The following is an 84,856-nucleotide window of genomic DNA, read 5'->3' on the forward strand; positions in this document are numbered from 1 at the left end:
GAGAAAATTGGAGCGGCACACGAGGTTCGAACTCGTGACCTCAACCTTGGCAAGGTTGCGCTCTACCAGCTGAGCTAGTGCCGCATAATTTTCTTTTGCGCTATTCCCGAGTTGTCTCAGGAAGCGAGGGCGCATTATAAGCGAAAATAGAGCCTCTGCAACCCCCAGCCGCCAAATTTGATTTAAGTGGTCAAATTTTAAAAACTTCGCCCCTGTAGTAGGCCAACTCGGCGATGGATTCACGGATATCATCCAGAGCCAGATGAGTGCCTTGTTTCTTAAAACCACCAAGTATTTCAGGCTTCCAGCGGCGAGTCAGCTCCTTCACCGTACTCACATCCAGGTAGCGATAGTGGAAGTAGCGCTCCAGAGCAGGCATGTAACGATAAAGGAAGCGTCTGTCCTGGCCCACGCTGTTGCCGCAGATGGGAGAGGCTCCCTCTGGCACCCACTGTTTAAGAAACTCGATGGTTTGACGCTCCGCTTCGGCAGCGCTGATGGCGCTCTCCTTTACTCTCTGGGTCAGACCGCTCTCACCATGGGTGCGGGTGCACCACTCATCCATTTTTGCCAATTCGGCGTCACTCTGATGAATGGCCAACACCGGCCCCTCCGCCAACACATTGAGCTGGGCGTCGGTGACTATGGTGGCAATCTCGATGATGCAGTGCTGCTCTGGGTCCAGCCCGGTCATCTCAAGATCGATCCAGATCAGGTTGCTTGGGTCCGCTGCCATGGGTGATTTCCCTCAAATCCAGTATTTTTGATGCATTAAGTAGTATGATAACCCTTTTACTTCTCCCCCTGCCACGGTCCCTACAACGGCCCGCGGCCTGAGACAGAGTTAAATCACGCGTGAGCAAAGGCAAAAAGAGACTGACCAAAGGACAGATTCGCCGAGTCAGAGCGAATCAGCAAAAGCGACTGAAACGTCAGGAACCCGAATGGGACAGTGATCAACTGGGCACCCAGGAGTTGGGACGGGTCATCAGCCGCTACGGCCAGCATGCCGACATCGAAGCCCCGGACGGCAACGTCCATCGCTGCAACCTGCGTCGCACCATCGACAGCCTGGTCACCGGCGACGAGGTGGAGTTTCGCCTGGGTAAAGAGCACCTGCATGGGATCAGTGGCATCGTCGAAGCGGTTCACCCCAGGCGCAGCGCCCTGACCCGACCCGACTACTATGATGGGGTAAAGGTGGTGGCGGCCAACATTGACCAGATCTTCATCGTCTCTTCGGTCCTGCCCGAACTGTCCAGCCAGATCATCGACCGCTATCTGGTGGCGTCAGAGGACACCGGCATTCCTCCGGTGCTGGTGCTCAACAAAATCGATCTGCTGGACGATGAAGGCCGCCAGCTGGTGGATGAGATACTGGCACCCTACCGGGAGATCGGTTACCCCATCTTCCTGCTCAGCAGCCATACCGGCGAAGGCGTTGAAGAACTGCGCCAATGGCTGAAAGACAAGGTCAGCATCTTCGTGGGCCAGTCCGGTGTCGGCAAGTCCTCCCTGATCAATGCGCTGATGCCCGATACAGAACTGGACGTGGGAGCGGTCTCCGAGGTCTCCGGGCTGGGGCAGCACACCACCACCACCGCCAAGCTGATCCACTTCCCTGAGGGAGGCGACCTCATCGACTCTCCCGGAGTCCGGGAGTTTGCCCTGTGGCACCTAGAGACGGAACGGGTCACCTGGGGCTTCAAAGAGTTTCGGGAATGGATGGGCAGTTGCCGCTTCCGTGACTGCAAACACATGGATGATCCGGGCTGCGCCTTGCAAGAAGCCGTAGAACAGGGAAAAATCAGCCAACAACGTTTTGATAACTACCACAGAATTTTAGAAACCATGGCCACAGATCGACCCACTCGCCAGAGCAGCGATCCCATGGACAGGAAATAGAAAGGAAGAACCGTGTCTCTGGACAAACTCAAAGTGAACCTGCAATACATCCTGCCCAAGCACGCCCTGTCGCGCCTGGTGGGCAGCTTCGCCGCCTCTCAGGCGGGCCCGCTGACCACAGCTTTCATCAAGTGGTTCATCAAACAATACAAGGTCAACATGGAGGAAGCGCTGCACAGCGATCCTCGCTCCTACAAGACCTTCAATGATTTCTTTACCCGGCCTCTGCGCCCCGGCGTGCGCCCCATTGCCGAAGGTGACGACCTGGTGGTACAGCCAGTCGACGGGAAAGTCAGTCAGTTGGGTCCCATCAAGGATGGGCGACTGTTTCAGGCCAAGGGGCATGAGTACAGCCTGCACACCCTGTTGGCCGGGACCAAAGAGGATGAAGCAAAATTCACCGACGGTGAGTTTGCTACCGTGTACCTCTCCCCCACCGATTACCATCGCATCCATATGCCCATGGCCGGTACCCTGCGCAAGATGATCTACGTACCAGGGGACCTGTTCTCGGTGAATCCGCTGACCACAGAAAATGTGCCCGGCCTGTTCGCCCGCAACGAGCGCGTGGTGTGTATCTTTGATACCGACAAGGGGCCCATGGCGATGATCCTGGTGGGGGCCACCATTGTGGCCAGCATCGAGACCGTCTGGGCCGGCACCATCACGCCCCCAACCGGCCCCTCGGTCTTCAGCTGGGACTACCCTGGGGACGGTGAGAATGCCATCTTCCTGGAGAAAGGGGCAGAGCTGGGACGTTTCAAGCTGGGCAGCACCATCATTGCCCTGTTCGGAAAGGGGATGCTGGAGGAGTTCGACGACGACTTCCACGCCGGCGCCGCCACCCGCCTGGGCAAGCCCATGGCCAAGCTGGACTGACTCCGGCACCAGACTCATGGGTGGGGTAGGCTTCTGGCCCCCCTCCCGTGAGTGGCTTTCCCCCACCAAGAAAGGGCGCTTCCATGAACTCCAAGGGTCAATCCGCCCTGATGTCGCCGCTGCTGCAGCTGCACCTGTCGATACTGCTGTTTGGCGGTACCGCACTGTTCTCCGCCCTGATTCCCCTGCCGGCCACAGAGATCACCGCGTATCGAGCCGCCATCGCCTCCCTGGTTTTGGGCTCCCTGGTGCTATACCGTCGCGGCCACCTGAAGCTGATGCGCTACCGCGACTATGGCGTCATCACCCTGCTGGGGGTCATCGTCGGTCTGCACTGGGTGACCTACTTCGCCTCCATGCAGGCCTCCAGCGTCGCCATCGGCATGATCTCCTTCTTCACCTACCCGGTGATGACGGTGATTGCCGAACCCCTGTCCAAGAAGCAGCTGCCTAAGGCCGCCGATCTGATCAGCGCCATGGTGGTGCTCGCCGGCATCGCCCTGCTGGTTCCATCCCCGTCACTGTCCGACAACCTGACTCAGGGCGTGGCTCTTGGCATCATCTCTGCGGCCCTGTTTACTGCCCGCAACCTGATTCAGAAGCGCTGGTTCAGTGGCTACGATGGCCCCACCACCATGGCCTACCAGACCGGAGTTGCTGCCCTGATGCTGCTGCCCTTCTGCACCCGGCCGCCGACCGAGCTGGATAGCTCAGGTCTGGGTCTGCTGCTTCTTCTTGCCGTCGTGTTTACCGCCCTGCCCCACGCCCTGATGTCCCAGTCTCTCAGGCACCTGGCGGCCAAGACCGTCAGTCTGGTCGGCTGTCTCCAGCCTCTCTATGGCGTCAGCCTGGCGGCGTTGGTGCTGGCTCAGTGGCCGGATGCCCGCACCCTGGCCGGAGGTGTTCTTGTGGTGTGCGCCGCCCTGTTCGAGACCCATCAGCAAAGCCGTGCCCAAGGGAAAAAGACCCGCTAACCCCTTACTGTGGACATCCCCCGGCTCAGATCCCTGGGCTTCCCTATTACGGGACGCGCAAAATTAGCCACAAATGCACATCCTGCCCTAGTGCTCGACACCCGATCTCCGCTACCATTTGATCCAGCCCTAACTGCCTCAGATGACCCGAAAAATACCCATGTGGCGCACCCTTTTACTCTGCCTCACCCTGATCACTGCCCCGATGGCGGTGTCCGGCCCCTTTTCTCTCGAAAAACAGCTCTCCGGCGGCCAGACCCAAGCGGGCTCCCTGACCCCGGCCCAGTGGCAAAAAGCCTCCGACTCCGAGCGTCGACGGGCCGATGAGTATCAGCAGCAACTGGCGGATTACCCTGTCCAGCAGCAGCAGATTCTCTCCCAACTGCAACACCCCCAGCAGGCGATGGTGGACGCTGGCCTGCCTCTGCCCCAGCAGCTTTCCCTGGCCCACAACATGCTGGGAGAACTCAAAAGCAGTTTTGACAGCCTCGGGGAGCGCATAGACTGGCTCAGAGAGCGTCGTGATGAGATCACCAAAGAGCTTGCTCTGGCCCAGGAACAGAAGCGCCTGGCCGAGCAGGACAGCGCCGCCCTGCCTGAACGACAAGCCTACTTGACTCAGTGGCTCCAGACCCTGTTCCTGGAGGAGCAGGCTCGTCCCAAGGAGCTGAAGCTGACCCAGCTAAGGCAGCAGTTAGTCACCACCCAGATTCTGGCCCAGGAGCAATTGATTGAGCAGCTCAATCAGCGGGCCAACGAGCAGCGTCGCCGTCAGAGTGAGCAAGCACTGAGCGACCTTGCCGGACAGGAGTACCTCAGTGATCCTGCCCTGACCGCCCTGGCCAGGGAGAACGCCACCCTCGCCCGGCAACTGGCGTCGGTCAATCAGACCACGGAATCCCTGGTGGCGCAGCAGCAGCAACTGGAGCAGATGCACAGTAAACAGCAGCAGCGCCTGAATCAGGTGCGCGACCAGTTTCAGTGGATGACCCCGGACGCCACCTTCGGCAGCAGCCTGCTCAAGCAGCTCAGGCAGCTGGAACGACGCCAGCAACTGCCTCTGCTGGACCGGGAGATCAGTCGCTCCCGGGTCCAGAAGTTCGACCTGGAGCAGCGCCAGGCGGAGCTGGAGTACCGACTGGGTCGCACAAATGGCGACGATCCCAGGGTTCCCCTGTGGCAGAGTCAACAGACCCTGCTCACCCAGATCCTGGAAGCCCTGGAACAGCAGGTTGTGGAGCTGTCCCGCCTCAACCAGCTTCATCATCAGGTCACCCAGCTGGACGAGCGACTGCTGCAGCTTATCGGCGAACGACTGTTCTGGCTGCCCAATGCCCAGCCCCTGGATACGCACTGGTTCACCCAGGTGGTGGGCAGCATCACCTGGCTGGTCTCCACCGACCGCTGGCAGGAGCTGCACGTCGCCGTCAATCAACACGCCGCCTGGTGGTCCCTGTGGCTGGTGCTGGCGGTGTTGGCTGTGGTGATGCAGGATCTGCTGCGCCAACCCTATGCCCGACTTCGTGCGCACCAGGCGCGCTACGTGGGCAACGTAACTCACGACCGCTTCAACGACTCATTCAAGGCGCTGCTGGCGGCCATCGGCTACTCCGCCATCATCCCCGTCCCGCTTCTGGCAGCAGCCTGGAAGCTTCAAGCCCAGGTGCAGATGCCCTTTGTCCATGCCTTGGGCTCAGGGCTGATGGCCGGGGTGTTGCTGATCGCCCTCTACTGGCTGGTGTTCCAGCTGAGCCGCGACGATGGCCTCTTTATCGCCCATTTTCGCCGCCATCCGCCCCTGATTCGCCAGAACATCCAGTTTTTCCGCCGCCTGCTGCTCAGCTCCGCCCCTCTGCTGGTACTGATCCGTTTCTGTCAGGAGTGCCAGGTTCCCCTGCTCAGCGACAGCCTGGGACGCGCCGCCTTCCTCGGGCTGTGCCTGCTGTTGGGCCACGGATACTGGCGTTTTATCAAGCTGGTGGATCAGTACCACGTCCACCACACTCGCAGCCGCCCCAACCAGCACCTGCTGGAGCGACTGGTGTGGCTGGCCCTGGTGATTCTTCCCCTGGTTGCCTTCGTGCTGACCCTGCAGGGCTACTACTACACCGCCTTCTCAGTACTGACTCAGGTGCAGCTCACCGTGCTTCTGGCCATCGGCTTTATGCTGGCGCACCTGATGGTCAAACGCTGGATGCTGATCCAGAGGCGTCGCCTCGCCTTCGAGCGGGCCAAAGCGAGACGAGCCGAGGTGCTGGCCCAGCGGGAGAAGGAGCGCAGCGATCCCGGAGGCGAACCTCTGGAACCTCTGGATGAACCCCAGATCGATCTGGACACCATCTCAACCCAATCCCTGGGCCTGGTGCGATCCCTGATGATCCTGGCCTTTATCCTGACCCTGCTGGGGGTCTGGAACCAGACTCACCCCGCCATGTTCAGCTCCTTGGACGGCATCGTGCTCTGGACCAGCAACGAAGTCGTCGGGGGCATCGAGCAGGTGGTGCCCATCACCCTCAAATCCATTCTGGCCGGTGGCTTGATCCTGGGGTTCACCCTGATGACCGCCCGCAACCTGCCCGGTATGCTGGAACTGGTACTGCTGCAGCGGCTTGAACTGACGCCGGGCACCGGCTTTGCCATCACCACCGTAAGCCGATACCTGGTGGTGCTTGTGGGCACCATCGCAGCCTTCTCCACCCTGGGAATGGCCTGGAGCAAGCTGCAGTGGCTGGTGGCCGCCCTGTCGGTAGGCCTGGGTTTCGGCTTGCAGGAGATTTTCGCCAACTTCATCTCTGGCCTGATCATCCTGTTTGAGAAACCGATTCGCATCGGCGACACCGTCACCATCCGGGATCTCACCGGGAACGTCTCCAAGATTCAGACCCGGGCCACCACCATCGTGGATTGGGACTGCAAAGAGATCATCGTGCCCAACAAGGCCTTTATCACCGAGCAGTTGATCAACTGGTCTCTGTCCGACGCCATCACCCGGGTCACCATCAAGGTGGGCGTTGCCCGTGACAGTGATCCCGCCCTGGTGGAAGCCCTGCTGCACCAGGCTGTGAAAGAGACCCCTCATGCCCTGGCGCAACCAGAACCCGAGATCTACTTCGCCGGTTTCGGCACCCATACCCAGGATTATGAGATACGGGTCTACACCGATGAGATGGGCAAACGCTGGCCCCTGCGCCACCGCCTGCACCAGTTGATCATCAAGAAGTTCCGTGAGTCCAAGGTGGAGATGGCTTATCCTCAGATGGAAATTCAGCTGAAAAACCGGGGCGAGCCACCGGAAGGGGCCTCAGGCCTGATTAGATAACCCAGAGAAGAGGATGGGCCCATGATTGTCATCGCGCACCGGGGCGCCAGCGGACTGGCTCCAGAGAATACCCTGGCGGCCATGGAAAAAGCCCTGGAGCTGGGGGCCTGTGCCATCGAACTGGATGTGCATCGGGTGGAGCAGGACCTGGTGGTAATCCACGATCGCTGGCTGCAGCGACACACCGACGGTCATGGCCTGGTGCATCAGTCAACTCTGGCGCACCTGGCCAGCCTGGACGCAGGCAATGGTGAGCGTGTGCCCACTCTGTGGCAGGTGCTGACCCTGGTGGCCGGCCGCTGCGATATCAACATAGAGCTCAAAGGACGGGGAACCGGAGAACTGCTGGCGCCTCTGCTGGAGCGAGCCATCACCGAGCTGGGCTACCAGGGCAATCAGTTCCTGGTCTCCTCCTTCAACCACCCACAACTCGCCAGGATGAAGGCTGCCCTGCCTTGGGTGAAAATCGGTGCCCTCACCACCAGCTGCCCCCTAAATTACGCCCGGTTTGCCCAGGAGTTAGAGGCATTTTCCGTGCACATGGACGTGAATTTCGCCGAACCTGAGTTCATTGCCGACGCCAAGGCCAGGGGGCTGAAGGTGTATGTGTACACGGTGGATGAGGCAGAAGACATGATAGAGCTGCAACACCAGGGTGTGGATGGCGTCTTCTCCAACCTGCCGGACAAGGCCAGAGGCATTCTCGGCAATGACCGCCGGGGCCCTGGGGAAGCCTGGCAATGACCACCCTGGCCCTGTTGACCTCGAACAACAACACCTATCTGCAACTGATGGCGCAGACTTCCCTGCCTGATCTGACTCTGGAAACGGATCCCACCAAGGCGGAGATCTGGTTGGCAGACCCGGAGCAGGCGGCCCTGGCCCTGAAGCACTGCCCGCCTCCTCGCTGGCTGGCCAGCACCTTTGCCGGCGTCAATCCGTTGCTGGCTCCGACCCTTCCAAGCGGCTACCCGCTGACCCACATCAAGGGGATCTTCGGCCCATTGATGGCGGAATACGTGTTCGGGCAGCTGCTGAGCCTGTACCGGGATCTTCCCCGATTGAGGGCGCAGCAGCAGCACAATGAGTGGAAGCCCTTCGGCTACACCAGCCTTCGCGGTCAAACCCTGCTGATACTGGGTACCGGCGACATCGGCCAGGAGGTGGCCAGAATCGCCAAAGCCTTTGGTATGAACACAGTGGGCGTCAGCCGCAGTGGCTCAGCCTGTTCCCATTTCGATCAGGTCTATCCGGTGTCCCTCCTCCCTCGGGCACTCGGCCAGGCTCAGGTGGTGGTTGGCGTACTTCCTGACACGCCGGATACCCGGGGTCTGTTGGATGAGTCAGCCCTGGCGGCTCTGCCCAGAGGGGCGATACTGATCAATGTCGGTCGAGGCAGCCTGATAGACGAGGAAGCCCTGCTGAGCGCCTTGAACAGGGGCGCGCTGGGCCATGCGGTGCTGGACGTCTTTCAGCACGAACCATTGCCCCCGGAACACCCTTTCTGGTACCACCCGGGCATTACCCTGACCCCTCACGTGGCCGCCACCAGCTTTCCCGAGCAGATATGGCAACAGTTCTGCGACAACCTCGCCCGGTTTCAGCGGGGTGAGACTCTTGGGCATCTCTTTGACTGGACCAGAGGTTACTGATCCCTGAGCGAGAGCAGCCCCTCCACCCGCTGTTCCAGCTCCAGGGAATCCACCTCCAGGGTCATGGTGACCTTAACGGCAACCGTGTTCGACAACTTATCTGCCTGCTCCAGAATACTGTGCTCCAGGGTCTGGTGTGACTTGATTCCCACTTCTTTTAGAAACCGTCTAATTGACTGATTTAGCAATTCTTTATCCACACTCATTTTCAGCACCTCTCACTATAAAAGATCTGCTTCACATATTTTTATAACAACAAAACCTAACTATTGCCGATTTAACAGCCAAAAGTAATTGGACATGATAATCGTTCGCATTTATTATGAGCCCAGTTCAATAGAAGGGTTGTCACCATGTACGTATGCATCTGTCACGCCGTTACCGAGAAGCAGGTCCGCCAAGCGGTGGACGACGGTGCTACCGACGTGAAGTCACTCAAGCAGAAATTGGGTGTGGGTAGTGAGTGTGGACGATGCATCCAGGCAACTCTGGAAGTGATTCAGGCCCAGACAGACGCCCAGCCACGCTACTACGAAGTGGCCTGACACAACCCAACCCCCTCTCCTCCGGCCTTTTTGACAGGGGCTGGAGCGCTTCTATGCTTAATCGTTGTCCCCACTAAAAGAGCACAACGATGAAAGCTGACCCGAAAGTGATCACCCACCTGAATAAGGTGCTGTTCAACGAACTCATCGCCATCAATCAGTACTTCCTTCATGCCCGTATGTACAAGGACTGGGGCCTGAAGCGGATCGCCGATAAAGAGTACGACGAGTCAATCGATGAGATGAAGCACGCCGACAAGCTGATCGAGCGGATTCTGTTCCTCGAAGGGCTGCCCAATCTCCAGAGCCTGGGGAAACTGCGCATCGGCGAGAACACCAAAGAGATGCTGGAGTGCGATCTGGCCCTGGAGATGGATGCCATCGGAGATCTGAAGGAAGCGATCGCCTACTGCAAATCGGTGCGCGATTATGTCAGCGGCGAACTGCTGGACGACATCCTCGAGGATGAAGAGGAACATGTGGACTGGCTGGAGACCCAGCTGGAGCTGATCGACAAGATGGGGATCCAAAACTATCTGCAAACCCAGAACATCGACGAATAGCAGTTCCCCACAAAGAAAGAGCGGCCTGAGCCGCTCTTGCTGTTTCTAGGCACTGTGTTGCGCCTGAGGCAACTCGCCGCCTCGCGCCAAAGTGAGCCTCACCAGGGCACATACCACCGCCAGGGTACAGACTATGGTGGCCCCAGAGGGCAGATCCCAGGTGGCCGAAGCCCACAACCCCGTCAGATAACCGGTCAGGCCTGCGCCATACCCCAGGACCAAGGCCTTGGTGCCCTTCAACCGGTTCACCGCCAGTGCTGGCAGGATCAGGCTGGAGAACACCAGATAAACCCCCACCAACTGCACCGAAAAGGTGATCATCAGGGCAAACAGGGGATAGAAGGCACGGCCATTGAGCAGGGCCGGACGCCACAGCAGCAGCAGCAGAACCAGAGCGGTACACAGACCGGGCAGCTTGAGAGCGGGCCAGTCGGTCCAGAGGATCTGCCCGGACAGCAGCTGTTTCAGCAGCTCGCCACCATGGGGATCCTTGGCCAGCAGCAGCATGGCGGCCACCGCAGACAGCACATAGAGACAACCAATCATCGCCTCCAGCTCCGCTTTGGCATGCTTCTCCAACAGGGCAATCAAGCCTGCGCCAAGCAGGGCAAACAGCAGAGGCATCCACAATCCGGAGCCAGCCAGGTGCGCCAGCTCATGATGCGTGGACGCGAATACCGCCCCCAATGCGGCGATCTGGGCGATCGCCAGGTCGATAAAGATGATCCCCCGGGCCAGCACCTGCCGCCCCATCACCACATGGCTAGCCAGCACCAGGGTGCCCGCCGCCAGGGCCGGCAACAAAATGCTGAACATGGTGAGATCAAACATCTTTATTCTCCAGAGTTTCCAACAGCATCCGGATGTTGGTGTCATACAGCTGGAACAGATCGTCCGCCTCCTCGCCCCCCGGACCAAAAGGCAGCTGCAGCACAGGAAGCCTGGCTCGCTGGCCCAGCCACTGGGCGCCACGGCCATCCTGATAGCCGGTGTAGATCACCGCGATAATGGGGGTCGACTCGGTCAGTTTCAGCAGCTGCGCCAGATGCCCTGTGGTGGGGGGCAAACCGGGCTTGGGCTCGAGATCACCGGCCTGATCGATGCCCAGCCAGTCAAACAGGTACTGAAAACTGGAGTGGTAAGCGATCACCTTCTTGCCCTTGAGCGGAGCAGCAAGAGTCTCCCAACGCGCAGTCGCCTCTGACCAGCGCTGGCTGAAATCGGCCAGGTTGGCCTGGTAGTCACTCTGATGCGCCGGGTCCAGCTCCACCAGCTTGGCAGTCACCGCTTTCGCAATGGACTGCACCCGCTCAGGGGAGAAGTGGAAGTGGGGGTTACCTCCGGCGTGAACATCGCCCATGGAACGGTCCACCTTATCCAACTTACCCAAGGCATCCACATGATCGGCAGCGTAGAGCATGCCTGACTGGCCATCACGAACCTTAGGATTATTGGCCTTCATCTGCAGCATGGGCAACCAGCCCACCTCCAGTTCGGCGCCGGCACAGATCGCCAGATCGGCGCGGCGCAGCTTGGAGATCAGGCTGGGCCTGGCCTGCACATGGTGAGGGTCCTGCAGAGCCGTTGTGGCACTGGAAACCCTGGCCTGAGGCGCCAGCTCCTTAACCAGGGCGGCATACTCAGGCTCGCAGGTGAAGATACTGAGCGCCCAGGCTTGGGGCGCTGCAAACAGCGCCGCCAGCACGGGCAAGGTCCATTTAGAACTGATGCGCACCGTGAGCTCCTAATGCCATAACAAATTGCAGAGTCAGGATCTGGTCATCTTGAGAGCCAAACAGCCCATCGTCCTGGTGGGTGTACTGCAGGCGAACGGTGGAGAAATGGCTGTTGTGCCAGGCGACCATCACCTCGGTCTCCTTCAGCTTACCCTCTTCAAAGTGCAGGTGATGCTCGCCATCATGCTCCTCCTCATGGCCCATGGAAGCGGTCAGCTCGCCATAGCGCACACCGGCAGACCAGTTGGGGGTGAACTGATACACACCGGAGACATACCAGCCCTTGTAATCGGCAGGCAGATTCTCTTCCCCGCCGGACTCTTCAAAAGGCTTGTCCATCAGCATATATTCTGCAGACAGAGTCAGGAAGTTGTTCTTGTAGTTACCGTTGGGTGCCCACTTATACACGGCATCCAGGCTGTAGAGGTCACGGCCGGTCAGGGAAGCACTGTGGCTGTGGCCGGCATGGGCGTCAGCCTCGTCGGCGTGCTCCTCATGTTCCTCCTCTTCATGCTCCTCATTGTGACCCTGACCATTTTCATTGCGCAGCCAGGAGAAGCCCAGCTGCCAGCTGTGGTCGGTGCCCCAGTCGCCACCCAGCTTGGTGTACAGGTGGTAGACCCCAACGCTTTCCAGGTCAGACTCTTCGATACCCTCCGCCTGCAGGCTGTCGCCGGAGAACCCTTCCGCGCCCAGTACCCAGTAGGTCTCGGTGGGGGCAACCCAGTTCAGGCGCAGACCGTCATCGAAGTAATGACCGCCCAGGAAGGCGCGATAGATGGCTGGACGCTCAACGAAGGAGTCGGCGTGAAGGTGCTGGCTGTTCAGGTAACCCAGATCTGACAGGAAGCGACCACCACGGATGGAGAGTCCCCCCGGCAGACCCAGGGTCTGGATGAAGGCTTCCTCCAGCTCCACTTCGGTGTCACCGTCGTGGGTTTCCAGCACGGTAGTCAGTTTGCCGTAGAACTGGTCGTCGATGGCGCCACTGATGGCCAGCTCGGTTTCACCCAGGCCCAGACCATCTTCACGGCCGCCCAGGGCGCGGTCGCCGTCCTGATAGTAGCCATCCAGCACGACGCTGATGGCGGGGTTGTTGGCAGCAAAGACGGAGGCAGATGCGCAGGCCAGAACCAGGCCTGCGGTAACAGCATTCAGTTTCATTGTTGTTTGTTCCTAAGAGTCGCATAGGGTCACGCCCTCCATAGGACATGACGGAAAAATAAACATATATTTTGGGTATAACGACTTAGGACAAAGGAGGGCCGCGAATGACGCAACGCCGCTGCGGCCCAACCTGAGGCTGGCACGTATCGACAGCAAGGGGTTGCGGCTGAACCGACGGCTGAAACGCCAGGGGCAGAGAGGGAGTCAGTGCCTTGGACTGATGATCCCCGTGGAAACACCAGGCACATTGAACCAGATCCTGGTGAACATCAAAGTGATAAACAGCATGAGCCGGGGCCGCCAGTGACAGGACCAGCACCCAGAGCACCATCAACTTTGTCAGAAGGGTCCTGTAGCTCATGCAGTTTTGAATTTGACTGAATTGAGGCCATGGTAGCCGCTAACGATGACACCCACAAGTCAGCGACAGGGAGTCAACCGCAATCGAAAGCGTAAGAAAAAATTATCCTGGGTCGGTTCACGCTCTGGAAACCGGGAACGCGATCACCCCATCGATATGACTCTCCCCCTGGGCCAGCATGACCAGGCGGTCCACCCCCAAAGCCACCCCGGCGCAGTCGGGCAGGCCCGAAGCAAGCGCCTGAATCAGGCGATGATCTATCGGTCTCTCAGGCAGCCCTGCCTGAAGACGCTTGCCATTATCCGCCTCAAAACGACGCAACTGTTCCTCGGCATCACTGAGTTCATGGAAGCCATTGGCCAGCTCAATGCCTTTGAAATAGACCTCGAAGCGTTCCGCGACCCTGTGATCCGTGGGGCTGATGCGGGCCAAGGCCGCCTGACTGGCGGGGAAGTCGAAAACAAAACAGGGGCGATCCTGACCGATCACCGGTTCCACCACCATGGAAAACAGCAGTTGCAGCAGGGTATCCAGATCGTCTTCGATCTCGGCGATGTCCCCCAGGCCATGCTCCCGGCAGCAGCTCTTGAGGACTGTCAGATCTCGAGCAAGAGGATCCACCCCGGTCACCTGGATGAACACCTGTTGGTAACTCAACCGCTCAGGCTCGGCGCAGTTCAGCACCATCTGCAACAGCTCCGCCATCTCATCCATCAACTGGTGGTGATCGAAACCTGGCCGGTACCACTCAAGCATGGTGAATTCCGGGTTGTGATGCCGTCCCGCCTCCTCGTTGCGGAAGCTCTTGCAAAGCTGATAGATGGCACCACTGCCGGCGCACAGCAGTCGCTTCATATGAAACTCTGGTGAGGTCATCAGGTAGAGAGGCACCCCTTCGGCGGCACCCGGCCCCACGAAACGGGTGTCGAAGCTGTGCAGGTGCAGATCGGTCGTCGCCGCCCGGGAGAGGGCGGGGGTATCCACCTCCATCACGTCGCGCTGAGCGAAGAAGTGGCGAATGCCGGCCATCAGTTGGGCTCGCTGCCTGAGGTTAGCCAGGGGTGCCGTGGGTTGCCAATCTTGGCTTGAGGTCGCCATTGGGGTCTCCATAAACAAAAACAGTGGGCCTTGGCCCACTGTTTATCTCACAAGCGTCCGCTGCGATTACTTAGTGCGAACACGCTCGACGTATTCACCGGTGCGGGTATCCACTTTCACCATCTCACCGATCTGGATGAACAGGGGTACGCGAACCACGGCGCCAGTGGACAGGGTGGCAGGCTTGCCGCCGGTGCCCTGGGTGTCGCCCTTCAGGCCAGGATCGGTCTCGGTCACTTCCAGGGTCACGAAGTTGGGCGGAGTCACCACGATGGGGTTGTCGTTCCACACGGTGATGGTGCAGACATCCTGCTCCACCAGCCACTTCTCGGCGTCACCCACAGCCTTGGCATCGGCCGCGATCTGCTCGAAGGTGTCGTTGTTCATGAAGTGCCAGAACTCACCGTCGTTGTACAGGTAAGCCAGGTCATGATCCATCACATCCGCCGCTTCCACGGATTCGCCGGACTTAAAGGTTTTCTCCAGCACCTTGCCTGTGAGCAATTTGCGGATTTTTACGCGGTTAAAGGCCTGGCCTTTGCCAGGCTTTACAAACTCGTTCTCAATGATGTTGCACGGCTCGCCATCCAGCATTATCTTTAGGCCGGAGCGAAATTCGTTCGTTGAGTAAGAAGCCATTATTTTCTCTTCCAACAGGTCGTTTTGACGTCTAACGGTAAATGATAACCCGAAATTCCCTGAATTTGCACGACTGCTGGCAACAGGAGTTGGCACAAGCCTATACAGATCCCAAACTGCTGCTCGAAGCCCTGGATCTCGACCCCGAAAGCTTCACCGAAGAGATCGCGGCTCGCGCTCTGTTTCCCATGCGGGTTCCCCGCCCCTTCGTGGCCGCCATGGAAAAGGGCAATCCCAGAGATCCGCTGCTGCTGCAGGTGCTCCCCGCAGCGAGAGAGTTTGAGCAAGTAGCCGGGTACAGTCCCGACCCGCTGGAGGAGCAGGCCTCCGCGCTGCCCGGCATACTGCACAAATATCGCAGCCGGGCCCTGCTGATGCTCAAGGGCGGCTGCGCCGTGAACTGCCGCTACTGTTTCCGGCGCCATTTCCCCTATGGGGAGAACCAACTGAGCGGGTCGGCGATGGAGCAGGCAATCGACTACCTGGCATCAGACACCCAACTCAACGAGGTGATTCTGTCCGGCGGCGATCCCCTGATGGCCAAAGACGCCCACCTGCAGAGGCTGTTTGGACGGCTGGAGGCTCTGCCTCACCTGACCCGGCTGAGAATCCACACCAGATTGCCTGTGGTGCTGCCAGCCAGACTGACCGCCGAGCTGGGGCAACTGCTCACCGGCACCCGTCTCAAGGCGGTGTTGGTACTGCACATCAACCATCCCAATGAGATCACCCCTGAGCTGCGAGAAAAGCTGCTGGCACTCAGCCACTCGGGAGTAACCCTGCTGAACCAGTCGGTGCTGCTCCAGGGCGTCAACGACTGCGCCAACGTCCTGGGTCAGCTCAGCGAGGCATTGTTCGACGCCGGCGTACTGCCCTACTACCTGCACCTGCTCGACAAGGTTCAGGGTGCGGCCCATTTCGATCTGCCGGAATCCCGGGCCCGGGAACTGATGTCCCAACTGCTCGAAGCCCTGCCCGGGTTTCTGGTGCCCCGGCTGGTGAGAGAGGTTGGCGGGCGCAGCAGCAAGACCCCGGTGGATCTGAACTTGGCCTGAGGGGTACAATTCCGCCAGATTTGGAAGGAGAACCAACTATGTCACTGCTTTGGGTCACCGACATCTGGGGCCAGCACGCCAGTATGAAGGGCCAGATAGAGAGCCTCAGCCAACACGCCGGGGAGTGTCAGCTGCTCGATCCCTATGCGGGTCAGCCTTTTGCCTTTAACGATCAGCAACAAGCCTACGATTACTTCCTGTGCCGCTGCAGCAAGCCCGGCTACGTGGACAAGCTGGAGGCCTGGCTGGACGCCCACGATGAGCCGGTGACCCTGCTGGGCTTTTCCGCCGGGGCCAATGCCATCGCCACCCTGCTGAGCCGCCGCAGCTTCCCCCAGGTCAATAAAACGATCCTGGTCTACGGCAGTGAGCTGCCTGAGTTGGACGGCCCCCTGCCAGTGGAAACCCACCTGCTGTTGTGCCAGCAAGATAGGGACAGCGAAAAACTGACCCAGGCCCAGTGGCCCGCCAGCATTCAGCTGACAGAGGCACCCCACGGCTTTATCAACCCCAGATCACCCGCCTACGACGCCAGCCAGGCAGACCAAGCCTGGGCCTGGATCCAGCAAAAGATCTGAGTTGACGATTAGTTGGCAGGGCAGTTGCTCTGCCAGCAGTCGGTTACCTTGAGTCCCCGCTCTCTGAGCAGAGCAACCACGCTCTCATCGCCCACCAGGTGACCGGCGCCGACCACCACAAAAATGGGCCCCTTGGCATCCCCAAGCCAGGAGATCAGGGTGTCTCTCATCCCCAGATTGCGTTTCACCATCAACGCCTCCCAAGCCTCAGGCTCCTCGGCGATGTCCTCGAAGGTGAGCTTTGCCAGCAGGTCGTGATCGCCACTGCGCCACGCATTCAGCAGCGGCCCGACGTCCATGGGCTCCATCGCCCCCTCCAGCATCGCCTGCTGAGTGGCATCGGACAAACCATCGAACACCCGCATCTGCAACAGCATCCCCTCCAGCTCCCACAGGGGTCTTTGCCCCCGCCGCTCGCTGAAATAGGCCTCGACGCCCTGGGCAGACTGATAACCCGCACGCGCCATCTCCGCCATCAGCAGCTGTGAGCTCAGGATCCAGGGAGCCAGGTTGGGATCGCACTGCATACCCCTCTCGCCGCAGTAGGCCGCCAGCTGGCGGGAGAGGCTGTCCGGGAGGGGGGACTTGGCGTAGAGAAAGGGCTGAATCTGCCGGGCGATCTCCGGATCCTGGGTATCCGCTTCAAGGGCCAGTACCGTGGAGGCGATGAAGGCCTGCTCGATCTGCTCGGCAAAGGGATAAAAATCTCTCTGGCCCACATGCACCGAGCCCAGCAACCAGGCTTGCCCCTCACCTCCCTGCACGTGGAAGAAAGGGGGCTTGTCATCTGGGGCCGCGTAAGCCAGGGCGGTAAACAGCAGCAGGGATAACAACAGTCGCATGATCTCTCCAAGACTAGGGGCTAAAACGGCTTTTCTTCATCAGATGAAACCGGATAATAGGGTTCTGAGGCGTGTGGGCCTTTGCGGGTGGCTTGAGCCAGGCTAACGGCCCCCATCAACACACCCTCGCCGATACTAACTTTTCAGAGCAAGGATTTGGAGTCTATGTCCTACAACCAGGTGATCGCCCAGTTTAAAGCCACCTTTCAGCAAGCCTACCGTCAAGTGGTTGATGCCGATGCCATGCTCGAGCAGCTGCGTCAGGATGGGCATGGGAAATTTGAATCTGTCTTTCCGGAAGGCCAGGGTTTTACCACCAAAGCCAACCGCTTTATGCCCTATCTGGAGGAGGTTGTCGGTGAGTTCGATCAGTTTGAAGCGGCACCCAGCGCCGAGAAACTGCCTTCTCTGGTACAGAAACTGGAGCTGCTGCTCTCCACATTGACGCAGTTTCGCGAATCGATGAAAGCCGCAGGTAAGTGAGCGCTTACAACCGCCAGCCCCCTATGACATAAGAGACCAGGCGAACCCGTCCGGGTCTGTCCAGCGGTCGCCACTCTCCCAGCGTACGCCCCACTGAGCCAGCTCCGACTTCAGCTCTTTGGGGGCCAGGCCGGTCACTCCGAGTCCAACAAACCCTCGCTCCGGTCCATTGTGGTATCTGAATCCCGGCAGGGACTCTGTCCCCTGAATGTGTTGCAGCTCCAACAGGGTGTAGGGACGTTGCCAAAGCCACTCCCGGTTGGCGACTGCCTCCAGCTCCGGTTCGGGCAAAGCCGCATCATCATACCCGAGGAAATACAGGGTCATGTTGCGTTCAGGCACTGGCTGTCGTGACAGCAGTCGCATCCCCATGGCCTGTTGATAGAAGGCCAGAGACAGCCCGGGCTCCTTAATTCTGACCGTCGACAACAGCATCGATGGCGCAAAGCGCTCAAACCCTGGCTCCCCTTGAAGCTGGTCGCCCGCGCCCAAGGTTCTCTGGACCAGCTCGATGCAATACCCATCCGGGTCGGTGAAATGACACAGAGTCGCCACTTGTGGCACCTCGAAAGGGTCCCCTGTGGCCACCCCCATGCGGCGCAGTGCCCGCACCGCCCCCGGAACCGAGTCGACCGCCAGCGAGAATTTCCAATAACCCTCGGCAGGGTTGGGCTGAATCGCCACGGCCAGAGGCACTTTATCCTCCAGCAACACCAGAGAAGCCTGCTCTGGGCCGTAGCTCAGGGTGACACACTGCCCCCCGCCATCTGATTCCAGAGAGACCAGTTCCATGCCCAGCAGGTTGTGATAGAACGTCATGCTGCGTTTCAGGTTTGAGACCCTGAGCCGATGCTCCGCAATCTTCATCTGCTGCCCCCTCAGTATCCACCCCTTTCTTTATACAACAAAAAAGCCGGAGTCTGCGGGACTCCGGCCTTATCAGCAGTCAATCAGTTTAGCGACGAGCGGCCAGGGGCTGAGGCAGATCCCGCTTGGCCCAGTTCTCGATCATGGCGGTTTCATAACGCAATGAGTCACTGGAATGGCTGGCCCGAGTGGATCCCCGCTCAAAGTTGAGATCCTTGATCTTCACCTTGTCGCCATCCAACTGTTTGCCGCTGGCATCCTGCAGGCTCCAGCTGAACTCAATCATCGGAGGATAGACGCTCTTGACGATACGGATGTCATGGGCTGCCGCGCCGAAGGAGGGGCGAACGTCCCCGGCCAGGTCCAGATCCATCACGGTGATAACCAATTTTTCACCCTCATTCAGTAGGGGTTTCAAAGACTTCTGAAACTCCTTACCCAATGTGGCAAACACATGGTTTTCAAACCTGTCCTGACGCCCTGCATTGGCTCGGACATCTCGGTAATCGTCAGGACTCTGCCAGATCACGGTCACCGGACCGTCTTGTGTTGGCCACTCCTGCGCATCGGATTGCGCAGCTGCCCATGGACTCATCACCAATAACATCAGCCAGGCAAAAGCTCTCATACTGCTCCCCTCGTTCAGAATCAAACTGGTACATTCACTGATTTAGAGGGGTGTGAGCAAAAAAGATTCAATGAAAACACTCAAATAATTGAGATCCAGATCACAAAGCCAGTCTAATTGACCATTTTAAGCTAACCTTCAATAGACTGGTGTATCCAACTTAATCATTGAGAAGATCTTCTGGCCGACGCCAGCACACTTTGTCCGGAATATGGAGCATCAGGAGGAAACAGAGAGCCGCTCCACAGAGCGACTCTCTGCACGACACCATGCCTTATCCGGCCAGCTTCAGAGAGGCGGGCATCGACACGCTGGGACGCCCAATCAGGCGCTCCAGGTCACCGCCGTCATCAAACAGCCAGCCATTGGCGGCGTGCGCTTCGGCATCGGCCAGAGCCCCGGCAAAGCCTTCAGGCAGGCCCGCTCCCACCAATACACCAGTAAACTCCTCCTGGGACATGGGGGTAAACCTCACCTCTCGACCACTTTGCCTGGCCAGCTCCCCGGCGAACTCTGCCAGGGTAAAGGCGCTGCTGCCCGCCAGTTCGTACACCTTGCCAGCCTGACTCTCGCTGGAGGTCAGCACCACCGCCGCCGCCTCGGCGTAATCCGCTCTCGATGCCGTCGCCAATTTGCCTTCCGCGGCCGCCCCGGCCACCATACCCATCTCCAACAATCCTGACGCCTGGGCGCTGTAGTTCTCCGTATACCAACCGTTACGCAGCATCACCGCCGGAATGCCCGACTCGGCAATCATCTGCTCGGTCACCTTGTGCTCGCCAGCCAATACCAGTGGCGAGCGGTCGGCCTTAAGAATGCTGGTGTAGGCCAGCAGCTTGACCCCCGCTTCCCTGGCCGCCTCGATCACCGCCTTGTGCTGAGGCACCCGCTGGCCCACTTCGCTGCCGGAGATCAACAACAGTTTATCTGCACCCGCCAGAGCCGGTGCCAGAGTCTCAGGGCGGTTGTAGTCCGCTTCGCGTACATCGATGCCCAGATCATGCAGATCCACGGCCTTCTCCGGCGTGCGCACCAGGGCGATGAGGTGATCTGCAGGCACCCGCTGCAGCAGGGATTGAATCACGAGGCGGCCCAGTTGGCCGTTGGCTCCGGTAATGGCGATCATAGGGTTCTCCTAGGGGAAGTTGAGTCGGTGATGTCGATATGGGCGCCAGTATCGGCAATAATGATTGTCCCCACTAGACGACCCTTTCCGAATGGAGCGCACCGGTTTTGAGTACAATAAACTTTTCCCAACTGAAGCCGTTGGCGATCTTCTCTCTGGTGGTGGAGAGTGGCAGCTTCGCCGCAGCCGCTCGCAAACTGAATACCAGTCGCTCCCGGGTCAGTGAACAGGTTGCAGGACTGGAGGCCGCCCTTGGCGTCAGGCTGATTCAACGTTCAACGCGACAGCTGGCGGTCACCCCGGAAGGGGATCGCATCTATCAGCTGGCCCGGACCCTGCCGGAAGTATTGAACGAGGTGGAAGCCATAGGCCAGCCCGCCGTCCCCAGTGGCCGGGTGGCCCTGACCGTCACCCACGATGTCGGAGTCAAACACCTGGCGCCGGTGCTGGAGGGGTTTTGCCAACGCTATCCGCAGATCCAACTGGATCTGATCCTCAGTGATGATCCCCTTGATCTCATCGCCGAGCAGATCGATGTGGGAATCCGCATCGGCCTCCCCAAAGATGGCTCTCTGGTAGCCAGGGTATTGCATGAAGAGGCCTTTTCACTCTACGCCAGTCCAAAATACCTCGAACAACATGGCACCCCTTCCAGGGTCACCGACCTTGAGGATCATCGCTGGATCACCCTGTTTCAATCCGGATCGGATGGAGCGCAGCATCTGATTTATCAGGGCAACAGCCTTACCGTCCGCCCCCCAAACTTCTTTCGCACCAGCTCCCCCCTGATGATGCAGCAGATGATGTCCGACGGGCTGGGGATAGGCTGCCTGCTGCCGGTGACCGTCCAACAGGAGTTGGCCGAAGGCAGGCTGGTACAGCTAATGCCGGAGATCAGCAGTGAACGGCTGATCTTCACCCTTATCTACCCCTTCAGACGTCAGGTCCCCCAGAGAGTACGCTGCCTGATAGATTATCTGCTGGAGGCGAAGTTGTTCGGCTAGAGCCGGGCTGGGTCGATTGTCTGCGCATCCTCACGGCGCTATGTTGCAGACAAGGGCCAGTGACGACCCTTGCGAATCGCTCATAGGCAGAGCGATCGGTGTCTTTTAGGGAGAACCCCATATCATGAGCACCTCAAGCCATCAGCATGTACGCTGCCGCCCCATCAATGCCCTCTATCGGCCAACCATGGAGGTCTCCGAGGCCAGCGCCCTCATAGAGATCGAGCTGTCTGAGCAATACCACCACTCCGCTGGCGGAGTGCACGGCTCTGTCTATTTCAAGAGGCTGGACGACGCCGCCTTCTTCGCCGCCAACTCCCTGGAGCCGGAGTTCTTTGTGCTGACCACCTCCTTCACCACCTATCTGACCCGGCCCGTTGCCGACGGCAAGATGCGAGCGGTGGGCAAGGTGGTCAATCGCAACAAAACCCAGTTTATTGCCGAGTCCGTGGTCTACGACAGCGAAGGCAGGGAGTTAGGCCGGGGCAACGGCATCTTTGTCAGGGGCAAATTCCCTCTGGCGGACGCCAGGGGGTATGCCGAAGGTTAACTCGCCAAAGCCAAGCACAAAAAAACGGACGCCTTGGCGTCCGTTTTTCAATGGAGGTCGGTAGACCGGGCAGATTACATCATGCCGCCCATGCCACCCATGCCGCCCATGCCGCCCATGTCAGGGGCAGCGGCAGCGTCATCCTTAGGCAGGTCGGTCACCATCGCTTCGGTGGTGATCATCAGACCGGCCACGGAAGCGGCGAACTGCAGGGCAGAACGGGTTACCTTGGTGGGATCCAGGATGCCCATCTCCAGCATGTCACCGTAGGTGTCGTTACCGGCGTTGTAACCGTAGTTACCTTCACCGCCCTTGACGTTGTTGGCCACAACGGAGGACTCTTCTCCGGCGTTGTAGGCGATCTGACGCAGAGGGGACTCCATGGCACGCAGGGCCAGGCGGATACCGACGTTCTGCTCTTCGTTGTCGCCTGTCAGCTCGGTGAGCTTGGCGGCAACGCGAACCAGGGCAGTTCCACCACCGGCAACCACACCCTCTTCCACGGCGGCGCGAGTGGCGTGCAGAGCATCTTCCACGCGGGCCTTCTTCTCTTTCATCTCAACTTCGGTGGCAGCGCCAACCTTGATCACTGCAACACCGCCAGCCAGCTTGGCCATGCGCTCCTGCAGCTTCTCTTTATCGTAGTCGGAGGTGGACTCTTCGATCTGCTGCTTGATCTGAGCAACACGGCCCTGAATCTGCTCCTCGGCACCAACGCCATCGATGATGGTGGTGTTGTCCTTGGAGATCACCACGCGCTTGGCGCTGCCCAGATCTTCCAGAGTCGCCTTTTCCAGCTCCAGACCGATCTCTTCGGAGATCACGGTACCGCCGGTCAGGATGGCGATATCCTGCAGCATCGCCTTGCGTCGGTCACCGAAACCAGGGGCCTTCACGGCAGCCACTTTCACGATGCCACGCATGTTGTTCACCACCAGAGTCGCCAGGGCTTCGCCCTCAACGTCTTCGGCGATGATCAGCAGAGGCTTGCCCGCCTTGGTCAGGCCTTCCAGGATAGGCAGAAGCTCACGGATGTTGGAGATCTTCTTGTCCACCAGCAGGATGAAGGGGGAGTCCAGTTCAACGGAGCCCGCTTCGGCGTTGTTGATGAAGTAGGGAGACAGGTAGCCACGGTCGAACTGCATGCCTTCAACCACGTCCAGTTCGTTCTCCAGAGCCTGGCCCTCTTCCACGGTGATCACGCCTTCCTGGCCCACTTTCTCCATGGCGGTGGCGATGATCTCACCGATGGCGGTGTCTGAGTTGGCGGAGATGGTGCCTACCTGAGCGATGGACTTGGAATCCTTACACTCAACGGCCAGATCTTTCAGTTGCTCAACGGCCGCGACAACGGCTTTGTCGATGCCGCGCTTCAGATCCATGGGGTTCATGCCGGCGGCCACCGCTTTCAGGCCTTCGTTGACGATGGACTGAGCCAGCACGGTGGCGGTGGTGGTGCCGTCACCGGCAGCGTCGTTGGCCTTGGAAGCCACTTCCTTCACCATCTGGGCGCCCATGTTCTCGAACTTGTCTTCCAGTTCGATCTCCTTGGCCACGGATACACCATCTTTGGTGATGGTGGGGGCGCCGAAGGACTTATCCAGAACCACGTTGCGGCCCTTAGGACCCAGAGTCACCTTAACGGCGTCAGCCAGAACATTTACACCAGCCAGCATTTTTACGCGGGCGTCGTTACCAAACTTTACGTCTTTAGCAGCCATGTTGCGCTTTCCCTTTGAAATTCAGAATCTACAGAGTGACTTATTCTACGATGGCCAGAATGTCGGCCTCGGACATGATCAGGACCTCTTCGCCGTCCACTTTCTCAGTCTTAACGCCATAGCCTTCGTTGAAGATAACAACGTCGCCTACCTTCACATCCAGGGGCTTCACTTCACCACTGTCCAGGATGCGACCATTACCCACGGCCATAACTTGGCCTCGGGTGGACTTTTCCGCTGCACTGCCGGTCAGTACGATGCCGCCTGCGGACTTGGACTCAACCTCGGTACGCTTAACGATTACCCGGTCATGCAATGGACGAATCTTCATCTCTGATGTCTCCTAAAAGGTTCCGTCTAAAACCAAATCTTCAATAATATGTGCGGCCTGCGCCGCCAGATGATTTTCAATATGGGGTCGATGGTTGAAAACACAAGGGTGAAGTCAAAATTTTTTTGCTCAGACCCCGGTAAAAAAAGATGCCACAGAGGCCCGGATTTTGCCTCTCCCTCTTTGCGCTGGCCCCCAAGCCGCTGGTACCATGCCCTCCCGACGATTCCGTCCCCAACCTAGATGTGACTTACCGGATGTATGATAAGCACGGCCTTCTAACCGCTCCCATAGGCAGAGTTCTGCTGCGTATGAGCCTACCCAACCTCCTGGGTGTACTGAGCCTGCTGTTCTACCATCTGACCGACACCTTCTTCATCAGTCGCCTGGGCACCGAGCCCCTGGCGGCGATCTCCATGACCTTCCCGGTGACCCTGGTGGTCTCCTCCATCGCCCTGGGCATGGGTGCAGGCATGAGTGCCCACATGGGACGGCTGCTGGGACAGGGGGACCTGCCCCAGGCCCGGAGCTTCCTGACCCACGGCCTGCTGCTGGCGGTGCTGATCGTGGTGGTGATCGCCCTGGCGGGCGCCCTGACCATCCGGCCACTGTTCAGCCTGATGGGGGCCGAACCGGCGATGCTGGAGATGATCTGCGACTACATGCTGGTATGGTATCTGGGCATCGGCCTGCTGGTACTGCCCATGGTAGGCAACCAGGCGCTGCGCGCCACCGGCAATACCCGCACTCCGGCGGTAGTGACCGCCGTGGCCGCCCTGGTGAACGCGGTACTCGATCCCCTGCTTATCTTTGGCATCGGCCCCTTCCCTCGCATGGAGATGCAGGGGGCGGCCATCGCCACCGTCCTCTCCTGGCTGATCACCTTTGCCGTCGCGGCCTGGATGCTGGGATGGCGCTACCGGCTGATCGCCGCCCCCTGTCAGCGCTTGGTAGAGCACTGGCAGCGGTTGCTGCACATCGCCCGCCCCGCGGCGATCTCCAACCTGCTGAACCCACTGGCCAACGGGGTTATCCTGGCGATTCTGGCGCGAATCGACACCCAGGCGGTGGCCGCCTTTGGGGCCGGCACCCGAATCGAAGCCCTGATGCTGGTGGGGGTCACCGCCCTCTGCGGCTCGCTGATGCCTTTCATCGCCCAGAACCTGGGTGCCGGGCAGTACCTGCGCGCCAAGGAGGCTCTGATGGGCAGCATCCGCTTCGTGATCGTGCTGCAACTGGGCCTGTACCTGGTTATCTGGCCCTGGCTGGGCGAAATTGCGGCGATATTCAGCAGTGATCTGACGGTTCAGGGATACCTCATCTGGTACCTGCAGGTGCTGCCGCTGGCCTATGGCCCCCTGGGGGTGGTTATCCTGTTTGTCCTGGCCCTCAACGCCTACCACAGGCCGATGACCGCCCTCTCTCTGAATGCGGTCAGATTGTTTCTGATGCTAATTCCCATGACCATGGTGGGTGCCTGGGCCTTTGGGGTGAAGGGGGCCTTTATCGGCGTCGCCATGGCCAACCTGATGATGGGAGCCGCCTGTTATCACCTGGCCACCCGGGTGTGTGAGCCAGACTCTCTCACCGAGGCCCACAGCTCGCCCCTGGATTGAGCTCATACCGTCTCAGGCAAGGTCCAGACAAAGAAAAAGCCGCCCCAAAGGGCGGCTCTGTCACATCGGATTCAAACGCTAACTCGAACCCTGGTGAACTCAGACAGTTGACCACAGTGCCGCTGCGGGCTCAAGAAATTCAGTCATCCTTTCTCTCGTACTCACCCTCGATGGTGGTGTTACCCCCACCGTCGCGATTGTCCTGACGGCCAAAAGTGCGCTGCTCTGTGAAAGGAGATGGCTGCTCGTCAAACGACTCCCGCGGCTCATCGAATGGGCGCTGCTGGTGAAACTGGGTGTGGAAGCCAAACCCCTGTTGTCCAGTGGCCATGTGCACCTGGGCACGGCTCATCAGCCAGGTGGCCAGCTTGCGGCGGGTGAACGGCGTCAGCACCAACAGGCCAAACAGGTCGGTGACAAAGCCTGGGGTGACCAGCAAAACGCCGGCCACCGCCAGCAGCATCGCTTCCATGATCTGAGTGCCGGGCATCTCACCCCGGGCCATGCGGTTGCGCACCTCCATCATGGTGCTCAGCCCCTGGCTGCGAACCAGAGAGGCACCCAAAGCCGCAGTGAGCAACACCAGGCCTATGGTGGGCCAGGTGCCCAGGGTTGTGCCGACCTGAACCAGGACGGAGATCTCGATGATCGGCATCACCGCGAAGAGTAAAAAGAGATAGAAAACCACACCTGCCTCACAAATTCTGTCTGGTTAAGAAACTCAAATGGGGGTGACCCGGTCTATTTTCAAGTCAGCCTTCATGGGCTGTTACATTTATCGATGCAGCGCCGGGATGGATCCAGTAAAGTAGCGGTCTCAATCGATACAGGCGGGTGTTGCCCGCAAGGGTTCGCCGACGGGCGATTCACCCCCGACGGAAATGATTGGAACAACACACAGACAATGATGAAAAGACTTTTTGCCCTGGCCCTGATGCTCACCTTGAGCAGCACAGCCTTCGCCCAGTTCTCCTTTCTTAATCAGGAGCCTGAAGTTCTCCCGGTAGATCAGGCGTACCTGTTTAACTTCTATCAGCAGGACAACAAGCTGGAGCTGACCTGGGAGATGCCCGAACAGGGGTACTACCTCTACCAGGAGAGATTCACGGTCAAGATCGAGGGCAACGCCAAGGTTGGCGACTTTGTCTATCCCGAAGCCACCTCCCACTTCGACGATTTCTTTGGTGAGCAGCCGGTCTACTTCGATCGGGTCACCCTGGCTCTGCCGATTCTGGAAGCCGAAGACAATACCGAACTGACCATCACCTACCAGGGATGTCTGGACAAGGTACTGTGCTATCCGCCCACCCGCCAGAAAGTACTGCTCTCCGCCGTGGCCGCCAACGACGGCCTGATTGCGCCCCCTGCAGCCCCGGCCACTACCGGTCACGCACCGGCCACAGAGCAGGACAGTCTGGCCGCCCTGCTCTCCGACGGCCATCTGGGTCTGGTGATCCTGACCTTCTTCGGCCTGGGGATTCTGCTGGCCTTTACGCCCTGCGTCTTCCCCATGTACCCCATTCTTACCGGCATCATCGCTGGCCAGGGAGAGAAACTCTCCACCGGTCGGGCCTTTGCCCTCTCCATGACCTATGTGCAGGGCATGGCGATCACCTACTCGGCCCTGGGACTGGTGGTGGCGTCTGCTGGCCTGAAGTATCAGGCCGCCCTGCAGCACCCCGCCATCCTGATCGGGTTGGCCATCCTGTTCCTGGTGCTCTCCCTCTCCATGTTTGGGGTGTACAACCTGCAGCTGCCGGACTCCTGGCAGAACAAGCTGAATCAGGCGTCCAACTCCCAGAAGGGCGGTTCCTTCACCGGCGTGCTGGTGATGGGTCTGATCTCCGGCCTGGTGGCCTCCCCCTGCACCACCGCCCCTCTGTCCGGCGCCCTCATCTACGTGGCCCAGAGCGGTGACCTGATGCTCGGTGGCCTGGCCCTGTACGCCCTGTCCATGGGTATGGGTGCCCCGCTGCTGCTTCTCGGGACCTCGGGTGGCAAACTGCTCCCCAGAGCCGGGGCCTGGATGGAGATCATCAAACACGTCTTCGGCTTCCTGCTGATCGCCGTCTCCATTGTGATGCTCACCCGCATCTGGAGCGGGCTGGTGGCAGACCTGATGTGGAGCCTGTGGGCTCTGGCCCTGGTGACCTATCTGCTGAAAGAGAATCGCAACACCCGCCAGGGCATCGGCCAGACCGCCCGCTACCTGATGTTGGGCGCCCTGATGATGGGTAGCCTGGGTTATGGTGGTTTCAGCGTGGGCTACGCCCTTTACAGCGATAAGATCGCCGGGACGGACGCCGGCAGCGCCCATCACGAGGTGGAGTTCATCCGGGTGAAGAGCCTGGTGGATGTGGAGCGTGAAGTGGCCAAAGCCGCTGCGGCAGGCAAGCCGGTGATGCTGGATCTGTATGCCGACTGGTGCGTGGCCTGTAAGGAGTTCGAGGTTAAGACCTTCCCCAAACCCGAAGTGATAAAACGCACCGACCAGATGGTGCTGCTGCAAGCGGACATGACCGCCAATGACGACCTGGATATCGAAATCCAGGAGCATTATCAGGTGCTGGGTCTGCCCACCATCCTGTTCTTCGATCGTCAGGGTACTGAGCTGAGCCGTCAACGGGTTACCGGCTTTATGAACGCCACCCGATTCGCCTCACACCTGGACGGGGTACTGTAGTTACCCTAACCACACCAGCGCCTGGGCCAACAGCCCGGCGCTGGTGATCAGCGCCAGCCCCATCCAAAGGTAGCTCCATCTCAATTTCAGCATCACGCCCTCCCTCTGTTGGTCTGCAGATTGCCACCCTCCCCCATAAGGGAAGCGCGTACAGCGTTCTCTGATACCTCTGACCGAGGACCGGGTTAAAAGTGTCGTAAGAGTTTGTAAAGGTTTTGCTAACGCCCACTTCAAAGGCGATCTCTCTGGCAATGGAGAAAGGGGTCCAATCGAAGCGGGAAGCCACAGCACCCAGCAGGTGCGGAGTTGTTGGGGTCGGCAACAATGGCCTGACGGCGTCAGTCAGGCCAGATTCTCCGGCTGTATGATCAACGACAGGATAAATCTCAAGGTGCGGGTGCAATCTGGCGCCCTGAGCAGCTCCTGGGTGTCCTGTTCCAGCAGGGGCAGAATCTCCAGCCAGCGCTGACCGACCCAACACGCATCCTCCAGCTGACATTCACCATAAAGCTCACCCAACTCGGGCCTGACTTCAAACAGACGCTCCAGGGCTTCGCCCAGCAGTTCAAATCTGGCGGGCATGGGCAGAGAGGGCCAGTTGTTCATCACCAGCCCCTGCCCCATCCACACCCCATCGGCCTCGGCCCAGGCTTCGGACACCTTGAATCGGCGACAGCCTTCGACGATCAGGCTCAGGCAACCATCTTCCAGCTGATGAAAATCGATGATATTGACCACGGCTGCGATGGGGTAACAGGGCAGTTCATCGTCCTCCCGCTGGACACAAACCACCAGAGGCAACTGCTTGTGATAGTGCTCGGCCACCACCCGGTGTTGACCAGGGGTCACCATGCGAAGCTCTTTGCGCCCCTGCGGCAGCACCGGGCTGTCGATGGGCAGCAGGGCGACGGTCATTCTGTGCATACACCCTCCCAGCCGGAGTTGTCACCCGTCTCGACTGAGGTTTGCATATGCTGCGATCACCTCCGAATCTGCGGGCTTTCCACTAGTTTAGACCCAGATTCGGCGGTGGGGGTTCATTTGTTGGTCAGGCGGCCAGAGCCTCAGTCTGGGCCCTGCGTTGCTCCACTCTCTTCCACACCTTGTCGTGGAAGTAGAAGGCAACGGTGTTCACCAGAGGCTCAATCACCGCCACGGCGCCGCCTATGGCCCAGCTGCCGGTCAGCAGATACACCACAAAGAAGGCGATGGAAAAATGCATGATGGCAAAAGTCAGAGTCTTCAACATTGGGGTATCTCCACATTGGATTTCATTTAATGATAATAGTTATCGTTTGCAATGAAAGCCAATAATTACGAATACCCTAATCGATCGACTCTATATCCAGCGGGCGCTCCCCCTTCACCATCGCCTCGAAAGCCTGGGCCAGCTGCTCACCGGCCTCGGTGACCTGATGCCAGCGCTGCTGGCGCTCGTCGGTAGGCAGAGACTTGAAATCATTGCGATCCGGAATCTTCATGCCAGGCAGACTCGCAACAAACTCCTCAGAAGGTACCAGCATTACCACCCGCTCGAAGTTGCCTCCGGCCCGGCGTCCCTTGAGTGATTTATCGAACCAGCCCGGCAGCGCGTAAGGGTGGAAGTGGGGATAGAGCACCAGGCCACCCCGGCGCAATACCGGCAGATCCAGGTGGTAATCGGTGATGCCTCCGTCCATATAGCGCCCAGCAGCGGCCCCGTCGATGTCCAGCTCCCCGGGCGAAAGCAAAGGAATGCTGCCGGTGGCCAGCAACACCGCCTCCATATTCTCTTCGGTCAGCGCAGCGTGATGAGTCGTCAGTTCACCGGGTTCATAAAAGCCCTGATGATTGGCGGAAAACAGCCAGCGCTCCCATTGATGCTGTATCAACGGCCTGCCTAACAGGTTGAGCCCCGCCGTCAACGCCAGGCTGGCCCCTTGCAGCAAGGGACGGCGGGTACGCTGCCCCTTCCAGCGACAGGCGATAAGATTCAGCACTCTGTTGGGCTGGCTGAGCAGCGCCTGATACCCCTGCTCACCGACGAGGGCGCGCATGATGGTCAGACAGTTATTTCTCACCACCTCTTCCGTGGGACGAGTCTCGTACACCTGGCCTATGTAGGCATGTTGCAGGCGCCGATGAGCCTGATCCGCATCGGGATGGCACAGGGCGGCGCAGCGCCACCCACCGGAAGAGGTCCCCAGCAGTTGCATCTTCTGCTGACGTGGAACCCAGCGGGTCATCAACGCCCGGTCCAGGGCCGCCATGGGCAGCCACTTGGGACCCCCTGATGCGGCAATAAAGCGATCAAACAACGCGGAATCCCAACCGTACTCAGTGAGTTGCCGCCGGGCTTCGGCTCCGGCCAATATGCGAAGTGGAGTCAATATTCTGTTCCTGTCGACCCTGGCGCGGGCCTCGTCAGCCAGTCTCATAGGGCATAGAAAATATCAGAAGTTGTTAAAATTTAGAACAATGTGGCCTTTTCCACCCTCCGGTAACCGGCCAGCACCAGACTCCCAGCTCCTTCAGCGATCCTGTTCTGACTCAGGGCAGCAATTTAGATGTTTTCACCTCCAGGCCCGCCGCGGCACCGAACAAAGTCGGGCAGGAGTTCACTTCCCGGTAACAAAATGGTAAAACGTGATCTATGTCGCATTCGGGCCCACACAACAACCACAAGGCCCGGTTCCGGCCTGGCAGGACAGCCACCGGAGAGCGACACGGGGCGCCCCGGCTGTCACGGGGCACCACTCGCGCAGTAATGAAGGAAGGAGTATCTGTATGCGCTTACGCTCTCTGGCCACCCTGGCCGCCACTCTGCTACTGACCGCCACCGCATCCGCCAGCACACTGCAACTGCCCAAGGGCTTCTACGCCACCAACGTAAACGGTCAACAGGTGTCCGCCTTTGATTCGACCCTGGATCTGGGGCAAGGCAAACAAGTTGTCACCCTGAGGTATGCCAACCCCTATCGGGTCCATCCTGAGCACCACGAAATGGTTGTTTCCGGCCCCATCTATGTGGTCTTCGACGCCAATGCCGATGCCAACTACCAGCTCAGCGCCGATCTGCCCATGGCCCTGAACCAGGCCAAATCTTACGCCCGCAACCCCAAGTTCGATCTGGAGTCCGCTGGCCAGGCTGTCGTCCACAAGGCCTACCTGGGCCAGGGCGCCGTGGCCAGGCTGCTGGCCGATTGACCTTCACAGGGCGGCCCAGCCGGGCCGCCTGACAGCGGGATTCAATTCTGTTGTGACGCAGTACCGAGAGTGCGAGGCTGGTATACTCTCTCTTTTGTTTGCGGTAGTTCGCCATGCTGACCCTGTCCAATCGTCTCACCATTCCCGCCTCCGAACTGGAGTTTCAGGCGATCCGCGCCTCGGGACCAGGCGGACAGAATGTCAATAAGGTGTCCACCGCCATCCAGCTGATCTTCGATTATCGCCGATCGCCGACCCTTCCTGACCACTATAAGGAGGGGCTGGACAGGCTCTCCCACCCCAACATCACGCCCGGGGGCAAGATTCTCATTAAGGCGCAGCAGTTTCGCAGCCAGGAGATGAACCGCCAGGATGCCCTGGATCGCCTCCAGGCTCTGCTGAAGAAAGCCGCATTTCGCCCCAAAACCCGCCACGCCACCAAACCCACCAAGGCCAGCGTTCGCCGCCGACTGGACGGCAAAAGCCGCCAGAGTCAGCGCAAGCAGCTGAGACGCTCTCCGCCAAAAGATTAACCCAAAGCGGTGTTTGACCTTTTTTCAGATTGACCGGCAATCCTCCTTCATCCAGAAGGGCCCATTGCCGCCATTAACACTGTGGGCAACACACGTGATTAGACCAGTAAAATGCTGCCATTTTCGTTGATGTAGTTATAATGGCTATCACTGGAATTCAAGGGTGTGAAACTGTGGCGAATTTTGGTGTCTAACGATTTACACTGAATATGCACACACGTTCGCAGAGGATAGGCGCAAAATGTCGAAGCAAAAGCGGATCTTGCTGGTCAATGGCCCCAACCTGAACATGCTGGGCCGGCGCGAGCCAGGCCATTACGGCAAGAGAACCCTGGATGAGATCGTCACTGGTCTGACCAAACTCACCGAAGATCATCAGGTTAGCCTTAGCCATATCCAGAGCAACTCCGAAGCTGAACTGATCGATGCCATCCACGCCAGCGACGTGGATTTCATCATCATCAATCCCGCCGCTTTTACCCACACCAGTGTGGCCTTGCGGGACGCCATTCTGTCGGTTTCCACCCCCTTTATTGAAGTACATCTGTCAAATGTCCACGCCCGGGAGCCTTTCAGGCACCACTCCTATTTTTCCGACGTAGCGGTAGGAGTTGTTTGCGGTCTGGGCGAGGACGGATACCAATTTGCACTGCAAAGTGCGGTTAATTACTTGAATCGTGCGGACGAGTACGAGCGCAGCTGAATAAGAGAACCACTATGGATATTCGCAAAATCAAGAAACTGATCGAACTGGTACAGGAATCCGGCATCGCCGAGCTGGAGATCGCCGAAGGGGAAGAGTCCGTACGCATCAGCCGCACCGGCAATGCGCCCGTGGCCGCGTCCTACACCGTGGCAGAGGCCCCGATGGCCGTGGCTCCTGCCCCTATGGCTGCGCCTGCAGCGCCTGCGGTCGCGCCTGCTGCCGAGGCTGCACCAGCCTTTTCCGGTCACGCGGTGAAATCCCCCATGGTAGGCACCTTCTACCGCTCCCCAAGCCCAGCAGCCAAGCCCTTCGTTGAAGTGGGCGACACCGTCGCTGTGGGTGACACCCTGTGCATCATCGAAGCCATGAAGATGATGAACCAGATCGAAGCCGACAAGGCCGGTGTGGTTAAACAGATTCTGGTGGAAAACGGCGACTCCATTGAGTTTGACGAGCCGCTGTTCATCATCGAGTAAGGAAGTCACTATGCTGGACAAAGTGGTCATTGCGAACCGCGGAGAGATCGCCCTGCGAATTCTGCGCGCCTGTCGCGAACTGGGTATCAAAACGGTGGCGGTGCACTCCACCGCCGACCGGGACCTGAAGCACGTGCTGCTGGCCGATGAGACCATCTGCATCGGCAAGGCCCCGGCCACCGAAAGTTACCTGAATATCCCTGCCCTCATCTCGGCAGCCGAGGTGAGCGACGCCGTTGCCATCCACCCCGGGTACGGCTTCCTGGCTGAAAACGCCGACTTCGCCGAGCAGGTGGAGAAGAGCGGCTACATCTTTATTGGTCCCTCCCCTGAGGTGATCCGCCTGATGGGCGACAAGGTGTCCGCCATTACCGCCATGAAGAAAGCGGGCGTTCCCTGTGTACCCGGCTCAGACGGCCCTCTGGGCGATGATCCCAAGGCCAACACCCAGATTGCCAAGCGCATCGGTTACCCGGTGATCATCAAGGCATCCGGTGGCGGCGGTGGCCGCGGCATGCGCGTGGTACGCTCCGAGTCTGAGCTGCTGAAGTCCATCGAACTGACCCAGGCAGAAGCCGGGGCAGCCTTTGGCAACCCCATGGTTTACATGGAGAAGTTCCTGGAGAACCCGCGCCACATCGAGGTTCAGGTTCTGGCAGACGGTCAGGGCAATGCCATCCACCTGGCGGAGCGTGACTGCTCGATGCAGCGCCGCCACCAAAAAGTGGTCGAGGAAGCCCCGGCACCCGGCATCACCGAAGAGATGCGCAAGTTCATCGGTGAACGTTGTGCCCGCGCCTGTATCGACATCAACTACCGCGGTGCCGGTACCTTCGAGTTCCTGTATGAGAACGGCGAGTTCTACTTCATCGAGATGAACACCCGTATCCAGGTAGAGCATCCAGTGACCGAGATGGTGACCGGTGTGGATCTCATCAAGGAGCAGCTGCGTATCGCCGCTGGTCAGCCGCTGTCCATCACCCAGGAGCAGGTGCAGGTGCGTGGCCACGCCATCGAGTGCCGCATCAACGCCGAGGATCCGGATACCTTCATCCCCTCCCCCGGCAACATCGATCGCTTCCACCCACCGGGTGGCATGGGGATCCGCTGGGACTCCCACATCTATGCCGGCTACAAGGTTCCGCCTCACTACGACTCCATGATCGGCAAGCTGATCACTTTCGGTGAGAACCGGGACATCGCCATCGCCCGCATGAAGAACGCCCTGCGCGAGCTGGTGGTTGGTGGCATCAAGACCAACGTTCCTCTGCAGCAGAGGATCATGGCGGATGAGAACTTCCAGAACGGTGGCACCAACATCCACTACCTGGAGAAAAAGCTGGACGCCTCCTCCAAATAAGTGGCCACGGCTCAATAAAAAAGAGGACCTCAGGGTCCTCTTTTTTGTGCCTTGGTGCCGGGCTAGATCTTAAACTGGCCCACCAGCTGTCGCAGTTGCTGGCCGGAGAGGCCAAGCCGCTCAGAGACCCGGGCCGACTGTTCGCTGGTATGCACCAGCTCGCCGACGATGTCACGAATGGCCACCATGTTGCGGTTGATCTCCTCGGTTACCGAGCTCTGCTGGGTGGCCGCGGTGGCGATCTGACTGGTCATGTCGTTGATCTCATTGACCGCACCGGATACCGCATTGAGACTGGTGGTGATCTCCGACGAGGAGCCCACGGTATTCTCGCAATTTTGCTGGCTGTTGCTCATGGTGTCCACCGCCTTGGAGACCGACTGATGCAGCTCATCCAGCATCTCTTTGATCTCCAGGGTGCTGGTCTGAGTGCGACTGGCCAGCTGACGCACCTCATCCGCCACCACGGCAAAGCCCCGCCCCTGGTCTCCGGCTCTTGCCGCCTCGATGGCCGCATTCAGTGCCAGCAGGTTGGTCTGATCGGCAATGTCGCCGATGACCCCCAGTACGCTGTGGATCTTGGTGGACTGCTCGTTGAGGCGGTCGATGTGCTGGGACGCCAGGTCCACCTCGTCCACCAGGGCGTTGATGGAGGACACCGAGTGTCCCACCTTGTCCTGGGCTATGCCGGCGTCATCGGCGGCGGCCTGAGTGGCATCGGCCATCTGGTTGGCGTTGCCCGCGATCTCCGCCGCAGCCATGCTCATCTCGGTGACCGCGGTGACCACCTGCTCGGTTTCATCGTCGTGGACCGACAACTGACGGCTGATGGTGGCGGTCTGGTCGTTAATGCTGTCTACGGCCATCCCCACCTGCTCCGTGGCCTCAGCCACCTCACTCATGGTCTGTTGCAGCTTGGAGGTGAAGCGGTTGAACGCCTCACCCAGTTGGGCAATCTCATCCTGCCCCTTCACATCAAGACGCTTGGTCAGATCACCCTCACCCTGGGCAATCTCCTGCAAGCTGACCAGCATGGCGTTCACCGGCGCCACGGTGCGCCGGGACACATACAAAATGGCCAGCACTGCCAGAATCAGGATGCCCAGGGCCAACGCCGAGGTGGTCAGAGTCTCTTTGTCGGACATCGCCTGGGCGTCGCCTCTGAAGGCGGCCACGGCGGCGTCGATCTCGTCGACGTAGACACCGGTACCCAACAGCCAGCCATACTCGTTCAGAGGTTCAACATAGCTGATCTTCTCCACCAGCCCGGTGGCACCCGGCTTCTGATAAAAGTAGGATGCGGTGCCGCCGCCTGCCTTGGCCGCCTTCACCAGCTCCGCAATAAAGGAGGTACCCTTGGGATCCTTCAGGTACAGCTGATTCTGCTCCTTGGTCTGGGGCTTAAGACCGTGGAACTGCACCGTGCCTTCCAGGTTGTAGACAAAGAAGTAACCGCCGTCCCCGAAGGTCACCTTGCTCAGGGTCTCCTCCACCACCTGCAGAGGCGACCTGTCCGGCTGGGCCTGAATCTGGTTGCGCACCGACGCCAGGGCGATGGTCACCGCATCTTTCACCTGCTTCATCTTTTGCGCCCGCAGATCCTGGGTAAAGGTGTCTACCTGCTGATCCAGCGTCTGATTCTTAAAATAGATGGAGCCGGAAAACACCACCACCAGGGTCAACACCAAAGGCACCAGGGCAAGCATCAGCATCTTGCCCATCAATCCAAGTCGACTCATTCAACCTCTCCTGACTCGAAAAATGAGAATCCCAAAACAGCAGTCCCGAACTGCGGCCATCCTGTGACCGGCATCACTCTTCTTGGTAGCACGAACGCAATTCACATCTCAATTGCGATTTCAGCCGAGAAAGGTGCATCAGCGCACTTTAGATGATGAGTCGAGGCTGGAAAGCTGGTGGCAAGAGGGGAAATAAGCCACGGAAACGAAATTTTTTCGTTTTTTATCAGTCCATTACTCCGCCCAATGAGTTAGCGCAGGCTAATTTATTGATTTCTTATGCAAATTCATCTAATTGAACGATTGCATTGGGGGTAAATGACACTTTAGTCGGAAGAGGGCAGCGGGCCACCGGATGGGGGCCCGCCAGCTGAAGAGGTTAGGCAGACGCAGGCGTCAGAGACTCGACCTCCTCAACCTCACCTTCGGAATGGGCAATCACCGTGGTCGCCACCAGGTCTCCGGACACATTCACCACGGTACGGGCCATGTCCAGCACCCGGTCGATGCCCGCCACCAGGGCCACGCCTTCCAGCGGCAGTCCGACCGAGGTCAGTACCAGAGTCAGCATTACCAGGCCGGCACCGGGCACACCGGCGGTGCCTATGGACGCCAGGGTCGCGGTGGCAATGATGGTCAGGTACTGCACCAGCGTCAGATCCACGCCAAACAATTGCGCCACAAACAGGGCACACACCCCCTGGTACAAGGCGGTGCCATCCATGTTAATCGTGGTTCCCAGGGGCAGGACAAAACTGGAGATACTCTTGTTGATCCCCAGCTTGCGGGCACACTTCATCGACGCAGGCAGGGTCCCCGCGGAACTGGACATGGTGTAGGCCACCGCCATCGCCTCGGAGATCGCCCGGAAGAAGCGTAAGGGGTTCACCTTGGCCACAATGGCCAGCAGCACACTGTAGAAACCGAAGATGTGCAGCAGACACCCCAGGTAGACCGCCAGAATCACCTTGAGCAGGGGCAGCAGTACATCGATGCCATATTTGCCGGACACCCAGGCCATCAGGGCGAACACACCATAAGGCGCCAGCGCCATCACCATGTCGGTCAGCTTGTACATCGCTTCCGCCAGGGATTCAAACAGCTGTACCGCCGGCTTGCCGCGCTCGCCGATGAGCACCAGGGCGATACCCAGGGCCACCGCAAAAACGATCACCTGCAGGATTTTGCCTTTGGCCAGGGCTTCAATGGGGTTGGTGGGCACCATGTTGACCAGAGTTTGCACCAGGCTGGGGGCTTGGCTGACCTGGGTGGTTCGGGCCACCTCCTGAGTCATCTCGACACCGGCTCCGGGCTGAAACAGGCTGCCCAGCAACAAGCCGATGGAGATGGCGATGGCGGTGGTGCCCAGGTAGAACAGGAAAGATTTCAGTCCCACCCGGCCCATCTTCTGAGTGTCCTGCATGGAGGTCACCCCGACGATGAGAGAGCAGAACACCAGAGGCACAATCAGCATCTTGATGGTGTTCACGAACAGGGAGCCGATAAATTTAAGATGAACGGCACTCTCACCGAGAGAGATGCCGGTAAGAATCCCTGCCAGCATGCCAGCCAGGATCTGAGCCCATAACGGCAGGGCACGCCACTTGCCCCAGCACCGTGCCAGGGGATTGGATTTTGTAGACATAGGAGACCTATGGAGTTGTTGGGTAACAGAGAGGGTTTTGCAGAGAGAAATTGTACCCTGAGGCCCCCCTGGGCCCGCGCAGAATCTCCCTCAAAAGTGATCCCGGGCGCAGAGAAAAATGGGGTACTGATCCGGATCAGCCTGCCATAAACAGCCGGGAAACAAACTCCTTACCCCTCCACAGCCAAGGGCACACACCGGAGTCACAACCCCCTCATTTCCTTCAACCAGATTTGTTGCACAGCCGCATTTAACCCGCTAGACTCGCCGCGGAATATTCAGTTATTTCAATAATTTTAAATAAAAAGCGCCGCGCTAAACCATGGAAAAGGAAGCGTTTGGGACCGAAAGGAGTCGATAACAATGCCGCAACCTATGCTCTGACCTTTCCTCCAGACCTTCCCAGCTTAGCCGCCGCCTTAATTTTTCTATATCCAGAGATGACGTCATGAACACCATCAGATTACTGCTTACTATGCTGGCTGTAGCCACCCTGACCGGCTGTGTCAGCCCCATGTCCCTGGAGGAGCAATCCCCCTCCCCGGAATACCAATCGAATAACAAAGTCCTTATCGCGGTCCACGACCAGCGTACCCGAGTATCCGAAGGTAAACCTGAAACCTTCATCGGCGTCGCCCATGGCACCTTCGGCATCCCTTTCGATTGGCATGTAAACCCGGTGCTGGCAACCGAAAAGGGGGACAGCAAGCGTACCCTGGCTCAGTTCCTTGAGCATCGCCTGGTCAACGGTCTACAGCAAAAGGGCTGGGATGTAGAAGGGCTGAACCTAAAGCAGGCGTTTACTGGCGAAAATGCCAAGACCGTGCTCACCGAAAAGCAGGCGGGTAAGCTGCTGGTACTCAACCTGAATGAGTGGTATTTCAGCGTTAACCTAAACTGGGTCTCCGCGTTCAATTTCGATACGGACACTCTGGTCCAGGTCTATGAACTGCAACAGGGCAAGTTGCTCGAAAAGCAGATAGGAGGCAGAGATGTGGTGGAAGAGAAATCGGATGAATCTCCCCAAAACAACATTCTTCGCGCCTATCGCGACCAGTTGATTGAAATTCTGACTGATCCTGAAGTGCAGCAGTCTCTCAGCAACATATAGTTGTCCATGGTCGGGGCCTAAGGCCCCGACCGTCCCCCCACACCCACTAGGGGCGCCAGATGCTGCTGGTCCGGGAGCTTCTCTCCCTCAGGCTCTGGTGATACGCCGTGGAGTACCCCATCAGCGACAGGCCCTCCCCCAGACCGCACTGACAGCAACTTCCGGACGTACACTCCAGATAGGCCCAGACGAAGCTCCAGGCGCCGGCCGTCAGCAGGGTCAGGGTAAAGTGCAGGCTGTGGTCCACATAGGCCCATTCATGACGGGTCTGAGTGTGACACCAGCCACAGAAGCTCTTATACACGGTCCGCCTCCCCGAAGAATGATGCCTGGGTATAAAGTTTAGCCGCTTAATCCCTTGGCAAAGAATTGGCGAAAGTGGCATCATTGACCGACTTTTTTTTGACAGGCTTCTGGCAGACGATGCATCCATCATCCTGCGAAATTCCGGCCACATTGTCGTCAGCGCCCCTGATCTCGGCGCTGGCACAGCTGAGTGCGCCGGACACAGACGCCGATGCCGCCTTCTCCGCCCTGCATCAGTGGCTGGATGACCACCTGCATGCCCCCCACTTCCTGGTGCTCGAAGAGCACTCCCTGCGCTACCGTGGCAGTCCCCTGAGTGAAACTCAGCTGCTGTCGGATCAGGGACTGATCGAGCATCTGTTCAAAGGCAACAGTACCCTGGTCCTGAACCAGGCAGAGCTGGTGGCCCGCCAACTCAACAAGCAGGTTCAACTGCTTCCCCCAAAGCCCTATGCCTGGATGGGGTGTCCCTGGCGGGATCAGGATGGCCGTCGAGGCGCCCTGATCGTCTTCACCACGGACAAGCACAGATACGACGAGGACGCCAAGCAGCTACTGCAACAGGTGACGGATCTGATCCGTCAGGCACTGCAGGGACGTCAGGCCAAGGATCAATTGAAAGCGCTGGCCCAGAAGCAGGAACGAGTGGAGCATCAACTGCAGCAGCAGGAGAAGCTGCTGTCGGTGCAGCACAGAGTCACCCAGCTCAGCCGTCAGCTGCTGCCTCTCAATGAGCTTTGCAGCCAGTTCCATCAGTTGATGGGGCAACTGCTCCCCTGCGAGAACTTCTACGTTGCCCTGCTCAAACGGGAGGCCGATGCGCTCGAATTCCCCTACATGGTGGACCAGTTCCAGAAGGACCAGACCAAGACCCGCCCTCTGGCGCATGGCCTGACCGAATATCTGATGGGAAAAGGGACCCCCCTGCTGCTCAATGCAGCCCAGAGGCGCTACCTGGCGGAAACCGGCGCCGCCGAAGAGCAGGGCCAGGTAGCTCGCTCCTGGATGGGCGCTCCCCTGGTGATCGACGACGAGGTGATCGGTGCCGTTGTGGTGCAGGATTACCAACAGGAAGATCTCTATGGGGAGGAGGAGATGCAGATGCTCTCCTACCTGGCGGCCCACATTGCCAACATCATCATCATTCAGCAGGCGCACCGCAGCCTGTCTGAAACCCAGCAGGCTTTGGAAGGCGCCGTGGATGAGCGGACCCGTGCCCTGCAGCACGAGATCGCCGAGCGCCGCCGTATCGAGAGTCAGCTGCGTCATGACAACCTCCATGATCATCTGACCGGCCTGCCCAACCGCGCCCTGTTGCTGGAGCGTCTGGATCAGCTGTTCGCCCAGCGCAAACGCAACCCCAACTTCAACTACGCCCTCATCTATCTGGATCTGGACAGATTCAAGATGGTCAACGACAGCCTGGGTCACCTCACCGGAGACAGCCTGCTGATGCAGGTGTCCGCCCGACTCAAGCGTTGCCTGCGAGGCAGCGACACCGTGGCCCGGCTCGGCGGCGATGAATTTGCCGTGTTGCTGGACAGCCTCCATGAGGCCCAGGATGCGATGATCACCGCCAAGCGGATCCACAAGATGCTGTCCCAGCCTTTCCTCATCAACAATGAGGAGATCTACAGCGGCGGCAGTATCGGCATCGCCTACTGCGATGACGCCTACAGCAGCCCCCAGGAGATCCTGCGGGATGCCGACGTGGCCATGTATCAGTCCAAGGCCAAAGGGGGCCGTCAGCCGGTGGTGTTTACCGCCACCATGCGCGAAGCGGCGCAGAAACGGCTCCGCCTGGAGACCGAACTGGCCCGCGCCATTGAGCAGGACCAGTTCGAGATCCACTATCAGCCGGTGTGGCGCCTGGACAATGAGCACCTGGTGGGGTTCGAAGCCCTGGTGCGCTGGCAACACCCCAGACGCGGCCTGCTGCTGCCGGGCAAATTTATCGAGGTGATGGAGGAGACCCGACAGATCCTGGAGCTGGACCGCCTGGTGCTTCAAAAGGCCTGCCATCAATTTGCCCAGTGGCATGACAAGTACCCGCGGATGGCCCGCCTGAGCGTCAGTGTCAACCTGAGCTCCGAGTGGTTCTCCCGCCAGAACAGCCTGGACGTGATCAACTCCATCCTGAGGGAATCCGGCCTCACTCCTGAAGCTCTGAGACTGGAGATCACCGAGCGGTCATTGCTTGGCCAGCACGAGCAGGCCTCGGTGGTGCTGAAGCAGATCCGCCGCCTGGGAGTCCGCCTGGCCATGGACGACTTCGGCACCGGCTACTCCTCCCTGAACTACCTGCACCGACTGCCCCTGGACATCGTCAAAATCGATCGCAGCTTCACCTCTCAGGTGCACACGGAACAACGGGCAAGAGACGTGGTTCTTGCCATAGTGCATCTCGCTAACGCTCTGAATATGAAAGTGAATGCTGAAGGAATCGACGACATACGTCAGATCGAAGTACTCAGAGGGATGGGCTGCCACTTCGGTCAGGGTTTTCAGCTGGGCCGCCCGATACCGGCAGAAGATGTACCCAATTACATTGCCGGAAAAAACACCAAGCACTGACGGCTGCGACTTACAATGGGGTGTCTTTTCTCAAGGAGTGAGAGATGCGTTCGCAAAGTTTGTTGTCTTTGATCTGGCTGCTTCCGCTGCTGGCACTTGTCCTGTTGTGGGAGCCGGCGCCGGGAAAAAGCTCAGAACCGGTCTCTTCCCACCCCACCGCCGATGTTCAGGCGGAGCCGGAACTTCCCGGTGGTCCCCTGAACCACTCACTGGCCCTTCGGGCTGCCGATCCCTCAGAGCTGATGCATCAGTATCACAAGATGGGGCCCATGTTCATCGTCGATGGCTGGGTCTACCTGGCAGACGACCGCAACCCCAAACAGATTCGATTTCGCCGCCTGCACCCGGAATTCCCGGTAAACCGGGACGACCCGGTTCATCTGGCCCAGTGGCGCCACTTCTACCATGCCAGTGAATGGGGAGAGTGGGGTCAGCCGCGTTGGCTCGGTGACTCCGTGCCCTCGCCATTGGAACAGGCATTCGTCCACCATCCCATCTGCCGACAATACCGCTGCATGGTGGAGCTGAACATCAGCTCGGCCGGCGCCAAAGCCTGGCAGCAGCAACTGAGACGCCACCTGAGCAGCGGCGTCAGCGCGGAGATGAGAGGCGGGGCCAACCATCCCCTGCTGGTACTGACTCTCAACTCCAGGCACTAAAAAAGCCGGCACAAGGCCGGCTCATCCATTCAACATCCGAGGCATCAGCAGACGTTCAGCACCTTGATCGCCAGGCCACCCTGAGAGGTTTCCCGGTACTTGGGGTGCATATCCTTGCCGGTCTCGTACATGGTGGCGATCACCTTATCCAGAGACACACAGGGATCAGAATTACGCCTCAATGCCATACGCGTCGCATTCACCGCCTTCACCGCAGCGATGGCGTTGCGCTCGATGCAGGGCACCTGCACCTGACCTGCCACGGGATCACAGGTCAGGCCCAGGTTATGCTCCATGGCGATCTCCGCCGCCACACACACCTGAGAAGGACTGGCTCCCATCAGCTCCGCCAGACCGGCGGCGGCCATGGAGCAGGCGACGCCCACCTCACCCTGACAGCCGACTTCAGCCCCCGAGATGGAGGCGTTCATCTGGTACAGGGTGCCAATGGCACCGGCCGCAAGGTAGAACTTGGTGTACTGGGGCGCTTCCACCTTTTCGATAAAGCGATCGTAATAGGCCAGTACCGCCGGGATGATCCCCGCAGCGCCGTTGGTGGGCGCCGTCACCACCCGACCACCGGCGGCATTCTCCTCAGAGGCCGCCAGGGCAAACATGTTGACCCAGTCGATGATGCTCATGGGATCCGTGGTATTGCGCTCATTGGCGATCAACTGGCGATGCAGCGCCGCCGCACGACGAGGCACCTTGAGCGGGCCCGCCAACAGGCCTTCGGTCTTGCAGCCCCGATCGATCGCCTCTCGCATCACGTTCCACACCTGACCAAAACCCGCACCGATGGCGGCTTCATCGTGGTAAGCCTTCTCATTCTCCATCATCAGGGCGGAGATGCTCATGCCGGTGCTGCGGCACTGGGCCAGCAACTCATCGGCATCGGCAAAGGAGAAGGGCACCGGCTTGAGATTGGCACTGGGGCGACCAAAGTTCTCTTCATCGACGATGAAACCTCCACCAGTGGAGTAATAGGTCTTAGAGAGCAGCAACTGGTCGCCGGCAAAGGCGTGCAAGCTCATGCCGTTCTCATGGAGCTCCAGGGCATGCGGATGGAAGGTCACCGCATCCCGGGGAAAGGCCACAGGGTGCTGCCCTCTGCCCAGAGGCAGGGTTTCACTGCGCTCCACCTCGGCAATGAAGGCCGGAATGGCATCGATCTCCACGGTTTCCGGACTGTTGCCCGCCAACCCCATGATGATGGCGATGTCCGTATGGTGCCCCTTACCGGTTAACGACAAGGAGCCATAGATATCCACAGCGACCCGCGTCACCGTCTGCAGTTGCTGCGCACCGGCAAGCTCATCAGCAAACTGCATGGCTGCCTTCATGGGTCCCACGGTATGGGAGCTGGAGGGGCCGACGCCGATTTTAAAGATATCGAACACACTGAACATGGGGAGAACCTCGATGTTGAAAAAAAGCCGGAGTCCGACGACTCCGGCTTCAGAGTCTTAAATGCGGGTTTAGAACAGGCCTTTGACGATGGCACTGATGGCAATGATGCCCATCACCGTGATGAACACGTTGGACAGCTTGCCGCTGTAGCGCTTCATGGCCGGCACCTTGTTGATGGCGTACATCGGCATCAGGAACAGGATGGCCGCAATGAAGGGGGCGCCCAGAGACTCAATCATCCCCAGTACGGAGGGGTTGATGATGGCCACACCCCAGACGCTGAAGAAGAAGAAGGCCACCAGGGCACGGTCGAAGCCCTTGTCGCCCATGGCAGTCACCATCTTGGGCGCACTCTTCTTGGCGATGCCCGCCAGCCCCTCTTTGGCACCCAGGTAGTGACCGAAGAAGGAGGAGAAGATAGCCAGGAAAGCGACCAGAGGACCCACTACGGAGATGACCGGAGAGTCATACTGGTTCGCCAGGTAGCTCAGTACCGGCAGGTTCTGTGCCTTGGCTTCAGCCAGTTGGGCGGGGGACAGCGCCAACACGCAACTGAACACAAAGAACATCACAAAACCCAGCAGCATCATGGAGGCACGCTTGAGGATGAGATCGGACTTGGCTACCGCATCATCGCCATGGGCTTCACGCTGCGCCAGAGCCATGGAGGAGATCGCCGGGCTGTGGTTGAAAGAGAAGATCAGCATGGGGATGGTCAGGTACACCACCATCATCAGGTCGCCAACGGCGGGAATATTGTCAACGCTCATGGCCGCCATGGACCAGTCGGGAATCAGGTATACGGACATCGCCAGCAGGATGAACACCAGGGGATACACCAACAGTTCGGTGGCACGCAGCATCAGGCGGCGTCCCAGGATCATGACACCCATCATCATCGCCACCAGCACACCGGAGAGGATCCAGCGAGGCGGGGAGATCATGCCCAATTGGTTGACGATGAAACTGTCGACTGTGGTGGTAATGGCGTTGCCATAGATCAGAACAATGGGATAGATGGCGAAGAAATAGAGGATGGTGATCAGCAGGCCAGCCCCTTTGCCAAAATGCTCCTCAACCACGTCGGTGATGTCGGCATCATTACGCTGGGAGGAGAGGACAAACCGGGCCAGTGCACGGTGAGACAGATAGGTCATGGGCCCCACCAGCAGGGCGATCAGAATCAGGGGCCAAAACCCTTCCAGACCTGCGCGAATCGGCAGGAAAAGAACACCGGCGCCAACGGCGGTGCCGAACATGGAGAGGGACCAGGTCAGATCCTGCTTGGTATAGGTCACTGCCTTGCCGGCGGTGCCGGTGGCAGTTGCAGCGGTTGAAGCCTGCATAATTATTCACCTTAAAGAGTTCGAGTTAGCGAGGGCAAATATAGAGATTTATTTCAGTTTTGATGGGATCAAGATCCCAAATCAGATTTCGCTGCGTGAGCTGACTCACAACATCGATCTATTGCATCCTGGCATGAGCAGCCTTAATGCGAAGGTGAAAAATCTGTAAAATAACGCTCAATATCGATCATTGCTGGGTGGCGAGCGTAAACACCCCGCCCAAACCCAGTAAAAAAGGCGAAAAAAAACGGGTCTTGTTGACCCGCTTTCAAAATCTTATTCGTAGTTTAATTACACCAAAGCACGCCGCATTAACTGGTCAGCAACGTTTTTGTCGCAATGACAAACAGCAGGATGGCGAAGCTTTTCTGCATAACTCTGGGGTCCAGCTTGTGAGCAAGGTGAGCCCCAAAGCGGGAAAAGATGGAGCTGGTGAGGATGATCCCCACGAAGGCCGGCAGATATACGTAGCCCAGACTCATCTCCGGCAGACTCGGTTGATTCCAGCCACTGATGGCATAACTCAGGGCCCCGGTTAGGGCGATGGGAAAACCCAGAGCGGAGGAGATCCCCACCGCATTGCGCATCTCCAGCCCAAAACGGGACAGCAGAGGCACACTGATGGTACCGCCGCCGATGCCGAAGATGGCAGAGAAGAAGCCGATACCCGCACCGGACAGACTCAGTCCAACCGGGCCGGGGAGGGGCTGCTGACCTTTTGGCTTGAGGCCAAACCACATCTTCAGCGCCACCGCCAGGATAAAGGCGGTGAAACAGTAAGAGAGTATGGTGGCATCCAGCAGATGGGCCACATACCCCCCCAGATACGCCGCCAGGACAATGCCGGGCACCATGGTGAACACCACCCTCCAATCCACTCCGCCGCGTCGATGGTGGGCCATCATGGAGTTGATGGACGTCACTATGATGGTGGCCAGCGAGGTCCCCAGGGCCATGTGGATGGCGATGGCATTATCGAAGTTGAGCACCTTGAAGGTGGTCAGCAACACCGGCACGATCACCAAGCCGCCGCCGATGCCAAACAGACCGGAGAGTACGCCAGCAAAGGCGCCGAGTAGCAGATACAACAGGTAGATCATAATTAGTTGAAGTTGCTGATTAGATTGAGGACCATTGTGTCATATTCCCCTACACAACCACACCGATTGATGACAAAAACAACAGAAAAAACTTTGCTGGTGGCCTCCCGGAATCCGGTCAAGGTCAATGCTGCCCAACGCGCCCTTGAGCGCGCCTTCCCCCATGTCCAATGGCAGGTCAAGGGAACCAGCGTCCCCTCGGGGGTGGACGAACAGCCCATGGGCGACACCGAGACCCGGGTCGGCACCATCAACCGGCTGGAGGCGATCCTCAAGGAGCAGGCCGACTTCTACGTGGCTTTCGAGGGAGGCTATGATCGCATCCATGGCCAGGGCTTTACCTTTGCCTACATAGCCGCCAGCGATGGCTCACAGACTCAGATCGGCCGCAGCGGCCTGCTGCCACTGCCCGAGCTGGTCAGCCGCCGGCTGGAGAATGGCGAGGAGTTGGGCCCGCTGATGGACGAGCTGTTCAACGACCACAACATCCGCCAGAAAGGCGGCGCCATGGGTATCCTCACCAACAACCTGGTGGACAGGACCAGTATCTACTCCGATACCCTGTGCATGCTGCTGGCCCCCTTCCTGCATCCGGAGCTTTATGCTCGGCAGCAGTGAATCTGCTAGACCAGATTCAGCACCCACCCCATCAGGGTGAAACCGGTGAGCAGCAGGACAAACAGCAGGGCCAGCAAGCGCCACAGCATCACCTGTTTGAGCATCACGAATTCGGGGAAACTGGCGGCGACGGTGCTCATGCAGAACGCCAGGGTGGTGCCCAGGGGCACCCCTTGCAGCAGTAGACTCTCCATCACCGGAATCACTCCGGTGGCGTTGGCGTACAGAGGAATCCCCAGCACGACAGCGCTGGGCACAGACCACCACTGGCCGTCTCCCAGATGCGCCTGCAACCAGCCCGCCGGGACAAAGCCATGGAGGGCCGCGCCGAGGCCCACGCCGATGATCACCCACTTCCACACCCGGCCGAAGATCTCCAGGGTCTCCTCACGGGCAAACTGATGGCGCTGCTTCAGGGTCAGTGACGGCCCACCTTCATCCTCCTCCTGCGGCTGTGCCTGCTGCCCCATGGCGTGGGCCCGGGCGGCCAGAGGCTGAAGCCAGCGCTCCGCGCCTATGGTGTCGAGAAATGCCCCACCGGCCATGCCGATGACCATCCCCACCATCACATAGATCAGGGTCAGCTCCCAGCCCAGCAGGCTGAGCAGCAACAGCAGGGCCACCTCGTTGATCAGCGGCGAGGTGATCAGAAAAGCCATGGTGATCCCCACGGGTATGCCTGCGGAGGTAAAACCGAGAAAAACCGGAATGCTCGAGCAGGAGCAGAAGGGGGTGATGGCACCAAACCCCGAGCCCAGCAGGTACCCGGCTCCACGGCTCTTACCACTCAGGTAGTGACGCACCCGCTCCACGTCCAGAGAGGCTCGCACCAGGGCGATGGCATAGATCATCACCACCAGCAACACCAGAATCTTACTGGTGTCCTCCACAAAAAAGTGCAGCGCCTGGGCCAGCCTGTTTTGCGGATCCCACCCCAGCCATTGATAGACCACCAGGCTGGCAAGATCACCGAACAACTCAAACATGGGGTCAGCCTCAGTCCTGGTTTAACAGGGCATCCAGCTCGGCCTGCCCTGGCAGTGATCCGGCATGCTTCACTTCACCGTCGATGACAATGGCCGGAGTGCGCATCACCCCATAATCCAGGATCTTCTCCATGTCGGTGACGTGCGCCAGTTCAAAGGCCAATCCCAGCTCCTGAGCCCGATTTTTCACCTGCTCTGCCAGTGTGTTGCACTTCTTGCAGCCGCTTCCAAGAATCTCAATCTTCATCATTGCCTCTTCTAGGTTTTGAAATAATATGGATATCCATATATTGAGGTGATACTGCGTCAGGCGCCTCGCTGGCGCAAGCAGAAACAAAATTTGCAGGCGACTAAATGTCTGGGAGTTGATCCGGATCAGTTCCCGGCGGCCAGAAAAAAAGAGGCGCCCCAGGCGCCTCTTCCTCTGATCCCATAGGGGGCTACTTCTGATACTGAAGACGAATGTCCGACAGGGTCTCCGCTGCGATCGCTTCTTCGGTGAACAGCAATGGCCTCAGGGCGGTATTGTCCGAGTAATACTGGGTCTGATCCGCCCAATGGGGGGACTGGGCATTGTAGGCCTCAGAATAGGTCAGCAGTCCGCGCCCCTCGGGCCCCTGATCGCCAAAGCCCACCACCATCATCCAGCTGGAGCCGTAGTCGATGTGGTAACCCTCGGTGGTCAGTTCGGAGCGGGTGGCCTGACCGGTGACCGCATCCACTGCCGGGGTGTAGGCATGCTGGGGCAGCATGGTGTCGTCACCCGGGCTGTTGGTGTAGGCAAAGACGTTAAAACCGCCCTCAAAGTTGTTGGCACCGGACCAGGGGAAACGCACACCCGAAGGTTGACCATTGGGCAGCGATTTTTCCACAAACTGCATCTGCCCCAGGGGCGCTTCCAGGTCGAAGCCGTTCTGGGTCAGGGTGGCACTGGCTGCGGCCAGGGCCACCAGCGCGGAGCCATCGGCCGCCAGGGTGTTGGGGGTATTGATGGGGTCGGTGTAGACGAAAGGTACGTCCAGGTGGGTATCGCTGTCGAAACGATAGCCAAACTCGCGCAACAGGGCACCGGCGACACTGTCCTGGTTCTGTGCTCCGTTCCACTTGGCCAGGGCCGCACAGGCCGGCGACACATCGACACTCAGGCTGTCGCTGATCACCACAGGGGTCGTCCCCTGGGCTTCACACTGCTGCAGCAACTGGGGCAACACCAGCTCCGCCAGGTAGGCCCTGTTAGACAGCAGCGCCGCTTCCACCTCGGTGGCATTGAACTTGCCATCCTCGCCACGGGCGCCACTCATCAGGGTGAGCGCCATCCGGGTGCGCAGCGACTGCTCGACCCGACGCTTGCCATAGAGAGGCGACACATTTTCGATGGGCTCGGCCGGATTGGTGATCCAGTAGGAGTTGTTGGAGTTCTGCACAAAATCCTGGCGGGTCAGCTTGGGCGCGCGTTCATAGGGCACCGCGCCGTCATAGGCGAAACGCGCCTCATTGCCAGGCATGATGGTGAAACCGGCCTGCTCACGGGCGGCACGCAGCTCGGGGCTCAGCCTCAGAGCACTTTCCGCCTCGCTGCTGATGTTGGGCACGGTGGAGTCGTCGATGTAGAACGCATTGCCCTGATCATCGGCGTACATGGTGTTGTTGAAGATTACCCCGTCAAAGCTCTTAAACGCCTGCTGGAACTCCTCCAGATTGCTGGCAAAGTTCATCGCTGACCAGTGTTCCAGCACATCCACATTGTTGATGTTGGCGTCCTGAACAAAAAACGCCTGGGTATCATCCCAGGGGAAAGGTGCCAGGGCCGGTGGCGCTTCCACCATGGGCCCCTTGGCGGTGAGGTACACCTCCTTCTCCAGAGGGATGGTCACCCCGCCGCCAATGTTCACCTCAATCGTGAGGGTCTTGGGGGTGATGGCCATCTCTTCACCCTCAAACAGATAGGTGAGGCGGTCCCCCTCCTTCAGGCTGAGGTTGTACATGATGAAGTGTTCGGCAGTGGAGAAGGTGTGGGTCCAGGCCAGATTCTGGTTGAAGCCGATGTTCACCGCCCCGGGCATCCCCACCAGGGAGCCCCCAATCACATTGAGGTGGCCGGGAATGGTCAGGTGCGACTGCCAGAAACGCAACTGGCCGGTGTGCGGGAAGTGGGGGTTACCCAGGACGATCCCTTTGCCATTCTCTGTCACTTCGCTGCCCAGGCCCCAGCCATTGGACCCCATCTCCCTGGGGTTCACCTCTGGGGTGGTCAGTGTTGCCGATCGCGCCATCGCCTTGGTTCGGATGTCCGCCAGCATCATCTGTCCCTGCCTGGGGACAAAAGCGGTGGCGGCTGGCCTTGGCAGGTACTCCTCTCCGTCGCCGGGATTGGCGAAGAAGATCAGATCCATAAAGTTGGCCGCGCCGGGCAGCAGCGCAATGGAGAACAGGTAGGACAGCATATCCACATCGGTGATGGGCTTGACCCAGGGCTGACCGGCGCAAGGCAGGTTAGGAGTGGTCACCGCGCCGGACGCCAGATCCGCCAGATAGAGGTTATAACCGGCGGCGAAACCGGAGAGCATGGCACGGGAGCGATCCGGCAGAGTGCCAATAAGCTCGGCGGCGGACTGGCGGACCCCCAGAGCCTTGTAGCCGAAGTCGCTCACCAGGTTCTGGTTGTCCTCTTCCTTGGGCAGGCCAGTGGCAAAGTCGATGCTCTTATGCGGCCCAAAGTACTTGGCGCGCTCACTGTTGGCCTTAATGAAACCATCGGCCAGCAGACAAAGATGATCCTGTGCCTGAGCATAGCCGGAACCAAAAGCCACACTCTCGATGCTGTCTGCCTCGATGTGGGGCACGCCGAAGGTGGTGCGGCGAATACGCACATCCAGCAGGCCATCTTCGGCAAATACCTGCACCTCGGGGGCGGGTTCAGGGGGCGGTGTAACGGAGTCGCGATTGTCGTCATTGCTGCAGCCTGACAGCATCAGTCCGGTCGCCGTGGCTACGGCGATCCACAGAGGTGATTTTATCATTATCATCTTCCTTGTTGGGTGCTCACCTCCCCAGTGAGCCAGCCTCCATTTAAACAGCTCAGACCAGATAGATCCACAGAGTTTTAACTCCATTAACAGTAAATTAACCAGCCACATCGGAGGCCTGGATCCCTGATTCGGGCAAAGCTGGTATCCTTCCTGTGATCACTTGCAACCGGGGCGGGGATTGGTCATTCTCTGCCACCGCATTACCTTTATGGAACCTCGATGAGCGCACCACTGCACCACTTGCGAAGCCAGTTTCCTGCCCTGAACCAGCCGGACCTGGTTTACCTGGACAACGCCGCCACCACTCAGAAGCCTGAGCAGGTGCTGACGGCGATGAACCGTTTCTACCGGGAGCAGAACGCCAACGTGCACCGCGGCGCCCATCGTCTTTCCGACCTGGCCACCCGCGCCTTCGAAGGCGCCAGAGACCGGGTGCAGTCCTTCATCAATGCCCCGGCACGGGAGGAGGTGATCTTCACCCGGGGCACCACCGAATCGATGAACCTGCTGGCCCAGAGTCTGGGCAGCCACCTGCTGCAACCCGGTGACGAGATCCTCATCGACACCTGGGCTCACCACGCCTGCATCGTCCCCTGGCAACAGATGGCGATGCGCACCGGCGCCAGACTGATTCCCATCCCCCTGACTCAGGATGGCGACCTGGATCTGGATGCCTACCACGCACTTCTGGGGCCGCAAACCCGGGTGGTCAGTCTGACCCAGGTCTCCAATGCCCTGGGCAAGGTGGCGCCCCTAGACGTGATGCTGCCTGCCGCCAAGGCTGTCGGCGCCATCACCATAGTGGATGGCGCCCAGGCGGTGGCTCACCTGCAGGTCGATGTGCAGGCACTGGGCTGCGATTTCTACGCCTTCTCCGGCCACAAATGCTATGGCCCTACTGGCATAGGCGTACTGTGGGGGCGTCAATCACTGCTGGAGCAGATGCCCCCCTATCAATATGGCGGCGAGATGATTCATCAGGTCAGCTTTGAGGGCAGTCAATTCAACCGTCTGCCCTACAAATTTGAGGCGGGTACGCCAGCCATCGCCGAGGCCATTGGTCTGGGAGAAGCCCTGAGCTTCATTGGTGAGCTGGACAGGCAAGCGTTGCAGGCCCACGAAAATGCACTGATGGAGAGAGCAAAGGCGGGCATTGCCGCCCTTCCCGGCGTGGAAGCGATAGCGGGCACAGGCCGCAACCTCGGTGCCCTCTCCTTTAAAGTGGAGGGAGAGCACCATCAGGACATCGGCATTCTGTTGGACCAGGCGGGCATCGCAGTGCGCTGCGGCCATCACTGCTGCCAGCCACTGATGCAGGCACTGGGACTCAAGGGCAGTTGCCGGGTCTCGTTCGCCGCCTATAACAACCTCGACGAGGTGGACGCCTTCCTGGCCGCACTCAAAGAGATCACGGAGTTTCTCGATGATTAAACCCGGCATTCAAGAGTTTCTGGACTCCCCTCTGGGCAGGGACCTGACCCGTGAACAGTTACATCGGGAGTTGATGGCCCAGTCCCACTGGCAGGGGCGATATCGGATTATCATGAAACTGGGCAGCCGCATGCCGGCTCTGGCCGCGCAATGGCAGAGAGAGGAGGCAGAAGTGGCCGGCTGCGAAAGCAAGGCCTGGCTCTACCATCACCGAGATGACGCAGGTTGCCACCACTTCCTTGCCGGCAGTGAGTCCCGCATTATCAAAGGGCTGCTGGTGCTGATATTGAGCGCGTGCAATCACGGTGATGACCATGCCCTTCGCGGACTGGATCTTGAGAGCTGGTTCGGTGAGTTGGGCTTGTCGGCTCACCTGAGCCCTTCCCGGGCCAATGGCCTGGCGGCTCTGGTGGAAGCGATTCGGGGCCAGGCGACGCAGCAGACCTCCTAGCGGCGTTGGCCGAACTGCGCCTCCAGGGTCAGCATCAGCTCCAGGTTAGTGTCGAAGCCGTACTTTCTCGGCCAGGTGACCTGGGGTTCGACTTCATAGAAGAGCCAGCTTCGAAGAAAGCTCTGGCGGAAGGTCAGCCCCAGACGGCGAATTTCACTCTGAGTCTGGGCATCGTCGGTGGCCCCTGAAACCGCGGCAAACACCGACATGGCGGTACGTTCATTGAGCCACTCTACCCTGCTGAGCTTACTGCTCCACTCCAGCCCGTCGCTCTCCTCTCCATAGAACAGCCGGTTCCTCCACAACAAGGCGTGTCCGTCATAGTGCCGTTCCAGATTCAATCCGGTGGTTTCACTCCAGCCCTCACCGGATTGCAGCCTCAACTCCTGAGTGGCCTTGACCAGGGTACGCTCATCCAGGTTGTCGTAGTAGCGGGCCCGTCCCCGGACGAAGGGCTGAACGCCCGAATCCACACTGGCGCCGAGATCCACCGACAGGTCCCATCGCTTGCGGTCCAGGGGGATCCAGCGAAGGGCAGCGCGGGTCGCCCCCTCCCCCGAGCTGGCAAAGGGATCGCCCAGCTCCTCATCCTCTTCGTCAGACTCCAACAACAATTTGAGCCGACGCTCGGTCTGGGGAAGGTAATAGGCGGCGGACAGTCGCAGGCCCAGTTGATCACTCTCCCGCTCGATAAACTCCTGCTGGACTCTCAGCCTGAAGTGACTGGACGCCTGATCGGCATCATCAGTGGGGCCAAAGAAGTGATCAAACCAAAGGGCGGAGCGACGGGCGGAGCCAGACAGCAGCTCGTGGGCTTTGTCATACCAGGGGTGTTCCTGAGTCAGCGACTCGGGTTGCGCGTCCACCGAAGCGCAGAGACTCATAAGCAGGCACATCAGCCCAAACTGTCTGGACAACACGTCAATGCCCTCCCATGGCCTTGAGCTAAGACATTGAAATATTATGCCTCTTTATCGGCTTGTGCCGCCAGCTTTACCAGCACCCGGCTGGCCGCCACAAAGCCAAAGGTGCCGGTTACCGGGGTCACGGCACCAAAACCACTGGCACAATCCATCGCCTTCGGACCCTGCGCAGCAGCCTTAGCCAGGCAGATCTGGCCGTCGCTCCCAGGGTACTTGAGCTGCTCATCGGAGAACACACACTCCACCTGGAAACGACGCTTGGGGTTCTTGCTGAAGTTGTACTCCCGGCGCAGCAGGTTGCGCACCTTGGCCGCCAGCGGGTCCTGATAGGTCTTGGCCAGATCCGCCACCTGCACCCGGGTAGGATCCAGCTGGCCGCCGGCACCGCCCACGGTCACGATGCGGATCTTGCGCCGTTTGCAATGGGCGATCAGGGCCGCCTTGGCCTTAACGCTGTCGATGCAGTCCACCAGATAGTCCAGCTGGTCATCGATAAGCTCAAACAGGTTATCACCGTCGACAAACTCCTCCACCTCATCCACCTGGCAATCGGGGTTGATGGCTCGGATTCGCTCCGCCATCACCGCCACCTTGGAATGACCCACGGTCTCCTTCAGGGCATGGCACTGTCGGTTGGTGTTGGTAATACAGATGTCATCGAGGTCGATCAGCGTAATTCGGGCGATGCCGCTGCGGGCCAGAGCCTCAGCCACCCAGGTGCCCACCCCTCCAATACCAACCACGGCCACATGTGCCCGGGCGAACCGCTCCAGTGCCGCTGGACCATAGAGACGGCCGATGCCGCCAAAGCGTTGTAGATAGTCGTCGTTCATTTGCTGCATTCCTGACAAAGCCGGGCGCAGTATAACAGGGGCGAGGGTCATTCGGGGAACGCGGCAAGCTGCGCTGAGGGTGAACAGTCAACGTTAACTATTTAAAACTGATGAATCAATGAATTAAATGTCCGTTTATTGACCTTACTCAACAGTTAAAACTTTTCACATCAAAATTGTGCACAAGCTCAAAAAAACGCATTGCTAACGGTTGCATGTCACAGGCTTCCTGCCAGAATCGAGTTCGCAAAATGACTAAAAAGCCTGATTAAATCTTGATACATAGGGAAAAATGTTGCCTGTGTGTTAACCAAAAATCAGGCATTCATTGATCGTCAGGAGTAAATTGATCATGTTAAAACGGACACCCGCCCTCTCTGCTGCTGCCCTGCTGGTTGCTGCCTCTTTCGGCGCCCAAGCAGAAATGCCCACCTTCTACGGTGACCTGAACATCTCTTTGACCGATTCCGACACCGGTTACACCGTTCAAGGTACCAGCGGTGATACCGGCACGGTTCTGGAAAACAACTCTTCCAACATCGGTATGAAAGGCGCCCACGACATCAACGGTGCTCTGAAACTGGTGTACAAGGTAGAGGTTGGTGTTAACGGCACCGACAACGACGCCGATACCTTCTCCTCCCGTAACACCTACATCGGTCTGGCCGGTGGTTTCGGTGAAGTGGTATTCGGTCGTAACGACACCGCATTCAAAGGCTCCGAAGGTGGCGTTGATGCCTTCGGTAACCTGAACGCCGACATCGTCATGATCCTGCCTGGTCAGGATCGTGTAGCTGATGGCATCACCTATGTTCTGCCTAAGGTAGACATGCTGACCGGTAAGTTCACCTACATCCTGGAAGACGACAACGACGGCGCCACCAGCGATGACGGCGACAACTACGCCCTGTTCCTGGGCTACGGTGACAAAGGCCTGAAGAAAGCCAACTTCTACGTTGGCGGTGGCTATGTTGACGGCATCAAGGGCCTGACTGCCTGGCGTCTGACCGGTCAGGTGAAAGTTGCTGACCTGGCTCTGGGTGCCATCTACCAGTCCTCCGAGAAGACCGCCAACTCCTCCGTTGAGTCCGACGGCTACATCGTGTCTGCCAAGTACCCTCTGGGCAACTTCATGCTGAAGGCTCAGTACGGCTACGAAGATGGCGCCATGGGTACTTTCGGTAAGAAAGCCCAAGGTGACACCGCCGGCACCGTTGAAGACGTAACCAACTACACCATCGGTGGCGACTACACCCTGAGCAAGTCCGCTTACCTGTACGGCCACTACGCCAAGTACGAAGCCTCCATCAAGGACGCTGCCGACATCGAAGATGATGTAGTAACCGTAGGTCTGCGCTACCGCTTCTAATCTTTGGCCCAGCCAAAGAGCGAAACGGTCGCTACAATCAGCCATGTCTGATTGAGTCACCTGCCAGAGGCCACCGCAAGGTGGCCTTTCTTTTGGCCACCTTCCCTGTTCTGCAGTGTCCCCATTACTGCTGATAGCTCCTGCCCCGACGCAACAACACATCCCTGGTTAACCAATGCTCCTTACTCCGGCCATGAACGGAGGATTTGCATCATTGCGGATCTGCCGATGACATCGGACCCGCCGCTGTCCTCGGCGCCAGGCACAAAAAAGCCGGCGTTTCCGCCGGCTAAGGGTTGGGTCTAACTCTCTGCCAAGATGGACCCGTTGCGGGGTCAGGATCCCCGCCTCTCTGCTACCTGGTTACAGAGCGTAACGGATGGAGAACTGACCGTACATGGAGTCCTTGTCTTCGTGATCGATGGAGTAGTTACCTACTTCCAGACCCATGGACAGCTCCTTGGTAAAGTTCTTAAAGATGTTCACGCCCCACTGGCTGGTTTCGTTACCGGAAACGTCGCCTTCGATGTGGCCATAGATCAAAGTAGAACGAACGGTTTCGTTCCAGAAGTGGCGGTAGGCGATGTTGTACGCGGTGGTATCTTCTACCTCCTCGCCAACCAGGTCCTTAACGGCAGCGGTACCAACATAGCGGCCCAGCTCACCTTTGTGGATCTGGAAGCGCAGGTCATCTTTACCGAAGGTGTTGATGCGACCGGCTACAGAGAAGCCCATTGCGTTCTCAGTTTCGCCACCGGTGGTGTTCAGCTGACGAGCCAGACCGGCAACGGACACGTTACCCCAGTCACCCTTGAAGGTGTACTTGGCGATCACGTCAGGCAACTTGTCGTTAGCAGTGTCGCCGCCAAAGCTTTCAGGGTTCTCAATAGCCAGCTCCAGACCACCGTTGGTGTAGCGGACCTGACCTTGACGGATAAAGGAGATGCCCATCATGGTGCTACCGAAGTCAGCGGTCTCACCGATGGCACTGGTGTTCATAAAGGTCGTCCAGGTCTGACCGGCGGTGATGTTCTTGTACTTCACAAACGCGTGGCGCAGACGTGGGTTCAGGGAGTTGGAGATAATCTGGTTACCGCCACCACCGAAGAAGTCCATCTCGATGAAACCAACCAGGTCACCGTGGATGTATTTGGTGTTAAAACGGGTTTCGTTGGCGAAGATGCGGAACTGAGATGCGCTCTCCTCCAGGGGGGTGCCTGCACCGGTCCACTGGTCTTTATAGGCTACGTCACCGTCTACGTAACGGACATCAGCTTTGATGTAGCCGCCGAAGATCAGCTTGTCATTATCGTTCAGTTGGATTTCGTATGCAGCTAACGCCGGGGTTGCCATGGCAGCCATGGAGGTTACTAAGGCAATCTTTTTAATTTTAGAAACGAACATCTCAGTTTCATCCTATTTTATAGGTTATGAATCAACATCACTCTCTTATTTGAAATGTTGTGTCGTGGACTGAGATCATTTGTCGCCAACGCATAAGATGGAAAAACTAACCTGACACAACCACAGATAAGCGCCAATCAACAAACACCAGTCCAAACATTTCGCCCCACGAAGTTAACAAAACGGCAATCTGAATTTCCTTACCCAAGCACAACCAGTGCGATCCATGTCGCATAATGGCGATTATTGTCGAACAAAACCTACATCGGACCAGAAGTGGGAATGATCCTGATCACATCACGGAGCCACTTTTCGATCCAGATAACGAATCTGGATATTTTTCAGGCTGGCTCAGCCTTTAAGTCCATTTTGCAATTACGGCGTGATCCAGAGTGAATTAAGAGATGAAGCCCCTTACTAATTAATCAACACTAAACTAACCAGACAGCATCAGTGATGCCAGAACAAAGCAATACAATGACTTACTTGGCCATACCTTAAATCACAGTCAAAGATAAAGTTAATTAACTATTGCCTTTTAATTATGGAATCATTGAAGAGAAACCTATTCAAAAATAGGTAGAGATCCAGTTCACAAAATCTATTTGCGGAGAAAGTAAACCGGGGGCTTTTGTAATTTTATTAGAAAATTTACCCGAAAAAAGAGGCGGAGATCCGACTGCAGACGCAATGCGCGCTGCTTTATTGAATGATATTTACTTTATTCGTAATTTTTGGACTCTGCACTCAGGTGGGGTGGCGCACAATATTTGTGCAGACCTCAATCCCACTTGGTATCTCGTTCTGCCTGACCAGCATGTGAAATAGTCATATGCAACTCTTTATTTCCCAGGGAAATGATCGAAAGCCAAGCCATCCAGAACTGAAGAGGGCAAGACACGGGCAGCGATGGCTGCCCATGACAAACCTCGGGTGAAGCGCACCTAGGCAAGAATCATGCAGTGACGAAGGCCGCAAACGCTCCCTCTACTGATTCTTCTCGCAAGGGAAATACAGGCTCTCCTGCTTCGCCGCAAACTCCTGGGCTTTGGTTTCGCAGTACCCAGCTTCGTTTTGAGCTCGCCACAACACCTTACTGTCGCTGCCCTTCACGTAATGCACCTCGCAGGGCAGTGGCGCTCCCTGAGGATAGATCACCTGGATCCGACGCTCCATCGCTCCATTGCGGCAGATATACTCATCACCCTGCTCCACCCCGGCCAAAGCGGGTTCGGAAGCGAGGGCGGTCACCAGGACGAATAGTGCACTCATTGGATGATCCTTTCTGAAGGTAAGGGAATGGCCCGCTTTGTCGAGCCGTCTGAAGTTGCCTGAATTTTAGCACAGCAACTGTAGGTTAATGCCCAAAAAACAACGCGCTGCAATTGCAGCGCGTTGTTATCAGGCCAGATGTAGACGGCGCATCAGGCTGGTGTTGGAGTCATCTTGACCTTCAGTGTATTCAGCAACGCCCGGAACATCAGCACTGCCAACAGAATGCCACTGCCGTACACCAGCCAGTTGGGCAGCATCCTGTGCTCCTCGCCCACCAGAGGCGTCACCTGAAAGCCGTAGCCGGCCACCAGGAAGTTCACCAGATAGCCAAACACCATGGCGGTACCAATGACCCCTCCCAGGTAGCCCCACAGGGCACGCCTGCCAAGTTCATTGCGCACCACTCCCAGGGTGGCGATGTTGGTCGCCGGGCCCGCCATCATAAACACCAGCACGGCACCGGGAGACACCCCCGCCAGCAACAGGCCAGCTGCAATCGGCGTCGAAGCGGTGGCACAGATATACATGGGCACAGACACCAGCACCATCAACGACATGGCCAGAATGCCATCCCCCCATTGCGACAGGTAGTGGGGCGGAACAAAGGTGTTCACCAGAGCCGCGAAGAACAGGCCGATAAGCAGCCACATTGTGGTGTCCTTTACCAGGTCATTACTGGCATAACGGATCCCCTGAACCATTCGGCTGAGTACGCCATCACCGACTTTCGGTGCCGCCTTGGACGCACAACACCCGGCTTCGTCCTTCGCCTGCTTTTTGCTGCTGCAGCAGCTGGAACTCTGTTGAGGTTTGGCTTCGGCCTGGGAGGCGCAGCAACTGGAGACTGGCTCAGGCGCAACCTCCTTCTTGGAGGAGCAACAGCTGGATACCGGCTCAGGCGCAGCCTCCTTCTTGGAGGAGCAACAGCTGGATACCGGCTCAAGCGCAGCCTGCTGCTTGGAGGAGCAGCAGCCAGATTTGGACTCCACCTTCAGTTGAGTCTGACCACCGGAGGCCATCAGCGAGCCCTGGCCCATGGGGCTCATCTTGGCTACCTTGGCCGGCGCTTTCTCCTCTTTGGGCGCTTCGTCATCCCTGCCAACCAGCAGGCCGGCCACCACTGCCGAGGTCACCGCCGCAACGGGGCGCACCACCGCCATAAAGGGGCCCAGCAGGACATAGGAGACCGACACCGAGTCCACACCGGTTTCCGGCGTCGACACCAGGAAGGAGGTGGTGGCACTCTTGGACGCACCCGAACGGCGCAGGCCCACCGCAGCCGGAATCACCCCACAGGAGCATAATGGCAAAGGCGCGCCAAACAGGGCGGCCTTCAGAGTGGTCTTGAAACCGTGCCCCCCCAACTGCTTGTTCATCCACTCCATGGGGACAAACATCTTAAGCATCCCCGCCAGGAACAGGCCCAGCAACAGCCAGGGCGCAGAATCCAGGAAAAGGTCCAGGAAATTTTCAATCAACAACATCTACTTGGTCTCCAGGGTGTCCAGGATGGAGCAGTGAATGGCACTCTCCGGCCCGCCACAGCATGCGTCCGCCAACTCCTGAAGGGAGTCTCTCAGGCGGGTCATCTCATCAATTTTGCGCTGCAACTCGGCCGCCTTGGCCTCTACCATCCCTTTCACATCGGCACAGGCCCAGTCTGAGCGACTGGCCTCGATGTTGAGCAGCTCCCGAATCTCCGTCAGGCTGAACCCCATCGCCTTAGCCCTCAAGATGAACTTAAGGTGGCGGGCATCCTCTTCGGTATACAGCCTGTAGCCTTTGTCGGATCGGGACGAAGGACTGAACAGGCCGTTCTTTTCATAAAACCTCAGGGTGTCGGCGGTGACCTCACAGGCCGTCGCCAGCTCGCCGATGCGGTACATGACAGACTCCAGATTCTTGACTTGAGTGGAGTATAAACCTTGGAGTTAGGTCTAAGGTCAAACCCTTTTTATATGGAAATGCACTTTTCTTATACGTGAACAAAAGTCGTGGATTGGGCCTGATTTCATGAGCATTTTGACGTACAATGCGCGCGACTCCATTAAGGTTGTACAGACCCCCTCAGAGGGTATTTCGCCAACACCTTACACCAAGGTGTTAGCGAAATATCTTCCCATAATAAGAGTCACCCTCAGGGTGACCCACTAACCCTACATGAAAGGATCTGTACCCTATGGAATCTGCACGTCCCATTCGACGCGCCCTGCTGAGTGTGTCTGACAAGACTGGTGTGGTTGAGTTCGCCCGGGCTCTGAGCCAACGCGGTGTTGAACTGCTCTCCACCGGCGGCACCGCACGCCTGCTGGCCGAGGCTGGTCTGCCTGTCACCGAAGTCTCCGACTACACCGGCTTCCCTGAAATGATGGACGGCCGGGTCAAAACCCTGCACCCCAAGGTACACGGTGGCATCCTCGGCCGCCGCGAAAAAGATGACGCGGTGATGGACACCCACGGCATCAAGCCTATCGACATGGTTGTGGTCAACCTCTACCCCTTTGCCCAGACCGTCGCCCGCCCCGACTGCTCCCTGGAAGACGCCATCGAGAACATCGACATTGGCGGCCCAACCATGGTGCGCTCCGCCGCCAAGAACCACAAAGATGTCACCATAGTGGTCAATGCTCACGACTACGGCAGAGTGATCGCAGAGATGGACAAGGGTGAGGGCTCACTCACTTACCAGACCCGCTTCGATCTGGCCATTGCCGCCTTCGAGCACACCGCAGCCTACGATGGCATGATCGCCAACTACTTTGGCACCATGGTCCCCAGCCACGGCGACAACAAAGAGGGCGATGACCAGTCCGTCTTCCCCCGCACCTTCAACCAGCAGTTCATCAAGAAGCAGGATATGCGCTACGGCGAAAACAGCCACCAGCGCGCCGCCTTCTATGTAGAGAATAACCTGCAGGAAGCGTCCGTGGCCTCCGCCACCCAGATTCAGGGTAAGGCACTCTCCTACAACAACATCGCCGACACCGATGCCGCACTGGAGTGCGTCAAGGAGTTCGACGCGCCCGCCTGCGTCATCGTCAAGCACGCCAACCCCTGTGGGGTAGCCCTGGGTGACAACCTCCTCGACGCTTATGACCGCGCCTTTAAGACCGATCCCACCTCTGCGTTTGGCGGCATCATCGCCTTCAACCAGGAACTGGACGGCGTAACCGCCCAGGCGATCATCGATCGCCAGTTCGTTGAGGTGATCATCGCACCCACCGTCTCCGACGAAGCCAAGGCCGTGGTGTCTGCCAAGCAGAACGTGCGTCTGCTGGAGTGCGGCCAGTGGCAGAGCAGGACCTCCGAGTTCGACACCAAGCGTGTCAACGGTGGTCTGCTGGTTCAGGACAGGGATCAGGGGATGGTCGGTCTGGACGACATCAAGGTGGTCTCCAAGCGTCAGCCTACAGAAGCCGAGCTAAAGGACCTGATGTTCTGCTGGAAGGTGGCCAAGTACGTCAAATCCAACGCCATTGTCTACGCCAAAGAGGGGATGACCGTGGGCGTGGGAGCCGGCCAGATGAGCCGCGTCTACTCCGCCAAGATCGCCGGCATCAAAGCCGCCGATGAGGGACTGACCGTACCCGGCTCGGTGATGGCCTCCGATGCCTTCTTCCCCTTCCGTGACGGCATCGATGCCGCCGCCGACGCGGGGATCAGCTGCGTGATTCAGCCCGGTGGCTCCATGAGAGACCAGGAAGTGATCGACGCCGCGGACGAACACGATATGGTGATGGTCTTCACCGGAATGCGCCATTTTAAGCACTAATGGCTTTGGGTTGACGCTTGCCCAAACCGCGAATTGCGGCGTCGCCCTCTGTCCTCGCCCCCCTCATTTGCAACAGCAAACTCAGGGGGCTGTGGAGAGGGCTTCTAGCACTTCATCGGTTTGGCCTGCGCTTGAGGGGTGGACCTGACTCCTGTTTGGAGCCCCCCTTCCCTTTATCGCAAAGGATTAAGAGATGAAAGTATTAGTTATTGGTAGCGGTGGTCGTGAGCACGCCCTGGCGTGGAAGGCGGCGCAGAACCCTGCTGTGGAGACGGTGTTTGTGGCGCCGGGCAATGCCGGTACCGCCACCGAGCCCAAGCTGGAAAACGTCAGTGTTTCCGGCAATGAGGCCCTGGTGGCCTTCGCCAAGGAGCAGGGTGTTGCCCTGACCATCGTCGGCCCGGAAGCGCCCCTGGTTGACGGGGTGGTGGACGCCTTCGAGGCGCAGGGACTGACCATCTTCGGCCCCAGTGCCGCCGCCGCGCAACTGGAAGGATCCAAGGCATTCACCAAGGATTTCCTGGCCCGTCACGACATTCCCACCGCCGAGTATCAGAACTTCACCGAGGTAGAGCCTGCTCTGGCCTACCTGAAGGAGAAGGGGGCCCCCATCGTCGTCAAGGCAGACGGCCTGGCCGCCGGCAAAGGCGTAATTGTTGCCATGACCCTGACCGAGGCCGAGGACGCGGTCAAAGACATGCTGGCGGGCAATGCCTTCGGCGATGCCGGCCATCGGGTGGTAATCGAGGAGTTCCTCGACGGTGAAGAGGCCTCCTTTATTGTCATGGTGGATGGAGACAATATCCTACCCATGGCCACCAGCCAGGATCACAAGCGCGTTGGCGACGGCGACACCGGTCCCAACACCGGCGGTATGGGCGCCTACTCCCCGGCGCCTGTGGTCACCCAGGCGATCCATGACCGCATCATGGCCGAGGTGATTCGCCCCACGGTAGAGGGCATGAAGGCCGAGGGCCACCCCTACAAAGGCTTCCTCTACGCTGGGCTGATGATCGATGCCGATGGCACTCCCAAGGTGATCGAGTACAACTGCCGCTTCGGCGATCCGGAAACCCAACCCATCATGCTGCGGATGCAGTCTGATCTGGTGGAGCTGTGTCTGGCCGCCTGTGCCGGCGAACTGGCTGGCAAGAGTGCCGAGTTTGATCCTCGCGCTGCGGTAGGCGTGGTCCTGGCCTCCGGCGGCTATCCGGCCAGCTACACCAAGGGCTTTGCCATCAGCGGTCTGCGTACCGATTATGCCGAGGGCGAGAAGGTGTTCCACGCCGGCACCAATGAGCAGGATGGCGCCATCGTCAACACCGGCGGGCGTGTGCTCTGCGCCACCGCCCTGGGCCAGACGGTCACCGAGGCACAACAGCGCGCTTATGTTCTGGCGGATGAGATCAGCTGGGACGGGGTATTTTGTCGACGGGACATCGCCTATCGGGCCATCGCCCGGGAACAGCAGTAATCGATAAGGGGGCCGCAGCAGCGGCCCTTTTTATTGCGACTTTCCTAAGAGGCTTTCGCGGACTTCTTCCGCGCCCGCTTTTTGCGGCTGCGATTGGAGATGGGAGTGACCTCCCGGTGCTTTCTTTTTCGGGGTACCAACAGAAATGCGACTGCCGCCGTTGCCAGAGCCAATAGCAGCACCACAGTAATGGCCGACTCCATCATCCTCTCCTTGAGACAGTGGTTACCTCTTCAGCATGCGCTCATTTGCTCAACCGGTCCATGGTGAAGCTCACAAACAGGGTATCGCAGTCCTACTTCATGCCCCGTTCCAGCTCCGCCAGATCCTCCAGCCAAACACGGAAACCAGCATCCATCTCCCTCCCCCATTCCCGCACCAGTGCCTGATACCTGGGGTAATCACCGCGCCGGGTCAGGGTCAGCATCTGCTCCACCCTATCTCGTTGATGTTCCATCATATAGCGCACCGCCAGATAGCCCCAGCCGTAGACACGCTCACTGCCGCCATTCAGGGTATAGCTGGTGTCAAACAACTCACTCAGGGTGAATTTGGGTTCCAGTACCAGAGAAGTGGCCCTGGGGTTGTCCCTGCCCTTGGCCACGTACTCTGCGACCCCTTCGGACCACCACACCAGATGGGGCAAAGGCGGTGAAGGCTGGGGACAGTACTCGGGCGCACTGTGGTCGTCGTGCAGACCCAGGCAGAAATCGCCGTAGAGGTTGAAGCGCCCATCCAGGTAGTGGACATACTCATGGGCCAGGTTCCAGATCTCGCCCCGTTTCTCATAGGCCACAAATTCGGCCTGGTTACCTGGCCTGCCGGGATGCCCCTCGAGATACATGCCTCCGTTATCACTGGGCACATCAAAGTGAGCGGTCACATGGGCCACATAGCTGTCCCTGTCCCCATAGATATTGGCCCGCATCGCCCCATTGTGATCGTGGGACACCGGCTTACCCCGGGTCGCAAACATCCGATGGAACCGGCTCTCCTGGCTGCCCAGCATGTCGCAGGCCTGCGTCTGCTGTTCCGCAGTCAAAGACTCGGACCGCAGGATCAGGGTGTCACTGCATCTGTGCACCTGCGACAGCACCTGCTCTATCGGGGGCACCGCAGGCCCCTCTGCCGCCCATGACGACGCACTCGCCATCAGCAGGCCGAAAGAAAACGAGCGGGAAATCATAGGGACTCCGAAACTGCATACAATATTCATAATTTTGCCTACCCGGAATGGCTAAGGCAAGCCCACGGAAACAGTTCTATTTTTTAGAATGAACCACCCACGATTTTGCGATATTAATTCTGATTTGTGAAATTAAAATGTGTTGCATCACTCACTTTCAGGAGACCTGTGATGATACGCAACAACGCCCAAGGCTACGGCTGGGTCACCATCGCTTTGCACTGGCTCTCCGCCCTGGCGGTGTTTGGCCTGTTCGGCCTGGGCCTCTATATGGTGGATCTGAGCTACTACGATCCCTGGTACCGCCAGGGGCCCTACATCCACAAGAGCCTGGGCCTGCTGCTGCTCGGCGCCACCGTGCTGCGACTGGTCTGGCGTTTCGCTAACCCGACGCCCAAGGCACCACAGGGACAGGGGAGAATGACCCGGGTGGCCGCCAAAGCCGGCCATGGCGCCATCTACCTGCTGCTCATTACCCTGCTGGTCTCAGGCTACCTGATCTCCACCGCCGATGGCCGGGCCATTGACGTCTTTGACTGGTTCAGTGTCCCCGCTCTGATCACCGGCCTGAGCCAGCAGGAGGAGATCGCCGGCACCCTCCATGAATACGCCGCATGGAGCCTGATGATCCTGGCGCTGGGCCACGGCCTGGCCGCCCTGAAACACCAACTCATCGACCGTGACAACACCCTGGGCCGCATGATCACCCCATCAAACTGAGCCCTGACCAACTAGAGAGACTACGACCATGAAAATGATCAACGCTGCCCTGCTGGGCTCCGCCCTGGCCTTCAGTTCCCTGGCCATGGCCGACGACTACGCCATCGATACCAAGGGGGCCCACGCCTCAATCAACTTTAAGATCAACCACCTGGGCTACAGCTGGGTGATTGGCCGCTTCGACAGCTTCAAAGGCAGCTTCAACTACGCCGACGGCGCTCCAGGCGCCTTCCGGGTGAGCATCGACACCGCCAGCGTCAACTCAAACCACGCTGAACGCGACAAGCACATCCGAGGCGATGATTTTCTGGAGGTGAAGCGCTTCCCCGAAGCCAAGTTTGTCAGCACCTCCTATGAGGCCAAAAACGCCGAATCCGGCGTGCTCCACGGTGATTTCACCCTGCGCGGCGTCACCAAGCCCATCTCCATCGACGTTCAGAAGATCGGCGAAGGCAAGGATCCCTGGGGAGGCTACCGCGTTGGCTTCGAGGGCAGCACCACCATCAAGATGAAGGACTACGGCATCCCAATGGATCTGGGGCCGCAGTCCGCCGAGGTGCAACTGGATCTGCATGTGGAGGGGATCAAGCTGTAACCCCCTTTTCCTTCAAGCCAACGTCATCATTTTCAGGGTCGGCTCGCCAACAGGCCGGCCCTTTTTTTCTCTGTCCGCCCCATTTGGTTTATACTCGCTGCAGTTTTGGCACCCATACCCTCGCGGTATGCCACCCCTCTTTCGGACACAGTTTTTCACCATGGTTAGAATAGGTCACTACAACCGCCTTTCCGTCGTTCGCCTCAGCGATTACGGCGTCTTCCTCGACGGCGGCAAGTTCGGTCACATCCTCCTTCCTCGCAAATTCGTTCCCGAGGGTACGGAGATCGGTACGGAGATTGAGGTGTTCCTCTATTTCGACTCCGAGGATCAGCTGATCGCCACCACCCAGAAGGCCAAAGCCTGCCTGGGCGAGTTCGCCCTGATGCAGGTGGTGGACGTCAACAACGCCGGCGCCTTCCTCGACTGGGGGCTGGATAAGGATCTGCTGGTCCCCTATAACCAGCAGAAGGTCCCACTGGAAAAGGGCCGCCACTATGTGGTGCACGTCTATCAGGATCACCACACCGAGCGTCTGGCCGCCTCCACCAAGCTGGATCGATTTGTGTCGGAACGCCCCGGTCGCTTCAAGCGGATGCAGAAGGTGGACCTGCTGCTGACCAATAAGACCGACCTGGGCTTTAAGGCGATCGTCAATGACAGCTATTGGGGCGTGCTCTATCACAATGAGATCTTCCGCGATGTCCGCGTCGGTCAACGCCTGACCGGCTACATCAAGTGGGTACGGGATGACGGCGGTGTCGACCTGACCCTGAATCCCCCCGCCGCCGAGGCGGTGGATCAGTTGGAGGCTCAGGTGCTCAAACACCTGGCCGACAACAAGGGGTTCAGCCACCTGGGCGACAAGGCGGATCCGGACGCCATCAAACGGGTGTTCAAGGTGAGCAAGAAGGTGTACAAACGCACCCTGGGCAGCCTGTTCAAGGCCGGCAAGATCAGCATAGACAGCGACGGCATCCGCCTGAAGGAGGAGAGCTAATGGCCCTGACCATCAGCTACACCTTCAAGGGCAAACAGAAGCGCATCGGCTATGCCAATGACAAGTACCACGACGCCTTCGAGGCGGTGGCCGCCGCCGAAGGGATCGACACCAGAGACTATCTGGCCATGGAGCAGGCGGTACGCATGTCCACCCGGGATAAGAAGACCATCCGCAATTTCCGGGATAACTACATCCGCCAGAAGGGCTTTACCGACATCACCGTGGTAAGGGATTAAAAAAAGGGGCTCAAACGAGCCCCTTTTTCATTTAGAGAGTCAGCTGGGCCCTGTGGGCCCACACCATGGTCTCCCCCCAGAGTGGCAGACTCCAGACGCCACTCTGGTCATCTTCGTAGACCTGATGCAGGGTCATCTGCTTCTTGGAGAGTACCGCCTTCTGGATCTCCCGGTAGATCACCGCCCCCTCTTCGGACAACTCCTCCGGCCGGCGGAAGTCCTGATCTTCCACCTGGATGAGGAACCGCTTGACGGTTCGGCCATCCACCTGGGTCTGTTGTACGCGGAAGGGACCGGAGAACTGATAGCGCATGCTGATCTCCCGGTTCAGCGCATCGGTGAAACAGGCGGCCACCAGCAGTTGCCCTTTGGATTCGGATTGGTACAGCACCGACAGACGAAGATCACCGCGCACGACGTTATCACTCTCTCCGTAGTAATAGACATCGGCCCGGTAGACATCCTCCAACAACCCATCGGTGGGTCCATCGAAACGGTCCAGCAGGATCTTGTTGTAGGTCACCTGCTCCATCCTCAGCTTGGTGTCCTGCAGCCACTTCAGATCCAGTGACGGCTGATAGCCATGGCGACGCACCAGGTTCAGCGGTTGCTTGTCCCGGCAGATACCATCGAAATCCGTGCACAGGGCGATGGAATCAAAGTCGGGACTCTGCTTCAGATAGCTCTGCTGAGCCTTCACCTCCGGCAGCATCTCGTCTACCCGCTCCCAGTTGGCGATAAACCTCTGCGGCGACACCTTGGGCAGGGTTTCCTCCTCCTCGAACACCACGTTATGAGCCAGGTTGGGGTGGGAACCCACCGTGAGCGGCTCACTGGAGATGGCGGCCACCGACGGCTGACTTATCAGCTTCAGCCAGTCCAGAGCATGAGACAACCCGCCGGAGAGGTGCAGGTAAGCCACGGCCGCCAGCGCCCCCCCCAATACCGGCCAGCGCCAGTTCAGGGTCATGACCGGCCTGGCAGTCGCTCGCCTCGGCTCATTGGCCAACATGGCCTCAGCCACGCCCCCCTGACTGACCTCAATCGGCGGTTCCGGAGTCTCCTCCACATAACAGAGACAGTAACCGTGCCTGGGGATGGTCTTGAGCTCGACATCCTGATGCCCCTCCAGCTTTCGCCTCAGGGTGCTGATGCACTGAGTCAGAGAAGACTGGGCCACGATCCTGCCTGGCCAGCCCACATCGGTGAGGCGCTGCTTGTCGATGACTTCGCCGTGCTCGGCCACCAGCAGTTTCAGCATCTCCAGCTCGGCAAAGGAGAGTGGATGAGTCAAGTTCCCTTTGCTGTCGAGCAGCAGACGACGCTCCTCGTCCACAGTCAGATACTTGGATACTTTCACATCGGTCCTCTTAACCCTGTTAGACGGCCTTGATTCAGGTAAAGGCTCAGCTTAACGACCATGATAATCCCAAATTGAAGTGGGTTTTATTCTGCACCTTCAGCTTTGTGATCCCGGCCCTGACTCAAAAAAGGCCCGGGTGATGAGGCCCGGGCCTTGGCTTACAGGGAAACGTTGCACACGCGGGCGTCAGCCCTTAGTTAAGACCGTGAACAGACTTGAGGTTGTCCAGGTTGTGACACACGGCGCAGGACTCTTCACCTGTGTACTCACCCTCGGCCACACCGAACTGGGCACCGTTCTGCTTCATGTGAGCCACCACCTCTTTGCGCACCTGGCGGCGGTCTTCACCGGCCTCGGGGGCACGCTTACCGTGACAACTCAGGCACACGGCTGCCGTGGGGGACACATAGGCATCGGCTTTGGCATCGACGGCGTAACGCTTGTTGCCGCTGGTGTCTTTGCCGTTGTCCGCATCCAGACCGTCATAGGTGTCCATGTAGTCCAGGTCCAGTGCCAGTGGCTTACGGCCCACCAGGTACTTGGCATCGAAGCTGTCCCCTTCGTGACACTTGACGCAGTTGGCCAGATCGGCGGAGTACTCGACGTTACGCACCCAGCCTTCACCGCCCTGGTTGGCGCGGTTGTTGGCGTGCATGGAGTGGATCCACACCTTATGGTCAGGGTGGCTCATGGTCAGCTGTTCCACGTAGTCCGCATCACCCTGCTTGGTGTGGGAATCACGGATCACCTGGGTCGGTGGGTTGTTGGCATTGTGGCAGGCCAGACACTCTTCACCGGCGTTGGAGGCGGTGGTCCAGTCACGCTCGCCCCGTGGACGGAGGTTCTTAACCATCACCTGCTCATCCAGTTGTCCGTCGCCGTCGTTGTCGATGGAACCGGACGCACAGGTGGTGCCGAAGAAGGCCGAGTCGGTTTTGGTTACCGGGTGGCAGCTGCGGCAGTTCAGGGTCATCTGAGCCATGCCATCGCTGTCGCGCTCGGTCATGCCGTGACAGGAACCACACTTCTCATTGGTCACCACCTGACGACGTGGACGCTCGGAGAGCATGCCCTGGTCATCGAAGAAGTGCAGCCAGTTGAAGCCCGCGGCACCCTGGCCCCAGACGCTGGAGGTTTCCTTACAGGACTCCAGGTTCTCACCCTTGGCATCCATACAGAACCAGATGCGAGGCGACACCATGCCGTAGCTGTCGCTCAGGTCACCGTCGAAGGTGTCGGTCAGGTCAAACGGACCAATCTCGAAGGTGGTCTCACCGTTCTCGTAGTTCAGTACGATGGGGGTGTCCACGTAACCGGGATACAGCTCTTTGTTGGTAAATACGCGCAGGATCTTACCGCGCTCCATGCCCATGTCATGGCCACCCCAGTTGATGTAGAACTCGGAGTAGTAGAAGAAATCTGCCTTATCCAGCTGCAGATTCATGGACTGGCCATCCTGATCACGGATGTCTACGGTCAGTTGCACATAACCGGTCTCAGCGGTATCCAGACCAGCGTCGATGTTGGCCTGGGCCTGAGGCACGGCCACCATCTTGGCGTCGGTCACCGTCAGGTGCACGTTTTCGCGACGAGAGGTCTGTCCCTGGTAGGTGGACAGGTGATTCATCTCGATCATCGATTCGCTGTGGCACACGGCGCAGGCGCTGTTGTCTTCACGAGGGCCACCGACGTGATTGGCACCGGTCTCGAAGTCCACGTCCGCGTGGCAGGTGGAGCAGGACTCGATGGTGGGCACCTGCTTCCAGTTGGCAAAGTCACTCGCCTCACCAGATTCGTTGTGGCAGTTGTCACAGCCCCCTACCGGGGCGGAGATCACCCCAATATGAACCTTGTGGGCCAGATTGGTGAACAGGGCCTCTTCACCGACCTTGTTGTCGGCGTGACAGGCGACACAGGTCTCCACCTCGGTGTATTTACCACCGTGGAAGTCCAGATCATCGTGACAGGAGGCACAGTTCTCCTCGGTCACCACGTTCTTGGAGTAGGAGGGAGTGTTGCCATCGGGGCGGAAGTCGTGAATCAGGTTGGCGTAAGGCACGTCGGTGCTGCCTACCGCTTCCCCACCGGTACGAACCACCAGACGCAGGCTCTTATCATCGGCGATGGTGAAGGCGGACTCGGCGGTCACATCCTTATCGAACTGGTAGCTGTAGGTACCATCCTTGTTGTCCACCAGGGTGCCACAACCGGAGTACTTACTGGCAGGGCAGCCTTCTGAGGCCAGCAATTTCCAGGCATGGGCATCGCCCTCCTGGCCTTGCTCCAGTCCAGAGAGGAGAAAGCCGAACTTATCCAGTCCGACCACGGGCAGCTCCTGCTCGTTGTCCACACTGAAATTCACCTGGGTGTGCTCACCCAGCTCGATGCCGGTGATGGTGACATCCAGGGACTTGGCACTGTCAGCGACAATCAGTCCAGGGGTGCCGGGTTGGCCAGGCTCGCCGGGGGCGCCGTCTTGACCATTTTTGCCATCGTCGCCGGAACAGCCGGTCAGGGCTGCGGCCAGCATGGTCGCCAGGCTGGCGACCTTAAAGTTGAGAGGTTTCATCATCATTTCCTTCAATCAGCGGTTTGATTGTTGCCCTTCTCAGGGGCAGGGAAACCTTAACGCCCTTGCTTCGGAGGCTCCGTGACCGGAGCGATTGCAAAAGTGATGAAAAAACAAACTGTGAAGCAGCCCCCGATGAAAGGCCGGTTTGCTGCTTGAAGGCAAGAGAAAGGATAAAAAACGGCCTATTTTTTGTTGCACAAAGGTAACGCCGATCCATTTTTGGGTGATTTGGGACACCTTTTGGGATCCCAAATCGCCCATTACCGCCGATTACTTACCAAAAAACGTGATTAGTCGCCAAATCAGAGCCGAGGGAACGAAAAAGATCTTCTCTCACTGGACATGGCGAGGTGCAAACACCGAACTTGGAAAGGTAAAGTCCTGTAAATTCACTCAAATCTGAACCCGAGCTGACCGATAAATGGGGAGTTCATTCTCTCGAGGATTTCAGGATGCAGGTCGGCAACAACTCCAGTCTTGCCCAATATCAAGCCAACTCCGCCACCCAGGCTCGTCAAGGTGAGACGCCGGAACAACCCCGTTCCCCTGACAGCGACCGTCCTCTGGGAGACGACATCTCCACCTTTGCCCACGGCGCCCTGGGTATGGATCATCCAGAGCGGATTGAAGCGATGGACGATGCCACCTATGAAGCAGGTCAGTACACCAAGGCAGCAATCGCCATAGGCGGCATCCTGCTGGCCATCGTCTAGGGGGGCTCCCCCCCTTCCCAACCCGGAAAAGCGTCGTCCCCTAAGATTCGCGGCCCGCATTGGCGGCCCCGCCTCCCGGCACCTATGCTTAGGTTTGTCCCATAAGGAGGCTCCCGATGAAGCAGCTACTGATTGCCTTGGCGCTGATGCTGAGTGCCTCAGCCCAAGCGCTCGACAGCACCTCACCTCAGGTTAAACTGCTCTATGGTATTCACGATACCGACGGCAATCTGGTGCATGCTCAGGAGGTGCTGGTGACTCTGGTGAAGCCCTATTACCTGAGGCTGGACAGGGGAACCGGCGGGCAGTTGGAACTGGTGATCAGCGTGGACGAGCTGGCGACCCGCCTCAGCATGTTCTCCCCCGAGCTCGGGGAGTGCGAGTTTACCCTGGAGCGAGAGTATGACGCCGGCACCTGCCACACCCACAACGGCAGCAGCATCACCCTGATGATAGATAAGTACAACCGTTAAAACGCCTCTTCTGAAACAACCACGCCGGGCAGATGCCCGGCGTTTCGCAATTAGGTGTTCTGACAGTCGGTCTCACAACTCAGAGTGGCGCAATCTCAGCCAGCCGCAGTTGCCAGATTTTCAATGACAGGGAAATTCATTAGCGTCCCTGACGCTGAGTCTTTGGGCGCCCCTGAGGCTTACCCCGCCCTGCAGAAGATCCTTTGCCTGCCGCTGTGGGCCGGTTTCCGCCGACCGCCGGCCCCTTGCGCTGCCCCTGCCCCGGTTTGCCCTTGGCGCCGCCGCGGTTGTCACCGGCAGCCCGGTTGGCCGCCTTGCGCGGCTGGTCGAACTGCTTGAGCCCGGTGTGCTTACTCAAGGCCGGCTTGCCTCGCCCTGCCTGACCTCTGGGCTTATGTCCCTCCGGCGGCACCAGGCAGTGGGGGCCATGGCCAATCAGCCTGGTCAGCCCCGCTTTCTTCAGGCCTTCCCGCACCAGAGGCCAGCCCTCGGGATCGTGGTAACGAAGAATCGCCTTGTGAATACGCCGCTCCCGTCCCCCTTTGGCGACGGTCACCCTGTCCGACTTGTGGCTCACCTTACGCATGGAATCCACCTCGGTGTGCCAAATGGCGGTGGCGTTGGCCAGGGGCGACGGATAGAAGTTCTGTACCTGGTCCAGTTTGAAGTTGTTCTCCTTCAGCCACAGGGCCAGGTTGGCCATATCCTTGATGCTGGTTCCCGGGTGAGCGGAGATGAAGTAGGGGATCAGGTACTGCTTCTTGCCCGCCTCCGCGGAGTACTTATCGAACAACTCCTTGAAGCGGTAGTAGCTGCCCATCCCCGGCTTGAGCATCTTGGACAGCGGCCCCTCTTCGGTGTGCTCAGGGGCGATCTTCAGGTAGCCGCCCACATGATGGCTCACCAGCTCCTTCACATAGCGAGGATCCTCCACCGCCAGGTCGTAGCGCACCCCGGAGGCGATCAGTACCTTCTTGATCCCCTTCACTTTGCGTGCCTTGCGGTACAGCTCGATGGTCGGGGTATGATCGGTATCCATATGGCCGCAGATATCCGGGTAGATGCAGGAGAGACGCCGACAGGTGGCCTCCGCCTTGGGACTCTTGCAGCGCAGGTGGTACATGTTGGCGGTGGGACCGCCCAGATCGGAGATCACCCCGGTAAAGCCCGGCACCTTCTCCTTGATCTCCTCGATCTCCCGGATCACCGATTCATGGCTGCGGCTCTGGATGACCCGCCCTTCGTGCTCGGTGATGGAGCAGAAGGAGCAGCCCCCGTAGCAGCCACGCATGATGTTAATGGAGGTCTTGATCATCTCATAGGCCGGGATGGTCTGGCCCTGGTACTTGGGGTGCGGCACCCGCTGATAGGGCAGGTCAAATACCCAGTCCATCTCGTCGGTCTCCAGGGGGATCGCCGGTGGATTCAGCCAGATATGACGGTCGCCGTGACGCTGCATCAGCGCACGGGCACAGCCCGGGTTGGTCTCCTGGTGAAACACCCGGGAGCTGTGGGCATAGAGCACCTTGTCCACCCGCACCTGATCATAGGCGGGCAGCAGGATGTACTGCTTCTCCCAGGGCTTGGGTTTGGCGGGCTGCACCGTGACCGCCTTGACCCCCTGCTCTTGCGCAGGCGTGGCCATATGACAGCCCACCTCATCGGCGCCGTAGGGGTTGGGGATGGGGTCAATCTTCCCCGGGGTGTCCAGGGTGGTGGAGTCTAGGCCACTCCAGCCCGGCAGGGCATCCTTGGTTAGGAAGCCGGTACCGCGGATGTCGCGCATCTCGGAGATGGGCTCACCCGCCGCCAGGCGGTGGGCCACCTCGATGATGGGACGCTCGGCGTTGCCGTAGATCAGCAGATCCGCCTTGGCGTCGAACAGGATGGCGCGGCGCACCTTGTCCTGCCAGTAATCGTAATGGGCGATGCGCCGCAGACTGGCTTCGATGCTGCCGATGGTCACCGGCACATCCTTGTACGCCTCCTTACAGCGCTGGGTGTAGACCACCACCGCCCGGTCCGGACGCTTGCCGTGAACATTGCCCGGGGTGTAGGCGTCATCATGGCGCAGTCGGCGATCCGCGGTGTAGTGGTTGATCATCGAGTCCATGTTGCCCGCCCCCACGGCGAAGAACAGGTTGGGCTTGCCCAGGCGCATGAAGTCCTGTTTCGAGGTCCAGTCGGGCTGATCGATCACCCCGACCCGGAACCCCTGAGCTTCCAGCATGCGGCCGACGATGCCCATGCCAAAGGAGGGGTGATCCACATAGGCATCGCCGGTAATGACGATGATGTCGCAGCTGTCCCAGCCCAATGCCTCCATCTCCTTGCGGGTGGTGGGCATAAAGGGAGCCGGACCGTAACTCTCGGCCCAGTATTTAGGATATTCAAACAGCTTGGTCTTTGCCTTGGGGATCATGGTGCACCTTTTCTCTTGCAGGGCGCGGATTGTAGCAGAGTGACGGGGCGCTGGCGATGGCCAGTTTTTAACCACTTAAAGTGTAGGGGATCCTATCCCCGGGCGGCTCTGGACTGGACGGTCAGTGAAATTTGCACAAGCCGGGGATGAATCAAGCCATTAGTCTGAAAATGACAGATTCCTGACTGACGCCGCCCGCTGCCACCGGGGACACGGCGCAGGCTGTCTAGTGCCTGTTGCTTATCGCCCTGTCGGCGATGCGGTCGATCAGCCCGGGGGCCACCAGCCTGAGCCAGCGGCCCAGCTTGCCACGCAGCGAGGTGATCAACAGTCGCTTGCGTGCGGCGATCGCCTCCAGGCACAGCTGGGCGCACTGCTCGGCGGTCATGATCTTCGCTTCCTGCATGGGGCTCTGCCCCAGAGGCTTACCATCCGGGCCGATGGCACGCTTATGGGTCTGGGAGAGCACGAAGTCGGGACAGATCACGGTAACGGCCACCCCTTGCGGCGCCAGTTCGATGCGCAGAGAGTCGAAAAAGCCGACCATGGCGTGCTTGGACGCGGCGTAGCCACTGCGGCTGGGGACCCCGGTAAGCCCGGCGACCGAGGCCACCGCCACCACCTGGCCACCGCTGGCCTTGAGAGCGGGCAGGGCCGCATGGGTCAGGTAGACGGCGCCAAGGTAATTCACCCGCATCAGGGTCTCGTAGATGGACAGGTCTTGCGCTTCGTCGAAGCGGCTCCACATGGTGATGCCGGCGTTATTGATCAGGATATCAACGCGGCCAAAGGCACCCAGGGTGTGCGCCACCAGGGCCTGACACTGAGATTGTTCGGCCACGTCACAGGCACACCACTCTGCCCCCTCCCCCAGCTCACCGGCCAGTTGGGCCAAGCGTTCTGAGCTTCTGGCCGCCAGCATCAGCCTGGCGCCGGCCCGATGCAAGGCGATGGCCAGGGCTCGGCCTATCCCTTCCGAGGCCCCGGTGAGTATGACAACCTTGTCCTGCACTCCCTGCATCTTGTCCCTCCCTGGGATGGATTAGGCTTTGTCGATTATGGCCAGGCCTGAGCCTGCTCCTCCGGCGGCGGCAGGTCCGGCTCATAGGTTTCCAGATCCTTGGGTCGGCCAATGCCATAACCCTGAGCGTAGTTGACCCCAATCATCTTCAATTGGTCGAGGGTGTCCTGATCCTCGACAAACTCCGCCACCGTCTCGATGCCGATGACCCGGCACACATCGTGAATCGATTTCACGATGGCGTAGTCCTTGGCGTTGGTGGCCAGGTTCCGGACGAAACAGCCATCGATCTTCACGTAATCCACCGGCAACTGCCGCAGATAGCCGTAGGAAGCAAAGCCGGAACCGAAGTCGTCCAGGGCGAAAGCGAAGCCGCGGCGGCGCAGGGCATGGAGGATCTCCAGTGCCCGGCTTTCGTTGGCAATGGCTGCGGTCTCGGTCACCTCGAAACAGATGCAGTGAGGCGGAATGTTCAGGCTCTTGGTGAGATCATCGATGTAATCCACCAGGCCCTCACTGGAGAGGGTGGTGCCGGAGAGGTTCACCGACAGCACCTGGATCTCCCACAGCTCGGGGTGACGGGCCAGCCACTCGAACGCCTTGCGCACCACGGCCCTGTCGACGGTCGGCATCAGGTTGAAACGCTCGGCGGCGGCAATAAACTGCCCGGGCGCCAGGATGCTGCCATTCTCTTCACGAATCCGCAGCAGAATCTCCATCCGGCGTCTGTGGGTCTTATGGGATATCGCCTCAATCGGCTGGAAGAACAGCACCAGGTTGTCGTTGATGATCGCCTCGTTGATCTTCATCGCCCAGGCGGGCGCATTGCGCTGGTGGGCCATATCCTGATCCAGGGAGTCGAAGAAGTGGATCTGACTCTCTCCCTTGGTCTTGGCGGCCTGACAGGCCAGTTCGGCATCCTTGAACACCTCCCTGGGGGTGCTCTCCAGCCCACGATGGAACGCCACGCCAATGTGAATGCCCACGGTATAACTGCCGGAGTCCCAATAAAGGGTGATGGCGCGAACCTTGTCCATCAGCACCTTGAGCTGGCGGGCGGCCTCCAGGGCGGTGGTGTTGGCCAGCACCAGGGCAAACTCATCGCCGCCGATACGGGCCAGGAAGTCGCCTTTGCGGATGCAGCGGGCCATCGCCTCTGAGACATCCTTGAGCATGCGGTCTCCCGCCTCGTGACCACAGCTGTCGTTGATCAGCTTGAAGCGGGCCAGGTCCATGTAGCAGATGGCATGCTGCCCGTCGTCGCTCTCCATATTCTGCAGATACTGGTCGAAACTCTGACGGTTGTAGAGCGAGGTGATCACATCATACTGGGCCTTACGTTTCAGCTCCCGCTTCAGCAGCTCGGAGCGGGTAATGTCCTTAAGGATCACCACGGCGCCCACACACTCCCCCTCCAGCTTATCCACCCGGGTGATGCTGAAGTCCACCATCCGCGCCAGCTGCTCCCGGGCCAGTTGTACCCGGCCCTCTTCATGAAGCTTGCCGCCATTGAGCAGGGCCACCAGCATGGCATCCAGCTGCGCGCCGGAGTTACCGGGCATGATGGCGGAGAGAGGTTTGTGCAGCACCTGCTCGGTATTGAGCCCCAGCAGCAGTTCCGCCACCGGACTGAGCTGAATCACCCGCCCCTCCTGATTGACCATAATGGCCGCATCCGACACCGCATTAAGGGCACTGTGATGGAATAGGTGACTGATCCCCACCTCTTCGGACAGGGTATTGATCAGTTGGGTCAGCTTGCGGGTGGCACTGCTGCCTTTGAGCTTCAAAGGCTTATGCCACAACTTGTTCTGCTGATGATTTTCCAGCGCGCCTTTCAGCTCCTGGGCCGGTACCAGCAACTGCCGCCACAACTGGAAGACCATCACCGCCAGCATCAGCAGTATCGCCCCAACGAACAGCGCCATCAGCGACCACAACAGGTGACTCTTCTGCACCCGCTGCCACTGATGGAAGGTGGCGGTCACCCAGAGGGGCTCACCGGAGAAGGTGGCCACAGGGATGCTGATGTTGCGGCCGACGCGTGACTCGGGCAACAGCTGCAACTCGCCGATGAGCTCGCTGGCGTGGCTCAGGGCCTTGAACCGCTCCGGAGTCAGCTCCTGAATCAGCGCCAGACCTCGCCAGGCTTTGGTCTGCGCCGGCAATACCACCACGGTATAGTAACGCGCTCCCAGCGCCATCACGCCACTGCGTTCATACTGGAAGGTGCCCACATTGAACAGGCGGGTGTACTTGTCCAGGATCCCCTGCTCGGTGCCAGTCGCCCGCACCCCATCGGGCAGCAGCAGACGAAGCTCGCCATGATGGTTGATCACCAGAGCAACACGGCCCTGAAGCCGGCTTTGCGCCAACAGGTGGTTTCTCAGGGGGGGCTGGGCCACCAGGACATCGGACAGATCCCGGCCCTGGCGACGTAACTCGGTCTCAAGTTCATCCACCACACCGGCCAGGGTACGACTGTGCAGATCGGCGGTCATGGAGGAGAGGCCGCTTTCCAGTTGCCAATAGAGGGCGCTACCGATAAAGATCAGTATCGGCAAGGCGATAACCGCAAGTTGTAGTGTAAAGCGCTTGGTTATGCTCATCGACGCCGGTGAGTCGGACCGCGACCTTTTGAAATGATGAAGGTCAAGTTACCGAAAATTCATGCCCTTTTAAATGGCAAATGCGAAATCGATATGGATTCTGATAGACAGGACGCGACAGAGCTCAAAAATGCTTCACAGGCATTGGCCAAACGCATAAGTCGCTGCCAGCTGTGCAAGGACGTCCTGCCTCTGGGGCCTCGCCCCGTAGTGCAGTTTTCCGCCAGCAGCAGGCTGCTCATCATAGGCCAGGCCCCCGGGCTCAAGGTACACAGCAGCGGCATTCCCTGGAATGATCCCAGCGGAGTGAGGCTGCGGGAGTGGATGAACCTGGAACCGGAGCGGTTCTACGATCCAGCCAAGGTGGCCATCATGCCCATGGGGTTCTGCTATCCGGGCCGGGGAAGGAGTGGCGACAATCCGCCGGATCCCCGCTGTGCCCCCCTGTGGCATCAGCAGATACAGGCGCTGATGCCCAGGATTCGGCTGACGATTCTGGTGGGCCAGTATGCCCAGCGGCACTACCTGGAGGGGTTCGACACATTGACCGAGAGCGTGCGCCGCTGGCGCACCCATTTGGAAAACGGCGTCATTGCCCTGCCCCACCCCTCTCCCAGGAACAATCTGTGGCTGAGACGAAACCCCTGGTTTGAAGCTGAACTGATAGCGCCGCTGCAACAGAGTGTGGCAGCGGCGCTAAGGGGACGTTAACCGAGGTAGCTTAACGGCAGTAGGCGGCGGCGATCCTGGCCCCCAGACGGGCGTTGTTCAGCACCAGCTGGATATTGGAGTCCAGGCTGTTGCCGCCGGTCAGCTCGCACACCCGCGCCAGCAGGAAGGGGGTAGACGCCTTGCCGCCGATGCCCTGCTCTTCCGCCTCCTTCAGGGCGGTTTCGATGGCGTCGGTAATCACCTGGGGCGCCATGGCATACTCTTCAGGAATGGGGTTCGCCACCACCACGCCACCTTTCAGGTCCATGGCCCACTTGGCCTTCAACGCTTCGGCAATCGCTTCCGGCGTGTCCAGGCGGTAGTCGATGCTGTGCTCGCTTTCACGGGTGTAGAACGCTGGCAGGCTGTCGGTCTGGTAACCCACTACAGGCACGCCCTGGGTCTCCAGGTATTCTCGGGTCAGGCCCAGATCCAGGATGGACTTGGCGCCGGCGCAGATAACGGCCACATCGGTGTTGGCCAGCTCCTGCAGGTCCGCAGAGATGTCGAAGGTCTCCTGGGCACCGCGGTGGACACCGCCGATACCGCCGGTGGCAAACACCTTGATGCCGGCCATGGCAGCCAGAATCATGGTGGCGGCGACGGTGGTCGCGCCATCTTTCTTAGCGGCAACGATAAAGGGGATATCGCGACGGCTCACCTTGGTCACCGCCTGGCCAGCCTGACCCAGGTGGCGAATCTGCGCCTCATCCAGGCCCACCTTCAGGCGGCCTTCGATGATGGCGATGGTGGCGGGAATGGCCCCCTGATCGCGAATCGCCTGTTCAACCATCAGCGCAGTTTCCACGTTTCGCGGGTAGGGCATACCGTGAGAGATGATGGTGGACTCCAGGGCGACAACCGGCTGGTTGTTGGCCAGGGCTTGTGCCACTTCAGGCTGGATATCCAGATACTGCTCTAACATGATTGAGTCTCCTCCAGCAGACGCTCGACCGCCTGCTCTGACATGGTTGAATTGATGGTGTTGTCGGCAATCAGCGCCAAACGCGCCGCGCCTAGGGCAAAGTCGACACTGCGGTCCCATTGCCATTGAGTCATAAATCCGTGGGTCAAGCCTGCCATCAGGGCATCGCCGGCCCCGGTAACATTGTTGACCTGGGTGGCCGACGCCGGAATAAAGCGGTGCTGCTGACCGTCGCTGGCGAAGGCCCCTTCGGCCCCCAGGCTGATCAGCAACCGCTGAACCCCTTTGTCGTGCAGGGCCGCCGCCACATCGGGCAGATCTTCCGAGCGGTTCAGCTCCCGGCCTGCCAGCAGGGCGGCTTCCATGCGGTTCGGTTTCAGGGTGTGGATCTTCTCCAGGAACGGGACCAGTTTGCCGGCCTTCACCGTGGAAACCGGGTCCACCAGGATGGGGGTGTCACCATGGCGGTCAAACAGATACTCCAGGGCATCCTGGCTCAGGTTGGCATCCAGCACCAGAGCGCTGGCGCGCTTGAAGATGCCATCTCGTTTGGCCAGTTGCCCGGCACCCAGGCGTTCAATGAGCGACATGTCGTTCAGCGCCACCTGCATCTCGCCGTCCGGACCGTGGATCGACAGGTAGCTGCTGGTGGTGGCACCGGCGACGGTCAGGCAGTGGTCGACGCCGACCCCGGCTTCACGACACGCCTGTTTCAACTGCTCACCCCAGTTGTCGTCCCCAAGGGCGCCCACAAACTGGACCCGGCTGCCCAGGCGTCCCAGGTTATCGGCAATGTTTCGGCCCACACCACCGGCGCTGCAGGTGAGGTGGCCGGGATTGGAGTCTCCACTGACCAGGGGCGCGTCGGAACGGCCACAGAGGTCCATGTTGGCCCCCCCAATCACCACGGCGTATTGCTCCGGGGCCAGGATGTAGCCTTTGCCCTGAATCGCCCCCTTGCGGGTGAGGTTCATGATGTGCCCGGCCACCGCGCTGCGGCTGATGCCAAGGCGGTCCGCCAGCTCCTGCTGGGGGATAAGGGGGTCCTGACGCAGTATGGTCAGAATCTGAGATTCCCGCTCGGTCATAAACACTTGTCCGGTTAACAAACTTATGTTTGACATGGTGAACCATCGGCAGGAAAAAGGGAAGGGGTATTTTTGCGATCCGCTCTAAAAAAAGGCGATAAAAAAACCCGGCGCAGGGCCGGGTTTTTCTTCATGCATATCTGAATCTTACTTGTGGTAGGGCTCAGACAGCTCGTGAACAGCGCGGATAAAGGCGCCGGCGTTCTCCGGATCCACATGCTGGTGAATGCCGTGACCCAGGTTGAACACGTGGCCGTTACCAGGACCGAACTCTTCCAGGATGCGGGACACCTCGCCACGGATCTTGTCCGCAGGCGCGTACAGCCAGGAGGGGTCCATGTTGCCCTGCAGGGCCACCTTGTCACCCACACGCTGACGGGCCGCCTTCATGTCGACGGTCCAGTCACAGCCGACGGCGTCACAACCGGTGGCAGCGATGTCTTCCAGCCACTGACCACCACCTTTGGTGAACAGCACTACGGGTACCTTACGGCCATCGTTCTCACGGATCAGACCGTCAACGATCTTCTGCATGTACTGCAGGGAGAACTCGCGGTAAGCCGGGCCGGACAGCGCGCCGCCCCAGGTATCGAAGATCTGTACGGCCTGGGCGCCCGCTTTGATCTGGGCGTTCAGGTAGAGGATGACGGAATCGGCCAGCTTATCCAGCAGCATGTGCAGGGTGGCAGGCTCAGCAAAAGCCATCTTCTTGATCTTGGCGAAGTCTTTGGAGCTGCCGCCTTCAACCATGTAGGTTGCCAGGGTCCAGGGGCTGCCGGAGAAGCCAATCAGAGGCACTTCACCCTTCAGCTCACGACGGATGGTGCGAACCGCGTCCATCACGTACTTCAGCTCACCTTCTGGATCAGGAATCGGCAGCTTCTCAATCACCGCCTTGCTGTCGCACAGGGTTTCGAAACGTGGGCCCTCGCCCTGTTCAAAGTAGAGACCCAGACCCATGGCATCTGGCACGGTCAGGATGTCGGAGAACAGGATGGCGGCATCCAGAGGGTAGCGACGCAGAGGCTGCAGGGTCACCTCGCAAGCCAACTCGGCATTGCGACACAGGGACATGAAATCGCCGGCCTCGGCGCGAGTGGCGCGGTACTCAGGCAGGTAGCGTCCAGCCTGACGCATCATCCATACCGGGGTTTTATCTACGGGCTGGCGCAGCAGCGCACGCAAGTAACGATCGTTTTTCAACTCGGACATTTCGCTCATCCCTAACACGCAAGCGGTTCAAAAAGTGGCGCTATTGTAGCACCTGGACACAGCTTTATGACCACGGAGACGTGAGGAGATTCGCAAAATTTGTGGTCAAAAGTTTGAACTGCGACTCAAATTCAATGGGAACTTATTCGTAACAAGCTATTGCACCTCCCCCTCGCCTTTGGTATAAAAATAGCGCGCTAGCAAATAACGCAGAAGCTCGCGGCAAGCGAGCCCTGAAAGACCATATCTTCGGCCCCACAGCATTGCTGTGGGGTTTTTTATTGTACTGCCATCCCAATACACCACAATCTGCCCCTGCCGCTCTCAGTTCTGTTGGACTAGGTCAAAAAAAACATTGATCAACTGCCCTTCCATTACTTAAATTTGAATCAATAGGATCGCAGAACAAGAGGGACAGGCTATGTTAACCAGACTCCAGAATGCGGTAGATCAGTGGGGGGGCAAGAACACACTCATTGACCAGTGGCTGAACAATCGGCGTCAGCTGCTGATCCACTACTGCCAATTGGCTAACCTGCCTCCCTACGACAACGCCCCTCATCTGCCCGACCCCGGTGGGGTCCACCACTTCTGCAACCTGCTGGTCGACTATGTCTCCGAAGGCCACTTCGAGGTCTACGACCAGGTGGTGTCCGAGTGCGAAAAGCACGGCGAGGAGTGCCGCCAGCTGGCCAGCCGCATCGTCCCCCAGATCGCCAAGAGCACCGACGTCGCCCTGGACTTCAACGACAAGTTTGGCGTGCCCTTCGACGATGAAGATGAACGGATGATGGAGCTGGATGAGTCGCTCTCCCGCCTGGGCCAGGCGATGGAGGAGCGCTTCGCCTTCGAAGACACCTTGCTGGATACCCTTCACCGCCACTACAGCGAAGAGCTTCAGCCCCAGTCCTGACCCTGCGATGACCCACAAAAAAGGGCTGTGTCTTATGTAACTGTTGCACCCCACCCAGCAACTTCGCTAAGACACTGCCTTTGATTCAATTGGTACCGGTAGCGGTCCAGCATTCGGTGCCATCCCAAGTAGTTGTGCAGATATTTAGTCGCTACACCTCGAAATCGCACCATCCAACTTTTCAATCGACTGTCGTAGGCGTTCACATTCTGTATGTGGAATGGCCCTCGCTTTCTCGGCCCTGATGCCTTAATCGTTTCATGCTTTATTCCCGCTCTTTTCGCGTACGCAGCGTAGACCGATGCCCTGTCGGTACATAGACAAGCATCCATCGATAACACCGAACTCAGGGCGGCACCGACATGTTTTGCATCAAGTCTTTCCAGCATGAAATCCGCAGTTTGCCCAGACCTGTCTCGCACAATGAGAACAGAAACCTGGTCTTCGCTTCCTCCACCTTTGGTTTTACTTACTCCGCCGCGGACGCGGGCAGGTCGCTCTAACGTTTTCTGGCCTTTGTTCGACTTCAGAAAGAAGGTTTCATCGGCTTCAACGATACCATGCTCTTGGGTAGCTTGTTTGTTGGCAATGAACTTGAGAAACCGGTGGCGCCAGAGAAAGGCCGTGTTCTTGTTTATTCGGCACTCTTTTGCAGAGCGCCGGACGGTGAAGCCATCAATCAAACACTGAGCATACGCCAGCCAATGCTCCTTTTTCCGCAAGCGAGCCAAGGGAGTGCCAGTTAATGGGTTGAAGGTTTTGCTACAGGACTTGCAACGATATCGAGGAAGACCGTGGCTTGAGCCCCAAGGACGCAACTCAACAGAGTGGCAATGGGGACAACTATCTGGATGATTCTCTATGAGAAATGCGCTGGCAGAGGCGCCATCAAAGCAAAGAAGATTGAGTAGCTGTTCGCGCTGGCTTGGCGACAGCTCCTCAATATGGTGAAGCAACTGTGTGAATTGCTGCTGTTTCATACCTGAACTCCCAAAGCGGAGAGGTACCTTAAGTATACGCCTTCAACAGCTAACTAAAACACAGCCCAAAAAAGCC

80 protein-coding genes and 1 tRNA gene are annotated in these 84,856 nt (G+C 58.9%); 37 read left to right on the plus strand and 44 right to left on the minus strand.

What is annotated here, in order from left to right; all coding sequences use genetic code 11:
• Nucleotides 1-8 precede the first annotated feature (8 nt).
• Together G505_RS0113360 and orn are read right to left on the minus strand one after the other, a co-directional pair.
• Nucleotides 9-84: transfer RNA gene (locus G505_RS0113360), tRNA-Gly, on the minus strand.
• 106 nt (nucleotides 85-190) lie between these two features.
• Nucleotides 191-736: an oligoribonuclease gene (orn, locus tag G505_RS0113365; protein ID WP_028110015.1), complete on the minus strand. Its 546-nt coding sequence runs from the start codon at nucleotides 734-736 to the stop codon at nucleotides 191-193.
• Nucleotides 737-855: 119 nt separating this feature from the next.
• Between orn and rsgA the strand changes: the two genes are divergently transcribed.
• The 6 genes from rsgA to G505_RS0113395 all read left to right on the plus strand — a co-directional run bounded on the left by rsgA (nucleotide 856) and on the right by G505_RS0113395 (nucleotide 8,729).
• Nucleotides 856-1,905 carry a small ribosomal subunit biogenesis GTPase RsgA gene (gene rsgA, locus G505_RS0113370; protein ID WP_028110016.1) on the plus strand — a complete coding sequence of 350 codons (1,050 nt, stop codon included), beginning with the start codon at nucleotides 856-858 and terminating at the stop codon, nucleotides 1,903-1,905.
• A gap of 18 nt (nucleotides 1,906-1,923) precedes the next feature.
• Nucleotides 1,924-2,784, plus strand: a complete 861-nt coding sequence (asd, locus tag G505_RS0113375) for an archaetidylserine decarboxylase (RefSeq protein WP_028110017.1) — start codon at nucleotides 1,924-1,926, stop codon at nucleotides 2,782-2,784.
• A gap of 83 nt (nucleotides 2,785-2,867) precedes the next feature.
• Complete coding sequence (locus G505_RS0113380; protein WP_028110018.1) at nucleotides 2,868-3,758, plus strand: DMT family transporter; 891 nt, start codon at nucleotides 2,868-2,870, stop codon at nucleotides 3,756-3,758.
• Between the two features lie 142 nt (nucleotides 3,759-3,900).
• Nucleotides 3,901-7,077, plus strand: a complete 3,177-nt coding sequence (locus G505_RS0113385) for a mechanosensitive ion channel domain-containing protein (RefSeq protein ID WP_084643992.1) — start codon at nucleotides 3,901-3,903, stop codon at nucleotides 7,075-7,077.
• 21 nt (nucleotides 7,078-7,098) lie between these two features.
• Nucleotides 7,099-7,821, plus strand: coding sequence for a glycerophosphodiester phosphodiesterase (locus G505_RS0113390; RefSeq protein ID WP_028110020.1), 723 nt, complete (start codon nucleotides 7,099-7,101; stop codon nucleotides 7,819-7,821).
• Nucleotides 7,818-8,729, plus strand: a complete 912-nt coding sequence (locus G505_RS0113395; RefSeq protein ID WP_028110021.1) for a D-2-hydroxyacid dehydrogenase — start codon at nucleotides 7,818-7,820, stop codon at nucleotides 8,727-8,729. Before G505_RS0113390 ends, G505_RS0113395 begins: the two co-directional genes overlap by 4 nt.
• Here the strand turns inward: G505_RS0113395 and G505_RS23080 are convergent.
• On the minus strand, nucleotides 8,723-8,935 hold the full coding sequence (locus G505_RS23080) for a DUF6494 family protein (protein ID WP_281169895.1): 213 nt from the start codon (nucleotides 8,933-8,935) through the stop codon (nucleotides 8,723-8,725). The two genes, G505_RS0113395 and G505_RS23080, sit on opposite strands and share 7 nt — an antisense overlap.
• Before the next feature lie 147 nt (nucleotides 8,936-9,082).
• On the opposite strand from G505_RS23080, the gene G505_RS0113405 reads away from it, so the two are divergent.
• Both G505_RS0113405 and bfr read left to right on the plus strand, forming a co-directional pair.
• Complete coding sequence (locus G505_RS0113405; protein ID WP_028110022.1) at nucleotides 9,083-9,274, plus strand: (2Fe-2S)-binding protein; 192 nt, start codon at nucleotides 9,083-9,085, stop codon at nucleotides 9,272-9,274.
• 89 nt (nucleotides 9,275-9,363) lie between these two features.
• Nucleotides 9,364-9,837, plus strand: a complete 474-nt coding sequence (bfr, locus tag G505_RS0113410) for a bacterioferritin (protein WP_028110023.1) — start codon at nucleotides 9,364-9,366, stop codon at nucleotides 9,835-9,837.
• A 45-nt stretch (nucleotides 9,838-9,882) separates the two neighbouring features.
• Here the strand turns inward: bfr and G505_RS0113415 are convergent, their stop codons facing one another.
• From G505_RS0113415 to efp, 6 genes are all read right to left on the minus strand, one after another.
• Nucleotides 9,883-10,668 (minus strand): metal ABC transporter permease, encoded by a 786-nt coding sequence (locus G505_RS0113415; protein ID WP_028110024.1) that lies wholly within the window; start codon nucleotides 10,666-10,668, stop codon nucleotides 9,883-9,885.
• Nucleotides 10,661-11,548, minus strand: coding sequence for a metal ABC transporter solute-binding protein, Zn/Mn family (locus tag G505_RS0113420; protein ID WP_245568379.1), 888 nt, complete (start codon nucleotides 11,546-11,548; stop codon nucleotides 10,661-10,663). Before G505_RS0113420 ends, G505_RS0113415 begins: the two co-directional genes overlap by 8 nt.
• Nucleotides 11,549-11,555: 7 nt before the next feature.
• The gene (locus tag G505_RS0113425; protein WP_051216209.1) at nucleotides 11,556-12,737 is read right to left on the minus strand and encodes a porin; all 1,182 of its coding nucleotides are present in this window, start codon (nucleotides 12,735-12,737) and stop codon (nucleotides 11,556-11,558) included.
• 85 nt (nucleotides 12,738-12,822) lie between these two features.
• Nucleotides 12,823-13,059 carry a hypothetical protein gene (locus G505_RS23085; protein WP_169628221.1) on the minus strand — a complete coding sequence of 79 codons (237 nt, stop codon included), beginning with the start codon at nucleotides 13,057-13,059 and terminating at the stop codon, nucleotides 12,823-12,825.
• A gap of 159 nt (nucleotides 13,060-13,218) precedes the next feature.
• Nucleotides 13,219-14,199, minus strand: a complete 981-nt coding sequence (gene epmA, locus G505_RS0113435; RefSeq protein WP_035385410.1) for an elongation factor P--(R)-beta-lysine ligase — start codon at nucleotides 14,197-14,199, stop codon at nucleotides 13,219-13,221.
• A gap of 66 nt (nucleotides 14,200-14,265) precedes the next feature.
• Nucleotides 14,266-14,838 carry an elongation factor P gene (gene efp, locus G505_RS0113440; RefSeq protein WP_028110029.1) on the minus strand — a complete coding sequence of 191 codons (573 nt, stop codon included), beginning with the start codon at nucleotides 14,836-14,838 and terminating at the stop codon, nucleotides 14,266-14,268.
• Nucleotides 14,839-14,879: 41 nt separating this feature from the next.
• Between efp and epmB the strand changes: the two genes are divergently transcribed.
• Together epmB and G505_RS0113450 are read left to right on the plus strand one after the other, a co-directional pair.
• Nucleotides 14,880-15,893: an EF-P beta-lysylation protein EpmB gene (epmB, locus tag G505_RS0113445; RefSeq protein WP_028110030.1), complete on the plus strand. Its 1,014-nt coding sequence runs from the start codon at nucleotides 14,880-14,882 to the stop codon at nucleotides 15,891-15,893.
• 38 nt (nucleotides 15,894-15,931) lie between these two features.
• Nucleotides 15,932-16,471, plus strand: a complete 540-nt coding sequence (locus G505_RS0113450) for a dienelactone hydrolase family protein (protein ID WP_028110031.1) — start codon at nucleotides 15,932-15,934, stop codon at nucleotides 16,469-16,471.
• An 8-nt stretch (nucleotides 16,472-16,479) separates the two neighbouring features.
• Here the strand turns inward: G505_RS0113450 and G505_RS0113455 are convergent, their stop codons facing one another.
• A complete protein-coding gene (locus G505_RS0113455) occupies nucleotides 16,480-17,313 on the minus strand; it encodes a TraB/GumN family protein (RefSeq protein WP_028110032.1) in 834 nt (277 codons plus the stop codon).
• Between the two features lie 165 nt (nucleotides 17,314-17,478).
• Between G505_RS0113455 and G505_RS0113460 the strand changes: the two genes are divergently transcribed.
• A complete protein-coding gene (locus G505_RS0113460) occupies nucleotides 17,479-17,796 on the plus strand; it encodes a hypothetical protein (protein WP_028110033.1) in 318 nt (105 codons plus the stop codon).
• A gap of 21 nt (nucleotides 17,797-17,817) precedes the next feature.
• On the opposite strand, the gene G505_RS0113465 is transcribed toward G505_RS0113460, so the two are convergent.
• The 3 genes from G505_RS0113465 to G505_RS0113475 all read right to left on the minus strand — a co-directional run bounded on the left by G505_RS0113465 (nucleotide 17,818) and on the right by G505_RS0113475 (nucleotide 20,417).
• Complete coding sequence (locus G505_RS0113465; RefSeq protein ID WP_028110034.1) at nucleotides 17,818-18,663, minus strand: VOC family protein; 846 nt, start codon at nucleotides 18,661-18,663, stop codon at nucleotides 17,818-17,820.
• Nucleotides 18,664-18,751: 88 nt separating this feature from the next.
• Nucleotides 18,752-19,291 (minus strand): DUF3016 domain-containing protein, encoded by a 540-nt coding sequence (locus G505_RS0113470; RefSeq protein WP_028110035.1) that lies wholly within the window; start codon nucleotides 19,289-19,291, stop codon nucleotides 18,752-18,754.
• A 274-nt stretch (nucleotides 19,292-19,565) separates the two neighbouring features.
• Nucleotides 19,566-20,417: an SDR family oxidoreductase gene (locus G505_RS0113475; RefSeq protein WP_028110036.1), complete on the minus strand. Its 852-nt coding sequence runs from the start codon at nucleotides 20,415-20,417 to the stop codon at nucleotides 19,566-19,568.
• Between the two features lie 107 nt (nucleotides 20,418-20,524).
• Here G505_RS0113475 and G505_RS0113480 point away from each other — a divergent pair, with 107 nt between their 5' ends.
• Nucleotides 20,525-21,421 (plus strand): LysR family transcriptional regulator, encoded by an 897-nt coding sequence (locus tag G505_RS0113480; RefSeq protein WP_028110037.1) that lies wholly within the window; start codon nucleotides 20,525-20,527, stop codon nucleotides 21,419-21,421.
• Nucleotides 21,422-21,545: 124 nt separating this feature from the next.
• On the plus strand, nucleotides 21,546-21,971 hold the full coding sequence (locus tag G505_RS21555; RefSeq protein WP_051216213.1) for a PaaI family thioesterase: 426 nt from the start codon (nucleotides 21,546-21,548) through the stop codon (nucleotides 21,969-21,971).
• A gap of 74 nt (nucleotides 21,972-22,045) precedes the next feature.
• Here the strand turns inward: G505_RS21555 and groL are convergent, their stop codons facing one another.
• Both groL and G505_RS0113495 read right to left on the minus strand, forming a co-directional pair.
• On the minus strand, nucleotides 22,046-23,692 hold the full coding sequence (groL, locus tag G505_RS0113490; protein ID WP_028110038.1) for a chaperonin GroEL: 1,647 nt from the start codon (nucleotides 23,690-23,692) through the stop codon (nucleotides 22,046-22,048).
• Between the two features lie 40 nt (nucleotides 23,693-23,732).
• Nucleotides 23,733-24,023, minus strand: a complete 291-nt coding sequence (locus tag G505_RS0113495; protein ID WP_028110039.1) for a co-chaperone GroES — start codon at nucleotides 24,021-24,023, stop codon at nucleotides 23,733-23,735.
• Nucleotides 24,024-24,334: 311 nt separating this feature from the next.
• Here G505_RS0113495 and G505_RS0113500 point away from each other — a divergent pair, with 311 nt between their 5' ends.
• A complete protein-coding gene (locus G505_RS0113500) occupies nucleotides 24,335-25,639 on the plus strand; it encodes an MATE family efflux transporter (RefSeq protein WP_342662888.1) in 1,305 nt (434 codons plus the stop codon).
• Between the two features lie 139 nt (nucleotides 25,640-25,778).
• Here the strand turns inward: G505_RS0113500 and G505_RS0113505 are convergent, their stop codons facing one another.
• Nucleotides 25,779-26,327: an FxsA family protein gene (locus tag G505_RS0113505; protein ID WP_028110041.1), complete on the minus strand. Its 549-nt coding sequence runs from the start codon at nucleotides 26,325-26,327 to the stop codon at nucleotides 25,779-25,781.
• Nucleotides 26,328-26,546: 219 nt separating this feature from the next.
• Between G505_RS0113505 and G505_RS0113510 the strand changes: the two genes are divergently transcribed.
• Complete coding sequence (locus G505_RS0113510) at nucleotides 26,547-28,322, plus strand: protein-disulfide reductase DsbD (protein ID WP_028110042.1); 1,776 nt, start codon at nucleotides 26,547-26,549, stop codon at nucleotides 28,320-28,322.
• 342 nt (nucleotides 28,323-28,664) lie between these two features.
• Here G505_RS0113510 and G505_RS0113520 read toward each other — a convergent pair whose 3' ends face one another.
• The 3 genes from G505_RS0113520 to G505_RS0113530 all read right to left on the minus strand — a co-directional run bounded on the left by G505_RS0113520 (nucleotide 28,665) and on the right by G505_RS0113530 (nucleotide 30,691).
• Entirely contained in the window at nucleotides 28,665-29,246 is a 582-nt protein-coding gene (locus tag G505_RS0113520) for an LON peptidase substrate-binding domain-containing protein (protein WP_028110043.1), read from the minus strand.
• A 124-nt stretch (nucleotides 29,247-29,370) separates the two neighbouring features.
• Nucleotides 29,371-29,571, minus strand: coding sequence for a DUF2061 domain-containing protein (locus G505_RS0113525; RefSeq protein ID WP_028110044.1), 201 nt, complete (start codon nucleotides 29,569-29,571; stop codon nucleotides 29,371-29,373).
• Between the two features lie 76 nt (nucleotides 29,572-29,647).
• A complete protein-coding gene (locus tag G505_RS0113530) occupies nucleotides 29,648-30,691 on the minus strand; it encodes a hypothetical protein (RefSeq protein ID WP_028110045.1) in 1,044 nt (347 codons plus the stop codon).
• 397 nt (nucleotides 30,692-31,088) lie between these two features.
• Here G505_RS0113530 and G505_RS0113535 point away from each other — a divergent pair, with 397 nt between their 5' ends.
• The 5 genes from G505_RS0113535 to accC all read left to right on the plus strand — a co-directional run bounded on the left by G505_RS0113535 (nucleotide 31,089) and on the right by accC (nucleotide 34,583).
• Nucleotides 31,089-31,508 (plus strand): DUF2057 family protein, encoded by a 420-nt coding sequence (locus tag G505_RS0113535; protein ID WP_028110046.1) that lies wholly within the window; start codon nucleotides 31,089-31,091, stop codon nucleotides 31,506-31,508.
• A gap of 113 nt (nucleotides 31,509-31,621) precedes the next feature.
• The gene (gene arfB, locus G505_RS0113540; RefSeq protein WP_028110047.1) at nucleotides 31,622-32,041 is read left to right on the plus strand and encodes an alternative ribosome rescue aminoacyl-tRNA hydrolase ArfB; all 420 of its coding nucleotides are present in this window, start codon (nucleotides 31,622-31,624) and stop codon (nucleotides 32,039-32,041) included.
• A 241-nt stretch (nucleotides 32,042-32,282) separates the two neighbouring features.
• The gene (gene aroQ / locus G505_RS0113545; protein WP_028110048.1) at nucleotides 32,283-32,744 is read left to right on the plus strand and encodes a type II 3-dehydroquinate dehydratase; all 462 of its coding nucleotides are present in this window, start codon (nucleotides 32,283-32,285) and stop codon (nucleotides 32,742-32,744) included.
• 14 nt (nucleotides 32,745-32,758) lie between these two features.
• Entirely contained in the window at nucleotides 32,759-33,223 is a 465-nt protein-coding gene (gene accB, locus G505_RS0113550; RefSeq protein ID WP_028110049.1) for an acetyl-CoA carboxylase biotin carboxyl carrier protein, read from the plus strand.
• A 10-nt stretch (nucleotides 33,224-33,233) separates the two neighbouring features.
• Nucleotides 33,234-34,583, plus strand: coding sequence for an acetyl-CoA carboxylase biotin carboxylase subunit (gene accC, locus G505_RS0113555; RefSeq protein ID WP_028110050.1), 1,350 nt, complete (start codon nucleotides 33,234-33,236; stop codon nucleotides 34,581-34,583).
• 62 nt (nucleotides 34,584-34,645) lie between these two features.
• Here the strand turns inward: accC and G505_RS0113560 are convergent, their stop codons facing one another.
• Both G505_RS0113560 and G505_RS21560 read right to left on the minus strand, forming a co-directional pair.
• The gene (locus G505_RS0113560) at nucleotides 34,646-36,322 is read right to left on the minus strand and encodes a methyl-accepting chemotaxis protein (RefSeq protein WP_028110051.1); all 1,677 of its coding nucleotides are present in this window, start codon (nucleotides 36,320-36,322) and stop codon (nucleotides 34,646-34,648) included.
• A 379-nt stretch (nucleotides 36,323-36,701) separates the two neighbouring features.
• A complete protein-coding gene (locus tag G505_RS21560; protein WP_035385411.1) occupies nucleotides 36,702-37,967 on the minus strand; it encodes a dicarboxylate/amino acid:cation symporter in 1,266 nt (421 codons plus the stop codon).
• A gap of 448 nt (nucleotides 37,968-38,415) precedes the next feature.
• Here G505_RS21560 and G505_RS0113570 point away from each other — a divergent pair, with 448 nt between their 5' ends.
• Nucleotides 38,416-39,078, plus strand: a complete 663-nt coding sequence (locus G505_RS0113570) for a hypothetical protein (RefSeq protein WP_035385412.1) — start codon at nucleotides 38,416-38,418, stop codon at nucleotides 39,076-39,078.
• 46 nt (nucleotides 39,079-39,124) lie between these two features.
• On the opposite strand, the gene G505_RS0113575 is transcribed toward G505_RS0113570, so the two are convergent.
• On the minus strand, nucleotides 39,125-39,382 hold the full coding sequence (locus G505_RS0113575) for a hypothetical protein (RefSeq protein ID WP_028110053.1): 258 nt from the start codon (nucleotides 39,380-39,382) through the stop codon (nucleotides 39,125-39,127).
• Between the two features lie 119 nt (nucleotides 39,383-39,501).
• On the opposite strand from G505_RS0113575, the gene G505_RS0113580 reads away from it, so the two are divergent.
• Nucleotides 39,502-41,958 (plus strand): EAL domain-containing protein, encoded by a 2,457-nt coding sequence (locus G505_RS0113580; RefSeq protein WP_084643993.1) that lies wholly within the window; start codon nucleotides 39,502-39,504, stop codon nucleotides 41,956-41,958.
• Between the two features lie 44 nt (nucleotides 41,959-42,002).
• Nucleotides 42,003-42,617, plus strand: coding sequence for a hypothetical protein (locus G505_RS0113585; RefSeq protein ID WP_028110055.1), 615 nt, complete (start codon nucleotides 42,003-42,005; stop codon nucleotides 42,615-42,617).
• Nucleotides 42,618-42,661: 44 nt separating this feature from the next.
• On the opposite strand, the gene G505_RS0113590 is transcribed toward G505_RS0113585, so the two are convergent.
• The 3 genes from G505_RS0113590 to G505_RS0113600 all read right to left on the minus strand — a co-directional run bounded on the left by G505_RS0113590 (nucleotide 42,662) and on the right by G505_RS0113600 (nucleotide 46,473).
• Nucleotides 42,662-44,026 carry an L-serine ammonia-lyase gene (locus tag G505_RS0113590; RefSeq protein WP_028110056.1) on the minus strand — a complete coding sequence of 455 codons (1,365 nt, stop codon included), beginning with the start codon at nucleotides 44,024-44,026 and terminating at the stop codon, nucleotides 42,662-42,664.
• A 69-nt stretch (nucleotides 44,027-44,095) separates the two neighbouring features.
• Nucleotides 44,096-45,373 (minus strand): aromatic amino acid transport family protein, encoded by a 1,278-nt coding sequence (locus G505_RS0113595; RefSeq protein ID WP_028110057.1) that lies wholly within the window; start codon nucleotides 45,371-45,373, stop codon nucleotides 44,096-44,098.
• 311 nt (nucleotides 45,374-45,684) lie between these two features.
• Nucleotides 45,685-46,473, minus strand: coding sequence for a sulfite exporter TauE/SafE family protein (locus G505_RS0113600; RefSeq protein WP_028110058.1), 789 nt, complete (start codon nucleotides 46,471-46,473; stop codon nucleotides 45,685-45,687).
• A 99-nt stretch (nucleotides 46,474-46,572) separates the two neighbouring features.
• Here G505_RS0113600 and yjjX point away from each other — a divergent pair, with 99 nt between their 5' ends.
• Nucleotides 46,573-47,091: an inosine/xanthosine triphosphatase gene (gene yjjX, locus G505_RS0113605; RefSeq protein ID WP_245568380.1), complete on the plus strand. Its 519-nt coding sequence runs from the start codon at nucleotides 46,573-46,575 to the stop codon at nucleotides 47,089-47,091.
• A gap of 5 nt (nucleotides 47,092-47,096) precedes the next feature.
• Here yjjX and G505_RS0113610 read toward each other — a convergent pair whose 3' ends face one another.
• The 3 genes from G505_RS0113610 to G505_RS0113620 all read right to left on the minus strand — a co-directional run bounded on the left by G505_RS0113610 (nucleotide 47,097) and on the right by G505_RS0113620 (nucleotide 51,097).
• Nucleotides 47,097-48,077 carry a permease gene (locus G505_RS0113610; RefSeq protein ID WP_028110060.1) on the minus strand — a complete coding sequence of 327 codons (981 nt, stop codon included), beginning with the start codon at nucleotides 48,075-48,077 and terminating at the stop codon, nucleotides 47,097-47,099.
• A 10-nt stretch (nucleotides 48,078-48,087) separates the two neighbouring features.
• Nucleotides 48,088-48,324: a thioredoxin family protein gene (locus G505_RS0113615; RefSeq protein WP_084643996.1), complete on the minus strand. Its 237-nt coding sequence runs from the start codon at nucleotides 48,322-48,324 to the stop codon at nucleotides 48,088-48,090.
• Between the two features lie 193 nt (nucleotides 48,325-48,517).
• The gene (locus G505_RS0113620; protein WP_028110062.1) at nucleotides 48,518-51,097 is read right to left on the minus strand and encodes an acylase; all 2,580 of its coding nucleotides are present in this window, start codon (nucleotides 51,095-51,097) and stop codon (nucleotides 48,518-48,520) included.
• Nucleotides 51,098-51,325: 228 nt separating this feature from the next.
• On the opposite strand from G505_RS0113620, the gene G505_RS0113625 reads away from it, so the two are divergent.
• Complete coding sequence (locus G505_RS0113625; protein WP_028110063.1) at nucleotides 51,326-52,537, plus strand: aminotransferase class V-fold PLP-dependent enzyme; 1,212 nt, start codon at nucleotides 51,326-51,328, stop codon at nucleotides 52,535-52,537.
• A complete protein-coding gene (locus tag G505_RS0113630; protein ID WP_051216215.1) occupies nucleotides 52,530-52,988 on the plus strand; it encodes a SufE family protein in 459 nt (152 codons plus the stop codon). The genes G505_RS0113625 and G505_RS0113630 overlap by 8 nt, the downstream gene beginning before the upstream one ends.
• On the opposite strand, the gene G505_RS0113635 is transcribed toward G505_RS0113630, so the two are convergent.
• Both G505_RS0113635 and tcdA read right to left on the minus strand, forming a co-directional pair.
• Entirely contained in the window at nucleotides 52,985-53,872 is an 888-nt protein-coding gene (locus tag G505_RS0113635; protein ID WP_157509212.1) for a hypothetical protein, read from the minus strand. The two genes, G505_RS0113630 and G505_RS0113635, sit on opposite strands and share 4 nt — an antisense overlap.
• A 77-nt stretch (nucleotides 53,873-53,949) precedes the next feature.
• A complete protein-coding gene (gene tcdA, locus G505_RS0113640; protein WP_028110066.1) occupies nucleotides 53,950-54,744 on the minus strand; it encodes a tRNA cyclic N6-threonylcarbamoyladenosine(37) synthase TcdA in 795 nt (264 codons plus the stop codon).
• Nucleotides 54,745-55,096: 352 nt separating this feature from the next.
• Here tcdA and G505_RS0113645 point away from each other — a divergent pair, with 352 nt between their 5' ends.
• Nucleotides 55,097-56,113, plus strand: coding sequence for a porin (locus G505_RS0113645; RefSeq protein WP_028110067.1), 1,017 nt, complete (start codon nucleotides 55,097-55,099; stop codon nucleotides 56,111-56,113).
• Between the two features lie 363 nt (nucleotides 56,114-56,476).
• On the opposite strand, the gene G505_RS0113650 is transcribed toward G505_RS0113645, so the two are convergent.
• From G505_RS0113650 to zntR, 4 genes are all read right to left on the minus strand, one after another.
• Nucleotides 56,477-57,517 carry a DcaP family trimeric outer membrane transporter gene (locus tag G505_RS0113650; protein ID WP_028110068.1) on the minus strand — a complete coding sequence of 347 codons (1,041 nt, stop codon included), beginning with the start codon at nucleotides 57,515-57,517 and terminating at the stop codon, nucleotides 56,477-56,479.
• Nucleotides 57,518-58,504: 987 nt separating this feature from the next.
• A complete protein-coding gene (locus G505_RS0113655) occupies nucleotides 58,505-58,789 on the minus strand; it encodes a hypothetical protein (protein WP_028110069.1) in 285 nt (94 codons plus the stop codon).
• A gap of 152 nt (nucleotides 58,790-58,941) precedes the next feature.
• Nucleotides 58,942-60,273 (minus strand): SO_0444 family Cu/Zn efflux transporter, encoded by a 1,332-nt coding sequence (locus tag G505_RS0113660; RefSeq protein ID WP_028110070.1) that lies wholly within the window; start codon nucleotides 60,271-60,273, stop codon nucleotides 58,942-58,944.
• A 3-nt stretch (nucleotides 60,274-60,276) separates the two neighbouring features.
• Nucleotides 60,277-60,678 (minus strand): Zn(2+)-responsive transcriptional regulator, encoded by a 402-nt coding sequence (gene zntR, locus G505_RS0113665; protein WP_028110071.1) that lies wholly within the window; start codon nucleotides 60,676-60,678, stop codon nucleotides 60,277-60,279.
• A gap of 293 nt (nucleotides 60,679-60,971) precedes the next feature.
• Here zntR and purH point away from each other — a divergent pair, with 293 nt between their 5' ends.
• Nucleotides 60,972-62,564 carry a bifunctional phosphoribosylaminoimidazolecarboxamide formyltransferase/IMP cyclohydrolase gene (purH, locus tag G505_RS0113670; protein ID WP_028110072.1) on the plus strand — a complete coding sequence of 531 codons (1,593 nt, stop codon included), beginning with the start codon at nucleotides 60,972-60,974 and terminating at the stop codon, nucleotides 62,562-62,564.
• Between the two features lie 193 nt (nucleotides 62,565-62,757).
• Nucleotides 62,758-64,038, plus strand: coding sequence for a phosphoribosylamine--glycine ligase (purD, locus tag G505_RS0113675; RefSeq protein ID WP_028110073.1), 1,281 nt, complete (start codon nucleotides 62,758-62,760; stop codon nucleotides 64,036-64,038).
• 295 nt (nucleotides 64,039-64,333) lie between these two features.
• Here the strand turns inward: purD and G505_RS21565 are convergent, their stop codons facing one another.
• Nucleotides 64,334-65,224 carry a collagenase gene (locus G505_RS21565; protein ID WP_035385413.1) on the minus strand — a complete coding sequence of 297 codons (891 nt, stop codon included), beginning with the start codon at nucleotides 65,222-65,224 and terminating at the stop codon, nucleotides 64,334-64,336.
• Between the two features lie 171 nt (nucleotides 65,225-65,395).
• Between G505_RS21565 and G505_RS0113690 the strand changes: the two genes are divergently transcribed.
• The 4 genes from G505_RS0113690 (at nucleotide 65,396) to G505_RS0113705 (ending at nucleotide 67,778) form a co-directional block, all read left to right on the plus strand.
• On the plus strand, nucleotides 65,396-65,944 hold the full coding sequence (locus G505_RS0113690) for a cytochrome b (RefSeq protein ID WP_028110074.1): 549 nt from the start codon (nucleotides 65,396-65,398) through the stop codon (nucleotides 65,942-65,944).
• Between the two features lie 28 nt (nucleotides 65,945-65,972).
• The gene (locus tag G505_RS0113695) at nucleotides 65,973-66,539 is read left to right on the plus strand and encodes a YceI family protein (protein WP_028110075.1); all 567 of its coding nucleotides are present in this window, start codon (nucleotides 65,973-65,975) and stop codon (nucleotides 66,537-66,539) included.
• A gap of 160 nt (nucleotides 66,540-66,699) precedes the next feature.
• Nucleotides 66,700-67,539, plus strand: a complete 840-nt coding sequence (locus G505_RS0113700; protein WP_028110076.1) for a CvfB family protein — start codon at nucleotides 66,700-66,702, stop codon at nucleotides 67,537-67,539.
• Complete coding sequence (locus tag G505_RS0113705) at nucleotides 67,539-67,778, plus strand: DUF2960 domain-containing protein (protein ID WP_028110077.1); 240 nt, start codon at nucleotides 67,539-67,541, stop codon at nucleotides 67,776-67,778. The genes G505_RS0113700 and G505_RS0113705 overlap by 1 nt, the downstream gene beginning before the upstream one ends.
• 31 nt (nucleotides 67,779-67,809) lie before the next feature.
• Here the strand turns inward: G505_RS0113705 and G505_RS0113710 are convergent, their stop codons facing one another.
• Nucleotides 67,810-69,138: a transcriptional regulator gene (locus tag G505_RS0113710; RefSeq protein WP_028110078.1), complete on the minus strand. Its 1,329-nt coding sequence runs from the start codon at nucleotides 69,136-69,138 to the stop codon at nucleotides 67,810-67,812.
• Between the two features lie 196 nt (nucleotides 69,139-69,334).
• The gene (locus G505_RS0113715) at nucleotides 69,335-71,710 is read right to left on the minus strand and encodes a multiheme c-type cytochrome (RefSeq protein WP_028110079.1); all 2,376 of its coding nucleotides are present in this window, start codon (nucleotides 71,708-71,710) and stop codon (nucleotides 69,335-69,337) included.
• A 455-nt stretch (nucleotides 71,711-72,165) separates the two neighbouring features.
• Here G505_RS0113715 and G505_RS21570 point away from each other — a divergent pair, with 455 nt between their 5' ends.
• Both G505_RS21570 and G505_RS0113725 read left to right on the plus strand, forming a co-directional pair.
• Nucleotides 72,166-72,426 (plus strand): hypothetical protein, encoded by a 261-nt coding sequence (locus G505_RS21570; RefSeq protein WP_035385414.1) that lies wholly within the window; start codon nucleotides 72,166-72,168, stop codon nucleotides 72,424-72,426.
• A gap of 116 nt (nucleotides 72,427-72,542) precedes the next feature.
• Nucleotides 72,543-72,899 (plus strand): hypothetical protein, encoded by a 357-nt coding sequence (locus tag G505_RS0113725; protein ID WP_028110080.1) that lies wholly within the window; start codon nucleotides 72,543-72,545, stop codon nucleotides 72,897-72,899.
• 139 nt (nucleotides 72,900-73,038) lie between these two features.
• On the opposite strand, the gene G505_RS0113730 is transcribed toward G505_RS0113725, so the two are convergent.
• The 3 genes from G505_RS0113730 to G505_RS22495 all read right to left on the minus strand — a co-directional run bounded on the left by G505_RS0113730 (nucleotide 73,039) and on the right by G505_RS22495 (nucleotide 78,951).
• Nucleotides 73,039-75,321, minus strand: coding sequence for a YgiQ family radical SAM protein (locus G505_RS0113730; protein WP_028110081.1), 2,283 nt, complete (start codon nucleotides 75,319-75,321; stop codon nucleotides 73,039-73,041).
• A 226-nt stretch (nucleotides 75,322-75,547) separates the two neighbouring features.
• On the minus strand, nucleotides 75,548-76,342 hold the full coding sequence (locus G505_RS0113735; protein WP_028110082.1) for an SDR family oxidoreductase: 795 nt from the start codon (nucleotides 76,340-76,342) through the stop codon (nucleotides 75,548-75,550).
• 35 nt (nucleotides 76,343-76,377) lie between these two features.
• Nucleotides 76,378-78,951, minus strand: coding sequence for a putative bifunctional diguanylate cyclase/phosphodiesterase (locus G505_RS22495; RefSeq protein ID WP_084643994.1), 2,574 nt, complete (start codon nucleotides 78,949-78,951; stop codon nucleotides 76,378-76,380).
• Between the two features lie 93 nt (nucleotides 78,952-79,044).
• Between G505_RS22495 and G505_RS0113745 the strand changes: the two genes are divergently transcribed.
• Nucleotides 79,045-79,662: a uracil-DNA glycosylase family protein gene (locus tag G505_RS0113745; RefSeq protein ID WP_051216219.1), complete on the plus strand. Its 618-nt coding sequence runs from the start codon at nucleotides 79,045-79,047 to the stop codon at nucleotides 79,660-79,662.
• A gap of 10 nt (nucleotides 79,663-79,672) precedes the next feature.
• Here G505_RS0113745 and G505_RS0113750 read toward each other — a convergent pair whose 3' ends face one another.
• The 3 genes from G505_RS0113750 to hemE form a co-directional block, all read right to left on the minus strand.
• Nucleotides 79,673-80,587, minus strand: coding sequence for a pseudouridine-5'-phosphate glycosidase (locus tag G505_RS0113750; protein WP_028110084.1), 915 nt, complete (start codon nucleotides 80,585-80,587; stop codon nucleotides 79,673-79,675).
• On the minus strand, nucleotides 80,581-81,675 hold the full coding sequence (locus G505_RS0113755; RefSeq protein WP_028110085.1) for a PfkB family carbohydrate kinase: 1,095 nt from the start codon (nucleotides 81,673-81,675) through the stop codon (nucleotides 80,581-80,583). Before G505_RS0113755 ends, G505_RS0113750 begins: the two co-directional genes overlap by 7 nt.
• Before the next feature lie 147 nt (nucleotides 81,676-81,822).
• Nucleotides 81,823-82,887, minus strand: coding sequence for a uroporphyrinogen decarboxylase (gene hemE / locus G505_RS0113760; protein WP_028110086.1), 1,065 nt, complete (start codon nucleotides 82,885-82,887; stop codon nucleotides 81,823-81,825).
• 421 nt (nucleotides 82,888-83,308) lie between these two features.
• Between hemE and G505_RS0113765 the strand changes: the two genes are divergently transcribed.
• Nucleotides 83,309-83,800 (plus strand): Rsd/AlgQ family anti-sigma factor, encoded by a 492-nt coding sequence (locus G505_RS0113765; protein ID WP_028110087.1) that lies wholly within the window; start codon nucleotides 83,309-83,311, stop codon nucleotides 83,798-83,800.
• Nucleotides 83,801-83,832: 32 nt separating this feature from the next.
• Here G505_RS0113765 and G505_RS0113770 read toward each other — a convergent pair whose 3' ends face one another.
• Nucleotides 83,833-84,780, minus strand: coding sequence for an IS1595 family transposase (locus G505_RS0113770; RefSeq protein WP_028107711.1), 948 nt, complete (start codon nucleotides 84,778-84,780; stop codon nucleotides 83,833-83,835).
• Nucleotides 84,781-84,856: the final 76 nt, after the last annotated feature.

It is taken from the genome of Ferrimonas futtsuensis DSM 18154, assembly GCF_000422645.1.
GTDB classification, from domain to species: Bacteria; Pseudomonadota; Gammaproteobacteria; order Enterobacterales; family Shewanellaceae; genus Ferrimonas; species Ferrimonas futtsuensis.

What these genes read in the sequence shown, in the direction of transcription:
- epmA (WP_035385410.1), bottom strand. Translation starts at nt 14,199, where the DNA reads ATGGCGACCTCAAGCCAAGATTGGCAACCCACGGCACCCCTGGCTAAC.
- G505_RS0113570 (WP_035385412.1), top strand. Translation starts at nt 38,416, where the DNA reads ATGAACACCATCAGATTACTGCTTACTATGCTGGCTGTAGCCACCCTG.
- G505_RS0113610 (WP_028110060.1), bottom strand. Translation starts at nt 48,077, where the DNA reads ATGTTTGAGTTGTTCGGTGATCTTGCCAGCCTGGTGGTCTATCAATGG.
- G505_RS0113535 (WP_028110046.1), top strand. Translation starts at nt 31,089, where the DNA reads ATGCGCTTACGCTCTCTGGCCACCCTGGCCGCCACTCTGCTACTGACC.
- accC (WP_028110050.1), top strand. Translation starts at nt 33,234, where the DNA reads ATGCTGGACAAAGTGGTCATTGCGAACCGCGGAGAGATCGCCCTGCGA.
- G505_RS0113615 (WP_084643996.1), bottom strand. Translation starts at nt 48,324, where the DNA reads ATGAAGATTGAGATTCTTGGAAGCGGCTGCAAGAAGTGCAACACACTG.
- epmB (WP_028110030.1), top strand. Translation starts at nt 14,880, where the DNA reads ATGATAACCCGAAATTCCCTGAATTTGCACGACTGCTGGCAACAGGAG.
- G505_RS0113525 (WP_028110044.1), bottom strand. Translation starts at nt 29,571, where the DNA reads ATGTTGAAGACTCTGACTTTTGCCATCATGCATTTTTCCATCGCCTTC.
- G505_RS21560 (WP_035385411.1), bottom strand. Translation starts at nt 37,967, where the DNA reads ATGTCTACAAAATCCAATCCCCTGGCACGGTGCTGGGGCAAGTGGCGT.
- G505_RS23080 (WP_281169895.1), bottom strand. Translation starts at nt 8,935, where the DNA reads ATGAGTGTGGATAAAGAATTGCTAAATCAGTCAATTAGACGGTTTCTA.
- G505_RS0113655 (WP_028110069.1), bottom strand. Translation starts at nt 58,789, where the DNA reads ATGAGTGCACTATTCGTCCTGGTGACCGCCCTCGCTTCCGAACCCGCT.
- G505_RS0113745 (WP_051216219.1), top strand. Translation starts at nt 79,045, where the DNA reads ATGGATTCTGATAGACAGGACGCGACAGAGCTCAAAAATGCTTCACAG.
- accB (WP_028110049.1), top strand. Translation starts at nt 32,759, where the DNA reads ATGGATATTCGCAAAATCAAGAAACTGATCGAACTGGTACAGGAATCC.
- hemE (WP_028110086.1), bottom strand. Translation starts at nt 82,887, where the DNA reads ATGTCCGAGTTGAAAAACGATCGTTACTTGCGTGCGCTGCTGCGCCAG.
- G505_RS0113425 (WP_051216209.1), bottom strand. Translation starts at nt 12,737, where the DNA reads ATGAAACTGAATGCTGTTACCGCAGGCCTGGTTCTGGCCTGCGCATCT.
- purD (WP_028110073.1), top strand. Translation starts at nt 62,758, where the DNA reads ATGAAAGTATTAGTTATTGGTAGCGGTGGTCGTGAGCACGCCCTGGCG.
- G505_RS0113735 (WP_028110082.1), bottom strand. Translation starts at nt 76,342, where the DNA reads ATGCAGGGAGTGCAGGACAAGGTTGTCATACTCACCGGGGCCTCGGAA.
- G505_RS0113750 (WP_028110084.1), bottom strand. Translation starts at nt 80,587, where the DNA reads ATGTTAGAGCAGTATCTGGATATCCAGCCTGAAGTGGCACAAGCCCTG.
- G505_RS0113770 (WP_028107711.1), bottom strand. Translation starts at nt 84,780, where the DNA reads ATGAAACAGCAGCAATTCACACAGTTGCTTCACCATATTGAGGAGCTG.
- G505_RS21555 (WP_051216213.1), top strand. Translation starts at nt 21,546, where the DNA reads ATGAGCACCTCAAGCCATCAGCATGTACGCTGCCGCCCCATCAATGCC.
- G505_RS0113625 (WP_028110063.1), top strand. Translation starts at nt 51,326, where the DNA reads ATGAGCGCACCACTGCACCACTTGCGAAGCCAGTTTCCTGCCCTGAAC.
- G505_RS0113385 (WP_084643992.1), top strand. Translation starts at nt 3,901, where the DNA reads ATGACCCGAAAAATACCCATGTGGCGCACCCTTTTACTCTGCCTCACC.
- G505_RS0113380 (WP_028110018.1), top strand. Translation starts at nt 2,868, where the DNA reads ATGAACTCCAAGGGTCAATCCGCCCTGATGTCGCCGCTGCTGCAGCTG.
- G505_RS0113560 (WP_028110051.1), bottom strand. Translation starts at nt 36,322, where the DNA reads ATGAGTCGACTTGGATTGATGGGCAAGATGCTGATGCTTGCCCTGGTG.
- G505_RS0113450 (WP_028110031.1), top strand. Translation starts at nt 15,932, where the DNA reads ATGTCACTGCTTTGGGTCACCGACATCTGGGGCCAGCACGCCAGTATG.
- G505_RS0113600 (WP_028110058.1), bottom strand. Translation starts at nt 46,473, where the DNA reads ATGATCTACCTGTTGTATCTGCTACTCGGCGCCTTTGCTGGCGTACTC.
- G505_RS0113700 (WP_028110076.1), top strand. Translation starts at nt 66,700, where the DNA reads ATGGTTAGAATAGGTCACTACAACCGCCTTTCCGTCGTTCGCCTCAGC.
- G505_RS0113590 (WP_028110056.1), bottom strand. Translation starts at nt 44,026, where the DNA reads ATGTTCAGTGTGTTCGATATCTTTAAAATCGGCGTCGGCCCCTCCAGC.
- G505_RS0113725 (WP_028110080.1), top strand. Translation starts at nt 72,543, where the DNA reads ATGAAGCAGCTACTGATTGCCTTGGCGCTGATGCTGAGTGCCTCAGCC.
- G505_RS0113755 (WP_028110085.1), bottom strand. Translation starts at nt 81,675, where the DNA reads ATGACCGAGCGGGAATCTCAGATTCTGACCATACTGCGTCAGGACCCC.
- G505_RS22495 (WP_084643994.1), bottom strand. Translation starts at nt 78,951, where the DNA reads ATGAGCATAACCAAGCGCTTTACACTACAACTTGCGGTTATCGCCTTG.
- G505_RS0113465 (WP_028110034.1), bottom strand. Translation starts at nt 18,663, where the DNA reads ATGAAGATTGCGGAGCATCGGCTCAGGGTCTCAAACCTGAAACGCAGC.
- G505_RS0113460 (WP_028110033.1), top strand. Translation starts at nt 17,479, where the DNA reads ATGTCCTACAACCAGGTGATCGCCCAGTTTAAAGCCACCTTTCAGCAA.
- G505_RS0113635 (WP_157509212.1), bottom strand. Translation starts at nt 53,872, where the DNA reads ATGAGTCTCTGCGCTTCGGTGGACGCGCAACCCGAGTCGCTGACTCAG.
- G505_RS0113405 (WP_028110022.1), top strand. Translation starts at nt 9,083, where the DNA reads ATGTACGTATGCATCTGTCACGCCGTTACCGAGAAGCAGGTCCGCCAA.
- G505_RS0113695 (WP_028110075.1), top strand. Translation starts at nt 65,973, where the DNA reads ATGAAAATGATCAACGCTGCCCTGCTGGGCTCCGCCCTGGCCTTCAGT.
- G505_RS0113415 (WP_028110024.1), bottom strand. Translation starts at nt 10,668, where the DNA reads ATGTTTGATCTCACCATGTTCAGCATTTTGTTGCCGGCCCTGGCGGCG.
- G505_RS0113390 (WP_028110020.1), top strand. Translation starts at nt 7,099, where the DNA reads ATGATTGTCATCGCGCACCGGGGCGCCAGCGGACTGGCTCCAGAGAAT.
- orn (WP_028110015.1), bottom strand. Translation starts at nt 736, where the DNA reads ATGGCAGCGGACCCAAGCAACCTGATCTGGATCGATCTTGAGATGACC.
- G505_RS0113395 (WP_028110021.1), top strand. Translation starts at nt 7,818, where the DNA reads ATGACCACCCTGGCCCTGTTGACCTCGAACAACAACACCTATCTGCAA.
- G505_RS0113690 (WP_028110074.1), top strand. Translation starts at nt 65,396, where the DNA reads ATGATACGCAACAACGCCCAAGGCTACGGCTGGGTCACCATCGCTTTG.
- tcdA (WP_028110066.1), bottom strand. Translation starts at nt 54,744, where the DNA reads ATGAACGACGACTATCTACAACGCTTTGGCGGCATCGGCCGTCTCTAT.
- G505_RS0113455 (WP_028110032.1), bottom strand. Translation starts at nt 17,313, where the DNA reads ATGCGACTGTTGTTATCCCTGCTGCTGTTTACCGCCCTGGCTTACGCG.
- aroQ (WP_028110048.1), top strand. Translation starts at nt 32,283, where the DNA reads ATGTCGAAGCAAAAGCGGATCTTGCTGGTCAATGGCCCCAACCTGAAC.
- G505_RS0113645 (WP_028110067.1), top strand. Translation starts at nt 55,097, where the DNA reads ATGTTAAAACGGACACCCGCCCTCTCTGCTGCTGCCCTGCTGGTTGCT.
- G505_RS21570 (WP_035385414.1), top strand. Translation starts at nt 72,166, where the DNA reads ATGCAGGTCGGCAACAACTCCAGTCTTGCCCAATATCAAGCCAACTCC.
- purH (WP_028110072.1), top strand. Translation starts at nt 60,972, where the DNA reads ATGGAATCTGCACGTCCCATTCGACGCGCCCTGCTGAGTGTGTCTGAC.
- G505_RS0113510 (WP_028110042.1), top strand. Translation starts at nt 26,547, where the DNA reads ATGAAAAGACTTTTTGCCCTGGCCCTGATGCTCACCTTGAGCAGCACA.
- G505_RS0113495 (WP_028110039.1), bottom strand. Translation starts at nt 24,023, where the DNA reads ATGAAGATTCGTCCATTGCATGACCGGGTAATCGTTAAGCGTACCGAG.
- G505_RS0113705 (WP_028110077.1), top strand. Translation starts at nt 67,539, where the DNA reads ATGGCCCTGACCATCAGCTACACCTTCAAGGGCAAACAGAAGCGCATC.
- G505_RS0113500 (WP_342662888.1), top strand. Translation starts at nt 24,335, where the DNA reads ATGAGCCTACCCAACCTCCTGGGTGTACTGAGCCTGCTGTTCTACCAT.
- G505_RS21565 (WP_035385413.1), bottom strand. Translation starts at nt 65,224, where the DNA reads ATGATTTCCCGCTCGTTTTCTTTCGGCCTGCTGATGGCGAGTGCGTCG.
- G505_RS0113580 (WP_084643993.1), top strand. Translation starts at nt 39,502, where the DNA reads ATGCATCCATCATCCTGCGAAATTCCGGCCACATTGTCGTCAGCGCCC.
- G505_RS0113520 (WP_028110043.1), bottom strand. Translation starts at nt 29,246, where the DNA reads ATGCACAGAATGACCGTCGCCCTGCTGCCCATCGACAGCCCGGTGCTG.
- G505_RS0113630 (WP_051216215.1), top strand. Translation starts at nt 52,530, where the DNA reads ATGATTAAACCCGGCATTCAAGAGTTTCTGGACTCCCCTCTGGGCAGG.
- G505_RS0113715 (WP_028110079.1), bottom strand. Translation starts at nt 71,710, where the DNA reads ATGAAACCTCTCAACTTTAAGGTCGCCAGCCTGGCGACCATGCTGGCC.
- G505_RS0113470 (WP_028110035.1), bottom strand. Translation starts at nt 19,291, where the DNA reads ATGAGAGCTTTTGCCTGGCTGATGTTATTGGTGATGAGTCCATGGGCA.
- G505_RS0113585 (WP_028110055.1), top strand. Translation starts at nt 42,003, where the DNA reads ATGCGTTCGCAAAGTTTGTTGTCTTTGATCTGGCTGCTTCCGCTGCTG.
- bfr (WP_028110023.1), top strand. Translation starts at nt 9,364, where the DNA reads ATGAAAGCTGACCCGAAAGTGATCACCCACCTGAATAAGGTGCTGTTC.
- G505_RS0113595 (WP_028110057.1), bottom strand. Translation starts at nt 45,373, where the DNA reads ATGCAGGCTTCAACCGCTGCAACTGCCACCGGCACCGCCGGCAAGGCA.
- groL (WP_028110038.1), bottom strand. Translation starts at nt 23,692, where the DNA reads ATGGCTGCTAAAGACGTAAAGTTTGGTAACGACGCCCGCGTAAAAATG.
- efp (WP_028110029.1), bottom strand. Translation starts at nt 14,838, where the DNA reads ATGGCTTCTTACTCAACGAACGAATTTCGCTCCGGCCTAAAGATAATG.
- G505_RS0113765 (WP_028110087.1), top strand. Translation starts at nt 83,309, where the DNA reads ATGTTAACCAGACTCCAGAATGCGGTAGATCAGTGGGGGGGCAAGAAC.
- G505_RS0113475 (WP_028110036.1), bottom strand. Translation starts at nt 20,417, where the DNA reads ATGATCGCCATTACCGGAGCCAACGGCCAACTGGGCCGCCTCGTGATT.
- G505_RS0113730 (WP_028110081.1), bottom strand. Translation starts at nt 75,321, where the DNA reads ATGATCCCCAAGGCAAAGACCAAGCTGTTTGAATATCCTAAATACTGG.
- G505_RS0113620 (WP_028110062.1), bottom strand. Translation starts at nt 51,097, where the DNA reads ATGATAAAATCACCTCTGTGGATCGCCGTAGCCACGGCGACCGGACTG.
- zntR (WP_028110071.1), bottom strand. Translation starts at nt 60,678, where the DNA reads ATGTACCGCATCGGCGAGCTGGCGACGGCCTGTGAGGTCACCGCCGAC.
- arfB (WP_028110047.1), top strand. Translation starts at nt 31,622, where the DNA reads ATGCTGACCCTGTCCAATCGTCTCACCATTCCCGCCTCCGAACTGGAG.
- G505_RS0113650 (WP_028110068.1), bottom strand. Translation starts at nt 57,517, where the DNA reads ATGTTCGTTTCTAAAATTAAAAAGATTGCCTTAGTAACCTCCATGGCT.